Origin of the sequence: Micromonospora sp. NPDC048935, assembly GCF_043197875.1 — a bacterium.
Lineage (GTDB): Bacteria > Actinomycetota > Actinomycetes > Mycobacteriales > Micromonosporaceae > Micromonospora.
On record NZ_JBICTZ010000012.1, the window covers coordinates 1 to 114439 of the forward strand.

Here is a 114439-nt window from a genome sequence, read left to right on the forward strand (position 1 = left end):
GGGGTTGGCCCCCGGGGTTGCGGTTATTGCTCCGGGCCGGGCCCCGCGCCGCCCCCCCCCGGGCCCCCCCCCCCCGGGGGGCCCCCCCCCCCCCCCCCCGGGGGGGGGGGGCGGGGGCCCCGCCCCCCCCGACGATCAGCGGATCTCCGTGGTGTTGTCCTCCGGGCGCGGTTGGCCGCGCGGTGGGGCGGACCAGGGTGACTCGCCACCCACCCGGCGCGGCAACGGCTCGGTCGGTGTCGAGTCGGCCGGGTAACCCAGAGTGAGCGGCGCGGTGTCGCGTTCCGCGGGCGCGGGGGACGGCCAGTCGGTCAACGTGAAGTCGTCGTTGCGGGGGGTGGTCTCCGGTACCGGGGCCTGCGTCACGGCCGACTCGGTGGCCGGGCGCGGCCACTGCCGCCACCGCTGCACGCTGAAGGTCGCCATCAGCAGCAGAAGGCCGATCAGGAAGAGCGTGCCGTTCTCCACGGGCAGCCGCAACGGCAACGGATCGCCGGCCACCTTCCACCCGTGCGGGATCGCGTCCCGGACCGTGAAGGGCGCAATAAACATCCCGACGTACGGGGTGACCAGCAGCAACCCGGCCACCAGTGGACCGAGCGGCGAGAAGCGCAGCGTGCCGAGCAGGCCCAGCAGGACGCCGCCGACACCGAGGTACACGGCTGGCTCGATCAGGTTGGCGGTGTTGAACGTGCCGGTCTCCACCCAGCGGTCGACCGTCCGGCTCGACCCGTCCTGCCCCAGTGTGACGAGCACCCAGGTGATGGGCGCCACCACCAGCCCGGCGAGGAAGCTCCAGAGATGTCGCATCCGCGCACCGTACCGTTTTCGCCATGACTGAGCACCTCTCCGCCGCACCGATCGGCAAGCCGACGTCGTACTCGCGCGTCACGCTGAGCAAGATCATGACTGCCGTCGACGTGAACCTCTACGGCACCGTGCACGGCGGGGTTCTGATGAAGTTCGTCGACGACGTGGCGGGGGCCGCGGCTGCCCGGCACAGCGGCGGGACGGCCGTGACCGCGGCGATCGACGAGATCGTCTTCTCCGAGGCGGTCCGGGTCGGCGACCTTGTGCACGCGCACGCGCAGGTGAACTGGACCGGCCAGACCTCGATGGAGGTGGGCGTGCGGGTGGTCGCCGAGCGCTGGGACTCGGCCGAGGACGCGCCGGTCCGGGTGGCCACCGCGTACCTGGTCTTCGTCGGTGTGGACGTCGGCGGGGCCCCGCGGGTGGTCCGCCCGGTGCTGCCGGAGACGGCGGAGGACGAGCGCCGTTACAAGGAGGCCGAGATCCGTCGCGCGCACCGCCTCGCCCGCCGCCGCGCCATCCAGGCCCACCGCGCCGGCTGAGACGGCCACACAGGTCGGGACCGGGGCATGTGGGGCGGGCACGCATCGGTTGCCGTACCCGGTGCGCAGAATGGCGCTTCGAGGTAGGGCAAGATGGCGCCACGGCCACGCACAGTGTCGTGCCGGGCCGGGGGAGGGTGGAACAGTGGGTGACATGCTGTGGACGCCGCCGGCGGACGTACGCGAGCGGTCCCGGATCGGCGGCTACCTACGCTGGCTACGGGAGCACCGCGGGCTGGACTTCGCCGACTACGACGCGCTGTGGCACTGGTCGGTCACCGACCTGGACGGGTTCTGGCGCTCGATCTGGGACCACTTCGAGGTGATCGCGCACACCCCGCCGACCGCCACCCTCGCCGGGCGGGGCATGCCCGGGGCGCGCTGGTTCCCCGGTGCCACGCTCAACTACGCGGAGAACGTGCTGCGGATGCCGGGTCGCGCCGACGACGACCCGGTGGTGATCGCGCACGGGCAGACCCGCGCGCCGGTCACGCTGACCGCCGGGGAGTTGCGCGAGCAGGTCCGCCGGGTGTCGGCCGGGCTGCGCCGGCTCGGTGTCACCGCCGGGGACCGGGTGGCGGCGTACGCGCCGAACATCCCCGAGACGTACGTCCTCCTGCTGGCCACCGCCAGCCTGGGGGCGATCTTCTCGTCCTGCGCGCCGGAGTTCGGCACCCGCAGTGTCACCGACCGCTGGCAGCAGATCGAGCCGACAGTCCTGGTCGCCGTCGACGGCTACCGGTACGGCGACAAGGCGGTGGACCGGCGCGCCGAGGTCGCCGCGATCCGGGCCGCCCTGCCGTCGCTGCGGCACACCGTCACCATCGGCTACCTCGACCCGACGGGCGCGGCACCCGACGGTGCGCTGGGCTGGGCCGCGTTGGCCGGGCCCACCGACGAGCCGTTGACGTTCACGCCGGTGCCGTTCGACCACCCGCTGTACGTGCTCTACTCCTCGGGCACCACCGGGTTGCCCAAGCCGATCGTGCACGGCCACGGGGGCATCCTGCTGGAGCACCTGAAGATGCTCGCCCTGCACCACGACCTGGGCCCGGCCGACCGGTTCTTCTGGTTCACCACCACCGGCTGGATGATGTGGAACTTCCTGGTCTCCGGCCCGGCCGTGGGCACCACGATCGTGCTCTTCGACGGCAACCCGGGGGTCCGGGCGGAGCCCGGCCGGCCGGCTGAGCCGGACCTGGGTGGGTTGTGGCGGCTGGCGGCCGACACCGGCACCACGTACTTCGGCACCTCGGCACCGTTCCTGCTGGCCTGCCGCAAGGCCGGCCTGGTGCCCCGCGAGATCGCCGACCTGTCCGCGCTGCACGGCGTCGGTTCCACCGGCGCGCCACTGCCCGCCGAGGGCTTCCACTGGGTGTACGACACCGTCGGCGACCAGGTGCAGCTCCAGTCGCTGTCCGGCGGCACCGACGTGTGCACCGGGTTCGTCGGCGGGGTGCCACTGCTGCCGGTGTACGCCGGTGAGATCGCCTGCCGCGCGTTGGGCGCGAAGGTGGAGGCCCGCTCCGCAGACGGCACGCCGGTCACCGGTGAGCTGGGTGAGCTGGTCATCACCGAGCCGATGCCGAGCATGCCCGTGGGTTTCTGGAACGACCCGGACGGCACCCGCTACTTCGAGGCGTACTTCGACGTCTACCCGGGCGTGTGGCGGCACGGCGACTGGATCACCATCAACGAGCGGGGCGGCTGCGTCATCACCGGCCGCTCCGACGCCACCCTCAACCGCGGTGGGGTGCGGCTGGGCACCGCCGAGTTCTACTCCGTGGTCGAGGGGCTGGACGAGGTGGTCGACTCGGTCGTCGTACACCTGGAGGACGACGAGGGCGGCGCCGGCGAGCTGCTGCTCTTCGTGGTTCTGGCCGACGACCTGGAGCTGGACGACCCGATGCGCGCGAAGATCCGCCGTGAACTGCGCACCGCCCTGTCCCCCCGGCACGTGCCCGACGAGATCCACCAGGTACGCGCGGTGCCCCGCACCCTCTCGGCGAAGAAGCTGGAGGTCCCGGTCAAGAAGATCCTCACCGGCACCCCGGTCGACGAAGCGGCGGCCAGGGGTGCCCTGGCCAACCCCGAGTCCCTGACCGCCTTCGCCGCCCTGGCAAAGTCCCGCCCCCAAACCTGACCCACCCACCCCACCCCGCCGTGCCCCACCCCGCCGTGCCCCGCCGCCCATCCACGCGATCTTGCACTTTCTGCCCCGGAATAAGGGGCATTCCACGCGTTTCGGCGACAGAAAGTGCAAGATCGCCGAGCCGGGCGGGGCCGAGCCGAGCCGAGTCGAGCCGGAGTGGGTTAAGGGAGGGTTTGGGTTGTTTTTTCGGTGGCTTGGCGATTGGCTAGGCGGGTTGGGTCTGGGTTGGCGTTGAGGACCACGGTGGCGGCTCGGGTCAGGGGGGCCAGCAGCCAGTCGACCGGGTCCGGGTAGCGGGTGGCGTCGACGAGGACCCGCGCGCCGGGCTGGATGCCCAACTCGGTGGCGCGGGCCTCGGCGCGGGCCAGCAGGTGCGCGTCGGTGGGGCCCGGACCGGGCTGCGGGTTGAAGTGGTCGCCGTGCCGGCGTACCTCGACCACGTAGTCGGCGAACCCGGGCGGCACCTGCCGGAGCGGGACGGCGAGCGGGGCCAACCCGAGGGCGTAGCGTTCGTCGGCCGGCCAGGACTGGGCCTCGTCCAACCGGTCGGCGGCGGCGAAGAGAACATCCACGTCGCTCGGCGTGTCGACGACGCTCAGCTTGGCCGACCAGCAGCCCAGCAGCACCGCCGCGGTCTGCCAGTGCGGCGGCAGCAGCACACCGGCCGGCGTGCCGGGGGCGAGGCCGACCTCGTCGACGAGCAGGTTGGCGGTCTTCGCCACCCAGTTCGCCAGGGTGGCGCCGGAGAGTTCGGTGCGGTCCCCGCTGGCATCGTCGTACCAGGTGAGCAGCGGTCGGGTCGGGTCGGTCGCGATCGCGTCGGCGAACACCCGGGCAATGTTGTCGGCCATCGGCGCGAACGATACGCCAGTGCGGGCCGTACTGAATGTCGATGACAACTCGGCGTACGGTCGGGTCGCAGTCAGCGTCGGCCCCGCGCTCCGGCGTAGGCTTGACCCCCGGAGTGTTGTTCCCCACAGACCCGCCAGTGCAAGGAGTCGCCCCGTGACCGCCGGTCGCCCGCCCCGCGTGCTCATCGACGCCACGAGTGTCCCCACTGACCGTGGTGGTGTCGGTCGATATGTCGATGGTCTGCTCGGTGCCCTCGGCAAGGTGTGCGGGTCGGGGGTGGATTTGGCGGTGGTCAGTCTCCGCACCGACCTGGAGCGTTACACCCGTATGCTGCCCGGCGCGGAGATCATCCCGGCACCGGCCGCCGTGGCGCACCGCCCGGCCCGGCTCGCGTGGGAGCAGACCGGCCTGCCGCTGCTCGCCCAGCAGGTGGGCGCCGACGTGCTGCACTCGCCCTTCTACACCTGCCCGCTGCGGGCCGGGTGCCCGGTCACGGTCACGGTGCACGACGCGACGTTCTTCACCGAGCCGGAGCACTACGACAAGTCCCGCCGCACGTTCTTCCGCAGCGCCATCAAGACCTCGCTGCGCCGCGCCGACCGGGTGATCGTGCCCAGCAAGGCCACCCGGGACGAGCTGATCCGGCTGCTCGACGCCGACCCGACGCGGATCGACGTGGCCTACCACGGTGTCGACCAGGCTGCCTTCCACGCCCCCACCGAGGAGGAGAAGGCCCGGGTCCGTGCCCGACTGGGGCTGGGCAACAGCAGCTACGTCGCCTTCCTCGGCGCCAAGGAGCCGCGGAAGAACGTACCCAATCTGATCCGCGGTTGGGCGCGGGCGGTGGCCGACCGTGTCGACCCGCCGGCCCTGGTGATCGCCGGTGGCCAGGGGCACGACGACGACATCGACCGGGCGGTGGCCGAGGTCCCGTCGCACCTGCGCCTGCTGCGTCCCGGCTACCTGCGCTACGCCGACCTGCCCGGTTTCCTCGGCGGCGCGCTCGTCGCCGCCTATCCGTCCTACGGCGAGGGGTTCGGGCTGCCGATCCTGGAGGCCATGGCGTGCGCCGCCCCGGTGCTGACCACGCCCCGCCTCTCGCTGCCCGAGGTGGGCGGTGACGCGGTCGCGTACACCTCGGAGGACGCGGAGCAGATCGGCATCGACCTGGCCGCGCTGCTCGACGACGAGCAGCGGCGGTTGTCGCTGGCGAAGGCCGGTTTCGACCGGGCGAAGGAGTTCACCTGGGAGTCCAGCGCCGAGGTGCACATCACCGCCTGGAGTCGCGCCCGTTCGTGATCCCGGGCCCCTGGTGGTGACCCGTGCCACTGCCAGCAGGTGCGTCGGGCATGATGTGCGGATGCTTTATGCGGTCATTCCGGCAGGTGGCAGCGGCACGAGGTTGTGGCCGTTGTCCCGCGCCGGCCATCCCAAGTTCCTCCACCCGCTGACCGGCACCAGCTCCTCCCTGCTCCAGGCGACCGTGGAGCGGCTCGCGCCGCTGACCACACCGGATCGGACCCTTGTGGTCACCGGTGCGGCGCACGTCGCGGCGGTGGCTCGGCAGCTGACCGGCCTGCCCGAGGAGAACATCCTGGTCGAGCCGTCCCCACGGGATTCCTGCGCGGCAATCGCGCTGGCCGCCGCGGTGATCGCGGTACGCGACCCGGACGCGGTGATGGGCAGCTTCGCGGCCGATCACCTGATCGGCGACCCGGGGAGCTGGGTCCGTACCGTCCAGGAGGCGGTCCGGGGGGCCGAGCAGGGGATGCTGATGACGGTCGGGATCACCCCGACCCGCGCGGAGACCGGCTACGGCTATCTGGAGACCGGTGAGGAGACCGACGACGCCCCCTGGCGGCAGGTGACCGAGTTCAAGGAGAAGCCCGGCGCCGAGGTGGCCGAGGCGTACGTCCGATCGGGCCGGCACCTGTGGAACGCGAGCATGTTCGTGTGGCGGGTGGACGTCTTCCTCGCCGAGCTGGCCCGCCAGCAGCCGGCGTTGCACGCTGGCGTCACCGCGATCGCCGCCGCCTGGGGCACCCCGGAGCAGGACGAGGTGCTCGGCGCGATCTGGCCGACGCTGCCGAAGATCTCCGTCGACTACGCGGTGATGGAGGGCGCGGCCACCGCGGGTCGGGTCGCGACAGTGCCGGGTGACTTCGGTTGGAACGACGTCGGCGACTTCCACACCCTCGGTGAGGTGCTGCCGGCCGACGAGGCGGGCAACGTGGTGCTCGGCACCGACGCCAAGCCCGGTGTGCTCCTGCGGGACAGCGCCAACCTGGTGGTGGTGCCGCAGTCCGGTCGGCTGGTGGCCGTCCTCGGGCTGCGCGACCTGATCGTGGTGGACACCCCGGACGCGGTGCTGGTCTGCCCACGCGACCAGGCCCAGGGCGTCAAGGCCCTGGTCGACGAACTCAAGGCGCGAGGCGAAGAGGGCTACGTCTGAGGGCCGCGAGGGCCGGTGCGACAAGTTGTGCGGTCCCGCCGGCCAGCGGCTCGGGCAGTTGATCCGGTGGGAACCAGCCCAACTCCTCGGCCTCGTCGCTGACCTGCTCCACCGCACCGGGCGGCGCCACCACGGCGAACCGGACGTCGTAGTGGCGCGAGCCGCCCTGGCAGAGCACCTCGTGCACGTCGACGTCGATCGGCACCGGGTCGATGCGCAGGTCGGCGATCGCGGACTCCTCGGTGGCCTCGCGCAGCGCGGCGGCCACAAGCGTCTGGTCGACCGGCTCGCAGTGCCCGCCGAGTTGCACCCACCGACCGAACTTCACGTGAAGGCACAGCAGCACCCGCGTGCCGGTGGCGTCCAGCACCAGCGTGCTCGCGGTGATGTGCCCGGGGCGGTGCTGCCGGCTCATCGCGATCGGCCCGGCGTCGAGCAACGCGAGGGTCCGGTCCCGCGCGGTGGCCGCGGCCGGGCTGGTCGGCTGCCAGCCTTCGAGCAGCGCGACGGCGTCGGAGTGCAACGGCGCGTACGCCTGGGGGTCGGTCGGGTGGGCGGCGAGCGAGGTGTCGGGCATCCCGTCACTGTACGAGCGTGCGCTCCGTACGCTGGCGCGGTGACCCTGCGACTCGTCGAATTCGTGGTGGCCGGCAACGAGGCAAGCGATCTGCTGCCGGTGCGGTCGGCGGCGCTGCTGCGCGCGTACGGTGCGCGGCGGGGCTTCTGGACGGTGCTGGACGAGGGGCCGGTGGAGCGGTGCCTCGTGTTGCTGCTGGAACGGGACGACGGCGAGTGGACGGCCGAGCACGTGCGGGCGGACGCGGGCGTGGAGAACGGGCGGACCGAGGATGGTGAGGCGCTCGCCCACCACGACGGTTGGGTGTACGTCTTCGGCTCCCACTTCGGCTCGAAGGCCGGCCCGCTGCGCCCCCGGCGTGCCTTCGTGGCCCGCTTCCGGGAGGACGACGCGGTGGGCGGCCCGGTGCCGGTGCACGTGGTGCGCAACTCGTTCCGGCTGCACCGGGCGGTGAACGACGCTCTCGCCGGATCGCCGCTGACCCTGTTGCCACCTGGGGAACGGGTGCGGGCGCGGTTCATCGTCGAGACGGTGGCGAGGGGGACCGCCCGGGAGAAGCGCTGGGTGAGCCGGCTGGCCCCGGACGACCTGCCGGTGAACGTGGAGGCGGCCGCCTTCACTCCGGACGCGACGGTGCTGCTCGGGCTGCGGTTCCCGGTCACCGAGGCCGGTGAGCCGATCCTGGTGGAGGTGGCTGGTGTGCCGGGCATGTTCACCGCGGAGCCGGCGTGGCCGCGGGCGTTGCGCGCGTACGCGTTGACCGGGGTCACCCCGGCGGGAAAGCTGACCGGGTTCCGTGCGATCACCCCGACGTCGGACGGCGGGTACGCGGCCGTGATCGGCTCGATCGACGCGCTGGGCAAGGGGTCCGTGCTGCTCGACGACCATCCGGGCGGTGGGGACGTCACGTCTCGGCAGGTCCGCTTCCGGCTGCCGCGCGGCGGGTCGGGCGACGCGTACCGGCTGGTCGGGGAGACGGTGGCGGACCTGGCGCCGTTTCACCACGTGGAGGGGCTGGCCGAGCTGGACGGGCGACCGTTCTACGTCACGGACGAGGATCACCGGGTCGCGCTGTGGGCCGGTTGAGTCGGATGGGTGACGCTGGGACGGGATGACCGGACGGCACCTCTGCGGAGCACGGGCCGCAGACCCTCGTGGTGCCGCCCGATCACCGGGGCCTCCCCAGGCCCGGTGCCCTCGGGCCGGCACGTCGAGGACGCACCGGCACGGTGTTCGGGCACTGGAAGCATGTCGAAACCCTCCGGCGGCGTCGAGGTTTTTCAGTCCAGGCTTAAAGATGGAGATTAGTGCCGGCCGGGTAGAGTCGAACGGTCAACCGGCATCCCCCTGCCGGCGACACTGGAGCGCTCCATGCTGAAGATCCACTTTTCCGGGGAGGACATCCTCCGGACTCGGGTGGCGCCGGCGGCGGACCCGGTCTGGGAGCTGGTCCTCAGCCTGCACGCGTTACAGAGCCGCAACCGCGACCCGTTGACGGCACAATGGCGGCGCGCCGTGTCGCAGGGGCTGCGTCAGGACGTCGCCTCCGAGCAGCTCCGGTTGCTCTTCGCGTTGAGCCCGCCGCGCGGCTACTTTCCCGACTTCCTCACCCCGTACGCCAGTGTCGACGGCTTCGAGGCCGGGCTGGACGCCCTCCGCAGCACCCCCACCGGGATGCTCCGGCGAGACCTGAGCGTGCTCGCCGCCGAGAACCAGCTCCCTCCCTCGGCCGCCGCGCTGGCCCGGGGTGAGGTGGCGGTGCTCCACCACCTGGCTGACTCGATGGTGCAATACCGCTCATTGGCGATCAATCCCTACTGGAGCAGGATTCAGGCGGCAGTCGCGGCGGACCGGGCCCGCCGGGCCAGGGCGTTGCTCGACGGCGGTGTCGAGTGCCTGCTCACCAGCCTCCGACCGGCCATGCGCTGGGGCGATGGGGTGCTCGAAATCCGCAACTACCCGCACAGCCGGGAGCTGCACCTCGACGGCCGAGGGCTGCTGCTGGTGCCGTCGTTCTTCTGTGCGGACACACCTGTCGCCCTGCTCGACCCGGCCCTGCCGCCGGTGCTGGTCTACCGGGTGGACCGCCTCGGCGGGCTGCTGTCGGTCGACGACACCGGGGCGACCCGGTCGACCGCCGCCCGTGAGTCGCTCGCCGCGCTGCTCGGCCGCACCCGGGCGGCGGTGTTGGAGGCCAGCGACGAGGGCTGCACCACCGGTGAGGTCGCCCGCCAGCTCAACATCTCACCGGCGGCGGCGAGCCAACATGCCACGGTGCTGCGCAACGCCGGCCTGCTGGTCAGCCACCGGGACCGCAACAGCGTGCTGCACACGCTGACGCCGCTCGGCCGGGCCATGCTGGACGCCTGACCCGCCACCGGTCACCGGCCGAGCGCCGCGCTCGCCGGGCCCCGGCTCTCCCCGAGCGCGGCGTCCACCGGGTGCCGGGTGAGCGGCTGCCTCTCAGAGGGCGAGCGCCGCGCTCGCCGGGCTGCCGGGTGGTGGCGGCAACAGGGTCGAGCCGACGCCCTGGGCGGCCAGGGCGACGCGCAGTCGGTGCAGGTCGGCACCGAAGCGCACCAGACCGATCGGCTCGACGGGGGTCGGGGCCGAGCCGAGCAGCAGGGTGGCCCCCTCCGGCCAGCCGGGCATCTCGGCGACCAGGCCGGCGCGTACCTCGGCCTCGTCGACCAGGGTGAAGACCGTGCCGGGGGCGACCACCTCGGCGACCGCGTCGATCGCCCGGCGCACCGCGGTCAGGTCGGCCGGCGTGGGGCCGGGACCGTCGGCCAGGGTGGCGGCGTCGGCCAGCCCGGCGGCGCGGGCTTCGGCGGTGCCGAGCGCGAAGAGATCCTGTGCGGCGTCGCGGATCAGCGCACGCGCGCCGCCGGCGTCGTCCGGGGTGGGGGCGGTGAGGTAGCCGCGCACGACCGCGACGGGGACCTGATCGCACTTGCCCTTGATCAGCTCGCCGGCACCCGCCAGCTCGTCCACCACGGCCATCTGGGTCAACTGAAGCTCGTTGCCGTACGGGTCCACCTCGCCCCGGTGGTCGCGGATGGCCGGCATCCCGGCCACGCCCAGCGCCACGTCGGTGAGCCCGTTTCGCCAGGGCCGGCCCATGGTGTCGCTGACGATCACGGCCACGTCCAGGTCGTAGCGCTCCCGCAACGCGTCACGAAGCGCCCGTGCCGACGCGTCCGGGTCGACCGGCAGCAGCACCAACTGGGTCTTGTCCACGTTCGACGCGTCGATGCCCGCCGACGCCATCACGAAACCGTGGTGGGTCTGCACGATCCGCGTCGGCCCCCGACTGGCGACCACCCGGGCGGTCTCACCGGCCAGAACCTCGTCCCGCGCGGCCAGCCGCGCGGGCCCGTCCGCCGGGACGTCGACCAGCCGCCCCTCCGACTTCGAGACGATCTTGCTGGTGACCACCAGCACGTCCCCGTTGCGCAGCCACGGCGCCGCGGTCGCGATCATCGCGGCCAGGTCGTCACCCTCGGTCACGTGGCCGATGCCGAGCACCGGCAGGATCTCCAGCCTCACGTCAACTCCACCGCGGCGCGGACCATGGCCGCCGTCGCCGCCTCGTCGGTCATCCGCAGCGGCACCGCGCGGACCGTCACCCCCGGCACCACCGTGTCGGCGTCCTCCTCGGCGACCAGCCAGCCATCGAGCAGGCCGCCGTCCGACCGGCCCCCGTAGAGGCGGCCCACCCCGGCGGCGCTGCACTCGACGCCCAGCACGTCGAGACAGCGGTCAGCCATCCCCCGCACCGGAGCACCGCCGATGATCGGCGAGACACCCACCACCGGCGCCGGGCCGTCCGCCACCGCCTCCCGCAACCCTGGTACGGCGAGCACCGGCGCGACGCTCACCACCGGATTGCTGGGGGCGACCAGCACCAGATCGGCGGAGCCGATCGCGTCCAGCACACCGGGTGCCGGCTTCGCCGTCTCCGCACCGACGAAGACGAAGCGATGGGTGCGGATGTCGGCCCGGTAGCGCACCCACCACTCCTGGAAGTGGATCGCCCGCTGACCCTGCTCGTCCTCGACCACGGCGTGGGTTTCCAGGCGGTCGTCGGTGGCCGGCAGCAGGCGCACGCCCGGCTCCCAGCGGGTGGACAGCGCCTCGGTGACCGTGCTCAACGGGTAACCGCCGTTGAGCATGGTGCTTCGTACCAGATGGGTGGCGATGTCCTTGTCGCCGAGGCCGAACCAGTCCGGCTGCGCCCCGTACGCGGCCAACTCGCCCTTGACCGTCCAACTCTCGCCGACCCGGCCCCAGCCGCGCTCCGGGTCCGCGCCGCCGCCGAGCGTGTACATGACGCTGTCCAGGTCGGGGCAGATCTTCAACCCGTGCAGCCACAGGTCGTCGCCGACGTTGACCACGGCGGTCACGTCCGCGCCGATCTCGCGGGCGTACGCCCGGACGCCGAGCAGGAAGCGGGCGCCGCCGATTCCGCCGGCCAGAACCACGATGTGCATGTCGACCATCCTCGCGCACGTGACGCCATCGGTCCGCTGCTGGCCCGGGAGACTAGGCTCACGTGCGCCCTGTCCGTTCCGGCCCCGAGGGGGAGTTCGTGACCAGCCCCGCCGAGCCCGCGTCCTCCGACGCGACGCAGGCCCGTCAGCTGACCAAGCCACTACGCGAACTCGCCGCGCTCGCGTTGCTCGGCGCCAATGCCGTGTTCCTCTTCGTGGGTCTGCTCCGGCTGATCGCCCCGAACGGCTCCTTCACCGAACGTGCGGGCGGTGCCTTCGGCACGTTCGTCGGGCTGGAGGCGGTGGGCCTCCCACTGCTGGCCGTACTGCTGGCCACGCACATCTCGCCGGTGGTGCCGAAGGCCAAGCTGATCACGCAGGTGGCCCTCGGTGAGTACGCGGCCAGCGCGGTGGTCGGCACGCTGACCATGCTGATCTCGACGGTGGGCCGCCTGGCCGATGCGAGGGTGCTCGACGCGCTCCTCGGTGTGCTCGACCAGATCGCCTGGATGGTGATCTTCGCGGTCGCCGCCTGGGTGGTCTACACCATCTGGCGTGCCCGCTACCACGTGCCGCGGCCCAAGCCTCAGCCGGGCGTCTACGGTCAGCCGCAGGCAGGCTGGCCGCAGCAGCAGGGTGGGTGGCCGTCCCCGGGGCAGCCCGGTGGCCAGCCGCAGGGCGGCTGGCCCGCCCCCGGCCAGTACGCCCAGCCGTCCCCGCCGTTCCAGGCCCCGCAGTCGGCCCCGCCGCACCAGCAGTCCGCGCCGCCGTTCCCGCAGCCGGCCCCGTCCCACCCGCAGTCCGCGCCGCCGTTCCAGGCCCCGCAGTCCGCGCCGCCGTTCCCACAGTCCGCGCCGCCGTTCCCGCGGTCGCCCGCCGCGCCGCCGTTCGGGCAGCCGCCGTCGGCGGACCCGACCCAGGCGATCCCGCGGCCCTCGGCGGACCCGACCGAGGCGATTCCGCGCCCGCCGGCCGAACCGACCCAGGCGATTCCGCGTCCGTTGGGCGACCCGACCGAGGCGATTCCGCGTCCGGCCGAACCGACCCAGGCCATCCCGCGCCCCTCGGCGGACCCGACCGAGGCGATTCCGCGTCCGTCGGGCGACCCGACGCAGGCGATTTCCCGCCCCGCCAATCCGGACGACGACCGTACCCAGCACATCAAGCCCGACCAGCCCAGCTGAAACCGGCCTCCATGATCAGGTGATGAAGAGCAGGTCGACAGCGGCCCTGTCGCCTCCTCTTCGTCACCTGATCGCCGCGCTGGCGCTGCGCCCAGCGGCCGGTCAGTGAGATCGCTGGGGTCGCCCCGTCGGACCACCACACTCACGGAGAGCCGAGGTGGGCCGTTTCTCACGGTGCGGGCGCTGGTCTGTCGAGTGGGCTCGCGCTGCGCATAGGCTGAGCGGATGGTTGATCGCACCCAATCCGGCCCGAGCGACGCTAGCGTGCGGCGGGCCCTGGGCCGGGCCGCGACCGGGCGGGCGCTGGACGTCGACGAGGCTACCGCCCTGCTGTCCGCCCGTGGTGACGCCCTCGACGAGTTGCTCCGGGTGGCCGGTGGGATTCGTGACGCCGGGTTACGCGACGCCGGGCGGCCGGGCGTGGTCACGTACTCGAAGAAGGTCTTCATCCCGCTGACCCGGCTGTGCCGGGACCGCTGCCACTACTGCACGTTCGCCACGGTGCCGCACCGGCTGCCGGCGCCGTTCCTGGACCGCGACGAGGTGTTGGCCATCGCGCGGGCCGGTGCGGCCCAGGGCTGCAAGGAGGCCCTCTTCACGCTCGGCGACCGGCCGGAGGAGCGCTGGCCGGCGGCCCGGAGCTGGTTGGACGAGCGCGGCTACGACTCCACACTGGACTACCTGCGGGCCTGCGCGGTGGCCGTGCTGGAGGAGACCGGGCTGCTGCCGCACCTCAACCCCGGCGTGCTGTCCTGGTCGGAGCTGCAACGGCTCAAGCCTGTCGCGCCGAGCATGGGGATGATGCTGGAGACCACCGCGACCCGGCTCTGGTCCGAGCCGGGGGGCCCGCACTACGGCTCACCCGACAAGGAGCCGGCGGTCCGGCTGCGGGTCCTGGAGGACGCGGGCCGGGTCGGCGTGCCGTTCACCACCGGCATCCTGATCGGCATCGGCGAGACGCCGGCCGAGCGGGTGGACGCGCTCTTCGCGATCCGCCGCGCCCACCGGGAGTACGGCCACCTCCAGGAGGTGATCGTGCAGAACTTCCGCGCCAAGCCGGACACGGCGATGCGTGGCATGCCCGACGCGGAGCTGCACGACCTGGCCGCCACGGTAGCGGTGGCCCGGTTGCTGCTCGGCCCGAAGGCCCGGATCCAGGCCCCGCCGAACCTCATCGCCGGCGAGTACGACCTGCTGTTGCGGGCCGGCATCGACGACTGGGGTGGCGTCTCGCCGCTCACCCCGGACCACGTCAACCCGGAACGCCCGTGGCCGCAGATCGAGGAGTTGGCCCGGCACACCGAGCTGGCCGGGTTCACGCTGCGGGAGCGGCTGACGATCTACCCCGAGTACGTGCGCGCGGGCGACCCCTGGCTCGACCCGCGGCTGCTGCCGCACGTGACCGCGCTGGCCGACCCGGCGACCGGCATGGCTGTCGAGTCCGCGCTGCCGCAGGGGCGTCCCTGGCAGGAGCCGGAGGAGGTGTTCGGTGGGCGGGTCGACCTGCACGCCACCATCGACACCACCGGCCGCACCGACGACCGGCGCGGTGACTTCGACAGCGTCTACGGCGACTGGGCCGAGGTCGCCGGCAAGGTCACCCCCGAGGCGACGGCGCGCCGGGTGGGCGTACCCCCGGTGGCGGCCGGGAGCGGCGCGGACCGTGACCTGGCGGCGGGGCTGCGGCTGGCCGCCGACGACCCGGCGGCGCTGCTCGACCCCCGGCACACCGACGCGGCGCTGGCGCTGTTCGGCGCGGACGGGCCGGCGCTCGACGAGCTGTGCCGGCTCGCCGACGACGTGCGCCGGGACGCGGTCGGCGACGACGTGACCTACGTGGTCAACCGCAACATCAACTTCAGCAACGTCTGTTACGTGGGCTGTCGGTTCTGTGCGTTCGCGCAGCGTGAGCGGGACGCCGACGCGTACCGGCTCTCCGTCGAGCAGGTCGCCGACCGGGCCGAGCAGGCGTGGGCGGTCGGTGCCAGCGAGGTGTGCCTCCAGGGCGGCATCGACCCGAAGATGCCGGTCACCGGGTACGCCGACATCGTGCGCGCCATCAAGGCCCGGGTGCCCGAGATGCATGTGCACGCGTTCTCGCCCATGGAGATCGTCACCGCTGCCGCGAAGGCCGGGGTGCCGGTGCGTGAATGGCTGACGCAACTACGCGAGGCCGGGCTGGACACCATCCCGGGCACCGCCGCCGAGATCCTCGACGACGACGTGCGCTGGGTGCTGACCAAGGGCAAACTCCCGGCCGCCGCCTGGGTCGACGTGGTCAGCACGGCCCACGAGCTGGGCATCCGGTCCAGCTCCACGATGATGTACGGCCACGTCGACCACCCCGGGCAGTGGCTGGCGCACTTCCGGGTGCTGGCCGGTGTGCAGGACCGCACCGGCGGGTTCACCGAGTTCGTGGCGCTGCCGTTCGTGCACACCAATGCTCCGATCTATCTGGCCGGCATCGCCCGCCCCGGGCCGACGTGGCGGGAGAACCGGGTGGTGCACGCCATGTCCCGGCTGCTGCTGCACGGTCGGATCGACAACATCCAGTGCTCCTGGGTGAAGCTCGGTGACGAGGGCACGGTGGCGATGCTCCAGGGTGGGTGCAACGACCTGGGCGGCACGCTGATGGAGGAGACCATCTCCCGGATGGCCGGCTCCGACAACGGGTCCGCGCGTACCGAGGAGCAGTTGCGGGCCATCGCGAAGGCCGCCGGTCGTCCGGCGCGCAAGCGGTCGACTGCGTACGGTCACGTTCGGCCCTGACGTCGAACCTTTCCCCGCCGCCGGCCGTACCACGCGGTGCCGGCGGCGGTCGCGGCGAGGATCGCCGCCGGTGTCCCTTCCAGGGGCCCGGCGGCGTCGTTGGACGGCGTCGGACCCGTCCGTCCCCCGCGGGCGCGTGCGCGCCGCAGCCGGAAAGGTTGCCCATGACCAGTGATCAGCGGAAGCGGCAGTGGCCGCGACTGACCCGCCGGCAGACGTTGACCGCGGCGGCGAGCGCCACTCTCGGCGCCGCCGCGCTCACCGTGCCGGGCCTGTCAGCCGCGCAGAACGCTCCCGGCGCGGCCGGACGAGCCGACGAACCGATCGTCGTGCACCTGCGTGACGCCGAATCCGGAACGATGGACGTCTTCGTCGGTGAGGCGCGGATCGAGGTACGCGACCGCGGCCTGGCGGACCGGCTGCGGCGCGCCGCCCGGCGCTGACCCGACATCCCGCACTGCCATCCTGTCCCCGCCCAGTGAGGTTGGTCCGCCATGTCTTCCCATCGTGAGGCCCCGGAGATAGCCAAGGATCCGGTCGCCGACAGCTCCGACCTGTACGCGTTCGTCAGCCCCGACAAGCCCGACACGGTGACGTTGATCGCCAACTACGTGCCGTTGCAGCTGCCCTCCGGGGGGCCGAACTTCTTCGAGTTCGGTGACGACGTGCGCTACGAGATCCATATCGACAACGACGGCGACGGCCGTCCGGATGTCACCTACCGGTTCGAATTCACCACCGAGATCACCAATCCGAACAGCTTTCTCTACAACACCGGCACGATCGAGTCGCTGGACAGCAAGAACTGGAACCGGCGGCAGTTCTACAGCCTGACCCGGGTGGCCGACGGACGGGAACACCGCCTGGCGCACAAGCTGCCGTGCCCGCCGTGCAATGTCGGCCCGCTGTCCACCCCGAAGTACGCCGACCTCGTCCGGCAGGCGACCTACTCGCTCTCCACCGGCGAGAAGGTCTTCGCCGGGCAGCGCGCGGACGGCTTCTTCGTCGACCTGGGGGCGATCTTCGACCTCGGCACGTTGCGGCCGTTCCAGCAGTTGCACGTCGCCGGCAAGAAGATCTTCAAGGCCGAGGGTGAGCCGGTCAACGCCACCGACCGGATGAACGTGCACAGCATCGCCGTGCAGGTGCCACTGAAGCAGGTGCGCCGACGCGCCAGCCGGTACGGTGCCGCCGACCCGGCGTCGGTTCTCGGGGTGTGGACCTCGGCGTCGCGCCGGCAGGTGCGGGTGCTCGGCGACCGGGGCGGTGCGGACACCGCGACCGGCCCGTTCACGCAGGTCTCCCGGCTGGGCAATCCGCTGTTCAACGAGGTCATCGTGCCGATGTCCAAGAAGGACCTGTGGAACTCGCTGCCGCCGTCGGAGGACAAGCGGTTCGCGCGGTTCGTCGAGCAACCGGAGCTGGCCGCGTTGCTGCCGGCGCTCTACCCGGACGTCTTCCCCAACCTGGACAAACTCACCAAGGCCAAGAAGGCCCGCGCGGATCTGGTGGCGATCCTGCTCACCGGCATACCGGCCGGGCTGATCGACGGCTTCACCAACACCACAGGCGACGTGCAGGCCGACATGCTGCGGCTGAACACGGCGATCCCGCCGACGGCCAAGCCGGACCGGTTCGGGGTGCTCGGTGGCGACCTGGCCGGGTTCCCAAACGGGCGGCGGGTCGGCGACGACGTGGTCAGCATCGCGCTGCGGGCGATCGCCGGGGTGACCGTGCCGCTTGTGGACAAGACGTTCCGTCCGGACGCGGCGGCCGCCGCGGTCACCCCCGGCCTGAGCGCCGCCGACGTGACCGCGCCGTTCCTCGGGAACTTCCCCTACCTGGGTACGCCGTACGACGGGTTCAACAACCCGCCGGCGGCGTCCTGACCGGGCCGGGGGAAAGGAATGCACGAGCACGCGTACGGGCCGTCGGAGACGGGCAGTGTCGTCCTCGATCTGGGCGGCGACACCGGTGCCCTGATCGTCTACACGGGGCGGGATCTGCATGGCCGGGAGATCGAGATCAGCCGGGAGGATGATCGGCGGGTGCACTCCGCGGTGCGGGAGCGCCGGGTGCGGGACGGCTCGGTCCACAGCGCGGTCTACCCGGATCTGCCCGGCGGGATTTATACCGTCTGGTGGGACGCGAGCACGCCTGTCGGCAGAGTTTCTGTCCACGGTGGAGGGATAGCCGAGTTCGTGTGGCCCAGCAGCGGTTTTGGGGTCTCCGACTGACCCTTCCACATCGCTTTTCGCCTCGCGCCCCGTCCACATTGTGGACGGGGCGCACGCGCTGTGCCCAGCTCGACGGGCAGTCTGCGCCGCGCCGCGTTAACCTGTCCCCCACCAAGATCAGCTTTGGGGGCGCGGGTGTCTGGCACGGTCCGGTCGGGGGAGCGCCACGGCAGAAAAGTCGGGCAACTCGCCGGAGAGGGCGTTACTCGGCCGGGGTCTGAATCGATAGGGCAGGTTGCGAGGCTGGACGGCCCCAGTGGTCGTCCGGGGGTGTCGGGAGGGCGACTCCATTATCAAGTTTGGCTTGACGGCGCACGCATTACACGCGTGTAATTTGAATGGGGTTGTTCGCACGGAACGCAACAAAACGGGACCGGACGGACAAGCACGCCTTTCGCGTGGGGGGTTGCAGCGGCGATGACGCCGGTGCGCGACAAGGAGGCATTTGATGGACGGCCAGCTTGAGGTGGCCGACCTGCTCGGAAACGCGCCGGAGTGGCAGGAGCGGGCGTTGTGCTCGCAGACCGACCCCGAAGCGTTCTTCCCCGAGAAGGGCGGCTCAACCCGCGAGGCGAAGCGGATCTGCTCGCGGTGCGAGGTCAAGACCGAATGCCTCGAATACGCTCTCGGTCACGACGAGCGATTCGGCATCTGGGGTGGGCTCTCCGAGCGGGAGCGGCGCAAGTTGAAGCGGCGGGCCGCCTGAGCGGTGCGAGGTCGGGGCGGTGGGGGCCGCCCGACTCCGCCCGAACGGGGGCGGCGTGGGCTGTCGGGGGACTGCTCAGGCCAGCTCGTCGGGGTCGACGCCGAGCAGGTTCGCCACCTGTTCGATGATCACGTCATGCACGAGATCGGCGAGGTCCTCACGGTCCATCGCCCGGAACTCCAGAGGCCGTCGGTACAGAACGATCCGCGGCGGCACCTCCTGGCGGCCCGGACGGCCGGGCAGCAGTCGGGCCAGCGGGACCTCGCCGTCCTCCAACACATCGGAGTCGTAGACGTTCAGGTCCGGTGGCACGTCCTCGACCGCGAACTCGACCCCGGCCAACTCCTTGGCGAACCGACGCTCCAGCGTCTCCACGGTGTCCAGGACCAGGTCGTCGAAGACCTCGGCCTTGGTCCGCGCCAGCGGCACGGTGGCCGGCACCAGCCGCCCGCGCAGGCCGCGACCGTGCCGGTCACGGTGCACACGCCGGCCAGGGCCGGGGCGGCGGTGTTCCGGGCTCGTCATGAGGCAAAGGGTAGCGCCCGCGCCGGGCTGGTCAGCGGCACCGCCGCTCCCGTGGCGCGGCGCGCCCAGGACGGCGAACTGTGATCACCGCTACGGGCGTGTCGCAACGCGAAGCGATGCGCCGGACCCGGTAATGGAGATACCCTGCGCCCGTGAGGTCACCACGGCGCTGCTCCCGTAACGGCTGCCCCCGGCAAGCGGTCGCCACATTGACCTATGTCTACAACGAGTCGACAGCGGTGGTGGGGCCGCTGGCGGCGTTCGCCGAGCCACACACGTACGACCTGTGCGAGCCGCACGCCCGCAGCCTGACGGCACCGCGTGGCTGGGACGTGGTCCGGCACGAGGGCGAGTTCGAGCCGCCGCCGCCCACCACTGACGACCTGGTCGCGCTCGCCGAGGCGGTCCGCGAGGCCGCCCGGCCCGCTCCCCGCCCCCCGGACCCCGACCAGAACCACCACGACCACCCCCAGCAGACGGGCCGCCGAGGCCACCTCCGGGTGATCCCCCCCAACCACTAGCCCGGCCGGCCGCTGATCTCCTCGGGTTCCGGTAGAGGCGCGGTGTCGCAGCGCCCAGGACACCCCGACTTCCTGAAACGCGAGTGGATCACGCTGAGCGTGGCCGCGACCTGCACGAGCAGTGACCCAGCGGCCCCGATGCTCTTCTGGTGGCGCCGGTTTGTCATCGTGTCAGTCGTCCACGGCGCCGATCCTGATGAGGAAGACTGATGCGTACTCCCCTCCGGCCCCTCTCCCGGCGTGGACTGCTCACCGGCGTCCTCGGTTCGGCCGCCCTGCTCGCCGGGGGCGGCAGCCTCGCGGGCTGCGGCACCAGGGGCGCGCAGCAGACCGAGGCCGACTGCGTCAGCGAGGACCTCTCCGGCACCGAGAAGAAGCTGGCGTTCTCCAACTGGCCGCAGTATCTGGACGTGGACGACGAGGACGAGTCCAAGCGACCCAGCCTGGACGAGTTCGGGCGGAAGACCGGCATCCAGGTCACCTACACCGAGGACATCAACGACAACAACGAGTTCTTCGGCAAGGTGCAGCACCAGCTCGCCGCCTGCCAGAGCACCGACCGGGACATCATCGTGCTGAGCGACTGGATGGCGGCCCGGATGAGCCGGCTCGGCTGGATCCAGCAGCTCGACCCGACGAAGATCCCGAACGTACGCGCCAACCTGCTGCCGTCGCTGCTCAACCACTCCTTCGACACCGACAGCCGGCTCTCCGTCCCGTGGCAGGCCGGCCTCGCCGGGTTGGCGTACAACGGTGACGTCACCAGGGAACTGCGTACTGTCGACGAGCTGCTGACCCGCCCCGACCTGAAGGGCCGGGTGTCGGCGCTCAGCGAGATGCGCGACACGATGGGCCTGCTGATGCAGTCCAACGGGCACGACCCGGCCAACTTCACCACCGCCCAGTTCGACGACGCGCTCACCAAGCTCAGGAAGGCCGTCAACTCCGGGCAGATCCGCAGGTTCACCGGCAACGACTACGCACCCGACCTGGCCAAGGGCGACATCGCCGCGTGCATCGGCTGGTCCGGGGATGTCATCCAACTCTCCGGCGCGAACGAGAAGGTGCGGTTCGTCGCGCCCGACTCCGGCGTGCTGCTCTACAGCGACAACATGATGGTGCCGATCCGGGCCACCCACAAGGCGAACGCCGAGCAGCTCATCAACTACTACTACGAGCCGGCCGTCGCCGCGAGGCTCGCCGCCTATGTCAACTACATCTGCCCGGTCAAGGGCGCGCAGGCCGAAATGGAGAAGATCGACAGCGAGTTGGCCGCCAACCCGCTGATCTTCCCCGACGACGCGCTGCTGTCGAAGGCCACGACGTTCATGGTCCTGGACACCAAGCAGGAGAAGGAGTACGAGAGCAAGTTCCAGCAGGTCATCGGGGCGTGACGGGGATGGCGCGCGAGACACCCGCCGGCGACCTGCGCCTGGCCAACCTCACCAAGCGGTTCGGCAGTGTCACCGCCGTCGACGGCCTCAGCCTGACCGTCCGGCAGGGCTCGTTCTTCGCGCTGCTCGGCCCGTCCGGCTGCGGCAAGACCACCGCGCTGCGGATGATCGCCGGCCTGGAGGAGCCGACAGGTGGCCAGGTGCTGCTCGGTGACCGGGACGTCACCCGACTGCGGCCGTACCGACGACCGGTCAACACCGTCTTCCAGAGCTACGCGCTCTTCCCGCACCTCACCGTCTTCGAGAACGTGGCCTTCGGGCTGCGTCGACGCGGCCTCCGCTCGGTCGACGGGGAGGTGCACCGGATGCTGTCGCTGGTGCAGCTCGACGGCTACGGCAAACGCCGACCGGCCCAGCTCTCCGGCGGCCAGCAGCAGCGGGTCGCGCTGGCCCGCGCCCTGGTCAACCGGCCCCAGGTGCTGCTGCTCGACGAGCCGCTCGGCGCTCTCGACCTGAAGCTGCGCCGGCAGATGCAGATCGAGCTGAAGCGCATCCAGACCGAGGTCGGCATCACCTTCGTGCACGTCACCCACGACCAGGAGGAGGCCCTGACCATGGCCGACACCGTCGCGGTGCTAAACGCGGGTCGGATCGAGCAGCAGGGCACGCCTGCCGACCTCTACGAGTTCCCCGCCACCGCGTTCGTGGCGAGCTTCCTCGGCCAGTCCAACCTGCTCGCCGGCGAGGCCACCGGCGCCAGCGGCGGCGACGTCGCGGTGACGGCGCACGGCACGCGCTTCTCGGTGCCCGCCGGCCGGGCACGGTCCGACCGCGGTCCGGTCCACCTGGGGGTACGCCCCGAGAAGCTGACTCTGGTCGGCTCCGCCGACCAGGTGCCCGTGGGGCACCAACACGTCAGCGGGGTGGTCAGCGACGCCTCCTACGTGGGAGTCAGCACGCAGTATCTGCTGCGTACCGACTGGGGCGGCGAGCTGACGGTGTTCGTCGCGAACAGCGCAACGTCGACGCGGTTCGCGGTCGGCGGTGCGGCATTCGCGTACTGGGATCCGCGGCACGCGTTCCTGCTGCCCCGGGGCGCCGCGAGTGTGGACCGGACGTCGCCGGTGCTCGACGAGCCGGTGAGCGCGCCGTCGTGACCCTGCCGGCTCCCAGCGGCTCGGGGCAGACTGCGGCACCGGCAGCCCGTTTCGGGAGGCGCCGGCTTCTGCCGTACCTCCTGGTGTTGCCCGGTGTGGCCTGGCTGTTCGTCTTCTTCGGAGTGCCGCTGGCGCAGCTCGCGGCGGCCAGCCTGTACGACCCCGACGGCTCGCTGTCCACCGGTTACGCGATGAGCTGGGCGTTCGGCAACTACCCGGACGTGCTGCGGGCGTACTGGCCGCAGTTTCTGCGCTCGTTCGGCTACGCCGGGCTGGCCCTGGTGCTGGCGCTGCTGCTGGGCTACCCGCTTGCCTACACGATTGCGCGGAAGGCCGGGCGGTGGAAGAACCTGCTGCTGGTCTGTGTGGTCGCGCCGATGTTCACCAGTTTCCTGGTCCGCACGTTGGCGTGGAAGACCATCCTGTCGGACAACGGCGCGCTGGTCGGCCTGCTGCGCGACGTGCACCTGCTCGCACCGGACGGCCGGCTGCTGGCCACGCCGTTCGCGGTGGTGCTCGGCCTGACGTACAACTTCCTGCCGTTTCTGGTGCTGCCGCTGTACGCGAGCCTGGAGCGGCTCGACCACCGGTTGCTGGAGGCGGCCGGCGACCTGTACGCGAGCGGGGCGCAGACGTTCCGCCGGGTGACCCTGCCGTTGTCCAGGCCCGGCCTGGTCGCCGGCATGCTGCTGTTTTTCATCCCGGCCAGCGGCGACTACCTCAACGCCGAACTGCTCGGCACCCCCACCGAGTACATGATCGGCAACGTGATCGACTCGGCGTTCCTGGTCCGGCTGGACTACCCGCAGGGCGCCGCGCTGTCGTTCCTGTTGCTGGCGGCGATCCTCGCGGTGATCTTCGGTCACCTGCGCAGGGTCGGCGCGGGGGAGGTGCCGTGAGGATCTCCCGTTGGTTGGCCGACCGCTGGGTGCTGATCGTGGCGCTGCTGGTGCTCGGCTATCTGGCGCTGCCGATCCTGGTGGTGGCCGGGCTGTCCCTCAACCGGCCGTCGAGTCGACTGTCGTACGACTTCAACGAGTTCACCCTGGACAACTGGCGACAGCCCTGCGCCACCTCGGACATGTGCGACGCCGTGCTGCGCAGCGTACGGATCGGTTTCCTCGCCACGGTGATCGCCACCGCGCTGGGCACCCTGCTGGCGTTCGCGCTGGTCCGGCACCGCCCGCGCGGCCGGTCCGGCATCAACATACTGATCTTCCTGTCGATGGCCACCCCGGAGCTGGTGCTTGGCACGTCGCTGCTGGCGCTCTTCGTGTCGGCCGGGGTGCCGCAGGGCTTCTGGACAGTCGTGATCGCACACGTGACGTTCTGCGTGTCGTTCGTGGTGGTCACCGTGAGGGCACGGCTGGCCGGGATGGACCGGCGGCTGGAGGAGGCCGCCATGGACCTCTACGCCAACCAGTGGCAGACCTTGCGGAGGATCACCCTGCCGCTGGTGCTGCCCGGCATCGTGGCCGCCGCGCTGCTGGCCTTCTCGCTGAGCTTCGACGACTTCATCGTCACGAACTTCAACGCCGGCACCACTGTCACGTTCCCCATGTATGTCTGGGGCGCCGCCCAGCGGGGCATCCCCCCACAGGTAAACGTCATAAGCACCGCCATGTTCGCGCTGTCCCTCCTCCTGACCGCCCTAACCACGCTCCGCTCTCGCCGCCGCTGACCCGGTGCGCTGACGGCATCTCGACACAACCTTCGGCGACCTCTGCCGGACCCTGAGCGGACCCTGCAGATGAGTCCGGTACGTGGAGATTTGCACCTCTTGATGGCAGGTGCAGCCGCACGATCGGCCCCGTCGGGCCCAACCCGAAGGTCGCCGCAGTTGTCGGTTGGTCGCCGGAGGGCCGCCCACCGATCGTCCATGGACAGCGAATGGCGCGGGTGATCGTCACGACGGCGGATATTGCAGCGAGTATTTGAGACGACACTCATCGCCGTGACGATGCAACCACCGCAGAACCCTGGGCCGCACCCGCCGCCGTTCGCCCCGGCGCCCCGACCGAACTGGTTCCGCCGGGCCAGCCCGGGTCGTCGAGTGGCCGTGATCCTCGGCTCGGTAGCCCTCTCGTTCCTGCTGCTCTGCTGCACCGGTAGTGCCATCGTCGGCGCGCTGACCGACGAGACGAAGCGCACCCGTACCGGCACCTCTGCCGAGGAGCCGCAGCAACCCATCGTGGCGGCATCCGCCGAGGCCACCGACGCGCAGGTCGCGTCGCCGATCGCGGACCCGTCTGCCACGCCTGTCCCGCCCGGTACTGCGACTCCGTCCGGTGCCGCACCTTCGTCCGGAGTGGCGCGACCGTCTGGTGCGGGGTCCTCGTCCGGTGCGGCGCCCTCGCCGGTGGTGCGGGTGCGGACTGTCACTGAGCAGAGCGTGATCAGGCACGGTGCGCAGACCGTCAAGGATTCATCGCTGGCCGAGGGCAAGCGGGTGGTCCGCACCAAGGGTGTGGACGGCGTGCGAACGCTGACCTACCAGGTGACCACTGCGGACGGGGTTCAGACGGGCCGGAAGTTGGTCAAGTCCACCGTTTCGAAGCAGTCGGTAACCGAGGTCGTCGCTGTCGGAACCAAGAAGCCACAGTCGTCGAATTGCGACCCGAACTACAGCGGCTGCGTCCCGATCGCCAGCGACGTCGACTGCGCCGGCGGCAGCGGAAACGGCCCGGCCTACGTCAGCGGGCCCATCCGGGTGGTCGGCAACGACATCTACGACCTGGACCGCGACGGCGACGGCACCGCCTGCGACTAACCCGCCCCCGGCCCCTGAGCGGCGTCGTCCGCCCCTGAGCGGCCTGAGCGGCGTCGTCCGCCCCTGAGCGGCCTGAGCGGCGTCGATCATGGAGTTGTGGTGGCCGGGAAGTACCGTTTTGAGGCTTCTGTCCGGCACCACAACTCCATGATCGACCGAGGTGGTGGACTGGTGCGCATAGCACCGTGGGAGGTACTTCGGGAGTTGTGCACAGGGCCTGTAGTTATCCACAGGTTGCTGGGTTGGGGTCGAGGGTGGGCGACCTGTTGGTGCAGATTCCTGCGGCATGGCAGAGCGTTTGTATCGATACTCGGAGTTACTTTCCGCCGGTCTCAGTCGGGAGCAAGTGCGTAGGCTGGCCGAGCAGTCCCGCCTGCACCGGATGTCGCGCAGCATCTACGCGCCGTCGGCCGATCAGGCTGGACGCCTGCCAGCGATCTTCCGACGGCTACCCGCCACTGCCGTCGTCGGCTTCCACACCGGCGCACAACTGCATGGCTTCGGCGACGCTCGCACAACCGACGTGCACGTGCTCGTGCCGGCAGGGGAGAACGTCCCGCGTATTCGGGGCGTCGTCACTCACGAGGCGGTACTGCCGGTGCGCGACCCGGTGCTGCTGGCCGGGGTGCCCTGTGCGCCCGCCTCCAGGTGCGCGGTGGACTTGGCCCGGTCCATGCACCGGATGGCAGTGATGCCGCTGCTGGACCTTTGTCTCCGCGTAGGTGCCTGCCAGCCCGAGGAGCTTCGGGCCGAGATCGATCGACACAGGCGTTTGCGTGGGGTCTGTCAGGCGCGTGATCTCGTGCCCCGCGCCGATCCCCGGGCAGAGTGCCGGCAGGAGAGCCAGCTCCGGCTGGTACTCATAGACGGCGGCCTGCCGCCGCCGGAGCCGCAGCTTTGGGTCCCAGACAGAAACGGGATACCGCTCTACCGCCTCGACCTTGGTTACCGACAACACCGCGTCGGTGTCGAGTACGACGGTTCGTCCCACTTGGACCGCGTCCGACTCCGGCACGATCGCTCTCGAATGAACTGGCTCGCCGCCAATGGCTGGCAAATGCGCCACTTCACCGACCTGGACCTCTACCGTCGCCCCGCCCACATCATCAAAACGCTGATCCCGCTCCTAGCCTCCTAGCCAAACCCAACACGAGCGACTCACGCCCCCGTCTCCTGTCGATCATGCAGTTGTGGTGCCTCTCAAAGGGTGCAATCAAGACCCAACGCCCACCACAACTGCATGATCGGGGACTGTGGAGTGCAAGATCGACGAGGCGGGCGGGTGGGGCGGGCGGGGTGAGGGATGGGGTGGGGTGGGGTGGGGTGGGGTGGGGTGGGGCTTGGGGTGACGGGGGTCACTTTTCTTGGCGGCGGCGTGGTTGTGGGGGACGGATGGTGTGGAAGGCGTGGGTGGGGACGAAACCGACAGGGTCTGGCTTGCGACGGTTTGCCCGCTGGACGTTCGCGTGGAGGATGGCTGCGACGGGTGCTTACGAAACCCTTAACCCGGGCCTGCCACGGTATGCCGGCTAGAGGGGAACTCGGGGGAGCGGACAACGTGCGGGTGCTGGTGGCGGACGACGAGCGGTTGTTGGCGGATACGGTGGCCGAAGGGCTGCGCCGTCTGTCGATGGCCGTCGACGTCTGCTACGACGGCGACGGTGCGCTGGAGCGGATCGGGGTGAACCGCTACGACGTCGCCGTGCTGGACCGGGACATGCCCGGGCACACCGGCGACGAGGTGTGCCGCAGCATTGCCGATTCGCAGGTCGGCACCCGGGTGCTGCTGCTCACCGCGGCGGCTGGTATTCGGGACCGGGTGGAGGGTCTCGGGCTCGGCGCGGACGACTACCTGACCAAGCCGTTCGCCTTCGCCGAGTTGGTGGCCCGGGTGCAGGCGCTCGGTCGACGGTCCACCCCGGCGCTGCCGCCGGTGCTCGCCCGGGACGGCCTGACGCTGGACGTGGGCCGGCACGTGGCGACCCGGGATGGCCGTGCGCTCGCCCTGAGCCCGAAGGAGTTCGCCGTGCTGCACGTGCTGCTGCGGGCCGACGGGCAGGTGGTCAGCGCGGAGGAGTTGCTGGAGCAGGCTTGGGACGAGTTCGCCGACCCGTTCACCAACGCGGTACGGGTCACCGTGATGACCCTGCGCAAGAAGCTCGGCGATCCCGCGGTCATCCACACGGTTCCGAAGGCCGGCTACCGGATCGGCGGTCCGGCGTGAGCTGGACGCCGCGACGTCGGGTGCTGCTGGTGGGCCTGCTGGCGCTGCTGGCCGGGCCGGTGCTGCCGACGATGGGCAAATGGCTGGCCGGGGTGACCTGGACCTGGGGGCAGCAGTTCTGCGACGTGCCCGTGCCAGGGCTGGGCAGCGCGTGTGCCGAGGCGCGTCCGGGAGCGTTCGTGCTGCCCCTGGTTGCCGTGCTGGTCGTGAGCGTGGCGGTCCTGGTGGCGCTCTGGTTCGGTGCGGTCTGGTGCCTGCGCCCGGTCCGTGACCTGGCCGGCCCGATTGGGCACCTCGGGCCGCAGAATCTGGGTCACCGGATCCGACCTCGCGGGCACGACGAGTTGGCCCAGTTGGCCCGGGCGATCGACGCGATGATGGAACGCGTCTCCGCCGGGTACGAGGGGCAGCGACGGTTCGCCGCGAACGCCTCGCACGAGCTGCGTACCCCGCTGGCGGTGCAGCGGACGCTCATCGAGGTCGGCATGGCTCGGGCGCTGTCCGGTGAGCAGTTGGAGCTGTTGACCGGCCAACTCCTGGAGACCAACGAGCGCAACGAGCGGCTGATCGAGGGCCTGCTCGCCCTCAGCGAGAGCGACCAGGGCCTGCGCTCGCGGATACCGCAGCGGCTCGACTCGATCGTCGAAGCGGTGCTCGCCGGGTATCAGGACCGCGCCCGGGAGGCCGAGGTCACCATCGACACCCAACTCGTACCCCGGGTCGTGGCGGGGGAGCGGGTGCTGCTGGAGCGTCTGGTCAGCAATCTGGTGGAGAACGGGATCAAGTACAACCGCCGGGGCGGCTCGCTGACCGTCGCCGTGAACAAGGAACCCGCGCTGTCCGTCGTGAACACCGGCCAGCCCGTACCGGCCGAGGCGGTGGCCGGTCTCTTCGAGCCGTTCCGTCGTCTCGCCCGGGATCGCACCTCGCACGGCGGGGGTGCGGGCCTCGGTCTGGCCATCGCCCGCTCGATCACCCAGGCGCACGACGGGATCATCGCGGCGCGGCCCGCCGAGCACGGGGGCCTACGCGTCGACGTCCAACTACCCACTGTGACCTAGCGCCGCACCGTCGTCCACCGGGTCCGCGTACCGCTGGATCCGGCCCGTGGTGTGCCCGAAAGGAGAAACCGATGTCACACACCGTTGCCCAGACCCGGGCCGAAGTGCAGGAGGCCGCCCGCTGGCTCGCCGGCCGCGTGGTCCGGACACCCGTGCTGCGGTCCCCGGTGGTCGACGAACTGGCCGGGGCGCGCGTCCTGTTCAAGGCGGAGAACCTCCAGGACGGCGGCTCGTACAAGATGCGTGGCGCGCTGCGGGCGGTTGGTCGGCTCGTCGCGGCCGGTCACACCGGTGTGATCGCGCAGAGCACCGGCAACCACGCGGTGGCGGTGGCGTTGGCGGCCCGGCGGCACGGGATCGCGGCGACGGTGGTGCTGCCGGTCGACGCGGCACCGACGAAGGTCGACCGGGCCCACGCGGCGGGGGCGCGGGTGGTGTTCGCCGGCACCGACGTGCAGGAGCGGGTGGCGGTGGCCAACGGGCTCAGCGACGAGAGCGGTCACCCGGTGGTCGACGCGTACGACCACCCGGACGTCATCGCCGGGCAGGGCACCGCCAGCCTCGAACTGATCGAGGAGGCCGAGCGCGCCGGCACACCGCTGGACGCGCTTGTCGTACCGGTGGGTGGGGGTGGCGGGGTCGCGGGCGGCTGCCTGGCCGCCGCCGGCACGACCATCGAGGTGTACGGCGTGGAACCGGTCGGTTGTGACTCGCTCGCCCGCAGCCTGGCGGCAGGTGTTCGTGTCCCGGTCGCGCCGGTGCCGACGATCGCGGACGGGCTGCGGCCGTCCTGCGTGGGTGAGCTGCCGTTCGCCATCGTGCGCGACGCGCTGCGCGGGGTAGTCCGGGTCGACGACGACGAGATCTCCGCGGCGTTCCGGCTGATCCTGACGGAGCTGAAGGTGCTCGCCGAGCCGTCCGGTGCGGCCGGCCTCGCCGGTGCGCTCCGGCTCGCCCGCGACGCTTGTCGGCAGCGGACGGTCGGGGTGGTGCTGACCGGCGGGAACGTGGAGGCGGCGCTGGTGGCCCGGCTGCTGGTCCAAGCGCCCGCTGAGGTGACAGCCGTGGATCAGGTGGCGGCGTGAGCGCGCCGACGCGGGTCGGAATCCTGTTCGGTGGACCGTCGGCGGAGCACGAGGTGTCGTGTGCGTCCGCGCTCGGGGTGGCCCGGGCGCTCGGCGGCGGCGGTTACCGCACGCTCGCCATCGGCGTCACCCGCAGCGGCGGACTGCGGCTGATGCCCGACGCGCAACTGGCCGAGCTGCGCGACCGGCCGGCCGGCGAGCGGGCCATCGACGACCGCCTGCTGGTGACCGGCCCGGCCGTCGAGCTGCGGGCCGGTCCGCGTCCCGGCGTCGTGCAGGTGTACGCGGGCAACGCCCCCGGCGCGGTGCACGCCGAGCTGGACGTGGTCTTCCCGGTGCTGCACGGCCCGTTCGGTGAGGACGGGGTGGTGCAGGGGCTGTTGGAGTCCCTGAACGTGCCGTACGTCGGGTGCGGCATCCTCGCCTCGGCGGTGGGCATGAACAAGGTGGCGATGAAGCGGGCGCTGCGCGCCGAGGGCATCCCCGTCACCCCGTACGTGGCATTCGACGCGCACACCTACCGGGCGGCCGACGACCCGGAGAAGCTGGTTCTCGGGCTGCGCCGGCCGCTCTTCGTGAAGCCGGCCAACATGGGCTCCTCGATCGGCATCTCCCGGGTCGGCGAGGGCGACGACCTGGCCGCCGCCGTGGAGGAGGCGCTTCGCCACGACCAGCTCGTCATGGTCGAACAGGGTGTCACCGGCCGCGAGCTGGAGTGTGCGGTGCTCGGTGGCTGGCGTCCGGAGGCGTCGGCGGTGGGCGAGGTGCGGGTCGCCGGCGGTTGGTTCGACTACCGGCAGAAGTACTTCGGCGACACCGATCCGATGATCGTCCCCGCCGTGTTGCCGGACGAGGTCACCGCGCGGGTTCGCGAGCTGTCGCTGCGCGCGTTCGCCGCGATCGGTGGTTGGGGTCTGGCCCGGGTCGACTTCTTCTACGACGAGACGGCCGGTGAGCTGTACGTCAACGAGCTGAACACCATGCCCGGCTTCACCGCGCACTCGATGTATCCGAAGGTGTGGGCGGCTGTCGGTGTCGGATACCGCGAGGTGGTGGATCGGCTCGTCGAGTTGGCCCGTACCCGGCATGCGGAACGGACCGCGATCACCGCGGGGGCCGTCCGATGATCCTGCTCTCCGATCCCCGGGTGGCGGCGGTGCCCAGCGCCGACGACGGCGACCCCCTGCTCGACCTGCGTGAGGTGCCGGAGCTGCGGCTCGACGGCCGTGCGGCCGACCCCGCCGGGGCGTACGCCCGGCTGCGCGCCGCGGTCGTGGACCGCCTGCTTGCCGCGCAGCGTGCCCTGCCGGCCGGGATGCGCCTGCTGGTGGTCGAGGGCTACCGGCCGTACCAGGCCCAGTTGGCCATCTTCACCGGCTATCGCGACGAGCTGCGCCGAAGGCACCCGGACTGGTCCCCGCAGCGTCTGCACCGGGAGACCACCAAGTTCGTCTCGCCGGTCGAGGTGGCCCCGCACAGCACCGGCGGGGCGGTGGACCTGACGCTGTGCACCGACGACGGTGTGGAGTTGGACCTGGGCACGGCCATCGACGCGACCCCGGAGGACAGCGCCGACGCGTGTTTCACGGACGCACCCACGATCTCCGCCACCGCTCGACGGCACCGGCAGATCATGGTGGACGCTCTCGGCGGCGCCGGGATGGTGAACTACCCGACCGAGTGGTGGCACTGGTCGTACGGCGACCGCTACTGGGCGCTGATGACCGGTGCGCCGCACACCCGGTACGGGCCGGTCGACCTGGCCGCCGCACGATCGGTGCCCGTACCGGCTGAACGGTAGACGGTTCCCGTCCGTACCAGGGGGTGAAGGACACCACCGAGGGCGGGAGTGACGGCGATGAGGGTGCAGCGCAGGCACGTGCTGGCGGCGAGCGTGGCGGTGCTCGCCGCGGCGGGTGTGGCGGTGGGGACCAACCTCGGCTTCGCCGACACCGCCCCGGCACGGTCTTCGGTCTGCTCCGGCTCGGTCACCTTCTCGGCGGAGGCTGGTGCGCCGGCGGCGACGAGCGACCGCTTCCCGGTGGGTACGCGGCTGCGGGTGACCAACCTGGACAACAACCGGGCGGCCACGGTGACGGTGACCGGCCCGTCGGGCAGTTGTGTGCTGCTCAACGCGGCCGCCATGGAGTTGGTGCGGGAGCCGGGCAAGAACGTGATCCGCCGCAACGTGGTGGAACGGCTGGACGGGGGCGCCCCGCCGGCCGGGCAGCAGACCGCCGGCACGATCCGCCCCGGCGCGGCGTCCCCCGGGGCGTCGGGCCCGGCTCCCCGGTCGGCCTGCTCCGGTGCGATCACCTTCTTCGCCGAGGGGGGCGTGCCGGCGGCGACAAGTGGCCAGTTCCCGGTGGGTACGCGGCTGCGGGTGACCAACCTGGACAACAACCGGGCGACCACGGTGACGGTGACCGGCCCGTCGGGCAGTTGCGTACTGCTCAACTCGGCAGCGATGGACCAGATCCGCGAGCCCGGCAAGAACCTGGTCCGCCGCAACACCGTCGAGGTGCTGCGCTGACGCTCCCGCCTCAGTCGGACTGCCAGGTGCCGTCGTCGCGGACCCGGGCGGGGGCGCGGCCGAGTAGCAGCGTGGTCAGCGCCGCGTCGATGGTGTCGCCGAGGAACCACTCGCCGGCCTGGTCGAGGGCGAAGACCCGGCCGCGCTCGTCCACCGCCAGGATGCTGTCCTGTTGTTCGGTGCCGAGCGGGAAGAGTCGGACGCCGAGCACCGCCCCGAAGTCCGCGAGTGTGTCGGCGGTGTGCGCGATCAGGTGCGGGCGGATGTCGAAACGGGAGATCCACACCTGCTCGCCCCGACCGCGTCGGGCACCGACCAGGCTGGGAAACGCGGTAAGCGCCTCGACGGCGGCGGGAAAGACCGCGTGCTGGTGGGTCGCCCCTCGCACCGCGGTGACGTCGCGTACGGCCGCGGCGGCCATGATCTGATCGCCGATGTGTGGTCGCCAACCGGCCGCGACAAGCGCGTTGGCGACCTCCGCCGGGAAACGACCCGGATCCGGGTCGGGCTCCGCCGGCGCACGCCACGTCTCGGTGTACGCCCGGGCGGACTCCGGTAGGACGTTGGCGCGCACCAGGAAGGTGATGCACGAATCGCAGGGCAGGTCCGTGGGGCCGCCAGCGGGATCACCCGGCTCACGGATACGGAAGATCTCGAACCGGGCGTCCTCCAGGAGTGCCGCCGCCTCCGCCCGACCCATCGGCGCGATGCCCTCGGCAGCCCGGCGGTGGTCGTACTCGTGCAGCACGTCGGAGACCACTATCAACTCGGCGTGGGCCTCGCCGCCACGGACCAGATCGCCCGGAGGCAACTCGTCAAGGTAGGTGCGGACCAGCGGGTGATGGTTCAGCGGCACATCCGCCTTCGTGCCCTGGGCCGTCCAGATCCGACCTTCCAGGGTCAGGTGCGCGGCGGTGTTAGGTGTGGCGATCCGATTGATCTCCCGGACAAGCAGACTCGACGGGTCGACAGTGCGCGGAGCGGTCGGCCCGGCCGGTCGGCTGCGTCGGTACAGGTCAGCCACCACGTCGCTCGGCACCCGTGGCCAGGTGGTGACCGTGCCGGTCTGCTTGTCGATGACTGTCGTCGGCAGGTCGCCGGGGACCGTGCGCGCCTCGGTGGGCACCACCGACGTGACGACGTAGCCCAGGTCGAACTCGTCGACCATCGCCGTGCACTCGTGGCCGAGGCGCTGCGAGTCGCGACGGGCCCAGGTGGCCGCGAGCTGCTCTGCCTGTCGTCGCTCGATCACACAACGAAACTACCGGACCACGCGGATCGATGGCGGCCGGTATGGTTTCGCTCTACCGACGGTGACGGAGGAGCAGCGGTGAGCGATCACGTGGACCGGAGCGCCAATCGCGAGCTACGGGCCCGATTCGACGACGTGTACGGGCAGTACCAGCAGCTCAGGTCCGGATTGGACAGTTTGCAGACGCGGCTCGCCGAGCTGCGGGTGACCCGACGCTCGGCCGACGGCCAGGTGACGGCCACCGTGGGCGCACAGGGCCAGCTCATCGACGTCGAGTTGACGCCGGCCGTCTACCGCGAGCGGGACGCCGGGGCACTCGGCCGGAAGATCACCGAAACGATCCGCGCCGCCGCGACCGCCGCCGCCGACGCCACCCGCGACCTCGTCGCCGAGACCATGCCGGCCGGCTCCGGGTCGGCGGACTTCCTGCGCACCGGAGACTACGCCGCGCTGCTCGGCCGGGCCGATGCCGTGTTCGGCAGGGGCGCGGGGCAGCCATGACCGACGGGCAGCTCTGGCTCGATCCGTCCCGGGCCCGCCGCGGCGGTGCCGACCTGTCACTCGCTGGTGAGGCGGTGACGGCCCGCCGAGCCACGGAAGGCGGTGCGATCGAAGCCGCCAGCGGCGCCCGGCCGTGGGGTCGCGACGACATCGGTGCCGCGTTCGAGCGCAACTACCGCGGGTTCGAGCAGACCGTGCTGCGGGCCTGGGCGGGTGTCGGGCACCGGCTCACCGAGCTGGGCAGCGACGTGGTCCACGCCGTCGACGCGAGCGTGCAGACCGACGGGGCGAGCGCGGCCCGGTTCGGTCGGGCCACCGACAAGCGCTGACGGCAGGCGACTGCGATGAGCGTGCTGCCGAGCCCGATTCCGCACCCACTGGACCACGCACCCTGGGACGTGCCGGGCTGGATCTACGACGCCCTGGACTGGGTGATCGGTGTGCAGTGGCCGGAGGGCGACGAGCGGGCCGTCTGGGACGTCGCCGACCAGTGGTACGCGGTCGCCGCCGTGCTTTCCGGCCCGTACACCGATGCCGCCGCGGCCGCCGCCGAGGTGCACAGCGGGTACGGCGGTGTCGGCGCGGTCGACGAGGCATTCGAGGCGGCCTGGCGGGGCCTCGCCGAGGGGGCCGACGCCCCGCTACCCGTGCTGCTCGCGGTCAGCGCCGACCTGGGCCGGCTGGTCGAGGAGTGCGGCTGCGACATCGAGGGCGCCAAGCTGGAAGTCTGGATCGAACTGGGCATCCTGGTCGTCGAGCTGCTGTCGGTGGCGGTGGCGGCGGTGCTCACCGCCGGTGCGGCAACCCCGGCCGCCGGTGCGGCGATCACCGCGACCCGACTGCTGGTCCAAAAGATCGTCAAGCGGCTGATGGGCCAACTGGCCAGCAAGTCCCTCAAACACGGCCTCAAGGAGGCCGGCGAGCGGGCGGCCAAGGATGTCGCGCGCGGTGGCGTGCGCGGGTTCACCAGGCGGGCCGCCCGGGAAGGGCTGGAGGAGGCCACCGAGGAGGCCGGGGTCACCCTGGCCACCCAGGCGTACCAAAACTCCACCGGGCGGGCACACGGCCTGGACCTGACCGATGTCGGCGCGTCGGCGGTCGGCGGCCTGGCCGGCGGGGCGGTAACGCCGCTGGCCGGCCTGGGCCGGCACGCGACCGGGCGGTTGGCGCGAGTCGGGGAGCACCTGGGGCGGGAGATGACCGGCGAGGTGCTCGCCGACAGCGCGGCCAGCCTGGCCACCGGCCAGGGCCTGACCTCGGTGGAGGAGGTGGCACGCGCGGCCGCGTCCGGGGCCACCGGTTCGGCGACCGGCCAGACCGACCACGCGTTGCGCGCCCGGCTCGACGCGCAGGCCAACGCCCTCGCCGGTTCTCCACCCCCTCCCTTGCCGGCCGGTCCTCTGCTCCCTCCCTTGGTGTCGGTCACCGGCGATCCGTCGGCCTCGACTTCGGCGGGCACGGCCTATTCGGCTGGGGGCGTGCCCGGAGCGGGTTCGACCGTGCCGGCCGCGAGTGCGGCGGGTTCGAGTGGCGTGGTCTCGGTTGCGGGTGTTCCGGCGCAGGCGACGCCTCCCGTCGCCGCGTCGCCGCCGGACCACGTGGCGGCGCTCGGTGCCGATCCGCCGGGCGTCTCCGCGGCGCAGGCGACGGCACTGCCGTCCGCCACCGCCTCCGACGGGCACGTGCCGTCACCACCACCGCCGATCGGCGCGGTGTCCGACGTGGACGCCGTCGAGCGTTCCACGCAACCGATGCCGTCGACGGACGGACCTCTCCTGCGGGAGGCCGGCGCCCCAACCCCGGTAGCGGCCGATCCGACGCTGCCACCAGCGGTCGCCGATCCGAGGCCGTCGCCGGTGGTCGCTCCGGGGCTCTCGCCGGTGGTCGCGCCTGGGGTCTCGTCGGCGGTCGTGCCCGGGGTCTCGCCGGTGGTCGCTCCGGGGCTCTCGTCGGCGGTGGGTTCGGGGCCGCCGCCGGTGGTCGCGCCCGGGGTCTCGTCGGCGCTCGCGCCCGGCCTCTCGTCCGTGGCCGCGCCTGCGGCCGGGACCTTCGGGCCAGCCACCGGTGTAGCGCCGGGTCACCTCGGCAACTCGCCGCACGCCGCCACCTCCGGCCCGGTCGCCTGGTCTCCGTCGACCGGCACGGCAATGCCGGCGACCAGTTCCGGCACGGCGATGCCGGCGACCAGTTCCGGCCCGGTAGCGCCGGTCGCGTTCGCCACTCCGGAGGTGGGGCGACCGCACGCCCCGACGCGGCAGGTGCGCCCACCCGAGCATCCGGCCCGGGGCAGGGCGTCGATCCCCGTCGACGTCGTGGCGTTCGACGACCCGGGCGCGCCCACGACCGACACCATCGACTGGCATGCCGCGCAGTGGGTCGCCGAGGCGGAAGCCGCCGAGCGGCGGCGTTACCAGGGGCACTACGAGTCGCAACGGGCCGGGTTCGAACGCAACCGCCGGCAGGCCGAGGCCACCCGACTGCGCGCCCGGGCCGCCGAGCACGATCGGCGGGCCATCGAGTACGCCACCTACGCCCGACAACTGCACCAGGCCGGGCGCCGGCAGTGGGCCGACGGTTGGCAGCGGGCGGCGAACGACGAGACACGGGCGTACGCCCAGTGGCGTGACCTGGCTGACGCGGTCCTGACCGGCACCACGGCCCCCGCGGTCGTGGACATCGGCGACACCACCTTCGAGTACGCCAACCGCGACGTTGGCGCACTCGCGCTCGGCGCGGTGGAGACCTCCGGTCCGTCCCGACTCACCGGCGACGACGTACCCCCACCGATCGACGACTCCCGGCCGTACGGGCGGCCGGGAGGATTGCGGCCACCGCTCGCCCTGCATCAGGTCGACGTCGAACGGCAGATGCCCCGCGAGCCGGACGGCACCGTCACCCGCACCGCCGATCCCCGCCGGGGCGGCTGGTTCCGGCTGCTCAACGACGGAGGTCCCGCAGCCGACGCCACCCGGGGCATCAACTGCCTGGACTGCACGCTGTCGATGTTCGAGACCTGGGTGCACGGGCGGCCACGGGTGTCGGCGCCGCGTACGTTCGACGGCTACCTGGACGGGGACATCCGCCGCCCGATCCGCGGCGAGGCCGGTGGTCCGGGCCGGGTGGAGGACGTGACCGGAGGGCGCTTCCAACAGCTCCTCGCACCGCCGTCCGGCCAACGCCCGTACACCGAGCAGGCCCGGCAGGCCGCCGACCGGGGCTACCGCAACCTGCACGACCAACTGCTGTTGGGCGGCCACGGCAGTTACGCGTTTCTGGTCACCGAGTGGCCACACGGTGGTTCGCACGCGTGGGTCGCGCTCAACCAGAACGGCACGGTGCTCTACGTGGACCCGCAGAACGGCGTGGTCCGAGACCGGCCGTTGTACCCCGACGTGGTCGGCATCGACGCGCTGGTCCTGAGCGGAGACGGTCGACCGATGCCGCTCGGCGGGCTGCCCCGCGGCCGGTTCAGCGAACGGCCCGACCTGCCGGACCACCCCTCGGCGGACGACGACGGCGGCTCCGGCGACCCGTACATCAACCGGATGTATCTGCTGCTGGACGGCCCGGGCTCGGCTCCCGGTGGTGATGACGGGCAGACCCGCGTCGAGGCCGTCGATGATCACTCCGACGCTACTGCGCGGCGGCTGGCAGCGCGTGACAGCCCGGCCCGGGTCGTCTCGACGGCCACCAGTCTGGACGAGATCTTCACGGCCGGAGTGAGTCCGGCCGAGTTCGCGGCGGTGATTGACCCCGCTGGCCTTCGTCGGCTGGTGCCGGAGTTGGACGACGCGTCGGCGCGGGACGTGGTGCGGCTGTTCGCCAACGGGCGGGTCCGCGACATGCTCGACAGCGCTCGGCGGGAGCCGCCCGCGAACGAGCCAGAACTGGCCGAGAGCCTGGCCCGGCAGTTGGTGCGGCACCCAGATCTGGCGCGCATGATCCTGTCCACGCCCGAACTCGCGAACTCGCTGACCGCCCGCCCGTTGACTCTCTATCACCTGGCCGGTCATCAGCAGGCCATCGACGTCCTCGCCGAGGTGCTCGACGACGTGGCCCGACAGGAGGCTGCCGACCCGGAAGCGGCCGCCCGAGATGTGCCTCGGCCGGAGCCGACCCCCCTCACCGACGAGCAGTTGAGGATCAGTGCCAGCATTCAGATGCGTCGGGGGCCGGTGGTGCAGGCAGGATTCGACGACCTCCGGCGCGGTGACGATGCCTACCGTGGGCGCTACCTCGACGATCTCTACGCGGCGGCGGCCGTGGCGCAGACCGATCTGAATCAGCTGGCGGTGTCCCTTGCTGACGTCGACGGCCGTCGGGTCGGGAAACCCGGCTGGCGTCCTCAGCCCAAGGACCGCCGCCGCGCCGAGGACAAGGTGAGCAAAAACCAGGGCGATGCGTCAAAATTGCTCGACCTCGCGGCCGCGAAGGTCGAGTTCCGCAACCTCGATGACCTCTACGCCGCACTCGGCCGGATCAGGGGTCACCGAGGCGTTGTCGTTGTGAGCTGTGAAGATCGGTTCGTGACACCAATGAGCAGTGGCTACCGGGACGTGCAAATGGTGCTGCGGATGCGGAACGGTCATTTGGCCGAATTCCGCCTGCATCTGGCCGCACTTGACGATGTCGCGGTATGGGAGCATGTGCTTTATGAGGTGCGGCGTGACGTGGAAGCCGTTGCCGAGGCGGAGGGTCGAGCTCTTACCTCTCGGGAGCGAGCAATCACAGACGGCATTCGCCTTCGTGAGCAACGGCTATTTTGGCAGGCATTGCAGTCAACTTTCGAGGAGAAGTCTGGATGACCGAGATGCCTGGCCTGGTCCTTCCCGGCTATTACCTCTACTATCAGTCGCCGGTGAAGATCGTCGAAACTCCTGATGGTGGCGCCCGGGTTTGGCGAGTTTCCATCGATACTGGTGGCTGGCACGAGAAGAATGACATCTTTGTCGAAATAACGCTGGGCGTTGGCGGCGATATCTTCCGCCGTTCCGCAGAGGATTTCGTGCAGGAGGTCGAGGCGTTCAGGGCTCATTATCTCAAGGGCGACGGACCGATCTTCGCGCTCTACGATGCCGTGCGGTCGATCGAGGATCTCGCAGACGCCGAGGCTCGTCATGAGACTCCACGTGAACAGGCCATCATTCGTGGCATTCGGCAGCGGACGTTCGTCATGTTCGAGGAGCAGCTTCGGGCGGCCGGTGATCCTGGCGCGGATCCCGAGATCGGGCGGGCGCAGTAGGCATGCGTGCTCTGCGGATCGACGGACGCGAGGCAGGTCGGTCATGATCGAAGGGTTGGACGCTCGGTGGGTGCGGGCGCAGGACGCCGGCAGCGACGCGCACGGGGTTACCCGGTGGGGCGCGGGGTCACCCGGTGGACTGGGCGGGCCGCGACGAGTTGGGCCTGCCCCGACGGTGGGTCATGGCCTGGCGTACGGCTGGGAGGTGCGGGACTTCCGCACCGGCCGGTGCCGGGTGTCGGCGTGGCGGTGGGTTGCCGTTGTGGCGCGAGGCGAGCGGCGGGGTGCGGGACTGGCCGGGCCGAATAGCATCCACGCATGGCGACTTCCGGCACGCGGAGCGGCAAGATCGGTGTCTGGGCATGGCTGGTGGGCATCCTGATCGGCCTGGCGATCGGCATCCCCTCGTTCGGGTCGACGGGCGGCGTCGCCTTCGGTGTGGCCCTCGGCCTGGTCTTCGCGATCGTCTTCGGCGCGGCCCGAGGGCGAACCGCCGGCGACCCTGCCCAGGGTGCACCGGACGGCAGTGCCAGCGGGGACGGTGCTGATGGCCCAGGCCGAGCGTGATCGACTCGGGTTTGGTGAAGTCGGGGCGTCCGACGCCACGGGATAGCGCGACTTTCATGAAATCGAGTGGATCATGGTGCGCAGCGGCCTCGGGGTCGGGCGAGGTGGCGGGGTCGGGCGAGGTGGCGGGGTCGGGCGAGGTGGCGGGGTCGGGTGGCGTGGCGAGGCCGGGCGGCGTGGCGGAGGTGGCCTCGGGGGCGGCCTCGGGGACGGCGGGCAGTGTGGCGGAGGCGGTGGCCGTACAGGAGGAGTTGCGGCCGTTGGTCGACCTGGTCGGGCCGGGGCCGAGCGCGCCGGAGACGGTGGCCGGCCTGGATGTCGCGTACTCCCTGGGTGGTGACCTTTTGGCGGCGGCCGTGACGGTGTTGGATGCCCGGACGTTGGCGGTGGTGGACTCGGCGGTCAGTGTGGGGCGGCCGGCGTTCGGCTATGTGCCGGGGTTGTTCGCCCTCCGTGAGTTGCCCGCGCTGCTGGCCGCACTGGACCGCCTGGCCACGGTCCCCGACCTGCTGGTGTGCGACGGGCACGGGCTGGCGCACCCGCGTCGGTTCGGGCTGGCCTGTCACCTCGGTGTGGTCACCGGGTTGCCCGCGATCGGAGTGGGGAAGACTGCGCTGGTCGGGACGTGGGATCCGCCGGCTGCCGAGCGGGGTGCCTGGTCGCCGCTGCGCGACGGCGGTGATGTCGTCGGCCGGGTGCTCCGGACCCGGGGCGGGGTGAAGCCGGTTTTCGTCAGCGTCGGGCATCGGATGAGTCTGGAGAACGCGACCGCGCAGGTGCTTGCGCTGACCCCGCGATTCCGACTGCCGGAGAGCACCCGCACGGCCGACCGACTCTGCCGCGATGCGCTCTCCCGCGCGGAGCGCCCGGACTGACGCCCGGACGGCCGCCCGGACTGACGCCCCGTGGATGATCGACTCGGGTTCGGTGATGTCGGGGCATCCGAGGTCATCGGATAGCCCGACTTCCGTGCAGCCGAGTGGATCATGGAGGGCGGCGCGGTGCCGGCGTCGACTTGCGGGCCGACCGAAAACCGCACCAACAGCAGGTCGGCGGGCCGGGTCGCAAACCGTAACGCGGCACACATCCGGGCCGCTCTATGACCGGCGGGGTGGGTGGGCCGGTAGTAGCCTGACCCGCGGACCCCACCCGGGGAGAACGGCGAGGTGATCATGACGGTGCGTCGACGCGCGGCACGGCTCGCGGCGGTCTGCGGTCTGGTGGGCGGCCTGGTGATGCTCGGCGCGTCTCCGGCGTTGGCCGACGAGGACTCGGTCCGGGTGGGTGCGGCCAGCAGCTTCGCCGCTGGCGGTTCCGCGCAGGCGGTGAACGTGGCGGTGCGCAAGCGCACCGACGGCTGCGTCCTGCTGCGTACCGTGCTGTTTCTCAACCTTGAGCAGCTCCAACCGCACCAGTTGAAGGTCGAGGTCAACGCGGGCGGGCGCTGGTTCCCGGTCGCCGTCACCGGCGGTGGCGGCGCCGTGGGCACCGCGCAGACGTCGCCGTCGAAGCCGACCCTGTGCAAGGGCAAGGGCATCACGGTGCGCTACCGGGTGACGTTCGGTGCCGGTGCCCCGGGCGGCCGGCTCGCCGTGACCGGCGTGGCTGTCAACGCGGCCGGTCAGGAGGTCGGCCGGGGCAGCGACGCGGCGAGGGTGACCGGCGCGCGGGTCACCCCGTCGCCGACACCCTCGAAGAAGGCGACGCCCACCCCGAGCCCGACCGACGTCGCTACGGTCGACGACGCGGCCACTCCGGTGGCGCTGGGAGACGCGTCCGTCGCGCCGGACACCTCGGCCGCCGCTGCCTCGTCCGGCACGTCCCCGGTGATGATCTTCGGCATCGTCATGGTGGCGATCGGCTTGCTGCTCATCGTGCTGCTGGTCCGTCGCTCGCGCCAGGACCGCAAACCGTCCGACGAGCCGCCTGCCACGCTGCCGGGCAACCCCGGCGGCACCACCTACCGGGCCGCCGGTGGGCCGCCGGCCGCGCCCGGTCGCCCCGGCCAGGTGTACGGCCAGCAGCCGCCGACCCCCGGTTGGGGCACCGTGCCGTCCCCGCGCCCCGCGGCGGGCGGGGTCTACGGGGCCCGGCCAGCGGGTGCCGGCGCGCCCCCGGAGGCGACGCAGCCGATGCCGGGAGCACCCGAAACACGGCAGTTGCCCGGGAATCCGCCTCCCGACGACGGCGGTCACACCGTGATCATGCCCCGGCTCCCCGGCTGAGCGGGGCGCGACCCGGACCCTCCGTTACGCTCAGGCTCGGTGTCTACCTGCGGCCAAGGAGTGGAACACGTGTCTGATCTGTCCCAGATTGTGAAGGCGTACGACGTCCGAGGGACGGTGCCGGACCAGTGGGACGAACGGGTCGCCGAGGCGCTGGGCGCCGCGTTCACCCAACTCCTCAACTCCACCGACGAGCCGGGCGACGCGGTCGTCGTCGGGTACGACATGCGAGCCACCTCGCCCGGGCTGGCCGCCGCGTTCGCCGCCGGCGTACGGGCCGAGGGCCGCTCGGTGATCGAGATCGGGCTCGCGTCCACCGACCTGCTCTACTTCGCCTCCGGCTCGCTCGACCTGCCCGGGGCGATGTTCACCGCCAGCCACAACCCCGCTCAGTACAACGGCATCAAGATGTGCCGCTCCGGTGCTCGCCCGATCGGCCAGGAGAGCGGCCTGACGGAGATCCGGGAGCGGGCCCAGGCTCTGCTGGACTCGGGCGAAGCCCGCCCGGCCGGCGCGCCGACCCGGCCGGCCGAGCGGCGCGACCTGCTTCCCGACTACGCCGGCTACCTGCGCAAGCTTGTCGACCTCTCGGGCATCCGGCCGTTGAAGGTCGTCGTCGACGCCGGCAACGGGATGGGTGGCTTCACCGTCCCCACCGTGCTGGGCGACGCCGCCCTGTCGCCGCTGCCGCTGGAGATCGTGCCGCTCTACTTCGAGTTGGACGGCAGCTTCCCCAACCACGAGGCCAACCCACTGGACCCGGCGAACCTGGTCGACCTCCAGCGTGCGGTGGTGGAGCACGGGGCCGACATCGGGTTGGCCTTCGACGGTGATGCCGACCGGTGCTTCGTGGTGGACGAGCGCGGCGAGCCGGTCTCGCCGTCGGCGATCACCGCCCTCGTCGCCGCACGGGAGTTGGCCAAGCACCCCGGCTCCACCGTGATCCACGGCGTGATCACCTCCAGCGCGGTCGCGGAGATCATCCGTGAGCACGGTGGGAAGCCGGTCGTCGCCCGGGTCGGGCACTCCTTCATCAAGGCGGAGATGGCCCGGACCAACGCCGTCTTCGGTGGCGAGCACTCCGCGCACTACTACTTCCGGGACTTCTGGTTTGCCGACACCGGCATGCTCGCGGCGATGCACACCCTGGCCGCGCTGGGCGAGCAGTCGCTGGCGCTGTCCGTGCTGGCCGGCGAGTACGAGCGCTACACCGCCTCCGGCGAGATCAACTCGACGGTGGCCGACCAGGCGGCGGCGGTGGCCGAGGTGCGGGCCGCGTACCCCGACGCGGTGGCCGACGAGATGGACGGGCTCACCCTGCGATTCCCCGACGGCGCCTGGTTCAACCTGCGCGCCTCCAACACGGAGCCGCTGCTGCGGCTCAACGTCGAGGCGCCCACCCAGGATCGGATGGTCTCGCTCCGGGACGACGTGCTCGACCGCGTTCGCCGATAAGATCGCCTGCGCCGGTCGGCACCGCCGCCGGTCAAGCCGCACACCCGGTTGGCACCGCCACCGGTCAAGCCGCACACGTGGAAGGAGCCGTGCCATGGCCCTGGATCCGCAGTTGCTCGAGATTCTCGCCTGTCCGGACACGCACCACGCCCCGCTCACCTACGATGCCGAGGCGCAGACGCTGACCTGCACGGAGTGCGGCCGGATCTTCGAGGTCCGTGACGACGTGCCGGTGCTGCTTCTCGACGAGGCACGCGGCGGCCCGGGGCAGTCCTCATGATCGACGGTACGGCCGGAGTCAGTGGTCGTCGCGACGCCGACGAGGCCCTGCTCGACAACCCGGAGGCGCTGGCCGAGCACGACCCGGGCGGCATGCTCCGGCACACGGCGTCGGCCGGTGCGCAGGTTCGCGAGAGCGCCGCGCTGGCCGCTGAGGCGAACCTGGCGGTGCTCGCCGACGACGGGCGTCCCCGAGCCGTCGTGATCGCCGGCATCGGCACGGCGGGGCGTACCGGAGACGTGCTGGCCACGGTCGCCGGGCCGCGCTGCCCGGTCCCGATCATCGGGCACCGCAGCGCCGGGGTGCCCGGTTGGGTGGGCGCGGCGGACGTGGTGATCGCGGTGAGCGCGTCCGGTCGTAGCCCGGAGGCGCTCGGTGCCGCCGAGGCGGCGCACCGGCGCGGTGCCCGGCTGGTCGCCGTGGGTGCCCCCGACTCGCAGTTGCAGTCGATCGCCGAGCAGGCCCGGGCGCCGTTCATCCCGGTGCCCCGCCGTGCCCCGGCCCGCGCCAGCCTCTGGGCACTCACCGTGCCGGTCCTGCTCGCGGCCCGTTCCCTCGGGCTCGTCAAGGTCAACGAGGCGGACCTGGCGGAGACCGCGGCCCGGCTCGACGCGGACGCGGACCGCTGCCGTTCCGCCGCGGAGTCGTTCGTCAATCCGGCGAAGTCACTGGCCCTGGGCCTGGCCGGCTCGATCCCGATCGTCTGGGGCTCGTCCCCGCTGGCCACCGTGGCCGCCCGCCGCTTCGGTGACACCCTGTCGGCCAACGCCCGCTACCCGGTGGTCACCGGGGCGCTCGGTGAGGCCGGTCGGGGCCGGGTCGGGCTGCTCGACGGCGTCTTCGGCGGCCTGGCCGAGGGTGAGCGGGACATCTTCGCCGATCCGGCGGAGGACGACGGCGAGGGCACTCGGCTGCGGCTGGTGCTGCTGCGCGACGGCGGGCTCAACGCCGAGGACGACACCGACGAGCCGCTCGCCGTCGAGGAGCGCCGCGCGGACGCGGTGCAGACCCTCGCCGAGCGCCGTGGAGTGCGGTGCGACGTGGTGACCGCCGAGGGTGGCTCCGCGTTGGAGCGGTTGGCCTCGCTGATCGCGGTCCCGGATTTCGCCTCGATCTACCTTGCCCTGGCCCATGGGTTGGACCCGATGGCCGTTCCGGCCATCACCGAGATGAAGGAGCTGTCGAACCAGTGAACGACCGTAGGGGGCGGCGCGGCATGCGCGGACCGGTCAGCTTCGTGCGACGAAGCGGAGCGGCGGCGTGAGCGAGCGCAGCGAGCGAACCAGGTGGCTCAGCAGCGCCGCGTCTCAGGTCACCGCTACGCGAATCGGAGCGGTGGCATGAGCGCGAACGGCGGGACGAAGGCGATCATCGCCGCCCTGCTGGCCAACGTTGGCATCGCCGTCACCAAGTTCATCGCGTTCCTGCTCTCCGGGTCGTCGTCGATGCTGGCCGAGGCGGTCCACTCGGTCGCCGACTCCGGCAACCAGGGCCTGCTGCTGCTCGGCGGCAAGCGGGCGAAGCGGGCGGCCACCCCGGAACACCCGTTCGGGTACGGCCGGGAGCGCTACATCTACGCGTTCATCGTGTCGATCGTGCTGTTCAGCATCGGTGGCCTGTTCGCCCTGTACGAGGCGTACCACAAGTGGGGGCACGAGGGCGGGATCGAGTCCTGGCACTGGCTGCCGGTGGTCGTGCTGGTGGCGGCGATCATCATGGAGTCGTTCTCCTTCCGGACCGCCATCAAGGAGTCCAACCACATCCGCGGCAACCAGTCCTGGGTGCGCTTCATCCGCCGCGCCAAGGCGCCGGAGTTGCCGGTGGTGCTGCTTGAAGACTTCGGCGCCCTGGTCGGTCTGGTCTTCGCGCTCTTCGGTGTCGGCATGACGCTGATCACGGGCAATGGCCGGTGGGACGCCGCCGGTACGGCGATGATCGGTGTGCTGCTGGTGGTCATCGCCGTGGTGCTGGCCTTCGAGACGAAGAGCCTGTTGCTCGGTGAGGGTGCCGAGGCGTCCGAGCTGGCCGCCATCGAGCGAGCCGTCACCGCCGGCCCCGAGGTGGAGCGGATCATCCACATGAAGACGCTCTACCTGGGGCCGGAGGAGCTGATGGTGGCCGCGAAGATCGCCGTCCCGGAGTGCGAGAGCGCGCACGACCTGGCCCGTGGCATCAACGCCGTGGAGGCGCGGATCCGCGCCGCGGTGCCGATCGCCCGGGTGATCTACCTGGAGCCGGACGTCTACAGCGCCGCCGCGGCCGAGGCCGGCACGGGTGCGGCCGCCGACACCGCCGTGCCGCAGGACGCGTCGGGCGAGGCGGCCGGGCGGCCCGGGGGCTGACCTGTGGAGCCACTGTACGGACCGATCCGCGACTACGCCTGGGGTTCCCGCTCGGCCATCGCCCTCCTCCAGGGGAGGGTGGTGCCCAGCGCGGGCCCGGAGGCCGAGCTGTGGTTGGGCGCCCACCCGGGTGCCCCGGCCAGGGTGGACCGCGCCGGCCTGCGGGTGAGCCTCTGTGACCTGGTGCGGGACGAGCCGGGGCAGTGGCTCGGCCAGCGGGTGTCCGAGCGGTTCGGCAGCCGACTGCCGTTCCTGCTCAAGGTGCTCGCGGCCGACGCCCCGTTGAGCCTGCAGGCCCACCCCGACGCCGAACAGGCGCGGGCCGGCTACGCGGCGGAGGCGGGGCTTCCCGAGGGGCGGCGCAACTACTCCGACCCGTACCACAAGCCGGAGTTGCTCGTCGCGCTCACCTCGTTCGAGGCACTGTGTGGTTTCCGGGATCCGGCGGAGTCGGCCGAGGCGCTCGCCGCGTTCGGCGTACCGGAACTGGCGCCGGTGGTTGCCGCGTTGCGTGCCGGGCCGGCGGGTCTGCGGACGGCGGTGCGGACGCTGCTCGACTGGCCGGTCACCGAGCGCGACGGGTTGCTGTCCAGCGTGGTGGCCTCCCGGGTCGACAGCCCGGACGCGGAGTTGGCCCGCCGGCTGACCAAGGCGTATCCGGCGGACCCGGGCGTGCTTGTGGCGTTGTTGTTGCACCATGTGCGCCTGGTGCCGGGGGAGGCGATCTGGATGCCCGCCGGCAACCTGCACGCCTACCTGAGCGGCTGTGGTGTGGAGATCATGGCGGCCAGCGACAACGTGCTGCGGGGTGGGCTGACCCCGAAGCGGGTGGACGTCGACGAGCTGGTGCGGGTGCTGCGCTTCGAGGTGCTCCACGACCCGGTGCGGGCCGCACAGCCGGTCGGCCCGGGTGTGGACTGGTGGCCCGTGCCGGTGGACGATTTCGCGTTGCACCGGGTGCGGGTCGGCGCGGCGGTGCCCTCGGCCACGCTGCCGTTGCCCGGCCCTCGGGTGGTGCTCTGTGCCGGTGGTTCGGTCACCGTCGACGACGGTGCCGGCGCGTTGACGTTGGTGTCCGGCGAGGCGGCGATCGGCACGGCGGCCGGGGAGCCGCTGCGGATCAGCGGTGCCGGCGAGGCGTACGTGGCGACCTCCGGACTGGGGTGACTCGTCCGTTCCCGCGACGACACAAGTCCGACTTTTCCGGAATAGCTTGACGACGAGTTGCCCGAGTGTGACTCTATGAGTACGCAGCGTTATCGCGACGACGGTCCGAGAACGTGCGGGGAACCAAACCGGGGGGATGCACGGGGCGGGCGGGGCATGGGCGGGAAAGTCCGTTCAGCACCGACCGCCCCGTGCGCTGTCTGTGGACCGTCCCCCTATCCGGGTCGACGGCGCGCGTAAGGTGGAAGGTCGGCGCAGACATCGTTCGACAGGAGCTTTCATGACCAGCACCCTCCCGGCGTCCCCCAGCGGCACGCCGTCCGAGGCCCGGCCGAGCACCCTCGCCGAAGGCGACTTCAAGGTGGCGGATCTGTCACTCGCCGAGTTCGGGCGTAAGGAGATCCAGCTCGCCGAGCACGAGATGCCCGGCCTGATGGCGATTCGCCGGGAGTTCGCCGAGGCGCAGCCGCTGGCCGGCGCACGGATCACCGGCTCGCTGCACATGACCATCCAGACCGCCGTCCTGATCGAGACGCTGGTCGCCCTCGGCGCGCAGGTGCGCTGGGCGTCCTGCAACATCTTCTCCACCCAGGACCACGCCGCCGCGGCGATCGTCGTCGGCCCGGACGGCACCCCCGAGGCCCCGGCCGGCGTCCCGGTGTACGCGTGGAAGGGCGAGACCCTCCCGGAATACTGGTGGTGCACCGAGCAGGTGCTCGCCTGGCCGGACGGGCAGGGCCCCAACATGATCCTCGACGACGGCGGCGACGCCACCCTGCTCGTACACAAGGGCGCCGAGTTCGAGAAGGCCGGGGCGGTCCCGCCGGTCGAGTCCGCCGACTCCGAGGAGTACGCGGTCATCCTCGAACTGCTGCACCGCTCGCTCGGCGAGGACGGCCAGCGCTGGACCCGGATCGCCGCCGGCATCAAGGGCGTGACCGAGGAGACGACCACCGGCGTGCACCGCCTCTACGAGATGCACCGGGCGGGCACCCTGCTCTTCCCGGCCATCAACGTCAACGACTCGGTGACCAAGAGCAAGTTCGACAACAAGTACGGCTGCCGGCACTCGCTCATCGACGGCATCAACCGGGCCACCGACGTGCTGATCGGCGGCAAGATGGCCGTCGTGATGGGCTACGGCGACGTGGGCAAGGGCTGCGCCGAGTCGCTGCGCGGCCAGGGCGCCCGGGTCGTGGTGACCGAGGTGGACCCGATCTGCGCGTTGCAGGCCGCGATGGACGGCTACCAGGTCGCCACCCTGGACGACGTGGTCGAGCAGGCGGACATCTTCATCACCGCCACCGGTTGCTTCGACGTCATCACCAACGAGCACATGGCCCGGATGAAGCACCAGGCCATCGTCGGCAACATCGGCCATTTCGACAACGAGATCGACATGGCCGGTCTGGCCAAGCGTTCCGACGTCGAGCGGGTCAACATCAAGCCGCAGGTCGACCTGTGGCGCTTCGCCGACGGGCACGCCATCATCGTGCTGTCCGAGGGCCGCCTGCTCAACCTGGGCAACGCGACCGGGCACCCGAGCTTCGTGATGTCGAACTCGTTCGCCAACCAGACGATCGCCCAGATCGAGCTGTTCACCAAGACCGAGGAATACCCGATCGGCGTCTACGTGCTGCCCAAGCACCTGGACGAGAAGGTGGCCCGGCTGCACCTGGGCGCGCTCGGCGCCAAGCTGAGCACGCTGACCAAGGAGCAGGCCGCGTACCTGGGCGTCTCCACCGAGGGCCCGTTCAAGCCGGATCACTACCGCTACTGATCGACGCTCCGCACCGCACCGGGTCGGCTGTTCGCAGCCGGCCCGGTCCGTCGTATCAGCCCCCGGCCCGGTCCGTCCTCTCCGCCCCGGCTCGGCGGGCTCTGCCCCCGGCTCTCAGCCCGAGCGTGGGCCGCGGCGGGTGGGGCGCAACCACGTCCAGGCGCACCAGGCCAGCCAGCCGAGCGACACGATGGTGGCCAGCGCCCGCATCCGCAGCGCGCTGAGCAGCAGGACCACGGCCAGCACCGCCAACCACGGCAGGAATCCCCTCACGGCGGGGATCCTGCCACAGCCGAGGGGCGGCGTCCCGTCGCCGGCCGGCCGGGCCCCGGGGCGCAGAGGTCGAGTGAGCTTGTCGTGTACGACTTGACGAGGCTCCTGGCCAGGGAGCAAGGTATGCCTGCCCTAAGTTGGTTGAGGCGTACCTGATGAACTCGGAGCCCGGATGTTCGCCACCTATCTGATCGGCCTGCGGGAGGGCTTGGAAGCCACCCTGGTGGTCAGCATCCTGGTCGCCTTCCTGGTGAAGTCGCAGCGCCGGGATCGGCTGCCCCAGGTCTGGGCGGGCGTCGGCCTGGCCGTGGTGCTCTCGGTGCTCTTCGGCTGGCTGATCGAGTACACGTCGACCTCGCTGTTGTCCCGCTCCGAGGACCGGGAGCTGTTCGAGGCGATCACCTCCGTCGCCGCCGTGGTCTTCGTCACATGGATGATCTTCTGGATGCGCCGGGCGGCCCGGACCATCGCCGGTGAGCTGCGCGGCAAGCTGACCGATGCGCTGGCCGTCGGCTCGTTCGCGGTCGCCGGGATGGCCTTTCTCGCGGTGATCCGGGAGGGCCTGGAAACCGCGCTGATCTTCTACTCGGCCGCCCAGGGCGCGGCCGGCGACAGTGGTCCGCTGCTCGCGTTGGTCGGCGGCATCGTCACCGCCGTGGTGCTCGGCGTGCTGCTCTACGCCAGCGCCCTGCGGATCAACCTCGGCAAGTTCTTCACCTGGACCGGCGCGCTGCTGATCCTGGTGGCCGCCGGCATCCTCAAGTACGGCGTCCACGACTTCCAGGAGGCCGGCGTCCTGCCCGGTCTGAACGACCTGGCCTTCGACATCACCGGCGTGCTCGACCCGACCACCTGGTACGCGGCCCTGCTCGCCGGCATGTTCAACGTGACGCCGGCACCCACCGTGCTGGAGACGATCGCCTGGATCGGGTACGCCGTGCCGGTCCTCCTGCTCTTCCTGCGGCCGGCCCGGCGCAAGCCGGCACCTGCCCCGACCACCACCGTCACCGAGCGCGGGGCCGCCACCGGCACCGAGGCCGAGGCCGAGGCGGCAACCACGCCGCAGCGTGCCTGACCCCACGAGGAGAGACAGCTCAGATGCGTACCACCCGATTTTTCGCGCTGGCGGCCGTCGGTGTGCTGGCGACGGCCGGTGTGACCGCCTGCTCCGGCGGCGACAAGGACGACCCGGCCGTGGCCGGCGGCCCGATCGCCGTCAAGGCGACGGACACCGCCTGTGAGGTCGGCACCACCGACCTGGGCGCCGGCACCGCCACCTTCAAGATCACCAACTCCGGTGCGAAGGTGACCGAGTTCTACGTGTACGCCGACGGCGACCGCGTCATGGGTGAGGTGGAGAACATCGCCCCCGGTCTCAGCCGTGAGCTGCACGTGGAGTTGCCGGCCGGCACCTACCAGACGGCCTGCAAGCCGGGCATGAGCGGCAAGGGCATCCGGGGTGCGCTCAAGGTCAGCGGCTCGGCGCAGCCGCTGACCGCCGACGCGGCGTTGGCCGGTGCGGCCGAGAACTACCAGCGCTACGTCAAGAGCCAGACCGATGCGCTGCTGGACAAGACCGAGGAGTTCGTGACCGCGGTCAAGGCCGGCGACGTGGCGAAGTCCAAGACGCTCTATCCGGTCGCCCGCACCTACTGGGAGCGGATCGAGCCGGTGGCCGAGATCTTCGGCGATCTCGACCCCAAGATCGATGGCCGCGAGGAGGTCATCGAGGAGGGGATGGAGTTCACCGGTTTCCACCGGATCGAGAAGGACCTCTGGCAGTCCGGCGACATCAGCAAGGACGGCCCGATCGCCGACCGCCTGCTGGTGGACGTCAAGGAGATCGTGACCAAGGCAAACGCCGAGAAGCTCTCCCCGCTCCAACTCGCCAACGGTGCCAAGGAACTGCTCGACGAGGTGGCCAGCGGCAAGATCACCGGCGAGGAGGACCGCTACTCGCACACCGACCTGTGGGACTTCGCCGCCAACCTCGAAGGCTCCAAGGCCGCCGTGTCCGCCCTCCGCCCGGCCCTTCAGCAGCGCAACCCGGAGCTGGTCATGCAGTTGGACACCGAGTTCGCCAACGTCGAGGCGCTGCTCGGCAAGCACCGCGACGGCGACGGGTGGAAGCTGCACACCGCACTGAGCAAGGCCGAGCTGAAGGATCTCTCCGACGGGATCAACGCGCTCGCCGAGCCGATCAGCAAGGTCGCCGCGGCCGTCGCCAAGTAACCAGACAGCAGAAAGAGTTGGTGGGATGAGCGGGAGCAGGTTGACCCGGCGGCGGGCGATCACGCTCGCCGGTGCCGGCGTGGCCGGGATCGCCGGGGTGTCGGCCGGTGCGACGGCGTTGGTCAACGGCTCCCGCGGCCCGGCCGGGGCGGGTGACCACCCGGCCGGGGCCGTGCCGTTCCACGGCGAGCACCAGGCCGGCATCGTCACCCCGGCGCAGGACCGGCTGCACTTCGTCGCCTTCGACGTGATCACCAAGGACCGGGCCCGCCTGGTCGAGCTGCTCGAGGAGTGGACCGCCGCCGCCGCCCGGATGACCGCCGGGCGGGACGCCGGCGTGCTCGGCGCGGTGGGCGGCATGCCGGAGGCCCCACCGGACGACACCGGCGAGGCGCTCGGCCTGCCCCCGTCGCAGCTCACCCTGACGATCGGCTTCGGGCCGACGCTGTTCCGCGACGCCGACGGCCGGGACCGCTTCGGCATCGCCGACCGGCGGCCCGCCGCCCTGGCCGAGCTGCCGAAGTTCCCCGGCGACGCCCTCCAGCCGCAGCTGTCCGGCGGCGACCTCTGCGTGCAGGCGTGCGCCAACGATCCGCAGGTCGCGGTGCACGCGATCCGCAACCTGGCCCGGCTCGGCATGGGCGTGGTGAGCGTCCGCTGGTCGCAGCTCGGCTTCGGGCGTACCTCGTCGACCTCCCGTGACCAGGCCACCGCGCGCAACCTCTTCGGGTTCAAGGACGGCACGGCCAACCTCAAGGCCGAGGACACCGACCTGCTGCGCGACCAACTGTGGGTGCAGCCGGGCGACGGGCCGGACTGGATGACCGGCGGCTCGTACCTGGTCACCCGCAAGATCCGGATGCTGGTGGAGACCTGGGACCGGACGTCCCTGGCCGAGCAGGAGGAGATCGTCGGCCGGACCAAGGGCAGCGGTGCCCCTCTCGGGCGGACCAACGAGTTCGACGAACCGGACTTCGCCGCGAAGGGCGCGGACGGCAAGCCGGTGATCGCCGAGCACGCGCACGTGACGCTGGCCCACCCGAGCCGGAACAGTGGCGCCCAGTTGCTGCGCCGGGGCTACAACTTCGTCGACGGCTCGGACGGCCTCGGCCGGCTCGACGCGGGCCTCTTCTTCATCGCCTACCAGCGTGACCCGCGCCGCCAGTTCGTCCCGATCCAGACCCAGTTGGCGCGGCACGACGTGATGAACGAGTACCTGCGGCACGTCTCCAGCGGGGTGTTCGCCTGCCCGCCCGGGGTACGCGACGGCGGGGACCACTGGGGGCGTGCCCTCTTCGGCTGACCAAGGGTCAGGTTGGCGACAGCGCGACCGGCCCGGGGTGCGGTGGCGCCGGGCGGCGTCGGCGGGGGATCATGATGGCAGCCTGGCCCGGGGCTCATCAGGGCGTCGGGCACCGCAGCGCGTGGCGCCGCCGCGCGGGTTGCGACGAGTGCTTCTTTGGCGGCACCCTGCGTTACCGGCGGACGCCGGTCCCACCGAACCGAACGAGGATGCAATATTAATCCCATGAGAGCCCGCGTACTGGTGGTCGACGACGACCCCGCGCTCGCCGAGATGCTCGGCATCGTGTTGCGCAGCGAGGGCTTCCAGCCCTCGTTCGTGGCGGACGGCGAGCGGGCGTTGGCCGCTTTTCGTGACAGCCGTCCCGATATCGTGCTGCTCGACCTGATGCTGCCGGGTATGAGTGGTATCGACGTCGCGCGGTCGATTCGGGCGGAGTCCGGCGTCCCGATCGTCATGCTGACAGCCAAGAGCGACACCGTGGACGTCGTGCTCGGCCTGGAGTCCGGTGCCGACGACTACGTGGTCAAGCCGTTCAAACCCAAGGAACTGGTCGCCCGGATGCGGGCCCGCCTGCGCCGGGGCGAGGACGTCGCCCCCGAGATGCTGACCATCGGGCCACCGGACAACCAGATCACCATCGACGTGCCGGCGCACACCGTGAGCCGCAACGACGAGGAGGTGAAGCTGACTCCGCTGGAGTTCGACCTCCTGGTCGCGCTCGCCCGCAAGCCCCGTCAGGTCTTCACCCGTGAGGTGCTGCTGGAGCAGGTCTGGGGCTACCGGCACGCGGCCGACACCCGCCTGGTCAACGTGCACGTCCAGCGGTTGCGCGCCAAGATCGAGCCGGACCCGGAGCGACCGGAAATCATCCTCACCGTGCGGGGCGTGGGATACAAGGCGGGGACCGGATAGCCTGGTCGCACTGTGTCGACCTCGCCGCCCCCGCACCCCCAGAGCACGGCTGCCCGCCGGCCCAGCGCCGGCGGGGAGCTCTGGCGCGCGGTGAGTGGCTGGATCGCCCGGGTGGTGGCCCGGGTGCACCAGACCTGGCGCCGTTCACTACAGGTCCGGGTCGTGACCATCACGCTCGTCGCGTCCAGCCTGCTGGTCGGCGGGTTCGCGTTCCTGATCGCTGACAAGATCAGCACCATCCTGCTCGACAACGCCCGCAGCGACGTCCGGCAGCGGGTGATCAGCGGTGCGAGCTACGCGGCCAAGCAGGTCTCCCTCTACGGTCAGCCGCAGGAGGCGCAGCTCCAGCAAACCATCGACGGCACGGTCAACTACCTGGCCGGCGGTGACCCCCAGCAGACCAGCGGTGTGGTGGTGGCGATCACCGCCGACGGCTACCACAACGACATCCAGACCCGCACCGCGCCGTCGGCGAACGTCCAGCCGCTGATCAGCCCGGAGCTGCGGGCCGTGATCGCCGACGGCAAGGTGGCCAGCCAGATCCGCACCGGGCGGCTCACCGGCCAGTCCACCAAATACCTGGTGTACGGCTCACCGGTGCCGACCCGCTTCGGCCAGATCGAGCTCTACTATCTGGTGCCGTTGAGCCGTCAGGACGTCACCGCCGCCGACGCGCGGGCCACGGTCGTGGCCACCGGTGTCGCCCTGGTGATCCTGCTCGGGCTGCTCGCGGCGCTCGTCACCCGGCTGGTCGTCAACCCGGTCCGGGTCGCCGCACGGACCGCCCAGCGGCTCTCCGCCGGCCTGCTCGACCAGCGGATGGTGGTCAACGGTGAGGACGACCTCGCCCTGCTCGCCGCCTCCTTCAACCAGATGGCCACCAACCTGCAACGGCAGATCCTGCGTCTGGAGGAGATGTCCCGACTGCAACGCCGGTTCACCTCCGACGTCTCGCACGAGCTGCGTACCCCGCTGACCACCGTACGGATGGCCGCCGACCTGATCTTCGCCGAGCGCGACGAGTTCGACCCCGCGGTGGCCCGCAGCGCCGAGCTGCTGCAAGCCGAGTTGGACCGCTTCGAGGAGCTGCTCACCGACCTGTTGGAGATCAGCCGCTTCGACGCGGGCTTCGCCATGCTGGACTCCGAGCCGACCGACCTGGTGCCGGTGGTGCACCGGGTGGTCGACCGGCTGGCTGGCCTGGCCGAGCGGGTGGGCGTACCGATCGAGCTCGACCTGCCGGGCACTCCGGTGATCGCCGAGGTCGACCCGCGTCGGGTCGAGCGGGTGTTGCGCAACCTGGTCGGCAACGCCGTCGAGCACGGCGAGGCCCGTCCGGTGCTGATCACCCTCGGCGTGGACGACACCGCCGTGGCGATCACCGTCCGCGACCGTGGTGTGGGGCTCAAGGTGGGCGAGGAGAAATTGGTGTTCAACCGGTTCTGGCGGGCGGACCCGTCCCGGGCCCGGCAGACCGGGGGCACCGGGCTGGGCCTGTCGATCAGCCTGGAGGACGCCCGGCTGCACGGCGGCTGGCTGGAGGCGTGGGGTGCTCCCGGGCAGGGCGCGCAGTTCCGGCTCACGCTGCCGGCCCGTGCCGGTGACCGGCTGACCACCTCGCCGCTGCGGCTGGTGCCGGCCGATGCCGCGCTGCCGTTCGGCGGGCCGCGCGACGGTGGACCGCTGGCCATCGGGCCCGGCACCGGCGGGGCGTTGGCGATCGACCCGGCGCCGACCGGTGACGGGCAGCGAGCGGAGGTGCGCTCATGAGACGACCGGCTCTGGTCGTGGCGCTCGGCGTGGTGGTGCTGCTGGGCGCCGGCTGCGGCATTCCGGCGGCCTCCGACGTGCGGGTGGACGGCAAGGGCGGGGCCGCGACCGAGGCCGGCATGGTCAACGGTCCGGGCAACGAGCCGCCGACACGAACGGCCAGCGGCAGCGTCAACGAGGCGTTCGTCCGCAACTTCCTGTCCGCCGCCGCCGGTGAGCCGGATCGGGCGTACGAGCGGGTCAAGGCGTACATCGCCCCGGAGCACAAGTCCCGCCTCCAGGACAAGAAGGGCAGCGAGGTCGCGTTGAACGTGGTCCGGCTGCGCGAGGCGGTCTACACCCTCAACAGCGACTCGACCACCACCGTGAAGATCACCGTGCAGCAGATCGGTGTGCTGCGGGCCAACGGCACCCTCGCACCGCCGGTGGCGACCGAGACGGAGTACGAGTTCGGCATCCGCAGCGCGGCGTTCAACGGCGGCGTCAACGACGAGCGTGCCGGGTTGTACATTCTCGACCCGCCGAACGTGCTGCTGCTCAGCGACGTCGCCCTTCGTCGCTACTACCAGGACGAGTCGATCTACTTCTGGAGTTCGGACCGCACCCGCCTCGTGCCCGACCAGCGCTACCGGCCGCTCGCGGTGCCGGACGAGCGCCGGGTCAACGAGGTGGTCAAGTGGCTGGTCGGCGGCCCCTCCGAATGGCTGCGCCCGGGCGTCGTCGGGCTGCCCGACCGCACCGAGCTGATCAACAACGCCACCGGCGGCAACGGCCGGTGGGAGATCAACCTGGACATGTCCGGCGACGACCAGAACGGCATCGACCAGTTGATCACGCAGATCGCCTGGTCGTTGGGGGACCTGCCGGGTGAGCTGGAGTTGCGGATCCGCAACAACTCACTACCCGTCCAGGACCTGAGCGAGCGACGGGACTCCGTCGAGCTCTACCCGAACGCCGAGAGCCCGCAGCGGTTCGGCCTGTACGAGGGTGCCATCCATCCGCTCGACTTCGGCAGCGAACTCAGCGGCGCCGTGCCGCTGGCGCCCGAGGCCAACCGCAACATCGTCTCCGCCGACCTGGCGGTGGCCAAGGGCCAGCGGATCCTCGCCGCGATGGTGGTCAAGGGCAGCAGCGACGGCCGGCACCGCCTCGCGGTGGGCGCGAGCGCCGCGCCGATCTCCGCCCTCAACCGCAGCACGTCCGAATACTCCTCGATGAGCCGTCCGGTCTGGTTGCGTACCGTCGACGCGCGCCCCGGCCGCGGTCTGGTCGTCGCCGACGGGCAGCTCTACCGGTTCGACGAGTCGGCACGGATGTATCAGGTGCCGCTCAACCTGCCCGCCGACGTCACCGCCGTTGCCGCCGCGCTGGACGGCCAACGGGTCGCGCTGATCGCCGGTGGTCGGCTCTACGTCGCCGCCGTCAACCCGGACGGCGGGGGCGTCTCCGTCGGCCCGCCCCGACCGCTGGCCACCTCGCTGACCTCTCTCACCGCTGTCGACTGGGGCAGCGAGGACCAACTGGTGGTGGCGGGGTCCTTCGGCCAGCCGGCGATCTACGAGATCAGCGTCGACGGCGCCCTGGAGACGCCGCTACGTACCGACCTCGGTGCCAAGGTCACCCACCTGACGGCCTACCCGACCAACCGCACCATCCGGGTGCCCAGCGGCGCCTACATGTACGAGGCGAACGGGGTGGCCTACCGCAGCAGCCCCTTCGAACGGATCGAGCCGGACAGCGTGCGGGACATCGCCCCGCTCCCGACCGGCGTCCGCCCGAGCAACCCGTCGGCACCGTTCTTCCTCTACTGAAGCGATGACCGGGTACTGACGCGATGACCCGGCTCTGGGCCGACCTGGCCGACCTGGTGTTGCCCGCCACCTGCGCGGGTTGTCGGGAGCGCCGGCCCGGCCTGCGGCACGGGGTCTGCCCGGCCTGCGTCGCGGCGCTTGGCGCACTGCGCCCACTGTCGGTCCGCCCGACACCCGCCCCGCCGGGCCTGCCCGCCTGCGTCGCCCTCGGCCCGTACGCCGGTCCGCTGCGCGAGGCCCTGCTGGCGTACAAGGAACACGGCCGGCACGGCCTGGCCCGCCCGCTCGGCGCACTGCTCGCCGAGGTCGTCGCCGCCGGGGTCGGTGCGGCGCGTCCCGTGGCGCTGGTGCCGGTCCCGGACACGGCGGCGGCGGCCCGGTCCCGCTACGGGGACCACCTGGACCGCCTGGCCCGACACTGCGCGGCCCGACTCAACCGGGGCGGCTGGGTGGCGCGGGTGCACCGTCCGCTGCGCGCCCTGCCCCGACCCGACTCGGTAACCCTGGACAGCGCCGGCCGGGCGGCGGCGGCCGAGGCGGCTTTCCGGCCGCGCTCCACGGCGGGTTGGGGTCGCGCGGCCGGCACGACGCCGGTCGTGGTGCTGCTTGACGACATCGTCACCACAGGCGTGACCCTGGCCGCCGCGACGCGGGTGCTGAGTGCGACCGGATGGGTGCCGAGTGTCGCCGCGGTGCTCGCGGCGACCCAAAAGAGACGCCACTCGTAACAGACTGTGTTTCCGTTTCACCCATTGGTGTATGAGCTGCGAAAAATCCTGAGCAGTCTCGGCAACTTGGGGTGACTGCCAGGCGAACAGGCGTTAGCGTTTCGCTGTCGGGGGTAGGAGGTCGTTCCAACGCCCTCGGCGGTGAGAGGAGGCGTAGCCGTACCAACCGGTCGACGCCAGCGGGTCCCCCCACGGCGCGCGACCGGGTTACCGGATCGAAGACCGTCCGAACAAGGGAGGTCACGTGGACATCGTGGTCAAGGGCCGAAACGTCGAAGTGCCGGACCATTACCGGGTGCACGTAGCCGAGAAACTCGCAAAGATCGAACGCTACGACCACAAACTGATTCGCGTCGATGTCGAGCTGTTTCACGAGCGCAATCCGCGCCAGGCCGAGCACTGCCAGCGGGTGGAGATCACCTGCGTTTCCCGAGGCCCGGTCATGCGGGCCGAGGCATGCACGAACGACTTCTACAGCGCACTCGACGCGGCCATCGCGAAGCTCGACACCCGGCTGCGCCGCGCGGCCGACCGCCGCCGCGTACACCGGGGTCGGCACGCGCCGATCTCCGTCGCCGAGGCCACCGCGGGCCTGCCCGTCGCTGACCTGGTGGCCACCCCGCTGAGCGCGTCGCTTGACGGTGCCCGCGCCGGCACCGCCGTCGCGGAGCGGGTCGAGGAGGAGTACGACGACCAGCCCTGGCACATCGCCCGGGAGAAGGTGCACCCGGCGGAGCCGATGACGATCGACGACGCGCTGTTCGAGATGGAACTTGTCGGCCACGACTTCTACCTGTTCCAGGACAAGGAGTCCGGCCGCCCGAGCGTCGTCTACCGCCGCCACGCGTACGACTACGGAATCATCTCCCTCGCCACCGACCGGTAACCGAGGCACGTCGACCACGGAGTTGTGGCAGAGAAACGCCTGCCACAACTCCGTGGTCCCTCAGCGGGGGTCGGCCGACAGCAGCGCGAAGGTCAGGTCGTCCAGGCGGGCACCGGCCAGGCCGGGCAGCCGCCCGCGCTGCACGGCCTCGCGCCGGAACCCGACCCGCTCCAACACTCGGTGCGACGCGGTGTTGTCCGGCACCGTGCCGGCGGTCAGCCGGGCGACACCCACCGGCCCGAACGCCCAGTCCACCAGCAGCCGGAGCGCCCGGGTCGCGTACCCCCGGCCGCGCCAGACGGGCAGCAACGCGTAGCCGACCGACGCCTCGCCGGCCGCCACGTCGGTGTACGACAGCCCGCAGCTACCCACCGGCTCCCCGCTGGCCGCGTCCGTGATCAGGAGTCGGGCGATGTCCCCGGTCAGCCAAGCGCTCTCCGCGAGACGACAGCGCCGCCCGATCGCCTCCCGCGTCGGCGGCACGGGCGGCGCCTGGTTCGCCACCACCTCGGGTCGGCTGTGCAGCCGGTACATCAGGTCGGCGTCATCCGGTGCGAGCCGGCGCAGCGCCACCACCCGGTCGGTGAGCACCCCGCCGGGCAGGTCGGGCAGCAGTCGGGTGACCGGTCCGGGCGGGTCGTCGGCGAGGCGTACCCAGGCCAGCAGGTCGTGCCGACCCCCGTCCCGGCCCGTCCCGGCCGACCGGCGCGAACCCTCGTGGCGGAAGCCGGCGGCCAGCGCGACCCGCTGGCTCGCCGTGTTCTCCGGGTGGGTCAGCAACTCCAGCCGGGTTGCTCCGTTGCTGAGCACGTGGTCGCTCAGCGCGCGGGTGCCCGCGGTGGCGACCCCGCGTCCGCGTGCCGTGGGGCGTACCCAGTAGCCGATTCCGGCCTGACCTCGGGCGGGCACCGCATCGTTGAGATTCACCGAGCCCAGCAGCCGATCCGTGGCCGGGTCGGCGACCGCATACACCGCGCCGCCGCCGGTCCAGACCGCCGGCGCGCCGACGTCGATCCACCAGCGGGCGTCGACTTCGGTGTACGGATACGGCGGGCCGGTCATGAAGCGTTGGCTGACTGGATCGGCCAGACCCTCGACCACGTCGGCGGTGTCCTCGGCCCGGAAGGGACGCAGCCGCACCCCGTGCGCCTCCACGACCTGCCGGAGCGTCATGTGAGGTCCTCGGCGAGCAACGCGCCCACCCAGACGTCGACCCGCTCGCCCCGGTGCTGCACCCCGCCGCGGGCGGTCCCCTCGAACGTGAAGCCCGCCTTCTCCGCCACCCGACGGGAGGCGGTGTTGCCCACGTTCGCCCTCCACTCGATCCGGGCCAGGCCCAGCGTGGCGAAGCCCCAGGTGCTGAGCGCGACGAGCGCGGCCGGCAGGTATCCCCGGCCCCGGACCGCCGGGGCGGTCATGAAGCCGACGTCGGCCAGCAGGGCGTCGGTGGGGGAGAGCCGCAGGTCGATCGTGCCCGCGTACCTGTCGTCCGGGTCGGCGACCACGAAGCAGGCGGCCTGACCCCGAGCCCAGGCGTCCTGGCCGTAGACCTGGTAGCCCTGCGCGTCGGATCGCTCGTACGGGTCCGGCACTGTCGTCCAGCGGATGCTCTCCGGGTCGCGGCAGGTCTGCACAACGGCGTCCAGATCGCGCTCCTCCATCGGTCGCAGGCGCAGCTCACCGGCCCCGGCGGTGGCGAACAGGGTGGGCTGCGGGCGACCGAAGACCGCGGCGCGCCGGGCCGCGAGGGTGCCGCGACCAGCAGGTCCGGTCGCCCCGGGAGCGGGCACCTCGCCGGGCAGCAGCGAGCCGATCCAGCCGTCCGCGCCGGACCGCGTCGTCGGGTTGGCCAGTCGCAGCCGGCCGTCGATCCGGAAACCGGCCCGGAGGGCGACCAGCCGGGAGGCGTGGTTGCCCACCTCGGCCTGCCAGATCAGCCGGCGCAGCCCGAGGGTGTCGAAGGACCAGCGGGCCACCGCCCGGGTGGCGCGGACCATGACGCCTCGGCCGCGCGCCCAGGGAGCGGCCCAGTAGCCGACCTCGCCGGTGCCGTCCCGGTCGATGGAGATCAACCCGCACGAGCCGAGCAGTTCACCTGTCGCCGGGTCGCAGACCGCGAACGGTGCCCCGGTGCCCTGCGCCCAGGCCGTCCCGCTCATCTCGGTGACGAAGCCGAGGGCGTGTTCGGGCAGATACGGGCGCGGCACGGTGGTCCAGCGCTGAATGTCCGGGTCCTGGCACGCATTGTGTACGGCGTCGGCGTCGCTGTCCCGCCAGGGCCGCAGCAGCACGCCGTCCTCAGTGATCTCCACGGGCTCCACCCGTGCATCCTGCCGCAGCGTTCGCCGACGGCGTAACCGGATAACGTTTGGGGTGTGCGCAGGACGCGAAGTATGTCGGGTTCGGCGGAGTCGACCACCGCCACCAGTGACCATTGCGCCGATGGAGCGCCTACGATGGTTCGAGACTGTCTAGGGGAGCGTTGATCCGTGTCGATTCTGGAAAAGGTCCTTAACGCGGGCGAGGGCCGCATGGTGCGCCGGCTCAAGGCCATCGCCGCCGCCGTCACCTCGATCGAGGACGACTACGTCAACCTCACCGACGAGGAGCTGGCCGGCATGACCGAGCAGTTCCGGGAGCGGCTCGCCGACGGGGAGACCCTCGACGACCTGCTGCCGGAGGCGTTCGCGGTGGCCCGCGAGGCGGCCGCCCGGGTGCTCGGCCAGCGCCCGTACGACGTCCAGGTGATGGGCGGCGCGGCGCTGCACTTCGGCAACATCGCCGAGATGAAGACCGGTGAGGGCAAGACGCTGACCTCGGTCATGGCCGTCTACCTCAACGCGCTGTCCGGCAAGGGCGTGCACGTGATCACGGTCAACGACTACCTCGCCCAGCGGGACGCGGCGTGGATGGGTCGGGTGCACGAGTTCCTCGGGCTGACCGTCGGCGTGGTGCTGCCCAACCGGCCGGCCACCGAGCACAAGGCCGCCTACGAGTGCGACATCACCTACGGCACCAACAACGAGTTCGGCTTCGACTACCTGCGCGACAACATGGCCTGGTCGAAGGACGAGCTGGTGCAGCGCGGCCACAACTTCGCGGTGGTCGACGAGGTCGACTCGATCCTGATCGACGAGGCCCGCACCCCGCTGATCATCTCCGGCCCGGCCGAGCACTCCGCCCGCTGGTACGGCGAGTTCGCGGGCGTGGTGGCGCGCCTCCAGCCCGGCACCGACGGCGAGGGCGACTACGAGGTCGACCACTCCAAGCGCACCATCGCGGTGACCGAGCGGGGTGTCGCCAAGGTCGAGGACCGGCTCGGCATCGACAACCTGTACGAGTCGGTCAACACTCCACTCGTCGGCTACCTCAACAACGCCATCAAGGCCAAGGAGCTCTACAAGCGCGACAAGGACTACATCGTCAGCGACGGTGAGGTCCTGATCGTCGACGAGTTCACCGGTCGCATCCTGCACGGCCGTCGCTACAACGAGGGCATGCACCAGGCGATCGAGGCCAAGGAGGGGGTGGAGATCAAGCAGGAGAACCAGACTCTTGCCACCATCACCCTTCAGAACTACTTCCGCCTCTACGAGAAGCTGTCCGGGATGACCGGTACGGCGCAGACCGAGGCGAGCGAGTTCAACAAGGTCTACAAGGTTGGCGTCGTGACGATTCCGACCCACCGCCCGATGGTCCGCGAGGACCGTCCGGACGTGATCTACAAGACCGAGAAGGCCAAGTTCAACGCCGTCATCGAGGACATCGCCGAGCGGCACCAGCTGGGTCAGCCGGTGCTGGTCGGCACCGTCTCGGTGGAAAACTCCGAGATTCTCTCCCAGTTGCTGCGCCGACGAGGCATCCCGCACAACGTGCTGAACGCCAAGTTCCACGCCCGGGAGGCCGAGATCGTCGCCCAGGCCGGGCGTAAGGGCGCGGTCACCGTGGCCACCAACATGGCCGGCCGCGGCACCGACATCCTGCTCGGTGGCAACGCCGAGTTCCTCGCCGCGAACGAGCTGCGCCAGCGCGGTCTCGACCCGCTGGAAAACGAGGAGGAGTACGCCAAGGCGATGGAGGAGGTCCTGCCCACCTGGAAGCAGGCCTGCGACGCCGAGGCGGACGAGGTCGCGGCGGCCGGTGGCCTCTACGTGCTGGGCACCGAGCGGCACGAGTCCCGGCGGATCGACAACCAGCTGCGCGGTCGCGCCGGCCGACAGGGTGACCCGGGCGAGTCCCGTTTCTACCTGTCCCTACAGGACGAGCTGATGCGGCGGTTCCGCGCCGGTGCGGTCGAGGCGGTGATGGAGCGCTTCAACATCCCGGAGGACGTGCCCATCGAGTCGAAGATGGTCACCCGGCAGATCAAGAGCGCCCAGGCCCAGATCGAGGGCCAGAACGCCGAGATCCGCAAGAACGTGCTCAAGTACGACGAGGTGCTCAACAAGCAGCGCCAGGTCGTCTACGCCGAGCGGCTCCGGGTGCTCAACGGTGAGGACCTCTCCGACCAGGTCCGCAACATGATCGACGACACCGTCGAGGCGTACGTGCGGGGCGCCACCTCCGAGGGCTACGGCGAAGACTGGGATCTTGACCAGCTCTGGTCCAGCCTGAAGCAGCTCTACCCGGTCGGCGTGACGATCGAGGAGTTGGAGGAGGAGGCCGGCGGCTCACGGGCCGGCATGGACGCCGACTTCCTCGTCGCCCGCCTCAAGGACGACGCCAACGCCGCGTACGACAGGCGCGAGGAGCAGGTCGGCACCGAGGGCGTGCGTCAGCTTGAGCGGATGGTGCTGCTCCAGGTCATCGACCGCAAGTGGCGCGAACACCTCTACGAGATGGACTACCTCCAGGAGGGCATCAACCTTCGGGCGTACGCCCAGCGCGACCCGGTGGTGGAATACCAGCGCGAGGGCTTCGACATGTTCGCCACCATGATGGAGGGCATCAAGGAGGAGACCGTCGGCTTCCTCTACAACATCGACGTCCAGGTGACCGAGCCTGAGCCGGAGGCGGGCTCGGAAGAGGTCGCGCTGCTCGACAAGCCGGTGGAGATCCGGGCCAAGGGGCTCAACCAGGCACCGCGGCGGCAGGGCCTGCAATACTCCGCGCCCACCATCGACGGCGAGGCCAGCCCCGGCGCCCCCGTCATCGAGCAGGCCGAGCAGCAGGCTCCGGCGCTCGGTGTGGGCCGCCCCGCCCCGGGCGTTCCGGCGGCACCGGGCCGGACCGCCCCGTCCGCCCCGCAGCGTCCGGCCGCCGGTCTCCGCGGCCCGGCGGTGCCGTCGGTCGCCTCCCGCCGGCCGGCAGCCAACCAGGCGGAAGCGAGCAACGGCCCGTCCCGCAACGCGCCGTGCCCGTGTGGCTCGGGCCGCAAGTACAAGCGCTGCCACGGCGCGCCCAACGGCGGCAACTGACCGACCCGACAGCACCTGACCGAACGGGTCCCGGCCGACCAGGCCGGGGCCCGTTCGGCGTCTCCCCCGTCACCTCCCGCCATCCACCGCCGCCTGATGATCATCTCGACCTCAGGAAAGTCGGGGCATCGGATGGTCGTTGCTGCCCCGACTTCCCTGAGGTCGAGTCGATCGGCCAAGCCTGGGCCCGTCTGGTGGCTGCGCCAGGGTCGACGAGGCCACCTCGTCGGTCGATCGGCCCGGCCCGGGTCCGTCTGATGGCTGCGCCAGGGTCGGCGAGGCTACCTCATCGATCGATCGATCGATCGGCCAGGCCTGGGCGTGTCTGGAGGTTGCGCAGGGACCTCGTCCTCGCAAGGCGGGCGGCGGCCCTGGGCGCGTTGGATGTGGTCAGAGGACGTGCAGGGCGGTGCAGAGCCAGCGGCCCCGGCGATGCTCCAGGCGCAGTGCCATTGCCCAGCTCCGACCGCCCGCGCCGCTGAGGACGGCCGCCGCCTCCACTGCGGCCTCCCGCGGCTCGCAGACGCGCAGGCGTAGCAGCCGGACCAGCGGTCGGCCGGTACGGCGGCGGGATGTCCCGGCCCGGCCGGATGCGCGGGCGAGTTCGGTCAGTAGGTCTCCCGCTCGGGCCGGGTCGAGCAGCGCCCGCACCTGGGTCGGCGAACGGTAGCCATTGACCACCTCCAGGCAGGTGCCGACGAAGCGGTGCGCGGCTCGGGTGGTTTCCGGAGCGGTCGACGGCGGCAACGACACGACCGGGTGGGTGGTGGTGGACCTGTTCGGCACCGGGCGCAGGGCTGCTCGCCGCTCCGGCGGCCGAACCGGGCTGGGTCGGGTGGAGGCGAACAGGTCGAGCGCGAGCTGACCGTCGGTCTGCGCCGGCCAGTACGACCCGTCAGTCTCGTCAACGTACGGCGGGTCGAAGGGCGGGGCGGGGCGCAGCCGCACGGTTGGTCGGGAAGGACCGGATCGCGCTCCACTCATCATGCCCCCAGAGACTGCGTTTGCCTGCGTTTGCCTCCGACAACCTAGATTCTGAGCGACAGAACGGCTTCGGTCAATGGCTCGGTGGCAGCCTCCATCCGGCGAGGCGCATGATCCACTCGGGTTCCTTGATAACGCGGGGTCCCAGCGCCCCCGATACCCCGATTTCAAGAAAACCGAGTGGATCATGCCCCGGCAAGGGATGGACGAGCGGGCGGACCGGGTCGGGCGGGCAAGGTCGGGCGGGCAAGGTCGGGCTTTGCTACTCCGGATCGCGGTCGACAAGCGGGTTGCTCTGCACCCAGTCGGCGGTTTCACGGTATTTACGGGCTATGTACTCTTCCAGGCGCGCACGCTCGACGCGCCACTGGCCGCGTCCACCGATCTTGATCGCCGGCAGTTCGCCGCTGCGCACCATGTGGTAGACCTGCGAGTCCGACACGTTCAGCTCGGTGGCGACGTCGGAGAGCAACAGGAACCTTGGCTCCACAGAAACTCCCGGGGTTGATGTCGTTTGGCTCAGTTTGCCATCGACGGCCCAGGCCGCCCAGCACCTGGCCGCGCCGCCGGGAGGTCGATCGCACGGGACACGCCGGGCGGGAGCTTCCACCGGCCGGAGCCGGGGTGTATGACGGTCACGGCGTGCGGCATGATCTGCGCCCGTGCCGGCGGACGCCGGTGGAGGACGACGCGGGGGAGACGACCGGTGACCGAGGAGCTTGTCCGGGTGTACGTGCCGGCGACCGTACCGATGGTGGCCCGACTGCGCACGGACGGGCTGACCGCCGACCAGGCGCACGCGGTGACCCCGACGCTTCGCGAGTGGTACGCCGAGGGCGACGAGGAGGAGTTGGAGTACGTCGCGTTCACCCGGGCCGCCCAGGACTCGCTGCACCTGCTCCGGGCCGATCCGACCGCTCCCCGCCGCCGCGTCGTCGTCTCGGTCGACCTCCCGGCGAGCGCGCTCGGGCGGGGCGACGGGGAGTTGGGTTCCAGCGCCGTGACGTTGGCCGACGCCGTTCCGGTGGGTGCCGTCGCCGCCCTCCACGTGGACGGCGCGGACGCCGCCGAGGAGGTCGCCGCGGCGGTCGAGGTGGTGGCCGAGGCGGCCGCTGGCGACCCCGACGCGCAGTTCACCGTCGACGGCGCGGAGGACCACGAACTGGAGTGGTACGACGTGACGGAGCTGGACCTGCTGCTCCTCGCGGCCGGCTGAGCCGGCCGCCAGAGCGCCGGCCGCCAGAGCGCCGCCTGCCAGGACGCCGGCTGCCAGGACGCCGGCTACCAGGACGCCGGCTACCAGGACGCCGGCCGTCAGAACGCTCTCTGGCGGGAGTCAGCCCGGCGTCAGCGGGCCGGATCCGCCCTGGCCGGGTCCGTGTCGAACGTTTCGGCCGGGTCCGGCTCGTCGTCCTCCGGGTCGACCCGGTCCGGGTTGTCGGCAGGTGTGTCGTCGTCGGTGTGGGCCGGGCCGAGCGTGCGGCCGAACGCGACGAGCGCGGTCAGCGCCCCCACGAACAGCACCCAGATCCCGTTGTCCACCCGCGAGGTGCCAAGTGAGGTCTGTGCCACCGCGTCCGCATCGCTGAGCGCGCTGGCCAGGTCGAGCAGCGACCGGCCACCGATCCGGATGATCACCTCGGCGAGCAGCAGGAGCAGCCCCGGTCCGGCACCGGCGAGCAGGTACGCCGGCCAGCGCAACGCCGCAGCGGCGGGATCGCGGCGCACCGCCCGGCGTCGTGCCCAGGTCAGGTAGCCGAAGGCGAGCAGCCCGGCGAGCAGCCCCGCGACGAGCGACTCGGTGCGGGACACCCACTTGGCCGCGTCGACCACCGACTGTTGGCTGTCGCCCGCGCCGAAGAGGTCGAACAGCGGGTCCCGAGCCTGGCTGAACGCGACCACGAAGACCAGCGTGCCCAGTGCGGCGATCACCACCGCACCGACCGCCGGGGCGGTCCGCGCGGCGGCCACGGCGCCACCGATGATCGCCGCGGCCGCGGTGGTGCCGGCGATCACGTTGGTGGTCGAGGTGTCGAAGTAGGTGAGGTTGATGGCCACCGCGGCGGCCAGCCCGACCAGCATCCCGCAGCCGATCGCCCCGGCGTAGCGCAGGGTGGCCCAGTCGCCGTACCGGCGGGCCAGCAGGTTGCCGCCGGCCAGCGCGACGGCCGCACCGCAGACCAGCGCGGCCGAGATCACGCCGGGCAGGGCGAACGCGGAGAGACTGATCGCGGTCACCCCGGCCGCCGCCGAGGTGATGGCCTCCCGGGTGGACCAGAGCATGGCGGTCAGCCAGCCGAGGGCCAGCAGCGCGAGCACCGCCGCGCCGGGCGCGGGCAGCGGCCGGCTGCTGGGGCTTACCGCGTCGGCCGCCGGGTCGTGCGACTCCGCGGCCGGGACGCGGCCGGGCTGCTTGGTCATCGTCTCCCCTTCGAGGCGGCAGGTCACCGACCATTCAGGGTACGCGGGCCCGCCGGGCCCCCCGCCGCCGCAGACGACCGGGACGCCGTCGGATGGTCGGATCGACAGTGGTCGGTAAGGAGAGGAGGGGTGGGCCGGTCCTTGGTGCAAGGCGATGGCGGAGGCAGGGTGCGCTGCTCTTCGTGGGAGAATTACGGGAGGTCCCGCCGCTGCTCGGCCTCCCGTGCGGCGACCGGTGTCCGATCGCCCGGTCGGTGCCCGCGGGTCCGGTTTCGCCACTGCTGTCGAGATCGCCAGGAGCCTTGATGGATGCCGTGTTCTCCGTTCCCGAGCCGCGCAACGAGCCGGTTCGTAACTACGAGCCGGGCAGCGGAGACCGGGACCGGCTCCAGCGGCGGCTGACCGAGCTTGCCGCCGAGCGCATCGACCTGCCGATGACCATCGGTGGCGAGCAGCGGATGGCCGCCGGTGACCCGATCGACGTGGTGCAGCCGCACAGGCACGCGCACGTGCTGGGCGTGACCGCGCACGCCACCCACGATGACGCCCGCGCCGCGATCAAGGCGGCGAAGGACGCCGCTCCGATGTGGCGGGCGCTGCCGTTCGAGGAGCGCGCCGCGATCTTCCTGCGTGCCGCCGAGCTGCTCGCCGGCCCGTGGCGCGACACCCTCAACGCCGCCACCATGCTCGGCCAGTCGAAGACCGCGATCCAGGCGGAGATCGACGCCGCCTGCGAGTTCATCGACTTCCTCCGGTTCAACGTGCACTTCGCCCGGCGTCTGCTCGAGGAGCAGCCGGCGTCCTCGCCCGGTGTCTGGAACCGCTTCGACCACCGCCCGCTGGAGGGCTTCGTCTACGCGGTCACCCCGTTCAACTTCACCGCCATCGCCGGCAACCTGCCGTCGGCGCCGGCCCTGCTGGGCAACACGGTGATCTGGAAGCCGGGCCCGACGCAGCAGTTCGCCGCGCACTTCACCATGCGGCTGTTCGAGGCCGCCGGCCTCCCGCCCGGCGTGATCAACATGGTCACCGGCCGGGGCGAGGAGGTCTCCGACGTGGTGCTCGCCGACCCGGACCTGGCCGGCATCCACTTCACCGGCTCGACGAAGGTCTTCCAGCAGCTCTGGCGGACCGTCGGCGACAACATCGCCCGCTACCGGGGTTACCCGCGGCTGGTCGGCGAGACCGGCGGCAAGGACTTCGTGGTCGCGCACACCAGCGCCGACGTGGACGCCCTGCACACCGCGCTGATCCGTGGCGCGTTCGAATACCAGGGCCAGAAGTGCTCGGCGGCCTCGCGGGCGTACGTGCCGCGCTCGATCTGGGAGGGTGGGCTGCGCGACCGGCTGGCCGCCACCACCGACTCGCTGACCTACGGCGACGTGGCCGACTTCGGCAACTTCGGCGGCGCGGTGATCGACGACAAGGCGTTCGGCCGGCACACCGCCGCGCTGGAGCTGATCGGTGGTGACGACTCCTGCCGGGTGCTTGCCGGCGGCACCGCTGACGACTCGGTCGGCTACTTCGTCCGGCCGACGCTCTTCGAGTGCTCCGATGCGGCCCACGAGACCTTCACCACCGAGTACTTCGGGCCGATCCTGGGCGTGCACGTGTTCGACGACGCCCGGTTCGACGACGTGGTCGCACAGGCCGAGTCGATCGCCCCGTACGCGCTGACCGGCTCGGTGTTCGCCACCGACCGCCGGGTGGTCGACGCGGTCGCCGAGCGCATGCGGTACGCGGCGGGCAACTTCTACATCAACGACAAGCCGACCGGGGCGGTCGTCGGGCAGCAGCCGTTCGGCGGTGCCCGGGCCAGCGGCACCAACGACAAGGCGGGTTCCTGGCTCAACCTGGTCCGCTGGGTGTCCCCGCGGACGATCAAGGAGACCTTCGTGCCGCCGACCGACCACACGTACCCCCACATGGGCTGACCTGCGGCGACGACCCGCCGGCGGCGCGCGGTGCCGCCGGCGGGTCGGCCCGGGGTCGTGATCCATCGATAGTCCTCAACGGACAGTCTGCCGCCGACAGTGCACTTAGGAAGTCCTGTTGGGTGGCAAACCGGCAAATCCTGGACGCCGGGTGCGCAAAGTGGCAGCGTAGGGGCCATGGCGGATTCCGGAGTCAACCCTACGGCGGCGGCCCTGCTCGGCCTCCTCCACGAGGGCCCGATGACAGGTGGTCAGTTGATGGCCGCTGCTGAGCGCCGTCTGGCGCCGTACTGGTCGATGACGCGCAGTCAGGTCTACCGCGAGTTGCCGGTGCTGGCCGAGCGGGGTTTCGTGCGGCTCGGGAAGCCGGGGCCGCGGATGAGCCAGCCGTATGCGCTGACTGCCAGCGGAAAACGGACATTTTCCCGCTGGTTGGCGGAGAACCCGGGGCGGGACACCATCCGCAACCCGATCGCGTTGCGGATGGCCTTCGGCAACCTGCACTCCGCCAGCCAGCTCAAGGGCCTGTACGCCTCGGCCAACGAATACCACACCGAGGCCCTCGCCCAGGTCCGGGAGCAGGTGAAGAACGCCAAGCGGGATGGGGAGACGTACGACGCCAGCGCGCTGGAGTTCGCCGTCGCCTACCACCGGGCGGCCCTCTCCTGGTTGAAGTCCGCTCCGGTCGGGTGACCTCCCGCGGGTTCGCCCAGCGGGAACGAGCTGTTCAGCCGGCGGCGTCGGGGTGTGGCTTTTGCGCGGGACCGCGGGGCTCGCAAGCTCAATGCTCGTCCGCGCAGTACGCTTACCTGTCGTGACCGCTGCCGATTACGCCGAACAGCTCAAGGAACTCGACGCGACCCTGCGAAACATCGAGGCCGTCCTCAACCTCGACCGCCTCCACGAGGACAAGGCCCGCCTTGAGCAGGAGGCGTCCGCCCCCGACCTGTGGGACGACCAGGCCAAGGCTCAGCAGGTGACCTCGCAGCTGTCGTACGTCAACGGCGAGATCAGCAAGCTGGGCAGCCTGCGCTCCGGCCTCGACGACGCCCAGGTGCTCCTGGAGTTGGCCGAGGCCGAGGCCGACCCGGGCGTGTTGACCGAGGTCGAGTCGGAGATCACCGGGTTGACCAAGGCCATCCAGGAGATGGAGGTCCGCACCCTGCTCTCCGGCGAGTACGACTCCCGGGAGGCGCTTGTCGCCATCCGCGCGGGCGCCGGTGGCGTGGACGCCGCCGACTTCGCCGAGATGCTGCTGCGGATGTACCTGCGCTGGGCGGAGCGGCACGGCTATCCGACCGAGGTCTACGAGACCTCCTACGCCGAGGAGGCGGGCCTGAAGTCGGCCACCTTCGCGGTCAAGGTGCCCTACGCGTACGGCACGCTCAGCGTCGAGTCGGGCACCCACCGGTTGGTCCGGATCAGCCCGTTCGACAACCAGGGTCGCCGGCAGACCAGCTTCGCGGGCGTCGAGGTCCTGCCGGTCACCGAGCAGACCGACCACATCGACATCCCGGAGAACGAGGTACGCGTCGACGTCTACCGTTCCTCCGGCCCCGGTGGGCAGAGCGTCAACACCACCGACTCGGCGGTCCGGTTGACCCACATCCCGACCGGCATCGTGGTCACCTGTCAGAACGAGAAGTCCCAGTTGCAGAACAAGGCCTCCGCGCTGCGGGTGCTCCAGGCCCGACTGCTGGAGCGCAAGCGCCAGGAGGAGCAGGCCAAGCTGGAGGGGCTCAAGGAGAACGCAGCCGGTTCGTGGGGCGATCAGATGCGCTCCTACGTCCTGCACCCGTATCAGATGGTGAAGGATCTCCGAACCGAGCAGGAGACCGGCAATCCGAGCGCGGTGTTCGACGGCGACCTGGACGGTTTCATCGAGGCGGGGATCCGTTGGCGCAAGCAGCGGCAACTCGCCGGCGACGGAGCGTGACGACACGCGGGCGGAACGCTTCGTCGATCTCCAGGTAGAGGCCTGATTCGACGACTCGTGCCGGAACGGCGGGGCGTGGGGCTTGGCTCAGTTGTTACACCGCGTAGACTCACCACCCGTGATTCAGCTTGAGCAAGTGACGAAGACGTACCCGAAGGCGTCCCGGCCTTCGCTCGACAACGTGTCCGTCTCGATCGAGAAGGGCGAGTTCGTCTTCTTCATCGGTCCATCCGGCTCCGGCAAGTCCACAATCATCAAGATGCTGCTGCACGAGGTCGCCCCCAACAAGGGTCGCGTCGTCGTCAACGGCAAGGACGTCACGTCGATGCGCTCCTGGAAGCGACCCCACTTCCGGCGCTCGATCGGCTGTGTCTTCCAGGACTTCCGGCTGCTGCCGAACCGCACCGCGTACGAGAACGTGGCGTTCGCCCTTGAGGTGATCGGCAAGACCAAGGCGGTTGCCCGCCGGGTCGTGCCGGAGGTGCTGGAGCTGGTCGGGCTCGGTGGCAAGGAGCACCGCTACCCGCACGAGCTCTCCGGTGGTGAGCAGCAGCGGGTCGCCGTCGCCCGGGCGTTCGTGAACCGTCCGCTGATCCTGCTGGCGGACGAGCCCACCGGAAACCTGGACCCGGACACCTCGATCGAGATCATGCGCCTGCTGGACCGGATCAACCGCACCGGCACGACCGTCGTGATGGTCACCCACGACTCCAACATCGTCAACCAGATGCGCCGCCGCGTCGTCGAGATCGAGAGCGGTCGTATCGTGCGTGACCAGGCCCGCGGCGTCTACGGGTGAGCCGGCTCTCCACCCCTGCGCAGCCTGACGACGAACACTTCATGCCGGAGACCCGGAGGAAATCCCGATGCGCGTGAAATACGTCCTGTCCGAGGTACTGGTCGGACTGTGGCGCAACGTGACCATGTCCATCGCGATGATCATCACGATGGCGGTCTCGCTGACCATGCTCGGCGCCAGCGGTCTCATGTACCGCCAGGTCGACGACATGAAGGTCACCTACTACAAGAACATCGAAGTCTCGATCTTCTTGAAGCCGGAGGTGAGCGAGCAGGAGCGCACCGACCTCAACACCAAGCTCGACGCTGACCCCCTGGTCAAGGACGTCATCTACGTCAACAAGGACGAGGCGTACAAGAAGTTCAAGGTCATGTACCAGGACGCGCCCGACCTGGTGAACGTGGTCAAGCCGGACCAGTTGCCCGAGTCGTTCCGGCTCAAGCTGAACAACCCGGAGCAGTACAAGGACATCTACGAGCAGTACAAGAACACGGCGGGTGTCGATGAGATCATCGACCAGAGTCGACTGCTCGACAAGATCTTCAACATCCTCACCTCGATCCAGAACATCGCCCTGGCCGCCGCCATCGTGATGGCGATCGCCGCCCTGCTGCTCGTCGCGAACACCATCCAGGTCGCCGCGTACAGCAAGCGGCGTGAGGTGGCGGTCATGAAGCTGGTCGGCGCCTCCAACTGGTTCATCCAGGCACCGTTCGTGCTGGAGGCCGTGGTGGCCGGCCTGATCGGCTCGCTGCTCGGTCTGGTGGCCTTGGTCGCGGCCAAGTATCTGCTCTTCGACCGCTCGTTGAGCGCGTTGCAGGGCCTGCTCTCGCCGATCTCCTGGGGTGACATCCTTGTCGTCTTCCCGCTGATGGCCGGCGTCGGCGGCCTGATCAGCGCGGGCACCGCCTGGATCACCCTGCGCTTCTACCTGCGGGTCTAGGCGCCGTACGGGTCGTCCCGTCGTCTCCCGGGGACCCTCCCGCAGCCGGAAATAAACGGCGCGGGAGGGTCCTTGTGATTCGGGTAGCATGATCGGTTGTCCGGCCGGGGTGAGCCCGGCCGCGGACGCCAGGAGAGGGGGTGGCACCGATGCCACGGGAAAAGGGGCGCAAGGTGGTCGCCTCCAACAAGAAGGCGCGCCACGACTACGCCATTCTCGACACGTACGAGGCAGGCATGGCGCTGACCGGCACCGAGGTCAAGTCGCTGCGGGCCGGGCGGGCGTCGCTTGTCGACGCGTTCGCCCAGGAACGTGACGGCGAGCTGTTCCTGCACGCCCTGCACATTCCGGAATACACGCAGGGCACCTGGACCAACCACGAGCCCCGGCGCACCCGCAAGTTGCTGCTCAACCGGGTCGAGATCGACAAGCTCGTCGGCAAGACCCGCGAGGGCGGTTTCACCATCGTTCCCTTGCAGGTCTACTTCTCCGACGGCTGGGCCAAGGTCGAGATCGCCCTGGCCAAGGGCAAGAAGTCGTACGACAAGCGTCAGGACCTCGCCAAGCGGGACGCGGACCGGGAGATCGCCCGGGTCTCCGGCCGGCGCGGCAAGGGCATGGACGACTAGTTCATCCGGTTTGTCCGGGTCGGCGCGCCGGCCCGGGGCTCGGGATGAAAGCTGTTGCGGCAGGCGTTAGTCTTGTCAGTGCCGCCACATCGGCGGCCTGTCGAGGGGGTGACTGGTTTCGACTTCGTACGCAGCGACAGGGGAAGCGAGCCGAGGAAGCCGACGTCGTCTCGAGAATCGGTCGTCGGAAACTTATAAGCGCCAAGCAAAATCGCGCTGACTTCGCTCTCGCCGCCTGAGGCGAGTAGCTAAGTCTGTCGGCCTGGGAACGCCTTCGTCCCAGTAGCCGGCATCAGCTAGGAGGCTGGCCAATCGGACCCGGTCGCGGGGTCCGTGCGGCGAGATTAATCAGCGACTGGGCCCGTCACACCAACTTGCTCGCGTGAGCGGTGGGGCCGAGTAGAGGCACAGCGAGCTGCGCTCGGAGAAGCCCTGACAAACCGGCGAAGGACCCGGGTTCGATTCCCGGCACCTCCACCACCTCGAGCGAAGCGCCCCGGCCCATCGGCCGGGGCGCTTCGTCGTGTACGCGGCTCGCCTACGCTGCCCCCTGTGACGAACCAGGAGCTGCGCCTGTCGGTCGGCGCCTCACCCGCGCAGCGCACGTGGGCGGTGGTGGTCGGCGTCTTCGTCGCCGCCGTCGCCGCGGCATTCGTGGCGCTGCCACTGGTCGCCGGCGGGTTGCTGGGTCGGCTGTCCGGCCCGGGTGACCCGTTCTCCTCCTACGAGGAGGCTCGCGACGTACCGCCGGGGATGCTGCCGCCCGCGCTGCGGGACTCCGCCGGTGGCGCGGAACAGGCCGGGCCGAGCCCCTTCGTCGGGCTCTGCGGCCTGCCGTTCGTCCTGCTCGGCATCTACCTCGTGCTGCGGGTGCTCCGCACGGCCGCCTGGCTGGAGGGCAGCCACGTCCGGGTTCGGGGCGCGTTCCGTACGCGCGGCGTCGACCTCGCCACGGCCCGGATCGACGTCGCGGCGCTGTCGCACGACGAGCCGGGGGACGACCTTCCGGCGGCTCGTCGTCGGACACCCGCCCTCATCGCTACCGACCCCGTGGATGGGCGGCGAGTCACAGTCGCGTTGCGGGGCCTGCCCCCGTCGGAGCTGAGCGCGCTCGCCGACGCGATCACGTCCGCCCGGCCGGTCGACGGCCGGGACGGCGACACGCACGCCGTCGCCCGCCAGGTGCGCCGCCTGGCGGAGCGCCCCCGGCTCGGCTGAGCGGCGGTCGTCCGTTTCCTCTGGGACCTGCGGGACTCCTGCGACGAATGGTGCAGATGAGCATTCTCCGGGACCTTTACAGACCGGGGCGGGCAGGCCCACCATCGCGGTATGGGGTAGCCGCACAGCGCGGGAGGTGCCATGGTCACCGGTCCGGTCCAGCAGTCTTCACTCGCCGCCCGGCCGTCCGCCGCACCGCACCATCCGATCGGCCTGCCCGGCGAGCCACGCCCGGCCGGTCTGGCCGGAGACGTCCACGCGTTCGGCCGGGCCGTCACCGTGCCCCCCACCGAGCCGCGCTGGCGGGAAGAGGTCCTGCTCCGGCTGCGTCCGGTGGGGCACGGGTTCGCCGAGCACGTTCGGGTCACCGAGGGCCCCACGGGCCTGTACCGGGAGTTGCTCACCCAGTCGCCCCGGCTGGTCCACGGGGTGCGGTTGCTGACCCGGGAGCACGCGGGGATCATCGCCGCGATCCTCGCGGTGCAACGGGTCGCCGAACGTCCCGAGGTGCACCCCGACGAACTGCGGCACCGGGCCGGGCACCTGCTGCGCCGGTTGGCCCGGCATCGGCGGCGCGGTGCCGACCTGCTCTGGGAGGCGTACCAGACGGATCTGGGCGGCGAGACCTGAGCAGTCGGCCGGGAACCGGCGGATCGGCGGTGGCGTCGAACCGTACATGCGTCGACCGGCCCTGCTTCTCGTCCTCCCGTTGCTGCTCACGGCGGGCTGCGCCACGCCGGTGGCAGACCCGCCCGTCGGGCCTCGCCACCCGTCGGCCCGCGGCGAGGCGTTCGACAACCGGGCCGCTGAGGTGGCCGAGGCGTGGCGACCGGGCCCCGACTGGAGTACGGGGTACGTCCCGCTGGAGGGGCCCACGGTGCTCACCGGTGACCCGCGTTTCACCCCGGACACCGAGGCCGCCTACCGGGCCGGGTGGTACCGGGCGCAGGTCGCGATACCGCCCACCCGGGTCGGCGGCGAGATCCGGTTCCCGGACGGTCGGCTGACGCTGCCGTTGGTCAGCGCCGCCGAGGCGTACCGTCAGCTGGACCAGGGTGATCCGCTGCCCTGCCCGGGGCGACCGAAGCGGCCCGGCCTGCCGAGCCCGGGCGGCCCCAGCGTCGAACCAGGGCCGGACGGATGGGCCACCAGCACGACGCGGACGGCCTGTCTCGCGCTCACCGTCACCGGGGTCACGTTCGGTGCCGTGCCGGTCCGCACGAGCCGGGGCACGGCGCAGGTCCCGGCCTGGCTGTTCACCGTCAGGGAGCTGGCCAGCCCGGTGGCCCGGCTCGCCGTCGCGCCGACCGCGGTCACGCCCGTCCCCCCACCCTCCGCGCCGGCCCGCCCGCTTCCCGACGGTCTGGTGGGCGCCCAGAACCTTGTGGCGGTCGACGATGTCCGGATGACCGTGGGGCTCGGCGTCGGCGCCTGCGACACCGGCATCACGCCGCTGGTGTGGGAGCGGCCGGACGTCGTGGTGGTCGGCGGCCGCGTCACCCGGGCCACCGGAGAATGCATCGCCGTGCTCAAGCTGGCACCGGTCGCCGTCACCCTGGGGGCGCCACTGGGCGCCCGGCCGGTCGTGGACGTCGCCACCGGCGCCCCCCTGTCGATCGCCCCACGCTGACCGACCGGCGCCGACGGGCCGCCTCAGAGGAGGCTGGGCACGTCGGTGCTGATCGGCACCGGTAGCACGGTCGGCCGGTCGGCACGCAGCCCGGTGGCGAGCGCCGCGCCGAGCTGGTCGGGGGTCTCGACCACCTCGGTGGCGCAGCCGTAGCCGGCCGCGATGGCGACGATGTCCAACCCCGGCAGGTCCAGGCCGGGCACACCGGGAGTGTGCTTCAGCTCGGCGAACGCCTTGAGGATCGCGTACTGCTGATTGACCGGAACGACGACCACCACCGGCAGTGCGAGACGCGCGGCGGTCCACAACGCCTGCACCGAGTAGTGGAACGAGCCGTCACCGACGACCGCCACCACCGGACGCCCGCGCCCGCTGTCCCGCTCGGCGAGCGCCACCCCGATCGCGGCCGGCAGGCCGTAGCCGAGGCCGCCGCTGGCCATCGTGAAGTACGACGCCGGGCGGGTGATCCGCAACTGCCGGCGCAGTGCGGACAGATTGGACGGTGACTCCTGCACCAGCACGCCGTCCGCCGGCCAGTGTGCGGCCAGCCCGGCGAACAGCGCGTCGGCGCTCAGCGGGGCGGTGACCTCCGGCGGGGTCGGTGCCTCGCGGGGTGCGGGGGGTGGCCGGTCGGCCGGCGGCACCCGGTCCACAAGCGCGGCCAGGGTCAGCCCCGGGTCGCCGAGCAGGCTGTCCCCGACGGGTGCGCGTGCGGCCTCGTCCGGGTCGTCCGTGACGTGCAGCAGCCGGGCGCCCTCCGGCAGGTGCCCGCCCGGCACGTAGGGGTAGTAACGGAACACCGGTGCGCCGACGACGAGCACCGTGTCGTGCCCGCGCAGCGCCTCGGCGAGAGGGCCGATCGCGTACGGGAGCACCCCCCGGAAGTGCGGGTGATCCTCGGGGAAGACGGCGCGCTCGGGTGCCGGGGCCGACCAGACCGGTGCGGCCAACCGCTCGGCGAGCGCGACAGCGGTCGGCCAGCTCCCGGAGCGGTCCACCCCCGGTCCGTACACCAGCACCGGGTTGTCGCTGCCGGCCAGGATCCGGGCGAACTCGTCAAGCCGTCGCGGGTCCGGGGCGAACCGGGTGGCCACCGTTCGCGGTGCGGGCAGCGGGTCGGCCGGCTGGGCCCAGTCGTCCATCGGCAGGGAGAGGAAGACCGGCCCGGCCGGTGGCTGCACCGCCGTCGCGTACGCCCGCAGCACCGCCGCGGGGATGTCCTGCGCGCGGGCCGGCTCGTAGGCCCACTTGACGTACGGCTGGGGAAGCTCGGTGGGCCGGCGGCTGGCCAGCCGAGGTTCGAGCAGCAGCATCTCCCGGGTCTGCTGGCCGGCCGTGACGATCAGCGGCGTCTTGTTGTGCCAGGCGGTGACCAGGTTGCCCATGCCGTTGCCGGTGCCCGGGGCGGTGTGCAGGTTGACGTGGGCGGGTGCGCCGCTGGCCTGCGCGTAGCCGTCGGCCATCGCGACCGCCGTCGCCTCCTGGAGCGCGTGGACGTAGTGGAAGTCGGCGGGGAAGTTCTCCAGGAACGGCTCCTCCGTCGAGCCGGGGTTACCGAAGACGGTGGTCACGCCGAGGGTGCGGAGCACGTCGTACGTCGCGTCCCGGACCGTTGCCATCGCCACCCGCCTCCGTGTCGCGGGAGGGACGACAGCAGTCGTCCCTCCCGATCAGCCGAATCTATCGGGATGTGACGGACCTTTCGGGTGTTTCCGGCGGGCCCATCCGGCGGACCGGGCCCGTGCCTGGTCAGGGCGTCGGAACGCACGAACTACTGCCTTAACTGTCTGATCACCTGCCGGTCAGCCCTTAGCCAGCACCCGGGACGCAGGCTATGGTGCCAGGCATGGCGTTGACAGCGCGGCTGATCCCGATGCACCGAGCGGATCCGGTAGATGACCGGCCCCCGGCGCGGGCTCACGGTTGACGGGTGTGTGGGATGCAGGGAGAGGGTCAGGCGATCGGCGGACGAGCGATGGAGTCGATGACCGGGCGGCTGCTGGTCGCCACTCCGACGCTCAAGGACCCGAACTTCGACCGTACGGTGGTGCTGCTGGTCGCCCACGAGCCCGGCGGCGCGCTCGGCGTGGTGCTCAACCGGGCAACCGAGGTGCCGGTGTCCGAGGTGCTCGGCGACTGGAGCGATCTGGCCCGCCACCCGGCGGTGCTCTTCGAGGGCGGCCCGGTGCAGCCCGACTCGGCCATCTGCCTGGCCCGCATGCGGCACCCGATGCGCCGGCTCAAGGGCTTCCACCAGGTCTCCGGAGCGGTCGGCACGATCGACCTCTCGGTCGACCCGGAGCGGCTGCGGGAGAGCATCGGTGGCATCCGGGTCTTCGCCGGCTACTCCGGCTGGGGCAGCGGCCAGTTGGAGCAGGAGATCGCCGACGGCTCCTGGTTCGTGCTGGACGGGCTGCCGGGTGACGCCTTCGTCGACCGGCCCGACGATCTGTGGCCGATGGTGCTGCGCCGCCAGGGCGGGATGATGGCCGCGGTCGCCCACTTCCCGCCGGACGTCGCGCTCAACTGACCCGGCGCGGGCGGGGGACCCCGCGAGATGACCATGCGAGCCCGTCTGTGTATAGTTTCCCAGTGCCCGGGCGACCGGGACGACAGCAAGGGGCCGTGGCGCAGCTGGTAGCGCACCACACTGGCAGTGTGGGGGTCAGGGGTTCGAGTCCCCTCGGCTCCACCTTGTTGTAGCAGATCAAGGGCTTGCTCGCCGATCATGGCGAGCGAGCCCTTGATTGTTTGATCCCCGTTCGACCCCGGGACGGGGCCGGCTGTGCACCTAGCGGACGATGGGTGACCACTCCCGCTGGCTGACGATCGTCACCCCGGGGGTGCGGTAGTAGGGGTCCTCGGTGACGATCGCGGCGAACGCCTCGGCGTCCGGGACGTCGAAGATCAGGAGTGCGCCGGAGTCGTCGGCGAACGGCCCGGCCATGGCCAGCCGGCCCTCCTGACGCAGTGCCTGGAGGCGTTCCCGGTGCGCGGGTCGAGCGGCAAGCCGGTCGGGTTCGTCGCCGAAGGACAGCTCCAAGACAAACACGTGTTCCTCCTCGTAGGGGCGGACTTCCGGAGCACCCTAGTCGATGCGTTGTGCCGGCGCGGGGGCATCGAGGGCATGCGATCTGGCGACCCGGACGGTGCGCGGGCGCCAGCCCGTCGGCGGAGTCAGCCCGCGGCGGCCCGTGGCGGAATCGTCGGTAGCCGGACGGTGAAGGTCGCCCCCGCGCCGGGCCGGCTGTCGGTGGAGATCGTCCCGCCGTGGCTGGTCACCACCTCGCGCAGGAGAGCCAGGCCCAGACCGAAGCGCCGGTCCTTGGCCCCGGCGCCGCGGTGGAAACGGTCGAAGAGGTGTTCGGCGTCGGCGGGGTCGAAGCCGGCTCCGTTGTCCGTGACCACCAGGTCGGCGCCGCGCCGGGAGGTGCGCAGGGCGACGTCGATGCGGCCGCCGGTCGGGGTGTGGGTGAGGGCGTTGGCGAGTAGTTCGCCGACCATGCGGCGCAGGGCCGAGGCGATGCCGGGAACGAGGACCGGAGTGTCCGGGACCGACAGGTGCAGGTGGACGCCCTGCTCGGCGGCGCGGTCGGCCTCGCAGTCGACGGCCTGGGCGGCGAGCAGGGCCAGGTTGACGGGCTCGGAGGGGTGCCGGTCGGCCGGGGTGGCGGCGAGGCGGGCGGAGAGCAGGAGCTCGTCGACGATCTCGCCGAGGTGGCGGGTGGTCTCGATCAGGCGGTCGTAGTCGGCGCGGTCGGCACCGGCGCGCCGGGCCAGGATCTGGGCCCGGGTGTGGACCTGGGCGATCGGGGTGCGCAGCTCGTGGCTGGCGTCGGCGACGAAGCGGCGCTGCCGGCCCAGCGCCTCGGCGAGTGGCGCGACGGCCCGGCGGCCCACGACGATGCCGGTGAACACCGCCGCGGCGAGGCCAACCACCGCGGCGAGGAGGAACGCGGCGAGCAGGTGACGCCGGTCGGAGAGCTGGAAGCGTGCGTCGAAGACCGCTTGCACGACTTCCGAGCCGCGGGGCTGGGTGCGGACGTAGTAGGTGGTGCCGTTGCGCTCGACCTTGTCGCTGCGGACCTGACGGTCGAGGGCCACCGCGTCGATGGCGGATCGTAGTGGGAAGCCCGGCGGGGGTGGGTTCCGGCCCGAGTCGATTCGGCCGCCGTCGTACAGGATGATCCAGCTGCAGCCCGGCGGCCCGGCGATGGTGCCGTGGACCGCGCCGTAGTCGAGCTCCCGTTCGATCTGTTCGTGCTGGTTGCGCAGCAGCGCGGCGTAGGAGATGGCGGCGCCCAGGGCGAGCAGCGCCGTCATGGTGAGTCCGATGAGCAGGCTGACCCGCGCCCTGGCCCGGCGCAGCATGGTGTCCTCGAAGCTCACAGGGTCCCCAGCCGGTAGCCGAGGCCGTGCACGGTCCGGATCACCGAGCGCCCGAGCTTGCGGCGCAGGTAGTAGACGTACGTGTCGACAAGGGACGCCGCGCCCGCCTCGTCGAAGACCCGGCTGCGCAGCTCGGAGCGGGAGTGGACGGTGTACGGCCGGGCCGCGAGGACCCGGAGCAGCTCGAACTCGCGTGCGGACAGGGCGATCCGGGTGCCGTCGGGTAGGACGGCGTCGCGCACGGAGAGGTCGAGCTGGCCCGACCCGAGCCGCAGCACCTCGGTGGCGTCATGTGTCCGGCGGCAGAGGGCCCGGATGCGGGCGCTCAACTCGTCCAGGTCGAAGGGCTTGGTCAGGTAGTCGTCGGCACCCGCGTCGAGGCCGGCGACCCGGTCCTCGACGGTGCCGAGCGCGGTCAGCAGCAGCGCCCGGGCGACCACCGCGCGGGCGCGCAGCCGGACGACCAGGTCCAGCCCGTCGAGGGCGGGGAGCCGCCTGTCGATCACCATCACGTCGTACGGCCGTGTGAGCCCCAGGTGCAGGCCACGCTGGCCGTCGGGGGCCTGGTCGACGACGTATCCCTCGCCGGTCAGCGTCTCGGCCACCATGCCGCGCAGTTCCGAGTCGTCCTCGACGAGCAGGAGTCGAGTCATACCGCGATGGTGGCATAGATGCCCATCGTTGTCTGTAGAATTTGTCTCCTCAAACAAACATTCTATGGGGTTCCGGCGGGCACGAGCGACGGTGTAGCAGCGGGCGCCCGTGCCTCGCGTCGCTCGATCCAGCTCAGCAGGGGTGTCGTCATGATTGTGGTGACGAGCGCTACCAGCACCAGCACGGTGAAGAGTGACGAATTCACCACGCCCGCCTCCAGCCCCACGTTCAGGGCGATCAGCTGCATCAGGCCCCGGGCGTTCATCAGGGCGCCGACGCGCAGCGCCACCGGGTTCGGCTCGCCCATCAGCCGGGCCGTACCCCAGCAGGCGCCGAACTTGCCGACGATCGCCACGGCCACGCACGCGACGGCGAAACCGAGCACCGCCGGGTTGCTCAGCAACGCGAACTCGGTGCGCAGCCCGGAGAAGGTGAAGAACAGCGGCAGGAACACCGTCGCCGCCACCGGCGTCAGCGTGTCGACCACCCTGTCGGTCTGCGCGGAGTGCGGCATCACCACGCCGACCGCGAAAGCGCCGAAGACCGCGTAGAGCCCGATCTCGTCGGTGTACCAGGCCACCAGGAAGAGCAGCGCCACCGTGCCCAGCAGGCGTGCGCGGTCATCCGAGAGCCTCATCACGTAGCCGGTCACCCGCCGCCCACCCAACCACAGCGCCAGCCCGAACAGCACCGCGCCACCCGCGCAGACAAGCGCCGGGCCGACGGAGCCCGAGGCGAACGCCAACACCACGGCCAGCATGATCCACGCGACCGCGTCGTCGATCGCGCCGCTGGCCAGGGAGAGCAACCCGAAGCGGGTGCCGGCGAGGCCGCGCTCGGTGATGATCCGGGCAAGCATCGGAAAGGCCGTGATCGCCAGCGCCACACCGACGAACGACGCGGACACACCGAGCGACACACCCTCCGCGCGGATCGGGACGAAGCCCGCCATGCCCAGGACCAGCAGGAACCCCAACACCAGCGGAACCGTGACACCCGCGAGCGACACCGCTCCCGCCGTGCCGGCGAGCCCGGTCACCCGGTGCGAGGTGAAGGCGTACCCGGCCTGGAACATGAACAACACCAGGCCGACCTGGCCGACCACGTACAGGATCGGCAGCAGCGGGGCGGGGAAGAGCGCGGCCTGCGCACCCGGCCAGAACAGGCCGAGCAGCGACGGGCCGAGCAGCACCCCGGCGAGCATCTCGCTCACGACGGGGGGCTGGCCCACCTTGCCCAGGAGCCAGGAGACCAGCCTGCAGAAGAGCAGAATGACCGCGACCGCGATGAAGAACCGCGGGGCGAGTTCGGTGGGGGTCACGCGTCTGCCTCCTCGAAGAATCGGGTGCACAACTTCTGGCGTCGGGCGTCGACGACCATCCAGGTACCGCAGACCAACTGCTTGACCGAGCGCCCCACGTCGAAGACCCGGTCGCGCTGCCGCATGAGGGTGAGCCGGTGGCGGTCCGGACCGGGGAGACCCCGGGGCGTCAGGTACGCGGGGCCGCGGCTCGGCAGCGAACGGGTGTGCGTCGCCGACGAGCTGATCGAGAAGCGCCGCAGCACCTCCCGGGTCGCCGCGCGTAGCTGGACGGGGGCCGAGCCGCGCGCCGGACAGGCCCGGTTGGCGGTCACGCCGTACGGAATGAAATGGGCGTCCTGCCGGCGCAACGACAGCCAGCGGTCCGGGTCGAACTCGTCGTCCGCGGCGGGACCGGTGCGCTGGTAGGCCGGATAGTTGAAGAGGAGCACGGACCCGGTGGGGAGCACGTGGTCGCCCACGGTGATGGGTCCGGAGGTGATCCGGTGCGCGATGCCGAAGAGCGGGTAGACCCGGAGCGTCTCGTCGATGATCCGGTCGAGCGATTCGTCCGAGGTGTCCGTGACGGACCCGGCGCACAGCAGGATGTGCGCCATGGCCTCCGACATCTGCACCACTGCCGTGTTGAAGAACGCGCCCTGCAGATACCAGGCGGTCTCCAGGGCGGTGAAGGGCGGCGGCAGCGTGACCGGGCAGGTTCCCGCGTCGATCCGCGCCAGGAGGTAACGGGTCAGCCGAACCCGCCGGGACATGTGCCGCAGACCCATCCCCTTCAGGGCGGTCACCACGTCGTCCGCGTTCGCCACGATGAGATCGCGGACGTCGCGCGGGCAGGATGCGCCGAACACCAGCTCGTAGGAGACCTCGGCCCAGACCGGCATCATCAGGTCCCGGAGCCGCACGTGGCTGATCCGGTCGGCCGGGAGCGCGTCGAGGATCCGCCGGGTCGCGGCCGTCGTCAGCTCGTCGGAGCGCGCGTGCGGGATGGCCAGCACCCGTCGGGTCGTCCGGGCGACCGTCCGATACCGCTCGCCGGGCTCAAGGTGCTCCTGGTGCATCTGCGGACCGGGCGCGAGCCAGTACCAGAAGAGGTCCGACAGGCCGGCCCCGCGGCTGCGCCCGTCGGCGGCCGGGTCGCCGTACACCCGCTCGAAGTCCTCCGGCCCCACCAGCGGCCCGGGGACGGGAACGCCCTCGGTCCCGTTGACCCGTTCGAAGATCCACTCCCGGAGGTCGACCACCGCCTTCATCGGATCGCCACCTGGTCGGGTGTCAGATCGGCCGGCCGCCGCGCCCCGGCCAGGGCGAGGGCCTGGTCCAGCTCGGTGGTGAGTCGTTCGAGAGCTTCGCGTACGCCCACCGCCCCGCCCGCCGCGAGCCCCCGCACCACCGGACGCCCCACCAACACCGCCCCGGCCCCGAGCGCCAGCGCGATCACCGCGTCGGTGCCGCGGCGCACACCCCCGTCGAGCAGCACCGGGATCTGCCCACCCACGGCTGCCACGACCGCGGGCAGCGCGTCGAGCGTGGGAATCGCCCCGTCGAGCTGTCGTCCACCGTGGTTGGACACGATCACACCGGCGGCGCCGTGCTCGACCGCGAGGCGGGCATCGGCGGGATGCAGGATGCCCTTGAGCAGGATCGGTAGTCCCGTGACGCCACGCAGCCACGCGATCCGGTCCCAGCCCGCCGTCGCGTCCATCACGATCGGGCGCACCCGCCCGGTCGCGTCGCGCATGTTCTCGCAGGCGTAACCGGAAGGAAGGTCCGTGAAGCCGTTGCGCCTGTCACGCTCGCGGCTTCCGAACACCGGGGAGTCCACGGTCACCACGAGCGCCCGGCAGTCGGCCGACTCGGCGCGTTTGACCACGTACTCGGTGAAGTCGAGGTCGGGTTGCGGGTAGAGCTGGAACCACAGCGTTCCGCCCGCCGCCGCGATCTCCTCGACCGGCTGGGTGGCGGCCATGCTGACCACCATCGTCGTGCCGGCCGCCGCGGCCCCCCGCGCGGTAGCCGCCTCGCCGTCCGGGTGCGCGAGCCGATGAAAGGCCGTCGGAGCGACCAGGACCGGTGCGGCCAGCGACGTGCCGGCCACGGTGACCCGCAGGTCCCGCTCGCCGGTCGCCCGCAGCACCCGTGGCACGATCCACCGTCGCTCGAAGGCGCGCTCGTTGGCGGCCAGGGTGCGCTCCCGCCCGGCCCCGCCCTCGAAGAAGTCCTGGTGAACCGGGTCCATGTCAGCCCTCGGCGCCGGCGAGGCAGCGACTCATGAACTCCCGCAGTGGCCGCACGTGGACGTCGGGCCGGTCCCACTGGTTCTCCAGGTTCTCGGCGAGGTGGTGCGTGCTGACCAACTGGCCCTCGCGGTGGTAACGGACGACCGGGTGCAGGTACGCGGCGTCGTGCGCCTGCCCCACGACGTCCTGGGCCACCCGGGTCACCGTGATGTCGAACGGGTCGACCTGGTCGTGGTCGGGGCCGTACTCAAGCGTGATCACGAACGCCTGGTCGTGGTCGTGCTCGGCGGTGCGCAGGCCGGTCGACCGGAAGTAGTCCACCGGCACCTCCTCGTGGTAGCGGGCCTCGGGTCCGGCGACGGTGAGCACGTCGGCGAGGAACCCGAACTGCTGCCACAGGGCGGAGGTGCGGTTGACCCGCTCGATGACGGCCGCGGTCATGGCCGCCGGCTCGGCGGCGAGCCTCTCCGACGGCCAGGCCGTGGCGTCGTACCGGCGGGAGAGGATCCGGTGCAACGCGCGTACGGCGTAGCGGAAGCCATGGACGAAACCGCTCGTGGACTTCTTGAAGTCGCGGGCCTGGGAGATCGTCCCGGCGAAGAACAGCCCCGGCACGTTCACCGACTCCCATGCCTCGGTCTGTGCCGGGAAGCGGTCGGAGATCGTGAGCCGCGGTCGGGCCGAGGAGTCGAAGATCGAGTCGTCGAACCGGAATCCGGTACACGCCAACACCCGGTCGTAATGCAGTTCCTTCACGACCTCGTTCGCCCGCGAGAAGCTGAACCGTACCTTGTAGCCCGTGCCGTCGCGCTCGATGCTCTGGACCGTGCCGTCGAGAATCGCGTTCGCCGACTTGAGCTGATAGGTGTCCAGGAAGTTGTTGTTCACCGCGCGCAGGTGCCCGACGTAGTGGGTGCGCCACGCCATCCGGACCGAGCTGGGCCCCGCGAGGTGGATCAGCGTCGTGGTCTCCATGAGGCTGTCGGCGGTCTCGAAGGCGGAGTTGCCCTTGCCGATGATCAGCACCCTCTGGTCGAGGTAGTCACGTGGCTCGACGCTCATCACGTCGTACCCCTCGGCCAGTTCGAATCCTGGGATGTCCGGCTGATAGGTCTTCGACACGCCGGTGGCGACGACCACCGCGCGGGCCTCCCAGCGCCGGTCACCTGCCTCGACCGTGAACACGTCGTCGTGCTTGGACACCCGGGTCACGCGGGTGCCATACCTGACCTTGACGCCGGTCTTCGCCGCGAAGTCCGCGAGGTATCGCACCATCACGTCGGCGTCGGGGAAGTACCGCTCGGTGTACTGCGTGAACAGCAGCGCCGGGTCGTCGGTGAGCAGGGAGTTCCAGTCGAGCCGCAGATTCAGCTCGGGATCGTCCGTGCCCGTGTGCGGTTTGTTGATCGAGATGAGTTGGCGGTGCCGGGGATAGGTGGCGAAGAACGCCCCCGGTCCGTCGGCGCCCTCCACCACCAGATAGTCACGCTTGCCCTCGGCCTCGAGCAGGGCGGCGAGTTGAAGGCCGGCCGGACCGGCCCCGATGATCAGGTAATCAAGCGTCACGGCGATCACCGTACGAGTGGGAAATCAGAGAGATTTCAAGCTCTTCGAGAATGTCTGCCGTTCTTCGCACGTCGGCGTCGAGCGGCCGGTCCGGGTCGATCGGTGCGATCTCCTCCAGGGCCCGCAGGGTGCGGTCACAGCCCACCGCCGTGGGTCGGCGCGCGCCGACGTGCACCGCCTGGCGCAGTCCGAGCCCGAGCGAACCGGTGATCAGGCGCAGCAGCTCCGCCTGGTCCAGGGCGCGGAGTGCGGCCTGCGTGCCGAGCGGGATCACGTCCTGGTTGTGCAGGTTGGTGGGCAGGCTCTGCAGGCTTGCCGGCACCGAGTCGCGCCTGATCTCGGCGATGAGCGCGGTCGACGCGAGTTGGACACCCTGCAACCCGTGCTGCTGGCCGGGGCCGGCCGCGAGCATCGGCGGCAGGCCGCCGTTGCGCACGGGATCCACGAGCAGGTCGAGTTGGCGCTCGGCGAGGTTGCCGACCTGGGCGATCACCATGGTCAGGACGTCGGCGGCGAACGCGGCGGGTTGGCCGAAGAAGTTGCCGCCGTGCACGACCTTGTCGTCGGCCGGGAAGAACAGCGGGTTGTCGCTCACCCCGCCGAGGTCCGCCGCCACGACGCCGTCGACATAGCGCAGGGCATCCTCTGCCGCTCCGAGCAACTGCGGCGCGCAGCGGATGCTGTAGGGCTCCTGCAACGGTCTCGTGCCGGACTCGCGCAGGCCGGCGGCGGTCGCCCGCATCGCGGCGCCGACCTCGACGGCGCCCGGGTGACCGTAGGCGGTGAGGAGGGCCGGATCGAGGAACTGCGGATCGCAGCCGAGCAGGTCGGCGAGCAGGCAGGTGAGCGTCCGCACCACGCGGTGCGAGGTGCGGACCCGGTCCAGGGCGAGGGCCAGCGCCGCCGTGGTGAGCGACGTGCCGTTGACGAGCGCGAGTGCGTCCCGGCCGTCGAGCGGCAGCGGCTCCAGGCCGGCCTTCGTCAGGGCATCCGCGGCGGGCATCCGCACGCCGTCCACGTAGGCGTGCCCGCGACCGCGCAGCGCCTGGGCGGCGGCACCGAGCGGGATCAGGTCACCGCTGGCTCCCACCGAGCCGAATCGGGGCATCGCCGGCGTGAACGTCGTGCCGAGCATGGCCGCGAGCGCGTCGATCACGTGCGGGGAGACCCCCGACGCCCCCCGGGCCAGGGACCAGGCGCGCACCAGCAGCGTCGCGCGCACGACGTCCGGGGCGAGGTCCGGGCCCTGGCCCGCCCCGAGGTGGGCGAGGGTGTTGTCGGCCTGGTCGCGCTGGTCGGCTCGGCCCGCGTAGCCGACCAGCGCCCCGAAGCCGGTGGTGGCGCCGTAGATCGCCCGGTCGTCGCCGAGTGCCTTGCCGAGGAACGTGCGGCCGGTCGTCACCCGGGCCCGCACCTCTTCGCCGAGCACGACAGTGACCGGGCCTGCCGCGACGCGCAGGTCGGCGAGGCGCAGCGGCGCCGCCAGATCCACCTTAATCGTCATGGGAGCGGATGCTAGAGGCAATTTCTCAGAGCGCTCTGAAATTGCCTCAGTAAATTGCGGCGCATGACGCACGATTGCCTGATCATCGGAGCCGGGCCGGCAGGCCTGCAGCTCGCGACCCTGCTCGATCGCGACGGTCACGACTACGTGGTGCTGGAGGGCGGCCCACGGGCGGGCACATTCTTCGAGACCTATCCCCGGCATCGCCAGCTGATCTCGATCAACAAGGTGTGGACCGGGTCGACCGATCCGGAGTTCAATCTACGGTCGGACTGGAACTCGTTGCTGACCGACGATCCGGGGATGCTCTTCAAGTACTACAGCACGCGCTACTTCCCCGCCGCGGAGGATCTCGTGCGTTATCTCGCCGACTTCGCGCGGGGTCTGAACGTCGTGTACGACACGCGGGTGACCTCGGTGTCGAAGACCGACGGCGTGTTCACCGTGCGGGCCGGCGACCACACCTGGACGGCACGGAGAGTCGTTGTCGCCACCGGCGTCTCCCAGCTCTACCAACCGCCGATCGAGGGCGCCGACCTGGCCGAGCGCTACGACACCGTCAGCGTCGACCCCACCGATTTCGTCAACCAGCGCGTGTTGATCATCGGTAAGGGCAACTCGGCCTTCGAGACCGCGGACGCGCTCGTCGAGACCGCCGCCACCATTCACGTCGCCGGGCCGCACTCCATCAGGCTGGCCTGGCAGACCCATTATGTCGGGCACCTGCGCGCGGTGAACAACAACTTCCTGGACACCTATCAGCTGAAGTCACAGAACGCCGTTCTGGACGGCACGGTGGAGCAGATCAGCAAGCGGGAGGGCGGCGGATTCCGGGTGCTTTTCCGGTACGCCCGGACGGTCGAGAATCTGCGCGAGCTGGAGTACGACCGGGTCATCCTCTGCACCGGATTCCGCTTCGACGCGTCCATCTTCGCCGAGTCCGCCCGGCCGGAGCTGGTCATCAAGGATCGGTTCCCGGCGCAGACACCTGCCTTCGAGTCGGTGAACGTCCCCGGTCTCTACTTCGCCGGCACCCTCAGCCAGCAGCGTGATTTCAAGAAGTCCACGAACGGCTTCATCCACGGCTTCCGCTACGCCACCCGCGCCCTGCACCACATCCTCCGCGAGCGGCACCACGGGCAGCCGTGGCCGTCCCGGCAGATCGCCCCGACGCCCGAGGCGATCGCCGATTCGATAATCGCCCGGATCAACGTGAGTTCCGCGCTGTGGCAGCAGTTCTCGGTGCTCGGTGATGTCGTCACCGTCGAGGGCGACGCCGCCCGCTACCGCGAGGAGGTGCCGGTAGCCTATCTCCGGGACGCGGAGCCGGACGTGTTCGCGTTCCTGGTCACCCTGGAGTACGGCCCCGACCACGACCAGGTCGACCCGTTCGACATCACCGTGCCCCGCCCGGCCGAGAACGACGCGACCGCCGCGCACGACGCCAGCTATCTCCACCCCGTCGTCCGGGTGCTGCGCGACGGGCAGGTCATCGCCGAGCACCACCTGGCGGAGAACCTGGAAAACCAGTGGGACCTGCCGACCGTGCACCGGCAGCCGCTCGAGGTCTTCGTCAAGGGCGTCCTCGCCGATGCCCGCTGACGTCTGGCCACAGCCCGTCCTCGACCTCCTGGCGGCCGGCGGGGACCGGCCGGTCTTCGAGGACGGGCCGACCGTCACGACCGCTTCGGGAATGACGGGTCTGATCCGGCGCGTCGCGGCCGGGCTGCGCTCGTGCGGCGCGGGGCCCGGAGTGGGTGTCACGCTCGATCTGCCGGTCACCGCCCCCGCCTTCGCCGCCACGATGGCCGCCTTCGCCGTCGGGGCCCGGGTGTCCGGGTGGCGTGCCGACCTGAGCCCGGCACAGCTGTCCGGTTCCCTCGTGGTCGACTCGGCTCGACTGGCCGCGCTCACCGAACATCCCGACGACGGGCTGCCCCTCGTCGCAGCGGGACGGGCCGAGGATCCCGCGCGGATCATCTGGACCAGTGGCAGCACGGGTACACCGAAGGGCGTGGTGCAGACCTACGCGGCGATGTCGGCGGCCTGGGTTCCGTACCCGGACCGATGGCCGCCGGCCATCGCCGAGCTGGCCACCCGCATGCGGCGCTACCTGGTCTTCGGCTCGCTGGCCAGCCAGGTGATGCTGGAGTACGGCATCCTCGCCCTCGCGGCGGGCGGCACCCTCGTCGTGGCGCCCCGGCCGGTCTTCCCGGATGCCCTCGTCGAACACCGGGCCACGGCGAGCGTGATCACCGTCGGAAAGCTGCACCAGCTGATCCGGGACCAGCGCGCCAACCCGGTGGACCTGCGGCACCTGCGGGCGCTGATGGTCTCCGGGTCGCCACTCGCGCCGGGCCGGCTGGCGGAGGCGCTCGACGTCCTGGGCCCGGTGCTCTTCCACGGCTACGGGCAGACCGAAACGTCGATGATCTCCATGGTGACCCCCGCCGAGATGCTGACCGACGCGGCCACGCTCGGCACGGTCGGTCGTCCGGCCGTGGACGTCTCCGTTCGCGACGGAGAGATCTATGTCCGCACACCCGCCCAGGCGTCCGCGTACTGGCAGGACCCGGACGAGTCGGCCGAGGTGTTCGTGGACGGCTGGGTGCGCACCCGTGACCTGGGGGAGTTGGGCGCCGACGGATACCTGCGGCTGCTCGGGCGGGCGCGGGACGTGATCATCGTCAACGCGCAGATCGTCCACGCCGGGCCGGTGGAGCAGGCACTCGCCGCCGACGCCGCGGTCGCCGAGGCGTACGTCGTCGGGGGGCCGGACGAGATGACCGGCGAGGCCGTGCACGCCTACGTGGTGCCGGTGGTCGGGAGAACGCCCGATCCGGACGTGTTGCGCAAGCTGGTGGCCGGACGGGTGAACGACCTCGCGATGCCGCGCACCGTCACGGTCATCGAGCGCGTGCCGCTCGCGCCCAGCGGCAAACCGGACAAGAGCCAACTTTCCCGCACATACGAACCGCCCTGACCGGGGAGACCCGGTCAGGGCGGTTGTCGACGAGATGTCCGGTAGGGGCGGGGGTCAGCCCTGGCGGCTCTTCCACTGCGGGTTGGCGCGGTTGACCACGACCACCCGGCCACGACGGCGGACCACCACCGAACCCGGCTTCTGCTTCAGTGCACGCAACGAGGTACGTACCTTCATGTCTGCCTCCTCGGTCTCAGCGGTTCCGAGTATCGAAACGCCGTGCCCACCGCGGGGATTCCCGCGACCTACGATGATCGTCTGCGCTGCGTGGGGGTCACAAGCGGCCGTCGTCGAACCTTTGCCCTCCGGCGGCCGTACCAGTGGGCGGGAGGTCAACCTCATGACCGTACGCCGGCTCCTCGTCACCGTGCTCGTCGCTGCCGCGACGGTGCCGCTGGCCGCCACACCCGCCGCCGCGCACGGCGCTCCCACCGACCCGATCAGCCGGGCGGCGGCCTGCGGACCCGAGGGCCGGCACGCGGCCACCGCCGCCTGCCGGGCCGCTGTCGAAGCGGGCGCCGCCGTCCGGGAATGGGACAACGTACGGGTCGCCGCGATCAACGGGCGTGACCGGGAACGGATCCCGGACGGCGAACTGTGCAGCGGCGGGTTGTCCGCGTACCGGGGGTTGGACCTGCCCCGCACCGACTGGCCGTCCACCGAGCTGAGCGCGGGCGCGAAGTTCACCTTCCGGTATCGGACCACCATCGCGCACCGGGGCACCTTCCGGCTCTACGTCACCACGGCCGGGTACGACCCCACCGCGCCACTGACCTGGGCGGACCTCGAAACACGCCCGTTTCTGACGCTCACCGACCCGCCGGTGCGGGCCGGGGCGTACCAGTTGGCGGGCCGGCTGCCGGCGAAGCGCGAAGGTCGACACCTGATCTACACGATCTGGCAGAACTCGAACACCCCGGACACCTACTACTCCTGCTCCGACGTGGTGTTCCGCCCGGCGAAGAGCGGTGCGGCGAAGAGCGCGGCGGCTGCCCCGCGTACTCCCGCGAGTGGGCCGGCCGCCACCGACCCGGCGGAGGTGGCGGCGGCGGCCGACCCGGGCGTGCCGGTGGCCTCGGTGACCGACCTCGGCGCTCGCTGGCCGGTGCTCGCCGGTGCCGCCACCGTGCTGGTCCTGGCGCTGCTGATCGCCGCCGGCCGGCGACGCCGCGGCACCGCGCCCCCGGGCCGGCAGTGCGAGGTGCGCAACCACCGCGTCGGGCGGCGCCGGATCTGGTGACCCGGGCCGCCCGCGCGGGTCAGCCCAGCAGACCGTCGATCTCGGTCAGCTCCTCGGCGGTGAAGTCGAGGTTGTCCAGCGCCGCGATGTTCGTCTCCAACTGCGCGACGCTGCTCGCCCCGATGATCAGGCTGGTCATCCGCGGGTCGCGCAGCGCCCAGGCCAGCGCGAGCTGAGCGAGGGACTGGCCGCGCCGCTCGGCGACCGCGCCGAGCCCCCGGATGGTGGCCATCTTCTCCTCGCTGAGGTCGCTCTCGTTGAGGAAGACACTGGTGCGCACCCGCGAGTCGGCCGGGATGCCACCCAGGTAGCGGTCGGTCAGCAGGCCCTGGGCCAACGGGCTGTACGCGATGCAACCCGCACCGACCTGCTCCAGCGTGTCGAGCAGGCCGTCGGACTCGGTCCAGCGGTTGAGCATCGAGTACGACGGCTGGTTGATCAGCAACGGGGTGCCCAGGTCGCGCAGGATCGCGGCGGCCCGAGCGGTCTGCTCCGAGTTGTAGTTCGAGATGCCCACGTAGAGCGCCTTGCCGGAGCGGACGATCGCGTCCAGCGCGCCCATCGTCTCCTCCAGCGGGGTCTCCGGGTCGAACCGGTGCGAGTAGAAGACGTCGACGTAGTCGAGGCCCATCCGGCCCAGCGACTGGTCCAGCGACGAGATCAGGTTCTTGCGCGAGCCCCACTCACCGTACGGGCCGGGCCACATCAGGTAGCCGGCCTTGCTGGAGATGACCAACTCGTCCCGGTACGCCCTCAGGTCGGTGGCGAGCAGCCGGCCGAAGTTCTCCTCCGCCGCACCGGGTGGCGGCCCGTAGTTGTTGGCCAGGTCGAAGTGGGTGACCCCCAGGTCGAAGGCACGCCGGACGATGTCGCGCTGCCTGTCGAACGGGCGGTCCGGGCCGAAGTTGTGCCACAGTCCGAGGGAGACGGCGGGCAGTCGCAGGCCACTGCGTCCGCTGCGCCGATAGGTCATGGTGTCGTAGCGGTCATCCGCGGCGAGGTAGGTCACGATCATGAGCCTAGCTTCGGTCCGGGGTGCCCGGGATCAGGCGTGCGAACCAGGACATCGGGGTAGTTTCGACGCCATGCGGTTCGCGCCGCTCCGCCGGCCCGACGGGAAAGTGAGCACAGTGGACGACATCACCGCACTGATCTTGGACGACCACGCCGCCTTCCGGCGCGGCTTCGCCCGCCTCGACGACGCCCGCGACGAGCAGGAGCTGCTCGCCATCTGGGACGCGCTCGCCCTGCACCTGGACATCCACGCCGAGGCGGAGGAGGCGATCCTCTACCCGCACCTGGTCAAGCACGGCGACGACGGCGAGGACGAGACCGCCGACGCGATCGGCGACCACAACAAGATCCGGGACGCCATCGCCGAGGCGAAGCTGCACCCGGTCGGCTCGGATCAGTGGTGGGCGGCGGTCGGCACCGCCCGCCGGGAGAACAGCGAACACCTGGCCGAGGAGGAGGACGAGGCGCTGCCCGACTTCCGCCGGCACGCCAGCACCGACCTCCGCGCCGAGCTGGGCCAACGCTGGCTGACGTTCTACGGCGAACACAAGAACGGCCGCAACCTTCCGTTCCGCGACAAGGACCCACAGCAGTACGTGGCCGACCACCGCTGAGATCTCCCCGGCGCGGGGGAGTCGCCGCAGCCGGCCCCGACCGCAGAATGACGGGGTGACCCTCCGCGCGGCGCTGGCCCCACTGGTCGCCGGCACCACCTGGCGACGCGGTGTGTTCCTGCTGCTCGGAGGGGTGCTGGCGCTGCCGTACGGGGTCCTCGCGGTGACCTTCGCCCAGATGCTCACCGCCTCGGAGGTCCCCCGCTCACTCGTGTACGCGCTGCTGGTGGTCGCGGCGCTGATCGCCGTGGTGCCGCTGCTGCTGGACGGCAGCCGGGCCCTGGAGATCGCCGCCGTACGGGCGTTGCTCGGCGTCGACCTGCCCGAGCCGGCACTGGGGCACCGCGGCGACCGGGAGACCCGACTGCGCAGCGCGCTCTGGATCGCCACCCACCTCATCGTCGGCGCGCTGGTGATGCTCGCGCTGTTCAGTGCCCTGCCGATGGCGCTGGCCTTCATCGCCCAACAGTTCGGCATCGGCACCGAGCTGACCAGCCGGGAACGGTTCGGTCCGCTGGACGGGCGGGACAGCGGCTGGCTGACCCTGACCGGGGTGGCCCTGCTCGTCGGTCTCGGCTACGCCGTCGCGGGGCTCGGCGCGCTCGCCGGGTCGATGGCGCCGGTGCTGCTCGGCCCCGCGCAGGCGGAACGGATCGCCGCCCTGGAGGCGCGGGCCACCCGGCTCGCCGAACGCAACCGGCTGGCCCGGGAGCTGCACGACTCGGTCGGTCACGCGCTGACCGTCGCCACCCTCCAGGCCGGCGCCGCACGCCAGGTCCTCGACACCGACCCGGAGTTCGTCCGGCGGGCGCTCACCGCCATCGAAGACGTCGGGCGGACCGCCATGGACGAGCTGGACCACGTGCTCGGGCTGCTCCGGGACGCCGGCGGCGGGACCCGGGCGGTGACGCCGCAGCGTACCCTCGCCGACCTGGACCGGCTGGTCACCGACACCCGCGCCGCCGGGCTGTCGGTGCACGCGCATCGCGTCGGCGACCCGACGCGGCTGCCCCCGGCGGTCTCCCGGGAGGGCTACCGGATCGTCCAGGAAGGACTGACGAACGCCGCCCGGTACGGCCACGGGCCGGTGACGCTGCGGCTGGACCTGCACCCGGGGGCGCTGGAGTTGGAGCTGGTCAACGCCGTGCGTCAGCCCGGCCGGGCCGAGCCGGGTCGGCCCGGCCGAGGTCTGGACGGGATGCGGGAACGGGTGCTGCTGCTCGGCGGTCGGATCACCGTGGGACCGGACGGCGACCGCTGGCTGATCCGGGCCCGCCTGCCGTACGAGGAGACGACATGACGACCGGGGTGCTGATCGTCGACGACGACGAGTTGATCCGGGTCGGGCTGCGAGCCATCATCGACGCCCAACCCGACCTGCGGGTGCTCGCCGAGGCCGCCGACGGCGCCGAGGTGCCACCGCTTGTCGCCCGGCACCGGCCGGACGTGGTGCTGATGGACGTGCGGATGCCCGGCATCGACGGCATCCAGGCCACCCGGCATCTGCTGGCCACCTCCGCCAACCCGCCCCGGGTGCTGGTGGTCACGACGTTCGCCAACGACGAGTACGTCTACGAGGCGCTTCGCGCCGGAGCCTCCGGGTTCCTGCTCAAACGGGCGAGGCCCGCCGAGGTGGTGGAGGCGGTGCGGGTGGTCGCGGCGGGGGAGTCGCTGCTCTTCCCGGCGGCGATCCGGCAGCTCGTCGGGGCGTACGGGCCGACCGGTGGTGACCGGCTGCGCGCCGCCCGACTCACCGAGCGGGAGGCCGAGGTGCTGCGGTTGATGACCACCGGCCGGTCCAACCCGGAGATCGCCACGCACCTGGTGGTCGGGGTGGAGACCGTCAAGACGCACGTCGGCAACGTGCTGGCCAAGCTGGGCGCCCGCGACCGCACCCAGGCGGTCATCGCCGCCTACGAGTCCGGCTTCGTCACCCCGTCCGGCTGATCGGTCCCTCACCTGATGCCCGAGGCAGCCGCGCGATTGTGAGCTAGCGTGGGTCGGGTGACTGCGCCTAACCCGGTAATCCCGGTCCCACCGGCCGACCTGCCCGGCACGCTCGGCGCGCTGCGGGCAGCCGGTCACCAGTACCGCACCGTCAAGCAGGAACTCCGCGACAACCTCCTCGCCCGGATGGGCTCCGGCGAGGCCCGCTTCCCCGGCATCGTCGGCTACGACGACACCGTGCTGCCCGAGGTCGAGCGGGCCCTGCTCGCCGGGCACGACATGGTGTTGCTCGGCGAACGCGGCCAGGGCAAGACCCGACTGATCCGCGCCCTCGGCGCGCTGCTCGACGAGTGGACCCCGGTCATCCCCGGCTCGGTGCTCAACGAGCACCCCCTGCACCCGCTCACCCCCGCGTCCCGCGCCCAGGCCGCCGAGGCCGGCGACGACCTCCCGATCGGCTGGCTGCACCGCTCGATGCGCTACGGCGAGAAGCTCGCCACCCCGGACACCAGCGTCGGTGACCTGATCGGTGACGTCGACCCGATCCGGATCGCCCAGGGCCGCACCCTCGGCGACCCGGAGACCATCCACTTCGGGCTGGTGCCGCGCACCAACCGGGGCATCTTCGCCGTCAACGAGCTGCCCGACCTGGCCGAGCGCATCCAGGTTGCCCTGCTCAACGTCCTGGAGGAACGGGACATCCAGGTCCGCGGCTACCAGCTACGGCTTCCACTGGACCTGCTCCTGGTGGCCAGCGCCAACCCGGACGACTACACCAACCGGGGCCGGATCATCACCCCGCTCAAGGACCGGTTCGGCGCGGAGATCCGTACCCACTACCCGGTCGACCTGGAGTTGGAGCTGGCGTTGATCCGGCAGGAGGCCGACCTGGTCGCCACCGTGCCGGAGCACGTGCTGGAGGTGCTGGCCCGCTTCGCCCGCGCGGTGCGCGAGTCACCCTCGGTGGACCCGCGCTCCGGTGTCTCCGCCCGGTTCGCCATCGCCGCCGCCGAGACGGTCGCCGGTGCCGCGCTGCGCCGCGCTGGCCTGCTCGCCGGTGCCGGCACCCCGGAGGACCGCCCCGAGGCCCCGGTGGCCCGGGTCGGCGACGCGGTGTCGGTGACCAGCACCCTGCGCGGCAAGGTGGAGTTCGAGAGCGGCGAGGAGGGGCGGGAGATCGAGATCCTCGCCCACCTGCTGCGCACCGCGACCGCCGAGACGTTCCGCGCCCACCTGGCCGGGCTGGACCTGTCCGGCTTCACCGCGCTCGTCGAGGACGGCGCGGTGATCGAGACCGGTGAGCTGGTCAGCGCCTCCGAGCTGCTGCGGCAGGTCGGCACCGTCCCCGGCCTGGCGAAGGTCCTCGACCGGCTGGGCCTGGGCGACGCCCCCACCCCGGAGGAGGCGGCCGCCGCCGTCGAGTTCGTGCTGGAGGGGCTGCACCTGACCCGGCGGCTCGGCAAGGACGTCACCGACTCGGGACGCACCGTCTACGGCGGCCGGGGCTGATCATGGCCGGCAACCGGTTCCGGTACGGGCAGTGGAACGACGGGCCCGACCCGCTCGCACCCCCGTACGACGTGCGTGCGGCGGTGGACGCGGTCGGCGCCGAGGTGCTGGCCGGCGGCAGCCTGCGGGATGCGCTGCGCGACCTGCTGCGCCGTGGCCCACAGGGGCGGGGCGGGCTGGACGACCTGGCCGCCCGTGCTCGGCGGCTGCGCCGGGAGGCACTGCGGCGCGGCGACCTGGACGGCGCGGTGACCAGGGCTCAGGCGCTGCTCGACCAGGCCCTCGCCGCCGAGCGCGACGAGCTGCGGGGTCGCGACGACGACGCCGCCCGGTTCGCCGAGTCGGTGCTGGACAATCTGCCCCGCTCGACCGCGCGGGCGGTGGAGGAGCTGTCCGGCTACCAGTGGGCCAGCGAGGACGCCCGCCGCTCGTACCAGCAGATCCTCGACCAGCTCCGCGACGACGTACTCGGTCAGCGGTTCGCCGGGCTGCGCGACGCGGTGCGCGCGTCGGCCGATCCGGCGGCGCAGCAGCGGCTCGCCGAGATGATGCGGGACCTGAACGACCTGCTGGCCCGGCACGGCCGCGCGGAGGACACCACCGACGCGTTCGCCGAGTTCATGCGCCGGCACGGTGACTTCTTCCCGGAGCAGCCGGAGACCGTCGACGAGCTGATCGACGTGCTGGCCCGCCGCTCGGCGGCCGGTGAGCGGTTGATGAACTCGCTCTCCGAGCGGCAGCGCGCCGAGCTGGCCGGTCTGATGCAGCAGTCGCTCGGCGACCGCCTCGCGGGTGAGTTGTCCGCGCTCGACGCGAACCTGCGGGCGTTGCGACCGGATCTGCGCTGGGGGCGTGGCGAGCGGGTCCGGGGCGAGCAACCGCTGGGCTACGCCGACGCGGCCGGCGCGCTCGGCGAGATCGGCGAGCTGGACGACCTGCTGGACCAGCTCGACCAGGGCCACCCGGGGGCGACCCTGGACGACGTCGACGTCGACGCGGTGGCCCGCACGCTGGGGCGGGACGCCGCCGACGACGTCCGCCGACTACGCGATCTGGAACGGGAGCTGCGCCGGCAGGGCTGGGTGAGCCGGGACGCAGAAGGGCTCACGCTGAGCCCGAAGGCGCTGCGCCGGCTCGGCGGGACCGCCCTGCGACGGGTCTTCTCCGATCTGACCGCCGGGCCGCGCGGCCAGCACGACCTGCGCTCGGCGGGGGCCGCCGGCGAGGTCAGCGGTGCGTCCAGGCCGTGGGAGTACGGCGACGAGCAGCCCCTGGACGTGGTCCGGACGCTTACCCGAGCGGTCAGCCGGGCCGGGCCGACGGTTCCGGTGCAGCTCGCGGTGGACGACTTCGAGGTGGTGGAGACCGAGAAGCGGGCCTCCGCCGCGGTGGTGCTCTGCGTCGACCTGTCGTACTCGATGATCTCCCAGGGTCGGTGGGGGCCGATGAAGCAGACCGCCCTGGCGCTGGCGCACCTGATGGAGACGCGCTTCCCGCAGGACGCCCTACAGATCGTCGGCTTCGGCCGGGAGGCGATGACGCTCACCCAGCAGGAGTTGGCGGCCGTCGAGCCGGACGGGGAACAGGGCACCAACCTCCAGCACGCGTTGCGGCTGGCGGGGCGGCACCTGCGCCGGCACCCGGACGCCGAACCGGTGGTGTTGGTGGTCACCGACGGGGAGCCCACTGCCCACCTGGACCCGGACGACGGGGAGGCGCTGTTCCACTGGCCACCGCTGCCGGAGACGATCGAGGTGACGGTCCGCGAGGTGGACCGGCTGAGTCGCTACGGCGCCACGCTCAACCTGTTCATGCTCGGCGACGACCCGGGCCTGCGACGCTTCGTCGACGCGGTGGCCCGCCGCAGCCGTGGCCGCATGTTCACCCCGGAGACCGGCGACCTCGGCGAGTACGTGGTCAGTGACTATCTCCGCTCCCGCCAATCCCGCCGCTAACTCCCGGGGGGGCGGGTTGACTGGGGGGATGGAGAGCGGGGGATTGCGGCGGGCTTACGGTGCCCTGTTCGCGGAGGTCGACGCAGGCGGGTTCGGTCCTCCTCCGGAGGGGCAGCTCAGCGCCGAGCAGATCGTCGCGCACCTGGTCGCCAACGACGAGCTGATGATCCAGGCCACCGAGGCGCTGCTGGCCGGCTCACCGTTCGCCTACTACGAGTTGGAGGAGGACATGCACCGCCCGCAGCTCGACGCGCTCGTCGCCGAGCAGGGTGGTCTGCGGGGCCTGACCGCTCTGCTGCACGGCACCAGCGACCGCCTGTGCGGGCTGGTCGACAGTCTCGGTCTGGCGGCGGAGACCCCGGTCGAGACTCACCTGCGCGAGGGCTTCGACCTCGTCGTGGACGAGCCGCTGCCCTGGTCCCGCACCCTGGACCTGCACACAAGGGTCCACCTCCCCAAACACCAGTCCCAACTACACCTCCTCCGCCCCTGACCCACCCCACCTCTCCGCCGATCTTGCACTTTCTGCCCCGACAAAAATTCACATAAAGGGGCAATTCAGCGACAGAAAGTGCAAGATCGCGGGCGTTAGGGGGTTAGGGCTGGGCGGGGGTGGAAGGTGCGGCGGTAGGTGGACGGGGCTACGCCGATGCGTTGGTGGAGTTGCTGGCGCAGGGCTGCGGTGGTGCCGAAACCCGTACGGTGGGCGATCTGGTCGACGGTGAGGTCGGTCGTCTCCAGCAGCAGCCGCGCGTGGTCGGTGCGCTGTTGCAGCAGCCACTGCGCCGGGCTCAGGCCGGTCTCGGACCGGAAGCGCCGGGTGAAGGTCCGCACGCTCATCCGCGCCTGCTCGGCCAGGTCACGCAGGGCGATCGGCTCGTGCAGCCGCTGCCGTGCCCACTCCCGGGCGCCCGCGGTGCTGGTGTCGGTGGCCTTCGGCACCGGTCGCTCGATGTACTGCGCCTGGCCACCGTCCCGCCACGGCGGCATCACGCAGCGGCGGGCCGCCCGGTTGGCCACCTCGCTGCCGTGGTCGAGGCGGATGACGTGCAGGCAGAGGTCGATTCCGGCGGCGACTCCGGCCGAGGTGAACACCCGGTCGTCGACGATGAAGAGCACGCCCGGATCGAGGTCGACCTGGGCGTACAGGCGACGGAACCGCTCCGTGAACGCCCAGTGGGTGGTGGCCCGACGCCCGTCGAGCAGACCGGCCGCGGCCAACACGAACGCCCCGGTGCAGATCGACATGATCCGGGCACCCCGCTCGTACGCCGCCCGTAACGCCCCGGCCGCCTCCGGCTCGACGGTGCCCGAGGTCAACGCACTGCCGGTGTGGATGCCGGGGACGATCACCGTGTCGGCGGTGTCGAGCAACTCCAGACCATGGTCGGGCAGCACCTGGAACCCGGCGGTGCTGCGGACCGGCCGCCCGCCCGGTGTGCACACCCGGACGTCGTAGAAGTGCGTGTCGTCGGCGGCCCGGGCGGTGCTGAAGACCTGGGACGGGGTGCCGAGATCCAGGCCGACCACCTGGTCCAGGGCGAGTACGGCGATCCGGTGCGGGCGAGGCGTCATGGCCCGATTATTGCGCATGATGGCTTTCCGGCCACTCGTTGCGGTGCGCGGTCCTGCCCAGACTGGTCGGGTGACCAAGAACCGCCTTCTGCATCCCGCCTGGCTGGTCGCCGCCGTCGCCTTCGTGGCGCTGGTCGGCGCGGCCGGTTTCCGTGCCACCCCGTCGGTGCTGCTGCACCCCCTGCACGAGGAGTTCGGCTGGCCGCTGGCCACCATCTCCGCCGCCGTGTCGGTCAACCTGCTGCTCTACGGGCTCACCGCGCCGTTCGCCGCCGCCCTGATGGACCGGTTCGGCATCCGCCGGGTGGTCACGGTGGCGCTGCTACTCGTCGCCGCCGGCAGCGGGCTGACCGTCTTCATGAACGCGAGCTGGCAGTTGCTGCTCTGCTGGGGTGTGCTGGTCGGGCTGGGCACCGGCTCGATGGCGCTGGCGTTCGTGGCCACCATCACCGGGCGGTGGTTCGTGCGCCGGAGGGGCCTCGTCACCGGAGTGCTGACCGCCGGAGGGGCGGCCGGCCAGCTGGTGTTCCTGCCCCTCGTCGCCATCCTGGCCCGTGACCACGGCTGGCGTACCGCCGCGCTCGTCGTGGCCGGAGCCGCGCTGGCGGTCGTACCCCTGGTGGTGTGGTTGCTGCGCGAGCACCCGGCGGATCTCGGGCTGCCCGCCTACGGGGCGACCGAGGTCGTCGCGGCGCCGCCGGCTACCGGCGGCGCGGCGGCCCGGGCGCTGGGCGCGCTGACGACCGCGGCCCGGACCCGGCCGTTCTGGCTGCTGGCCGGCGGGTTCGCGATCTGCGGGGCGACCACCAACGGCCTGGTCGGTACGCACTTCGTGCCGGCCGCGCACGACCACGGCATGCCCGAGACCACGGCGGCCGGGCTGCTCGCCCTGGTGGGGCTCTTCGACATCGTCGGGACGATCGCCTCCGGCTGGCTCACCGACCGGGTGGACAGTCGGTTGCTGCTCGGCATGTACTACGCGCTGCGGGGGGCGTCGCTGCTGATCCTGCCGAGCCTGTTCACCGGCACCGCCGAGCCGAGCATGCTGGTGTTCATCGTCTTCTACGGCCTGGACTGGGTGGCCACCGTGCCGCCGACGGTGGCGCTGTGCCGGGAGTACTTCGGTGGCGCCGGGGCTGTGGTGTTCGGCTGGGTGTTCGCCGCCCACCAGTTCGGCGCGGCGGTCGCCGCGACAGGTGCCGGGCTGGTCCGGGACCGTCTCGGCGACTACGCGGTGGCCTGGTACGTGGCCGGAGCGCTGTCGATCGGCGCGGCCGGGCTGTCGTTGCTGCTGCGTCGGAGGCCGGGCCGAGCAGTCCCGGAGGCCGTGCTGGCCGCCGCGACCGCACCGAAGGCGTGGAGGTTCCAGGGCTGAGACGGCATGGGTCGGAGGGTCAGCCCAGGGTCCACTGCTGGGCTGGCCCGTCGTCGCAGGGCCGCTGCCGGATGTCATCGCCGGCCGCGATGCCCTCGTCGTCGGCCTGGGCGCACTTGCCGCTGTGCACCGCGACCATCAGCAGCGGGCCGCCGCCGGTGGGAGTCAGTCGCCACTGCTGGTTGGCCCCACCGTGGCAGGGAAACTGCATCAGCGGCGTGCCGTCGTCCTGGCTGCCGCCCTCGACGTCGAGACACTGACCGGAGGCGGCGTTGGCCACCGTCGACGTCTCCGGGCCGACCGGGGTGATCACCCACTCCTGCTCCGGGCCGCCGGTGCAGACCGCCAGGTGGGTCTTCGCCTGCTTGCCCTCGCCGTAGAGCCCCAGGCACAGGCCCGAGTCGGCCTTGAACACCCGGGACCCGGTCAGCGCCTCGGCGGGTGCGCTCGGGCTCGGCTCGGCCGCCGCGCCGGTGGGCGCCGCGGCGGTCGACGAGGCCCCGACCGTCGCCGGCACCTTCGGCTCGTCGTCACCGTCGAAGAGGCCGGTGGCGAAGAGCACCCCGAGGAGTACGCCGACCAGCCCGACCGCCAGCGCCACCCGCAGCAGCGGATCGGCCAGTGGACCGGATCGTGCCGCCCGTCGGCCGCCGCCGTAGACGGTGCCGGTGGGGTCGGGGCGGCGTTCCTCGGGCGCGGACATAGGCGCCATCCTCACCCACGGCCGGCGCGGACGGCCAATCGGTGGGTCGGTCGACGACCCGACCGGCGCAGACAGCGGTCAGCGGGTGGGTTGGGGGTCGGTGACGTCGGCCACTGTGGCGTCGAGGGCGGCGATGGCGGCGTCGGCGTCGACCGCGATGGCGAGCCCACGTTCCCCGGCGCCCAACGTGATCTCCCGGCCGCGTAGTCGTTCGTCGGCGATCACCGGCCAGGCCGTGCTCGCGCCGAACGGGGTGATGGTGCCGCGCTCGTAGCCGGTCGCGGCCAGGGCGCCGGCGGCGTCCGGCATGGAGAGTCGGTGTACCCCGAGCAGGGCGCGCAGCTTGGGCCAGGAGACGACCCGGTCGCCAGGGGTGAGCACGAACAGGTGATCATCCGCACTACGGCGGACGACTATCGTCTTCACCACATCGGGGATCGCCACTCCCCGAGCCGCGGCGGCCTCCGCGAGACTGCCGGCCGCACCATGGCTGACCAGCCGATATGGCAATCCGGCGGCGTTCAGGGCGGTGATCGCGGGCGATGGCATGCCCGCCACGGTAACCGTCGGGCCCGGGCCCGGGCGGGAAACTGCCCCGGCTGACATCCCACGGTTTCCCGGGTACGCGCGTAAGGTGATCACATGCGCGCTGAGCGTGTGGATCACCCCATTGACCATGATCAAGCGGTGGACACGCTGCGGCGGTCGTACGCCGCGGTGCCCACGGGCGAGCCTGTCCGGCTGGCCAAACGCACCTCCAACCTGTTCCGCCCCCGGTCCGCTCCCCGGGCTCCGGGGCTCGACGTAAGTGGCCTGAACGGCGTGCTGTCGGTCGATCCGACCGGGCGTACCGCCGACGTGCAGGGCATGTGCACCTACGAGGACCTGGTCGACGCGACGCTGCCGCACGGGCTGATGCCGCTGGTGGTGCCGCAGTTGCGCACCATCACGCTGGGCGGGGCGGTGACCGGCCTCGGGATCGAGTCCACCTCGTTCCGCAACGGGCTGCCACACGAGTCGGTCCAGGAGTTGGACATTCTCACCGGCTCCGGCGAGATCGTCACCGCCCGACCCGACGGCGAGCACGCCGACCTGTTCCGCGCGTTCCCCAACTCGCTGGGCAGCCTCGGTTACGCGACCCGGCTGCGCATCGAGCTGCAACCGGTCGGCCGGTACGTGGCGTTGCGCAACGTCCGGTTCACCGACCTGGCGGCGCTCACCGACGCGATCGCGGAGGTGACGGCGACCAGGTCGTGGGCCGGGCAGCCGGTCGACGCGATGGACGGGGTGATGTTCAGCCCCGGCGAGGCGTACCTGGTGTTCGCCACGTTCACCGACGCCGCCGACCCGCCCAGCGACTACACCGGTCAGGCGATCTACTACCGGTCGCTGCGCCGGCGCACCCGGGACGTGCTCACCGCGTACGACTATCTCTGGCGCTGGGACACCGACTGGTTCTGGTGCTCGGCGGCGTTCGGCGCGCAGCACCCGGTCGTGCGGCGGCTCTGGCCGGCGCGCTACCGGCGCAGCGACTTCTACCACCGGCTGGTTCGCCTTGAGCACCAACACCAGGTGGCGGCCCGGCTCGACAGGCTGCGCGGGCAGCCGGCCCGGGAACGGGTCGTGCAGGACGTGGAGATCCCACTGGAGCAGACCGCCGACTTCCTGCGCTGGTTCGCCGGCGCGGTGGGGATGACCCCGGTGTGGCTGTGCCCGTTGCGGCTGCGCGAGCCGGCGGGTGCCGGTTCGGCGCGGTCGTGGCCGCTGTATCCCCTCCGGCCAGGGCAGGACTACGTCAACATTGGGTTCTGGGGGAGCGTGCCGATCGCGCCGGGCGCCGCCGACGGCGACGTCAACCGCACGATCGAACGCAGGGTGTCGGAGTTGGGCGGTCACAAGTCGCTCTACTCCGACGCGTACTACGACCGGGACGCCTTCGATCGCCTGTACGGCGGCGACACGTGGCGGGCGGTGAAAGACCGCTACGACCCGGACCACCGGCTGACGGGATTGTACGAAAAGGCGGTAGCACGAGCATGAGCCTGACCGACAGAGACCAGGGGGCGGCAAGCGTCCCCGCCACCCCGCCAGCGGGGGGCCGGCAGACGGGTCCGACCGTGGCGGATGTCGTCCGCGCGGTCACCGCCGGGCCGTTGCCGGTGCGGATCACCGGGTACGACGGCAGCTCCGTCGGCCCGTCCGACGCCGGCATCACCCTGGCGATCCGTTCCGAGCGGGGTTTGTCCTACCTGCTCACCGCTCCCGGCGACCTGGGCATGGCCCGGGCCTACGTCAGTGGTGACCTGGCGTTGCAGGGGGTGCACCCGGGTGACCCGTACGAGGCGTTGCGGGTGCTCAAGGACGAGTTGCGCCTGCGCCCACCGTCGCTTGCCGACGGGTTGGCGTTGGTCCGTGGGCTGGGCTGGGAGCGGCTGATGCCACCGCCGGCTCCGCCGCAGGAGGCGCAGCCGCGGTGGAAGCGGGTGATGAACGGGCTGCGGCACTCGCGGGTGCGCGACAGCACGGCGATCTCGCACCACTACGACGTCTCCAACGCCTTCTACGAGAAGGTGCTCGGCCCTTCGATGACGTACACCTGCGCGGTTTTCCGGTCTCCGGGCGACACGCTGGAGCAGGCCCAGGCGGCGAAGTACGACCTGGTCGCCGGCAAGCTGGCGCTCAAGAAGGGGATGCGGCTGCTGGATGTGGGTTGCGGTTGGGGCGGCATGGTCCGGCACGCCGCCCGCGAGTACGGCGTGAAGGCGCTCGGGGTGACCCTGTCGAAGGCGCAGGCGCAGTGGGCGCAGGCGGCGATCGAGCGGGAGGGGCTGACCGGGCTGGCCGAGGTGCGGCATCTGGACTACCGGGACGCGCCGGCCGAGCAGTTCGACGCCATCTCCTCGATCGGGCTGACCGAGCACATCGGGGTGCGCAACTACCCGACCTACTTCGGGGCGCTGCGCTCCCGGCTGAAGGCGGGGGGTCGGCTGCTCAACCACACCATCACGCGGGCGGACAATCGGGCGCCGCACCGCTCCGGCGCGTTCATCGACAGGTACGTCTTCCCGGACGGCGAGTTGGCCGGTCCGGGTCGGCTGATCAGCGAGGTGCACGACGCCGGGCTGGAGGTGCACCACGAGGAGAATCTGCGCCAGCACTACGCGCTGACGTTGGCCGCCTGGTGCCGCAACCTGGTGGAGCACTGGGACTTCTGCGTCTCCGAGGTGGGTGCGGGCACCGCCCGGGTGTGGGGTCTCTACATGGCCGGGTCGCGGATGGCGTTCGAACGCAACGGCATCCAGTTGCACCAGGTGTTGGCCACGCACAACGGCCCGGACGGTGTGAACGGCTACCCGCTGCGGCCCGACTGGTTGCCCTGACCACCTGCTGAGCGTTGCCTGAAGCCGCGCCGAAGAAAGTCGGCGCGGCTTCTCGCGAACCGATTGACAAACAAATTTTGTACGTACAAACTGGTTTTGCCATGAGAGATGTCCTGTACCTGGAACAGATCGAGCAGGCCGAAGTCCTGCTCAAGCCGCAGCGCGTCGAGGTGCTGCGGCAACTCGCCGAACCGCGCACCTGCACCGAGGTCGCGGCTCGACTCGACCAGACGCCACAACGCGTCTACTACCACGTCAAGCAGCTCGTCGCGGCTGGCCTCGTCGAGCTGGTCAACGAACGCAAGGTCCGCGGCATCACCGAGGGCATCTACCAGGCGGCCGCCCGGTCGTACTGGCTGTCCCCCCGGCTCGTCGGTCGGATCGGGTTGCGCCGGGCCGGCGACGAGCTGAGCCTCGGCTACCTGCTCGACCTGATGGAGGAGGTCCAGGCCGACATCGCCGCCCTGGACCGGGCGGCGCCCGAGCTGCCCTCGATCGGGGTCTCCGGCGCGATCCGGGTGCCCGCGGAGCAGCGCCAGCAGTTCCTGCACGACCTGCAAACCGCACTTCAGGACCTGTTCACCCGCTACGGCGGCAGCGAAGGAGATGCCTTCAAGCTCGCCGTGGCCTGCTATCCGAAAGGCAACGACAATGACTGAACCACTGAAGGTGCAGGCCCGCCTCTCCGCACCCGTCGGGCGCGTCCGCCAGGCCCTGACCGACCCGGCCGAGCTGCGTCTCTGGCTGGCCGAGCACGCCGAGGTCGAGCTGCCCCAGCGGTACGAGTTCTGGGGCCGCTACACGCCCGAGGGTGACGCCCCGCACCAGCGGCTGTTGCACGCCGACGACGACACGCTGCGCTTCGGCTGGCTGCTCGACGGGGTGGAGACCACAAGCGAGTTCCAGCTCACCGCCGAGGGCCCGGACAGCACCGTGCTGACGCTGACCCAGAGCCACTTCGACTTCGCCGAGGCGATGAGCGGGTCCAGCATCCGGGGCGTGCTCCAGACGTTCTGGGCGCTGACCATCGCCAACCTGGCCGCCCACCTGGAGGGCCGGCCGCTGCTGCCACGCACCGACTTCACCTCCGCCGACCTGCGCGGCGAGCTGGTCATCGCCGCCCCGGCCGACAAGGTGTGGGAGTCGCTCACCGACTCCGAGCAGTCCAGTGCCTGGTTCGGCTACCCGATCGGCATCGAGCCGTGGGTCGGCGGCCGGTATGCCATGGGTGGCTTCGAGAGCGGCTACGCGGCCAAGGTGGTCGACCTGGAGCCGGGCCGGAAGATGTCCGTCGACTGGGGACCGGTCGGTGTCACGAGCTGGGAGCTCGCCGAGTCCGACGGTCGCACCACGCTGACCTTCGTGCAGAGCGGCTTCGACGAGTCCAACCCGCCGTACGCGGCCTGGAGCGGGTCGGTTGCCGGCCTGGCCGAGCTGCGCCGCTACCACGAAGTGCCGGACTGGCAGCCGATCTGGCTCGCCGAGGAGGTCCCCGGCCTGGAGCCCCAGCCCGCCAACTGAGTCACCGACACCCCGCCGCGAGTGCCGATCCAGCAGAGATCGGCGCTCGCGGCGCGTTCGTCGGCGCTGCGGGGTGACTTTTCGCGGTTGGGTGGGTACTGGCGGGCGATGTTCTTCATCTTTGGTCTGCGTACCAAGGTCGACCGATCCGGTGTCGTGCAGCAGGTCTGCCGCCACTGCGGCAACCACGCCGCGCAGGTGATCACCCGCCGGTCGACGAAATTCACACTCTTCTTCATCCCCCTCATCCCGATCCGCACCCGGTACGCGCAGCAGTGCACCTTCTGCGCGGCGCAGTACGAGATCTCGAAGTCCGACGCCGAACGCCTCCCGGTCGGCTGACCCGGGATGGATCGCCTCCTGTTCTGGCTGATCGGCCGACCGATGCCCCCGGCCGACGTGGCGGTACACACCGTCGCCCGTCCGCCCTGCACCCCCGGGCGACGCAGACGCCGACGCGCTCGCCGCCCGCTGGCCGGCACCGCACTGCCCCGCTCACCCTGGAACCGCTCCGGCGGTCGCTGTTGATCCGGGTCGAGGTGGCCGCCGCCGGGGTGCTGCCACCGCTCTCGGTCCCTGTAGAGCTGCCCCGGGTGTGGGGCACTGGTCTGGTGCTGCGTGGAGGGTCGGCTGGGAAGCAGCCCGGCACAGGCCCGCGTGCCGCTCTGCCCCACCCGCGGGGCAGCTCTACAGGGGGGCGTACAGGGGAGGCCCCGGCCCCGCTCTGGGCGCAGCGCCGGGGATGGCTCGACCAGCGCGGGCGTTCGGCTCTGGCGGCGTACCTGGGTGCTGGCTAGGCTTTCGGGGTTTGCCGTGGACCGGTCCTTCCGAGGGTGCACGCACGACGAAGCCGGAGCACCCGTGTCCCGACAGGACGTGAAGCAGGCTGTGGGGAGGCTCAACCCCGCCGGTGCGATCATGGCGGCCGCGGTCATCCTCGTGGAGGCGTGCTGGCTGTTCGCCGCGTTGCCCGGTGCCGCCCTGGTCAGTGATGTCGGCGGGATGCTGGTGGCCGGCTGGGCCACGATCGCGTGCGTCGGGGTGGCGCGTCGGCACCCGGCGCCGTTGCGCCGGTTCTGGACGCTGCTCGCCGTCACCATGGCGCTCGCGGCGCTGGGGCGGGCCATCTGGACGGTGCAGCGTCTCGTCGGCGGTGATCTGCCGCACACGCCAGTGGTCGGGGTGGTCTTCACCGCCGGCATCCTCACCGGCACGGCCGCGTTGCTCAGTTCGCCGTCCGCGCCGCGGAGCGCGGTGGGGCGGGCGCGCACGTTGCTGGACGGCGTGATCGTGGCCCTGGCCCTGGTGCCGATCAGCTGGGTGCTGGTCTTCCGTGGGGTGGCCGCCGCCGAGTTGGCCGACCCGGCGCGCACGCTGGGGCTGCTCTACCCGATGTTCGACCTGATGCAGCTCACGATCCTGGTCGCGGTGTCCGGGCCGGGCCGGCCGATGTGGCGGCCGATGAGCATGCTCGCGGCGAGCCTCACCCTGCGGGTCGTCGCCGACGTCGTCTACGTCTCGTTGGTCGCGCGCGCCGACTACAGCGCCGGTCACCCGATCGACCTGTGCTGGCCGGTGAGCTACCTGCTGATCGGCCTGGCCACTCGGCAGCCGCCACCGCCGGATTGCGACGGCACCGACGAGGCCGCCGAGTCGCCGTTGCCGCCGTGGTGGCGGGTGGCGTTGCCGTACCTGCCGGTGGGTGGGGCGATCGTCGCGGTGGTGCTGGCCCGCCGACCCAGCGGGCAGACCCCGCAACTGGTCTTCGTGACCATGATGGGGTTGCTCGCGGCTCTCGCCGTGCGGCAGGGGTTGGCCGCCAACGAGAACCTGCGGCTCGTGGTCCGGCTGCGCCGTCTCGCGTACGGGGATCAGCTCACCGGGCTGCCCAACCGGCTGCTGTTCAACAGGCGGCTGCGCCTGGCCCTGCGGGAGGGGCGGCCGGTGGCCGTACTGCTGCTCGATCTGGACGGGTTCAAGCAGGTCAACGACCGTTTCGGGCACGCCACCGGCGACACCCTGCTGACCGGGCTGGCGGCTCGGATGCGGGCCGTCGTGGACGGCGACGGCATCATCGCCCGGCTCGGCGGGGACGAGTTCGCGGTGCTTGTCGACGGTGACCGACCGGTCTCACCCGAGCGGCTCGCCGAGCGGTTGCTGGACGCGCTGCGGCCCTCCGACGGTGAGGACGACGTCGGGGTGCATCCCTCGGCGAGCATCGGCATCGCCGAGTTCGGCCCGCAGCACGCCTCGCACACCGACCTGCTGCGCGACGCCGACATCGCCATGTACGCGGCCAAGGCCGCCGGGAAGTCCGCGTACCGGACGTGCACCTCGGCGCTGCGCGAGTCGGCCGTGTCGCGTGCCGAGCTGATCGCCGACCTGCGTCGCGCGGTCGACGAGGACCAACTGTGTCTCGAGTTCCAACCCATCGTGGACCTGGCCACCGGCGCGGTACGCAGCGCCGAGGCGCTGGTCCGGTGGCGGCACCCCCGGCTGGGGATGCTGCCGCCGTCGAAGTTCCTGCCGTTGGCCGAGGAGACCGGGTTGATCCTGCCGATCGACCGGTGGGTGATCCACGAGGCGTGCCGGGCCGCGGCGACCTGGCGGGGCCGCGCGCCGGACGCGACGGTGGCGGTGAACATCGCGGCGGCGCACCTGCGCCGTCCGGATCTGATCGCCACGGTCACCGCTGCCACAAGCGCCGCCGGGCTGGCGCCGCGGGCGTTGACCCTGGAGCTGACCGAGTCGGCGCTGATCGAGGGCACCGAGGCGGTGCTGGAACGACTGCACCAGCTCCGGGAACTGGGCATCAGGATCGCCATCGACGACTTCGGTACGGGCTACTCGTCACTGAGCTACCTGCACCGCATCCCGGCGACCGAGCTGAAGATCGACAGGTCGTTCGTGACCCGGCTGGGGTCGGACGACCGCGCGTACGCCACCGTGGAGATGGTCACCCGGTTGGCCGGTGCGTTCGACCTGACTGTCGTCGCCGAGGGGGTGGAGACCGAGCGTCAGCACGACGCGGTCGCCGCGATCGGGTGCCCACGCGGTCAGGGCTATCTGTACGGGCGGCCGGACGCCCCCGCCATGGTGGGCCAGAATCGGACTTGACCCTGACGTAACGGCAGGCGGGAGCCTGGTTTCCGGAAGGGAGGGGAACCATGGCGTACACGGTGGGTCAGGTGGCGAAGATCGCCGGTGTGACGGTACGGACGCTGCACCACTACGACGAGATCGGTCTGCTCTCGCCGAGCGGGCGGACCTCGGCCGGTTACCGCCGCTACGACGACGCGGACCTGCAACGGTTGCAGCTCGTCCTGTACTACCGGGAGCTGGGTTTCCCGCTTGAGGAGATCACCGCGATCATCGACGACCCGGCGGCCGATCCGGCCGCCCACCTGCGTCGTCAGCACGAGTTGCTGACGGAACGGATGAAGCGGTTGCAGGAGATGGTCACGGCGATCGAGTTCGCGATGGAGGCGAGCAAGTTGAACATCCAACTCACCCCGGAAGAGCGGTTCGAGGTCTTCGGTGACTTCAAGCCGGAGCAGTACGAGGCCGAGGCGGAGCAGCGTTGGGGAGGCACCGACGCGTACCGGGAGTCGAACCGCCGGGCCTCGCGCTACACCAAGGAGGACTGGCTGCGGATCAAGGCGGAGAACGAGGACTGGGGTCGACGGATCGTCGCGCTGATGGCCTCGGGCGCGCCGGCCGACGGCCCGGAGGCGATGGACCTGGCCGAGGAGCACCGGCAGATCATCAGTCGCTGGTTCTACGAGTGCTCGTACGAGGTGCAGACCGGGTTGGCCGACATGTACATGGCCGACGAGCGGTTCACCGCGTACTACGAGAAGATCGCCCCGGGGTTGGCCGCTTACCTGAACGAGGCCATCCACGCCAACGCGATCAGCCGCGCCTGATCGGCCCGGGACAGCGGCGCGTGCGGTCCGGCTACTCTGGCCGGACCGCGCCGCCCCCGGGGAGATGACCGTGCAGAGACCGAAGCTGATCGCCGCTGGTGCCGTCCTGGCCGTGGTGGTCGCCGCCGGGGTGTGGGCACTGCTGGTGGCCACCGGCGACGACCCCGACGCGGGTCGCGCCGGGGCGTCGCCCGCCCCGACCGACCCGGCCGGCGTCCTGACGGCGGCAGCCGCGAAGGTCGACAGGCAGACCTACAAGCTGACGTTGGACACCGGCGGGACCGCGGGCGGGGACGGCACGGTGGTGCTCTGGGACCCGTTGACGAAGCGCGGTCTGGAGACCACCTCGCTCAAGGTGCCCGCCGGTGCGGTGAAGATCGAACGGCTCACCACCGGGCCGGACGTCTACGTGCGGATCAGCGCCCCGGACCGCCGCGTCCCGGTCTGGGACGGCAAGACCTGGTGGCACGTCGGCGCTCCCGGTTCGCCGCCTGCCCAACAGGGCCTGGACAACACCAAGCTCGCCGGCACGCTCACCGCGGCGAAGACCGTGCGGCAGACCGGTGTGCGGGAGTACGCCGGCACGCTGGACCTGCGCGAGAGCGGCGCGGTGCTGGGCAACGGGGTCGGTAACGTGCTCGGTGCCCGGGCCGGTGCGGTGCCGTTCACCGCGGCCGTCGACGAGCAGGGTCGACTGGTCCGCTACCGCATCGAGTTGGCCAGCGAGCAGTCGCAGACGGCCCAGCTCGACCTGACGTACTCGGATTTCGGGCTGTCGGTGTCGGCCGACCCGCCGGCGGCCGACCTGGTCGGCGAGGACCCACCGGCGAACATTCCCGGCGCCTGACCCCGGCTCACTCCTCGACCCCTCCGGTGGTGGGGGTGACCAGGAAGTCGTAGACGGTCCGGGCCATTCGGCGGACCGTCTCGTCACCGGTGGCCATCGGCCCGGCGGTGAGGAACGCGACGGCGGTCTCGGTGCCGGGGATCAGGTAGTAGCCGACGTCGTGGGAGGCGTCCGGCAGGTCACCGGTCTTGTGGGCCACCGACACCCCGGGTGGCAGCGCCGCCGGGATCTTGGTGTTGAGGGTCTGTTCCCGCATGAACCCGATCATCAGGTCGCGGGAGGCCGGGGTGAGGATCTCGCCGTCCCAGACCGCGCCGAGCAGGGACACCACGTCGTCCGGGCTCGTGTAGTTCTCCTCGCCGCGCTGCGCCGCCGCGCTGTCCAGCATCCGGCGGGCCAGGATGGTGGAGCGCTGGTTCATCGAGTCGATGAGCGCGTTGACCGGGGCGAACCCACCCAGGTAGGTGATCAGCACGTTCGCGGCCACGTTGTCGCTGAACTTGATCAGGTATTGGGCGAGCCGACGCAGGGTGACCACCTGCGGGAACGTCTCGAACTGGAGCTGGCCGGTGCCGCCGACCACGTCCTGCGGGGTGACCAGCACGCCGTCGTCGAGCGAGACCTGTCCACAGTCGACCCGGCGGAGCAGCTCGACGAGGATCCACAGTTTGATCACGCTGGCGGCCTTGGGGCGCAGCGCGCCGTTGACGGCGATCTGCTGGTCGCCGTACCGGCCGGACAGGTCGCGAACGGTGACCCCGGCCGGGTTGAGACTCGCGTCGGCGACCACCCGGGCGAGCTGCCCGCTGAGGGGGAACAGCCGGGCTCCCGCGACCGGGTCGGTGGGCGGCTGCGGGCTGGTGACCACCACTCCGGTCAGCTCGACCGGCGGGCGGTGCCGTTGGATCACCTCCAGGGTGCCCTCGCCGCGGCCGGTCAACGGCACCCGGTAACGGTAGGCCGTGCCCCCCACGACGACCGCACCGCTGGCCACCCCGGCGGCGACGAGCATGCCCGGGTCGGCGACCCGGCCGGTGTCACCGTCGCAGGCCCGGTAGCGCACGGTGTGCCCGAGCGAGTCCACCGCGAACACCCCACCGGGAAACGACAACCAGGACACCTCGCTGGTCGGCGCCCGCTCCGGCGTCGGCTCGACACCGGGCTCGTGGCCCTGCCCGCCGCCCGACTCGACCTGCTGCCCCGGCTCGGCCTGCCGCGCCGGATCCGCGCCGGGCCCGGGGCCGTCCGCGGTGGCCGGCCCCGTCGTGGCCAGCACGGCGAGCGCGACCGCCGCCGCCAGCCCTTTCCGAGGTACGCGGACAGCGGCTCCCCGCAGGGAAGATGAACGCCTCTTGTCGCTTTTTCTCACGTTTGTACGATATGAAGCGCCGGGGGTGGGTGGGGTCGACGGGACCGGCGTCACCCGTCCGGGCGGCGATGTCGCGGCGAGCGTGATGACACGCAGGTATAGAAATGACTGAGCGGCATCGCACAC

103 protein-coding genes, 1 tRNA gene, 1 other RNA gene and 1 pseudogene are annotated in these 114439 nt (G+C 71.4%); 78 read left to right on the forward strand and 28 right to left on the reverse strand.

The features are described from left to right. Nucleotides 1-135 precede the first annotated feature (135 nt). Nucleotides 136-810, reverse strand: coding sequence for a hypothetical protein (locus tag ACGFIW_RS27610; RefSeq protein ID WP_393321567.1), 675 nt, complete (start codon nucleotides 808-810; stop codon nucleotides 136-138). A gap of 23 nt (nucleotides 811-833) precedes the next feature. On the opposite strand from ACGFIW_RS27610, the gene ACGFIW_RS27615 reads away from it, so the two are divergent. Then, on the forward strand, nucleotides 834-1352 hold the full coding sequence (locus ACGFIW_RS27615) for an acyl-CoA thioesterase (RefSeq protein WP_204943434.1): 519 nt from the start codon (nucleotides 834-836) through the stop codon (nucleotides 1350-1352). A 145-nt stretch (nucleotides 1353-1497) separates the two neighbouring features. Beyond that, on the forward strand, nucleotides 1498-3495 hold the full coding sequence (locus tag ACGFIW_RS27620) for an acetoacetate--CoA ligase (protein ID WP_393321570.1): 1998 nt from the start codon (nucleotides 1498-1500) through the stop codon (nucleotides 3493-3495). A 170-nt stretch (nucleotides 3496-3665) separates the two neighbouring features. On the opposite strand, the gene ACGFIW_RS27625 is transcribed toward ACGFIW_RS27620, so the two are convergent. Then, nucleotides 3666-4355, reverse strand: a complete 690-nt coding sequence (locus tag ACGFIW_RS27625) for a TIGR03089 family protein (RefSeq protein WP_393321573.1) — start codon at nucleotides 4353-4355, stop codon at nucleotides 3666-3668. 154 nt (nucleotides 4356-4509) lie between these two features. On the opposite strand from ACGFIW_RS27625, the gene ACGFIW_RS27630 reads away from it, so the two are divergent. After that, nucleotides 4510-5655, forward strand: a complete 1146-nt coding sequence (locus tag ACGFIW_RS27630) for a glycosyltransferase family 1 protein (RefSeq protein ID WP_357558614.1) — start codon at nucleotides 4510-4512, stop codon at nucleotides 5653-5655. 61 nt (nucleotides 5656-5716) lie between these two features. Beyond that, a complete protein-coding gene (locus ACGFIW_RS27635; RefSeq protein WP_393321577.1) occupies nucleotides 5717-6808 on the forward strand; it encodes a mannose-1-phosphate guanylyltransferase in 1092 nt (363 codons plus the stop codon). On the opposite strand, the gene ACGFIW_RS27640 is transcribed toward ACGFIW_RS27635, so the two are convergent. Beyond that, nucleotides 6777-7385, reverse strand: a complete 609-nt coding sequence (locus ACGFIW_RS27640; protein ID WP_393321580.1) for an NUDIX hydrolase — start codon at nucleotides 7383-7385, stop codon at nucleotides 6777-6779. The two genes, ACGFIW_RS27635 and ACGFIW_RS27640, sit on opposite strands and share 32 nt — an antisense overlap. A gap of 39 nt (nucleotides 7386-7424) precedes the next feature. On the opposite strand from ACGFIW_RS27640, the gene ACGFIW_RS27645 reads away from it, so the two are divergent. Next, the gene (locus ACGFIW_RS27645; protein ID WP_393321582.1) at nucleotides 7425-8471 is read left to right on the forward strand and encodes a hypothetical protein; all 1047 of its coding nucleotides are present in this window, start codon (nucleotides 7425-7427) and stop codon (nucleotides 8469-8471) included. 285 nt (nucleotides 8472-8756) lie between these two features. Further along, on the forward strand, nucleotides 8757-9755 hold the full coding sequence (locus ACGFIW_RS27650) for an ArsR/SmtB family transcription factor (RefSeq protein WP_393321584.1): 999 nt from the start codon (nucleotides 8757-8759) through the stop codon (nucleotides 9753-9755). A 93-nt stretch (nucleotides 9756-9848) separates the two neighbouring features. Here ACGFIW_RS27650 and ACGFIW_RS27655 read toward each other — a convergent pair whose 3' ends face one another. Together ACGFIW_RS27655 and cofD are read right to left on the reverse strand one after the other, a co-directional pair. Continuing rightward, entirely contained in the window at nucleotides 9849-10934 is a 1086-nt protein-coding gene (locus tag ACGFIW_RS27655) for a coenzyme F420-0:L-glutamate ligase (protein ID WP_393321586.1), read from the reverse strand. Beyond that, nucleotides 10931-11878 (reverse strand): 2-phospho-L-lactate transferase, encoded by a 948-nt coding sequence (cofD, locus tag ACGFIW_RS27660; RefSeq protein ID WP_393321588.1) that lies wholly within the window; start codon nucleotides 11876-11878, stop codon nucleotides 10931-10933. The genes ACGFIW_RS27655 and cofD overlap by 4 nt, the downstream gene beginning before the upstream one ends. Before the next feature lie 98 nt (nucleotides 11879-11976). Between cofD and ACGFIW_RS27665 the strand changes: the two are divergent. From ACGFIW_RS27665 to ACGFIW_RS27690, 6 genes and pseudogenes are all read left to right on the forward strand, one after another. Beyond that, nucleotides 11977-12825: pseudogene (locus ACGFIW_RS27665) on the forward strand (hypothetical protein); the annotation flags it as partial. Between the two features lie 462 nt (nucleotides 12826-13287). Beyond that, entirely contained in the window at nucleotides 13288-15831 is a 2544-nt protein-coding gene (locus ACGFIW_RS27670; protein WP_393321591.1) for a bifunctional FO biosynthesis protein CofGH, read from the forward strand. A gap of 164 nt (nucleotides 15832-15995) precedes the next feature. Continuing rightward, nucleotides 15996-16274, forward strand: coding sequence for a hypothetical protein (locus ACGFIW_RS27675; protein ID WP_357071649.1), 279 nt, complete (start codon nucleotides 15996-15998; stop codon nucleotides 16272-16274). A 51-nt stretch (nucleotides 16275-16325) separates the two neighbouring features. After that, nucleotides 16326-17720 carry a DUF4331 domain-containing protein gene (locus ACGFIW_RS27680; protein WP_393321593.1) on the forward strand — a complete coding sequence of 465 codons (1395 nt, stop codon included), beginning with the start codon at nucleotides 16326-16328 and terminating at the stop codon, nucleotides 17718-17720. 18 nt (nucleotides 17721-17738) lie between these two features. Continuing rightward, nucleotides 17739-18068, forward strand: coding sequence for a phospholipase (locus ACGFIW_RS27685; protein ID WP_393321596.1), 330 nt, complete (start codon nucleotides 17739-17741; stop codon nucleotides 18066-18068). Between the two features lie 448 nt (nucleotides 18069-18516). Beyond that, nucleotides 18517-18774 carry a WhiB family transcriptional regulator gene (locus tag ACGFIW_RS27690; RefSeq protein WP_007455784.1) on the forward strand — a complete coding sequence of 86 codons (258 nt, stop codon included), beginning with the start codon at nucleotides 18517-18519 and terminating at the stop codon, nucleotides 18772-18774. 75 nt (nucleotides 18775-18849) lie between these two features. Here the strand turns inward: ACGFIW_RS27690 and ACGFIW_RS27695 are convergent, their stop codons facing one another. Further along, nucleotides 18850-19299 carry a metallopeptidase family protein gene (locus tag ACGFIW_RS27695; RefSeq protein ID WP_110562108.1) on the reverse strand — a complete coding sequence of 150 codons (450 nt, stop codon included), beginning with the start codon at nucleotides 19297-19299 and terminating at the stop codon, nucleotides 18850-18852. A 152-nt stretch (nucleotides 19300-19451) separates the two neighbouring features. On the opposite strand from ACGFIW_RS27695, the gene ACGFIW_RS27700 reads away from it, so the two are divergent. From ACGFIW_RS27700 to ACGFIW_RS27760, 13 genes are all read left to right on the forward strand, one after another. Continuing rightward, entirely contained in the window at nucleotides 19452-19820 is a 369-nt protein-coding gene (locus ACGFIW_RS27700) for a DUF3499 domain-containing protein (RefSeq protein WP_393321599.1), read from the forward strand. Between the two features lie 209 nt (nucleotides 19821-20029). Next, entirely contained in the window at nucleotides 20030-21214 is a 1185-nt protein-coding gene (locus ACGFIW_RS27705) for an extracellular solute-binding protein (protein WP_393321602.1), read from the forward strand. A gap of 5 nt (nucleotides 21215-21219) precedes the next feature. Then, nucleotides 21220-22371 carry an ABC transporter ATP-binding protein gene (locus ACGFIW_RS27710; protein WP_393321605.1) on the forward strand — a complete coding sequence of 384 codons (1152 nt, stop codon included), beginning with the start codon at nucleotides 21220-21222 and terminating at the stop codon, nucleotides 22369-22371. Next, the gene (locus ACGFIW_RS27715; protein ID WP_393321607.1) at nucleotides 22368-23270 is read left to right on the forward strand and encodes an ABC transporter permease; all 903 of its coding nucleotides are present in this window, start codon (nucleotides 22368-22370) and stop codon (nucleotides 23268-23270) included. Before ACGFIW_RS27710 ends, ACGFIW_RS27715 begins: the two co-directional genes overlap by 4 nt. Beyond that, the gene (locus ACGFIW_RS27720) at nucleotides 23267-24052 is read left to right on the forward strand and encodes an ABC transporter permease (RefSeq protein WP_393321610.1); all 786 of its coding nucleotides are present in this window, start codon (nucleotides 23267-23269) and stop codon (nucleotides 24050-24052) included. Before ACGFIW_RS27715 ends, ACGFIW_RS27720 begins: the two co-directional genes overlap by 4 nt. Nucleotides 24053-24331: 279 nt before the next feature. Beyond that, complete coding sequence (locus tag ACGFIW_RS27725; RefSeq protein ID WP_393322085.1) at nucleotides 24332-25141, forward strand: G5 domain-containing protein; 810 nt, start codon at nucleotides 24332-24334, stop codon at nucleotides 25139-25141. Between the two features lie 382 nt (nucleotides 25142-25523). Continuing rightward, complete coding sequence (locus tag ACGFIW_RS27730; RefSeq protein WP_393321613.1) at nucleotides 25524-26279, forward strand: endonuclease domain-containing protein; 756 nt, start codon at nucleotides 25524-25526, stop codon at nucleotides 26277-26279. A gap of 420 nt (nucleotides 26280-26699) precedes the next feature. Further along, on the forward strand, nucleotides 26700-27365 hold the full coding sequence (locus ACGFIW_RS27735; protein WP_393321616.1) for a response regulator transcription factor: 666 nt from the start codon (nucleotides 26700-26702) through the stop codon (nucleotides 27363-27365). Next, nucleotides 27362-28426 (forward strand): sensor histidine kinase, encoded by a 1065-nt coding sequence (locus tag ACGFIW_RS27740; RefSeq protein WP_393321619.1) that lies wholly within the window; start codon nucleotides 27362-27364, stop codon nucleotides 28424-28426. Before ACGFIW_RS27735 ends, ACGFIW_RS27740 begins: the two co-directional genes overlap by 4 nt. Nucleotides 28427-28497: 71 nt before the next feature. Beyond that, nucleotides 28498-29511: a threonine/serine dehydratase gene (locus ACGFIW_RS27745; protein WP_393321622.1), complete on the forward strand. Its 1014-nt coding sequence runs from the start codon at nucleotides 28498-28500 to the stop codon at nucleotides 29509-29511. Continuing rightward, nucleotides 29508-30638, forward strand: a complete 1131-nt coding sequence (locus ACGFIW_RS27750; RefSeq protein WP_393321625.1) for a D-alanine--D-alanine ligase family protein — start codon at nucleotides 29508-29510, stop codon at nucleotides 30636-30638. The genes ACGFIW_RS27745 and ACGFIW_RS27750 overlap by 4 nt, the downstream gene beginning before the upstream one ends. Further along, the gene (locus ACGFIW_RS27755; RefSeq protein ID WP_393321628.1) at nucleotides 30635-31312 is read left to right on the forward strand and encodes a M15 family metallopeptidase; all 678 of its coding nucleotides are present in this window, start codon (nucleotides 30635-30637) and stop codon (nucleotides 31310-31312) included. The genes ACGFIW_RS27750 and ACGFIW_RS27755 overlap by 4 nt, the downstream gene beginning before the upstream one ends. A 57-nt stretch (nucleotides 31313-31369) precedes the next feature. Then, entirely contained in the window at nucleotides 31370-32044 is a 675-nt protein-coding gene (locus tag ACGFIW_RS27760; protein ID WP_393321630.1) for a hypothetical protein, read from the forward strand. 10 nt (nucleotides 32045-32054) lie between these two features. Here ACGFIW_RS27760 and ACGFIW_RS27765 read toward each other — a convergent pair whose 3' ends face one another. After that, nucleotides 32055-33296, reverse strand: a complete 1242-nt coding sequence (locus ACGFIW_RS27765) for an SUKH-3 domain-containing protein (protein WP_393321633.1) — start codon at nucleotides 33294-33296, stop codon at nucleotides 32055-32057. Between the two features lie 78 nt (nucleotides 33297-33374). Between ACGFIW_RS27765 and ACGFIW_RS27770 the strand changes: the two genes are divergently transcribed. The 13 genes from ACGFIW_RS27770 to ahcY all read left to right on the forward strand — a co-directional run bounded on the left by ACGFIW_RS27770 (nucleotide 33375) and on the right by ahcY (nucleotide 48855). Beyond that, nucleotides 33375-33797 (forward strand): YbaB/EbfC family nucleoid-associated protein, encoded by a 423-nt coding sequence (locus tag ACGFIW_RS27770; protein ID WP_393321636.1) that lies wholly within the window; start codon nucleotides 33375-33377, stop codon nucleotides 33795-33797. Beyond that, entirely contained in the window at nucleotides 33794-34126 is a 333-nt protein-coding gene (locus tag ACGFIW_RS27775; protein WP_393321639.1) for a hypothetical protein, read from the forward strand. The genes ACGFIW_RS27770 and ACGFIW_RS27775 overlap by 4 nt, the downstream gene beginning before the upstream one ends. A gap of 15 nt (nucleotides 34127-34141) precedes the next feature. Next, nucleotides 34142-38602 (forward strand): toxin glutamine deamidase domain-containing protein, encoded by a 4461-nt coding sequence (locus tag ACGFIW_RS27780; RefSeq protein WP_393321642.1) that lies wholly within the window; start codon nucleotides 34142-34144, stop codon nucleotides 38600-38602. Beyond that, nucleotides 38599-39039, forward strand: coding sequence for a hypothetical protein (locus ACGFIW_RS27785; protein WP_393321645.1), 441 nt, complete (start codon nucleotides 38599-38601; stop codon nucleotides 39037-39039). Before ACGFIW_RS27780 ends, ACGFIW_RS27785 begins: the two co-directional genes overlap by 4 nt. Before the next feature lie 318 nt (nucleotides 39040-39357). Continuing rightward, nucleotides 39358-39606, forward strand: a complete 249-nt coding sequence (locus ACGFIW_RS27790; protein ID WP_393321647.1) for a hypothetical protein — start codon at nucleotides 39358-39360, stop codon at nucleotides 39604-39606. A 185-nt stretch (nucleotides 39607-39791) separates the two neighbouring features. Further along, nucleotides 39792-40481 carry an endonuclease V gene (locus ACGFIW_RS27795; protein ID WP_393322088.1) on the forward strand — a complete coding sequence of 230 codons (690 nt, stop codon included), beginning with the start codon at nucleotides 39792-39794 and terminating at the stop codon, nucleotides 40479-40481. 297 nt (nucleotides 40482-40778) lie between these two features. Further along, complete coding sequence (locus ACGFIW_RS27800; RefSeq protein WP_393321650.1) at nucleotides 40779-41831, forward strand: hypothetical protein; 1053 nt, start codon at nucleotides 40779-40781, stop codon at nucleotides 41829-41831. A gap of 69 nt (nucleotides 41832-41900) precedes the next feature. Beyond that, a complete protein-coding gene (locus tag ACGFIW_RS27805; protein WP_393321653.1) occupies nucleotides 41901-43286 on the forward strand; it encodes a phosphomannomutase/phosphoglucomutase in 1386 nt (461 codons plus the stop codon). A 94-nt stretch (nucleotides 43287-43380) separates the two neighbouring features. Continuing rightward, nucleotides 43381-43566, forward strand: a complete 186-nt coding sequence (locus ACGFIW_RS27810; protein ID WP_091394023.1) for a Trm112 family protein — start codon at nucleotides 43381-43383, stop codon at nucleotides 43564-43566. Further along, nucleotides 43563-44759: an SIS domain-containing protein gene (locus ACGFIW_RS27815; RefSeq protein WP_357802437.1), complete on the forward strand. Its 1197-nt coding sequence runs from the start codon at nucleotides 43563-43565 to the stop codon at nucleotides 44757-44759. Before ACGFIW_RS27810 ends, ACGFIW_RS27815 begins: the two co-directional genes overlap by 4 nt. A gap of 147 nt (nucleotides 44760-44906) precedes the next feature. Beyond that, nucleotides 44907-45908 carry a cation diffusion facilitator family transporter gene (locus tag ACGFIW_RS27820; protein ID WP_393321657.1) on the forward strand — a complete coding sequence of 334 codons (1002 nt, stop codon included), beginning with the start codon at nucleotides 44907-44909 and terminating at the stop codon, nucleotides 45906-45908. A 3-nt stretch (nucleotides 45909-45911) separates the two neighbouring features. Further along, nucleotides 45912-47075 (forward strand): mannose-6-phosphate isomerase, class I, encoded by a 1164-nt coding sequence (manA, locus tag ACGFIW_RS27825; protein WP_393321660.1) that lies wholly within the window; start codon nucleotides 45912-45914, stop codon nucleotides 47073-47075. Between the two features lie 280 nt (nucleotides 47076-47355). Then, nucleotides 47356-48855 carry an adenosylhomocysteinase gene (gene ahcY / locus ACGFIW_RS27830; protein ID WP_393321663.1) on the forward strand — a complete coding sequence of 500 codons (1500 nt, stop codon included), beginning with the start codon at nucleotides 47356-47358 and terminating at the stop codon, nucleotides 48853-48855. Nucleotides 48856-48969: 114 nt separating this feature from the next. Here the strand turns inward: ahcY and ACGFIW_RS27835 are convergent, their stop codons facing one another. Beyond that, on the reverse strand, nucleotides 48970-49128 hold the full coding sequence (locus tag ACGFIW_RS27835) for a hypothetical protein (RefSeq protein ID WP_393321665.1): 159 nt from the start codon (nucleotides 49126-49128) through the stop codon (nucleotides 48970-48972). 172 nt (nucleotides 49129-49300) lie between these two features. Between ACGFIW_RS27835 and efeU the strand changes: the two genes are divergently transcribed. From efeU to hpf, 8 genes are all read left to right on the forward strand, one after another. Further along, nucleotides 49301-50203: an iron uptake transporter permease EfeU gene (gene efeU, locus ACGFIW_RS27840; protein WP_393321667.1), complete on the forward strand. Its 903-nt coding sequence runs from the start codon at nucleotides 49301-49303 to the stop codon at nucleotides 50201-50203. Nucleotides 50204-50226: 23 nt separating this feature from the next. Then, on the forward strand, nucleotides 50227-51360 hold the full coding sequence (gene efeO / locus ACGFIW_RS27845) for an iron uptake system protein EfeO (protein WP_393321670.1): 1134 nt from the start codon (nucleotides 50227-50229) through the stop codon (nucleotides 51358-51360). Between the two features lie 25 nt (nucleotides 51361-51385). Continuing rightward, complete coding sequence (gene efeB / locus ACGFIW_RS27850; RefSeq protein WP_393321673.1) at nucleotides 51386-52663, forward strand: iron uptake transporter deferrochelatase/peroxidase subunit; 1278 nt, start codon at nucleotides 51386-51388, stop codon at nucleotides 52661-52663. 225 nt (nucleotides 52664-52888) lie between these two features. Then, nucleotides 52889-53578: an MtrAB system response regulator MtrA gene (mtrA, locus tag ACGFIW_RS27855; RefSeq protein WP_110564421.1), complete on the forward strand. Its 690-nt coding sequence runs from the start codon at nucleotides 52889-52891 to the stop codon at nucleotides 53576-53578. A gap of 12 nt (nucleotides 53579-53590) precedes the next feature. Continuing rightward, on the forward strand, nucleotides 53591-55348 hold the full coding sequence (gene mtrB / locus ACGFIW_RS27860) for an MtrAB system histidine kinase MtrB (protein WP_393321676.1): 1758 nt from the start codon (nucleotides 53591-53593) through the stop codon (nucleotides 55346-55348). Further along, nucleotides 55345-57159: an LpqB family beta-propeller domain-containing protein gene (locus tag ACGFIW_RS27865; protein ID WP_393321678.1), complete on the forward strand. Its 1815-nt coding sequence runs from the start codon at nucleotides 55345-55347 to the stop codon at nucleotides 57157-57159. The genes mtrB and ACGFIW_RS27865 overlap by 4 nt, the downstream gene beginning before the upstream one ends. 23 nt (nucleotides 57160-57182) lie before the next feature. Beyond that, the gene (locus ACGFIW_RS27870) at nucleotides 57183-57887 is read left to right on the forward strand and encodes a ComF family protein (protein ID WP_393321681.1); all 705 of its coding nucleotides are present in this window, start codon (nucleotides 57183-57185) and stop codon (nucleotides 57885-57887) included. Between the two features lie 244 nt (nucleotides 57888-58131). Then, nucleotides 58132-58773, forward strand: a complete 642-nt coding sequence (gene hpf, locus ACGFIW_RS27875) for a ribosome hibernation-promoting factor, HPF/YfiA family (RefSeq protein WP_393321684.1) — start codon at nucleotides 58132-58134, stop codon at nucleotides 58771-58773. A 60-nt stretch (nucleotides 58774-58833) separates the two neighbouring features. On the opposite strand, the gene ACGFIW_RS27880 is transcribed toward hpf, so the two are convergent. Then, a complete protein-coding gene (locus ACGFIW_RS27880; protein ID WP_393321687.1) occupies nucleotides 58834-59946 on the reverse strand; it encodes a GNAT family N-acetyltransferase in 1113 nt (370 codons plus the stop codon). Then, nucleotides 59943-61085, reverse strand: a complete 1143-nt coding sequence (locus tag ACGFIW_RS27885) for a GNAT family N-acetyltransferase (RefSeq protein WP_393321690.1) — start codon at nucleotides 61083-61085, stop codon at nucleotides 59943-59945. The genes ACGFIW_RS27880 and ACGFIW_RS27885 overlap by 4 nt, the downstream gene beginning before the upstream one ends. A gap of 177 nt (nucleotides 61086-61262) precedes the next feature. Here ACGFIW_RS27885 and secA point away from each other — a divergent pair, with 177 nt between their 5' ends. Beyond that, complete coding sequence (gene secA, locus ACGFIW_RS27890; RefSeq protein WP_393321693.1) at nucleotides 61263-64190, forward strand: preprotein translocase subunit SecA; 2928 nt, start codon at nucleotides 61263-61265, stop codon at nucleotides 64188-64190. 390 nt (nucleotides 64191-64580) lie between these two features. Here secA and ACGFIW_RS27895 read toward each other — a convergent pair whose 3' ends face one another. Both ACGFIW_RS27895 and ACGFIW_RS27900 read right to left on the reverse strand, forming a co-directional pair. Then, nucleotides 64581-65177, reverse strand: a complete 597-nt coding sequence (locus ACGFIW_RS27895) for an Rv3235 family protein (RefSeq protein ID WP_393321696.1) — start codon at nucleotides 65175-65177, stop codon at nucleotides 64581-64583. Between the two features lie 259 nt (nucleotides 65178-65436). Further along, on the reverse strand, nucleotides 65437-65664 hold the full coding sequence (locus tag ACGFIW_RS27900; protein WP_393321698.1) for a helix-turn-helix domain-containing protein: 228 nt from the start codon (nucleotides 65662-65664) through the stop codon (nucleotides 65437-65439). A 216-nt stretch (nucleotides 65665-65880) separates the two neighbouring features. On the opposite strand from ACGFIW_RS27900, the gene ACGFIW_RS27905 reads away from it, so the two are divergent. Next, nucleotides 65881-66390, forward strand: coding sequence for a DUF6912 family protein (locus ACGFIW_RS27905; protein ID WP_393321701.1), 510 nt, complete (start codon nucleotides 65881-65883; stop codon nucleotides 66388-66390). A 131-nt stretch (nucleotides 66391-66521) separates the two neighbouring features. Here the strand turns inward: ACGFIW_RS27905 and ACGFIW_RS27910 are convergent, their stop codons facing one another. Continuing rightward, on the reverse strand, nucleotides 66522-67595 hold the full coding sequence (locus tag ACGFIW_RS27910; RefSeq protein WP_393321704.1) for a hypothetical protein: 1074 nt from the start codon (nucleotides 67593-67595) through the stop codon (nucleotides 66522-66524). Between the two features lie 305 nt (nucleotides 67596-67900). Between ACGFIW_RS27910 and pruA the strand changes: the two genes are divergently transcribed. The 10 genes from pruA (at nucleotide 67901) to ACGFIW_RS27960 (ending at nucleotide 76684) form a co-directional block, all read left to right on the forward strand. After that, nucleotides 67901-69529: an L-glutamate gamma-semialdehyde dehydrogenase gene (gene pruA / locus ACGFIW_RS27915; RefSeq protein ID WP_393321707.1), complete on the forward strand. Its 1629-nt coding sequence runs from the start codon at nucleotides 67901-67903 to the stop codon at nucleotides 69527-69529. Between the two features lie 177 nt (nucleotides 69530-69706). Continuing rightward, complete coding sequence (locus ACGFIW_RS27920; RefSeq protein WP_091393967.1) at nucleotides 69707-70222, forward strand: PadR family transcriptional regulator; 516 nt, start codon at nucleotides 69707-69709, stop codon at nucleotides 70220-70222. 121 nt (nucleotides 70223-70343) lie between these two features. Next, nucleotides 70344-71465, forward strand: a complete 1122-nt coding sequence (gene prfB / locus ACGFIW_RS27925; RefSeq protein ID WP_357071789.1) for a peptide chain release factor 2 — start codon at nucleotides 70344-70346, stop codon at nucleotides 71463-71465. Between the two features lie 118 nt (nucleotides 71466-71583). After that, a complete protein-coding gene (gene ftsE / locus ACGFIW_RS27930) occupies nucleotides 71584-72264 on the forward strand; it encodes a cell division ATP-binding protein FtsE (RefSeq protein ID WP_030331491.1) in 681 nt (226 codons plus the stop codon). A 67-nt stretch (nucleotides 72265-72331) separates the two neighbouring features. Continuing rightward, nucleotides 72332-73207, forward strand: a complete 876-nt coding sequence (ftsX, locus tag ACGFIW_RS27935; protein ID WP_393321710.1) for a permease-like cell division protein FtsX — start codon at nucleotides 72332-72334, stop codon at nucleotides 73205-73207. 149 nt (nucleotides 73208-73356) lie between these two features. Continuing rightward, on the forward strand, nucleotides 73357-73836 hold the full coding sequence (gene smpB / locus ACGFIW_RS27940; RefSeq protein ID WP_357071795.1) for an SsrA-binding protein SmpB: 480 nt from the start codon (nucleotides 73357-73359) through the stop codon (nucleotides 73834-73836). Between the two features lie 104 nt (nucleotides 73837-73940). Then, nucleotides 73941-74316: a transfer-messenger RNA gene (ssrA, locus tag ACGFIW_RS27945) on the forward strand. A gap of 72 nt (nucleotides 74317-74388) precedes the next feature. Continuing rightward, nucleotides 74389-75054 (forward strand): hypothetical protein, encoded by a 666-nt coding sequence (locus ACGFIW_RS27950; protein WP_393321713.1) that lies wholly within the window; start codon nucleotides 74389-74391, stop codon nucleotides 75052-75054. A gap of 141 nt (nucleotides 75055-75195) precedes the next feature. Beyond that, nucleotides 75196-75684 (forward strand): hypothetical protein, encoded by a 489-nt coding sequence (locus tag ACGFIW_RS27955; protein ID WP_393321716.1) that lies wholly within the window; start codon nucleotides 75196-75198, stop codon nucleotides 75682-75684. A gap of 46 nt (nucleotides 75685-75730) precedes the next feature. Further along, entirely contained in the window at nucleotides 75731-76684 is a 954-nt protein-coding gene (locus ACGFIW_RS27960) for a hypothetical protein (protein ID WP_393321718.1), read from the forward strand. Between the two features lie 23 nt (nucleotides 76685-76707). Here ACGFIW_RS27960 and mdlC read toward each other — a convergent pair whose 3' ends face one another. Then, on the reverse strand, nucleotides 76708-78303 hold the full coding sequence (gene mdlC, locus ACGFIW_RS27965) for a benzoylformate decarboxylase (RefSeq protein ID WP_393321721.1): 1596 nt from the start codon (nucleotides 78301-78303) through the stop codon (nucleotides 76708-76710). A 320-nt stretch (nucleotides 78304-78623) separates the two neighbouring features. Between mdlC and ACGFIW_RS27970 the strand changes: the two genes are divergently transcribed. Together ACGFIW_RS27970 and ACGFIW_RS27975 are read left to right on the forward strand one after the other, a co-directional pair. Then, nucleotides 78624-79214, forward strand: coding sequence for a YqgE/AlgH family protein (locus ACGFIW_RS27970; protein ID WP_393321724.1), 591 nt, complete (start codon nucleotides 78624-78626; stop codon nucleotides 79212-79214). An 89-nt stretch (nucleotides 79215-79303) separates the two neighbouring features. Then, nucleotides 79304-79376 (forward strand) — tRNA-Ala (locus ACGFIW_RS27975). Nucleotides 79377-79475: 99 nt separating this feature from the next. Here ACGFIW_RS27975 and ACGFIW_RS27980 read toward each other — a convergent pair. The 8 genes from ACGFIW_RS27980 to ACGFIW_RS28015 form a co-directional block, all read right to left on the reverse strand. Next, nucleotides 79476-79736 (reverse strand): YciI family protein, encoded by a 261-nt coding sequence (locus tag ACGFIW_RS27980; protein WP_393321727.1) that lies wholly within the window; start codon nucleotides 79734-79736, stop codon nucleotides 79476-79478. A gap of 125 nt (nucleotides 79737-79861) precedes the next feature. Next, nucleotides 79862-81073, reverse strand: a complete 1212-nt coding sequence (locus ACGFIW_RS27985; RefSeq protein ID WP_393321730.1) for a sensor histidine kinase — start codon at nucleotides 81071-81073, stop codon at nucleotides 79862-79864. Continuing rightward, nucleotides 81070-81726, reverse strand: coding sequence for a response regulator transcription factor (locus tag ACGFIW_RS27990; RefSeq protein ID WP_393321733.1), 657 nt, complete (start codon nucleotides 81724-81726; stop codon nucleotides 81070-81072). The genes ACGFIW_RS27985 and ACGFIW_RS27990 overlap by 4 nt, the downstream gene beginning before the upstream one ends. A gap of 62 nt (nucleotides 81727-81788) precedes the next feature. After that, the gene (locus ACGFIW_RS27995; protein WP_393321736.1) at nucleotides 81789-83048 is read right to left on the reverse strand and encodes a cation:proton antiporter; all 1260 of its coding nucleotides are present in this window, start codon (nucleotides 83046-83048) and stop codon (nucleotides 81789-81791) included. After that, nucleotides 83045-84298, reverse strand: a complete 1254-nt coding sequence (locus ACGFIW_RS28000; protein WP_393321739.1) for a cytochrome P450 — start codon at nucleotides 84296-84298, stop codon at nucleotides 83045-83047. Before ACGFIW_RS28000 ends, ACGFIW_RS27995 begins: the two co-directional genes overlap by 4 nt. Beyond that, entirely contained in the window at nucleotides 84295-85284 is a 990-nt protein-coding gene (locus ACGFIW_RS28005; RefSeq protein ID WP_393321742.1) for an alpha-hydroxy acid oxidase, read from the reverse strand. Before ACGFIW_RS28005 ends, ACGFIW_RS28000 begins: the two co-directional genes overlap by 4 nt. A gap of 1 nt (nucleotide 85285) precedes the next feature. After that, nucleotides 85286-86851 (reverse strand): FAD-dependent oxidoreductase, encoded by a 1566-nt coding sequence (locus ACGFIW_RS28010; protein WP_393321745.1) that lies wholly within the window; start codon nucleotides 86849-86851, stop codon nucleotides 85286-85288. Next, nucleotides 86841-88355, reverse strand: coding sequence for an aromatic amino acid ammonia-lyase (locus ACGFIW_RS28015; protein ID WP_393321748.1), 1515 nt, complete (start codon nucleotides 88353-88355; stop codon nucleotides 86841-86843). The genes ACGFIW_RS28010 and ACGFIW_RS28015 overlap by 11 nt, the downstream gene beginning before the upstream one ends. 63 nt (nucleotides 88356-88418) lie before the next feature. Here ACGFIW_RS28015 and ACGFIW_RS28020 point away from each other — a divergent pair, with 63 nt between their 5' ends. Further along, the gene (locus ACGFIW_RS28020) at nucleotides 88419-89957 is read left to right on the forward strand and encodes an NAD(P)-binding domain-containing protein (RefSeq protein WP_393321751.1); all 1539 of its coding nucleotides are present in this window, start codon (nucleotides 88419-88421) and stop codon (nucleotides 89955-89957) included. Further along, nucleotides 89947-91338: a class I adenylate-forming enzyme family protein gene (locus tag ACGFIW_RS28025; protein ID WP_393321754.1), complete on the forward strand. Its 1392-nt coding sequence runs from the start codon at nucleotides 89947-89949 to the stop codon at nucleotides 91336-91338. Before ACGFIW_RS28020 ends, ACGFIW_RS28025 begins: the two co-directional genes overlap by 11 nt. 54 nt (nucleotides 91339-91392) lie before the next feature. Here the strand turns inward: ACGFIW_RS28025 and ACGFIW_RS28030 are convergent, their stop codons facing one another. Then, nucleotides 91393-91515, reverse strand: coding sequence for a 50S ribosomal protein L36 (locus tag ACGFIW_RS28030; RefSeq protein WP_357071839.1), 123 nt, complete (start codon nucleotides 91513-91515; stop codon nucleotides 91393-91395). 163 nt (nucleotides 91516-91678) lie between these two features. On the opposite strand from ACGFIW_RS28030, the gene ACGFIW_RS28035 reads away from it, so the two are divergent. Continuing rightward, nucleotides 91679-92578 carry a lytic polysaccharide monooxygenase gene (locus tag ACGFIW_RS28035; protein ID WP_393321756.1) on the forward strand — a complete coding sequence of 300 codons (900 nt, stop codon included), beginning with the start codon at nucleotides 91679-91681 and terminating at the stop codon, nucleotides 92576-92578. 19 nt (nucleotides 92579-92597) lie between these two features. On the opposite strand, the gene mgrA is transcribed toward ACGFIW_RS28035, so the two are convergent. Then, the gene (gene mgrA, locus ACGFIW_RS28040) at nucleotides 92598-93593 is read right to left on the reverse strand and encodes an L-glyceraldehyde 3-phosphate reductase (protein ID WP_393321759.1); all 996 of its coding nucleotides are present in this window, start codon (nucleotides 93591-93593) and stop codon (nucleotides 92598-92600) included. Between the two features lie 115 nt (nucleotides 93594-93708). On the opposite strand from mgrA, the gene ACGFIW_RS28045 reads away from it, so the two are divergent. From ACGFIW_RS28045 to ACGFIW_RS28070, 6 genes are read left to right on the forward strand one after another with little or no spacing between them, the layout of a single operon-like run. After that, on the forward strand, nucleotides 93709-94206 hold the full coding sequence (locus ACGFIW_RS28045) for a hemerythrin domain-containing protein (protein ID WP_357071845.1): 498 nt from the start codon (nucleotides 93709-93711) through the stop codon (nucleotides 94204-94206). Between the two features lie 55 nt (nucleotides 94207-94261). Further along, nucleotides 94262-95506 carry a sensor histidine kinase gene (locus ACGFIW_RS28050; RefSeq protein WP_393321762.1) on the forward strand — a complete coding sequence of 415 codons (1245 nt, stop codon included), beginning with the start codon at nucleotides 94262-94264 and terminating at the stop codon, nucleotides 95504-95506. Next, a complete protein-coding gene (locus ACGFIW_RS28055) occupies nucleotides 95503-96153 on the forward strand; it encodes a response regulator transcription factor (RefSeq protein ID WP_393321764.1) in 651 nt (216 codons plus the stop codon). The genes ACGFIW_RS28050 and ACGFIW_RS28055 overlap by 4 nt, the downstream gene beginning before the upstream one ends. A gap of 48 nt (nucleotides 96154-96201) precedes the next feature. Then, nucleotides 96202-97662, forward strand: a complete 1461-nt coding sequence (locus tag ACGFIW_RS28060; protein ID WP_393321767.1) for a sigma 54-interacting transcriptional regulator — start codon at nucleotides 96202-96204, stop codon at nucleotides 97660-97662. Nucleotides 97663-97664: 2 nt separating this feature from the next. Continuing rightward, nucleotides 97665-99617 carry a VWA domain-containing protein gene (locus tag ACGFIW_RS28065; protein ID WP_393321770.1) on the forward strand — a complete coding sequence of 651 codons (1953 nt, stop codon included), beginning with the start codon at nucleotides 97665-97667 and terminating at the stop codon, nucleotides 99615-99617. A 28-nt stretch (nucleotides 99618-99645) separates the two neighbouring features. Then, complete coding sequence (locus ACGFIW_RS28070; RefSeq protein ID WP_393321773.1) at nucleotides 99646-100110, forward strand: hypothetical protein; 465 nt, start codon at nucleotides 99646-99648, stop codon at nucleotides 100108-100110. Between the two features lie 95 nt (nucleotides 100111-100205). Here ACGFIW_RS28070 and ACGFIW_RS28075 read toward each other — a convergent pair whose 3' ends face one another. Further along, on the reverse strand, nucleotides 100206-101210 hold the full coding sequence (locus ACGFIW_RS28075) for a GlxA family transcriptional regulator (protein ID WP_393321776.1): 1005 nt from the start codon (nucleotides 101208-101210) through the stop codon (nucleotides 100206-100208). 52 nt (nucleotides 101211-101262) lie between these two features. Between ACGFIW_RS28075 and ACGFIW_RS28080 the strand changes: the two genes are divergently transcribed. After that, nucleotides 101263-102567 carry an MFS transporter gene (locus ACGFIW_RS28080; RefSeq protein WP_393321779.1) on the forward strand — a complete coding sequence of 435 codons (1305 nt, stop codon included), beginning with the start codon at nucleotides 101263-101265 and terminating at the stop codon, nucleotides 102565-102567. 19 nt (nucleotides 102568-102586) lie between these two features. On the opposite strand, the gene ACGFIW_RS28085 is transcribed toward ACGFIW_RS28080, so the two are convergent. Then, nucleotides 102587-103270: an RICIN domain-containing protein gene (locus ACGFIW_RS28085; RefSeq protein ID WP_393321782.1), complete on the reverse strand. Its 684-nt coding sequence runs from the start codon at nucleotides 103268-103270 to the stop codon at nucleotides 102587-102589. Between the two features lie 78 nt (nucleotides 103271-103348). Further along, the gene (locus tag ACGFIW_RS28090) at nucleotides 103349-103819 is read right to left on the reverse strand and encodes an aminoacyl-tRNA deacylase (protein WP_393321784.1); all 471 of its coding nucleotides are present in this window, start codon (nucleotides 103817-103819) and stop codon (nucleotides 103349-103351) included. Between the two features lie 93 nt (nucleotides 103820-103912). Here ACGFIW_RS28090 and ACGFIW_RS28095 point away from each other — a divergent pair, with 93 nt between their 5' ends. From ACGFIW_RS28095 to ACGFIW_RS28130, 8 genes are all read left to right on the forward strand, one after another. Further along, nucleotides 103913-105310, forward strand: a complete 1398-nt coding sequence (locus ACGFIW_RS28095) for an FAD-binding oxidoreductase (RefSeq protein WP_393321786.1) — start codon at nucleotides 103913-103915, stop codon at nucleotides 105308-105310. Further along, nucleotides 105307-106650, forward strand: a complete 1344-nt coding sequence (locus tag ACGFIW_RS28100) for a class I SAM-dependent methyltransferase (RefSeq protein WP_393321789.1) — start codon at nucleotides 105307-105309, stop codon at nucleotides 106648-106650. The genes ACGFIW_RS28095 and ACGFIW_RS28100 overlap by 4 nt, the downstream gene beginning before the upstream one ends. A 101-nt stretch (nucleotides 106651-106751) precedes the next feature. Next, nucleotides 106752-107309 carry a helix-turn-helix domain-containing protein gene (locus ACGFIW_RS28105; protein ID WP_357557742.1) on the forward strand — a complete coding sequence of 186 codons (558 nt, stop codon included), beginning with the start codon at nucleotides 106752-106754 and terminating at the stop codon, nucleotides 107307-107309. Next, a complete protein-coding gene (locus ACGFIW_RS28110) occupies nucleotides 107302-108171 on the forward strand; it encodes an SRPBCC family protein (protein WP_393321792.1) in 870 nt (289 codons plus the stop codon). The genes ACGFIW_RS28105 and ACGFIW_RS28110 overlap by 8 nt, the downstream gene beginning before the upstream one ends. 21 nt (nucleotides 108172-108192) lie before the next feature. Continuing rightward, nucleotides 108193-108513, forward strand: coding sequence for a zinc-ribbon domain-containing protein (locus tag ACGFIW_RS28115; protein ID WP_393321795.1), 321 nt, complete (start codon nucleotides 108193-108195; stop codon nucleotides 108511-108513). A 519-nt stretch (nucleotides 108514-109032) separates the two neighbouring features. Next, complete coding sequence (locus tag ACGFIW_RS28120; protein WP_393321798.1) at nucleotides 109033-111288, forward strand: putative bifunctional diguanylate cyclase/phosphodiesterase; 2256 nt, start codon at nucleotides 109033-109035, stop codon at nucleotides 111286-111288. A 50-nt stretch (nucleotides 111289-111338) separates the two neighbouring features. Continuing rightward, entirely contained in the window at nucleotides 111339-112097 is a 759-nt protein-coding gene (locus tag ACGFIW_RS28125; RefSeq protein WP_393321801.1) for a MerR family transcriptional regulator, read from the forward strand. Between the two features lie 70 nt (nucleotides 112098-112167). After that, nucleotides 112168-112944 carry a hypothetical protein gene (locus ACGFIW_RS28130; RefSeq protein ID WP_393321804.1) on the forward strand — a complete coding sequence of 259 codons (777 nt, stop codon included), beginning with the start codon at nucleotides 112168-112170 and terminating at the stop codon, nucleotides 112942-112944. A 7-nt stretch (nucleotides 112945-112951) separates the two neighbouring features. On the opposite strand, the gene ACGFIW_RS28135 is transcribed toward ACGFIW_RS28130, so the two are convergent. Further along, on the reverse strand, nucleotides 112952-114313 hold the full coding sequence (locus ACGFIW_RS28135; protein ID WP_393321807.1) for a serine hydrolase: 1362 nt from the start codon (nucleotides 114311-114313) through the stop codon (nucleotides 112952-112954). Nucleotides 114314-114439 lie beyond the last annotated feature (126 nt).

Excerpts from the sequence above, each read along its gene's own strand:
- ACGFIW_RS27610 (WP_393321567.1), bottom strand. The coding sequence starts at position 810 with ATGCGACATCTCTGGAGCTTCCTCGCCGGGCTGGTGGTGGCGCCCATC.
- ACGFIW_RS27615 (WP_204943434.1), top strand. The coding sequence starts at position 834 with ATGACTGAGCACCTCTCCGCCGCACCGATCGGCAAGCCGACGTCGTAC.
- ACGFIW_RS27625 (WP_393321573.1), bottom strand. The coding sequence starts at position 4,355 with ATGGCCGACAACATTGCCCGGGTGTTCGCCGACGCGATCGCGACCGAC.
- ACGFIW_RS27635 (WP_393321577.1), top strand. The coding sequence starts at position 5,717 with ATGCTTTATGCGGTCATTCCGGCAGGTGGCAGCGGCACGAGGTTGTGG.
- ACGFIW_RS27640 (WP_393321580.1), bottom strand. The coding sequence starts at position 7,385 with ATGCCCGACACCTCGCTCGCCGCCCACCCGACCGACCCCCAGGCGTAC.
- ACGFIW_RS27650 (WP_393321584.1), top strand. The coding sequence starts at position 8,757 with ATGCTGAAGATCCACTTTTCCGGGGAGGACATCCTCCGGACTCGGGTG.
- cofD (WP_393321588.1), bottom strand. The coding sequence starts at position 11,878 with ATGCACATCGTGGTTCTGGCCGGCGGAATCGGCGGCGCCCGCTTCCTG.
- ACGFIW_RS27670 (WP_393321591.1), top strand. The coding sequence starts at position 13,288 with ATGGTTGATCGCACCCAATCCGGCCCGAGCGACGCTAGCGTGCGGCGG.
- ACGFIW_RS27675 (WP_357071649.1), top strand. The coding sequence starts at position 15,996 with ATGACCAGTGATCAGCGGAAGCGGCAGTGGCCGCGACTGACCCGCCGG.
- ACGFIW_RS27680 (WP_393321593.1), top strand. The coding sequence starts at position 16,326 with ATGTCTTCCCATCGTGAGGCCCCGGAGATAGCCAAGGATCCGGTCGCC.
- ACGFIW_RS27685 (WP_393321596.1), top strand. The coding sequence starts at position 17,739 with ATGCACGAGCACGCGTACGGGCCGTCGGAGACGGGCAGTGTCGTCCTC.
- ACGFIW_RS27690 (WP_007455784.1), top strand. The coding sequence starts at position 18,517 with ATGGACGGCCAGCTTGAGGTGGCCGACCTGCTCGGAAACGCGCCGGAG.
- ACGFIW_RS27695 (WP_110562108.1), bottom strand. The coding sequence starts at position 19,299 with ATGACGAGCCCGGAACACCGCCGCCCCGGCCCTGGCCGGCGTGTGCAC.
- ACGFIW_RS27705 (WP_393321602.1), top strand. The coding sequence starts at position 20,030 with ATGCGTACTCCCCTCCGGCCCCTCTCCCGGCGTGGACTGCTCACCGGC.
- ACGFIW_RS27710 (WP_393321605.1), top strand. The coding sequence starts at position 21,220 with ATGGCGCGCGAGACACCCGCCGGCGACCTGCGCCTGGCCAACCTCACC.
- ACGFIW_RS27725 (WP_393322085.1), top strand. The coding sequence starts at position 24,332 with ATGCAACCACCGCAGAACCCTGGGCCGCACCCGCCGCCGTTCGCCCCG.
- ACGFIW_RS27730 (WP_393321613.1), top strand. The coding sequence starts at position 25,524 with ATGTCGCGCAGCATCTACGCGCCGTCGGCCGATCAGGCTGGACGCCTG.
- ACGFIW_RS27745 (WP_393321622.1), top strand. The coding sequence starts at position 28,498 with ATGTCACACACCGTTGCCCAGACCCGGGCCGAAGTGCAGGAGGCCGCC.
- ACGFIW_RS27755 (WP_393321628.1), top strand. The coding sequence starts at position 30,635 with ATGATCCTGCTCTCCGATCCCCGGGTGGCGGCGGTGCCCAGCGCCGAC.
- ACGFIW_RS27760 (WP_393321630.1), top strand. The coding sequence starts at position 31,370 with ATGAGGGTGCAGCGCAGGCACGTGCTGGCGGCGAGCGTGGCGGTGCTC.
- ACGFIW_RS27775 (WP_393321639.1), top strand. The coding sequence starts at position 33,794 with ATGACCGACGGGCAGCTCTGGCTCGATCCGTCCCGGGCCCGCCGCGGC.
- ACGFIW_RS27780 (WP_393321642.1), top strand. The coding sequence starts at position 34,142 with ATGAGCGTGCTGCCGAGCCCGATTCCGCACCCACTGGACCACGCACCC.
- ACGFIW_RS27785 (WP_393321645.1), top strand. The coding sequence starts at position 38,599 with ATGACCGAGATGCCTGGCCTGGTCCTTCCCGGCTATTACCTCTACTAT.
- ACGFIW_RS27790 (WP_393321647.1), top strand. The coding sequence starts at position 39,358 with ATGGCGACTTCCGGCACGCGGAGCGGCAAGATCGGTGTCTGGGCATGG.
- ACGFIW_RS27800 (WP_393321650.1), top strand. The coding sequence starts at position 40,779 with ATGACGGTGCGTCGACGCGCGGCACGGCTCGCGGCGGTCTGCGGTCTG.
- ACGFIW_RS27810 (WP_091394023.1), top strand. The coding sequence starts at position 43,381 with ATGGCCCTGGATCCGCAGTTGCTCGAGATTCTCGCCTGTCCGGACACG.
- ACGFIW_RS27815 (WP_357802437.1), top strand. The coding sequence starts at position 43,563 with ATGATCGACGGTACGGCCGGAGTCAGTGGTCGTCGCGACGCCGACGAG.
- ACGFIW_RS27820 (WP_393321657.1), top strand. The coding sequence starts at position 44,907 with ATGAGCGCGAACGGCGGGACGAAGGCGATCATCGCCGCCCTGCTGGCC.
- ahcY (WP_393321663.1), top strand. The coding sequence starts at position 47,356 with ATGACCAGCACCCTCCCGGCGTCCCCCAGCGGCACGCCGTCCGAGGCC.
- efeU (WP_393321667.1), top strand. The coding sequence starts at position 49,301 with ATGTTCGCCACCTATCTGATCGGCCTGCGGGAGGGCTTGGAAGCCACC.
- efeO (WP_393321670.1), top strand. The coding sequence starts at position 50,227 with ATGCGTACCACCCGATTTTTCGCGCTGGCGGCCGTCGGTGTGCTGGCG.
- efeB (WP_393321673.1), top strand. The coding sequence starts at position 51,386 with ATGAGCGGGAGCAGGTTGACCCGGCGGCGGGCGATCACGCTCGCCGGT.
- mtrA (WP_110564421.1), top strand. The coding sequence starts at position 52,889 with ATGAGAGCCCGCGTACTGGTGGTCGACGACGACCCCGCGCTCGCCGAG.
- ACGFIW_RS27865 (WP_393321678.1), top strand. The coding sequence starts at position 55,345 with ATGAGACGACCGGCTCTGGTCGTGGCGCTCGGCGTGGTGGTGCTGCTG.
- ACGFIW_RS27870 (WP_393321681.1), top strand. The coding sequence starts at position 57,183 with ATGACCCGGCTCTGGGCCGACCTGGCCGACCTGGTGTTGCCCGCCACC.
- ACGFIW_RS27880 (WP_393321687.1), bottom strand. The coding sequence starts at position 59,946 with ATGACGCTCCGGCAGGTCGTGGAGGCGCACGGGGTGCGGCTGCGTCCC.
- ACGFIW_RS27895 (WP_393321696.1), bottom strand. The coding sequence starts at position 65,177 with ATGATGAGTGGAGCGCGATCCGGTCCTTCCCGACCAACCGTGCGGCTG.
- ACGFIW_RS27910 (WP_393321704.1), bottom strand. The coding sequence starts at position 67,595 with ATGACCAAGCAGCCCGGCCGCGTCCCGGCCGCGGAGTCGCACGACCCG.
- pruA (WP_393321707.1), top strand. The coding sequence starts at position 67,901 with ATGGATGCCGTGTTCTCCGTTCCCGAGCCGCGCAACGAGCCGGTTCGT.
- ACGFIW_RS27920 (WP_091393967.1), top strand. The coding sequence starts at position 69,707 with ATGGCGGATTCCGGAGTCAACCCTACGGCGGCGGCCCTGCTCGGCCTC.
- ftsX (WP_393321710.1), top strand. The coding sequence starts at position 72,332 with ATGCGCGTGAAATACGTCCTGTCCGAGGTACTGGTCGGACTGTGGCGC.
- smpB (WP_357071795.1), top strand. The coding sequence starts at position 73,357 with ATGCCACGGGAAAAGGGGCGCAAGGTGGTCGCCTCCAACAAGAAGGCG.
- ACGFIW_RS27955 (WP_393321716.1), top strand. The coding sequence starts at position 75,196 with ATGGTCACCGGTCCGGTCCAGCAGTCTTCACTCGCCGCCCGGCCGTCC.
- ACGFIW_RS27960 (WP_393321718.1), top strand. The coding sequence starts at position 75,731 with ATGCGTCGACCGGCCCTGCTTCTCGTCCTCCCGTTGCTGCTCACGGCG.
- mdlC (WP_393321721.1), bottom strand. The coding sequence starts at position 78,303 with ATGGCAACGGTCCGGGACGCGACGTACGACGTGCTCCGCACCCTCGGC.
- ACGFIW_RS27970 (WP_393321724.1), top strand. The coding sequence starts at position 78,624 with ATGCAGGGAGAGGGTCAGGCGATCGGCGGACGAGCGATGGAGTCGATG.
- ACGFIW_RS27990 (WP_393321733.1), bottom strand. The coding sequence starts at position 81,726 with ATGACTCGACTCCTGCTCGTCGAGGACGACTCGGAACTGCGCGGCATG.
- ACGFIW_RS28000 (WP_393321739.1), bottom strand. The coding sequence starts at position 84,298 with ATGAAGGCGGTGGTCGACCTCCGGGAGTGGATCTTCGAACGGGTCAAC.
- ACGFIW_RS28005 (WP_393321742.1), bottom strand. The coding sequence starts at position 85,284 with ATGGACCCGGTTCACCAGGACTTCTTCGAGGGCGGGGCCGGGCGGGAG.
- ACGFIW_RS28015 (WP_393321748.1), bottom strand. The coding sequence starts at position 88,355 with ATGACGATTAAGGTGGATCTGGCGGCGCCGCTGCGCCTCGCCGACCTG.
- ACGFIW_RS28020 (WP_393321751.1), top strand. The coding sequence starts at position 88,419 with ATGACGCACGATTGCCTGATCATCGGAGCCGGGCCGGCAGGCCTGCAG.
- ACGFIW_RS28025 (WP_393321754.1), top strand. The coding sequence starts at position 89,947 with ATGCCCGCTGACGTCTGGCCACAGCCCGTCCTCGACCTCCTGGCGGCC.
- ACGFIW_RS28030 (WP_357071839.1), bottom strand. The coding sequence starts at position 91,515 with ATGAAGGTACGTACCTCGTTGCGTGCACTGAAGCAGAAGCCGGGTTCG.
- ACGFIW_RS28035 (WP_393321756.1), top strand. The coding sequence starts at position 91,679 with ATGACCGTACGCCGGCTCCTCGTCACCGTGCTCGTCGCTGCCGCGACG.
- mgrA (WP_393321759.1), bottom strand. The coding sequence starts at position 93,593 with ATGATCGTGACCTACCTCGCCGCGGATGACCGCTACGACACCATGACC.
- ACGFIW_RS28055 (WP_393321764.1), top strand. The coding sequence starts at position 95,503 with ATGACGACCGGGGTGCTGATCGTCGACGACGACGAGTTGATCCGGGTC.
- ACGFIW_RS28065 (WP_393321770.1), top strand. The coding sequence starts at position 97,665 with ATGGCCGGCAACCGGTTCCGGTACGGGCAGTGGAACGACGGGCCCGAC.
- ACGFIW_RS28070 (WP_393321773.1), top strand. The coding sequence starts at position 99,646 with ATGGAGAGCGGGGGATTGCGGCGGGCTTACGGTGCCCTGTTCGCGGAG.
- ACGFIW_RS28075 (WP_393321776.1), bottom strand. The coding sequence starts at position 101,210 with ATGCGCAATAATCGGGCCATGACGCCTCGCCCGCACCGGATCGCCGTA.
- ACGFIW_RS28085 (WP_393321782.1), bottom strand. The coding sequence starts at position 103,270 with ATGTCCGCGCCCGAGGAACGCCGCCCCGACCCCACCGGCACCGTCTAC.
- ACGFIW_RS28090 (WP_393321784.1), bottom strand. The coding sequence starts at position 103,819 with ATGCCATCGCCCGCGATCACCGCCCTGAACGCCGCCGGATTGCCATAT.
- ACGFIW_RS28095 (WP_393321786.1), top strand. The coding sequence starts at position 103,913 with ATGCGCGCTGAGCGTGTGGATCACCCCATTGACCATGATCAAGCGGTG.
- ACGFIW_RS28100 (WP_393321789.1), top strand. The coding sequence starts at position 105,307 with ATGAGCCTGACCGACAGAGACCAGGGGGCGGCAAGCGTCCCCGCCACC.
- ACGFIW_RS28105 (WP_357557742.1), top strand. The coding sequence starts at position 106,752 with ATGAGAGATGTCCTGTACCTGGAACAGATCGAGCAGGCCGAAGTCCTG.
- ACGFIW_RS28110 (WP_393321792.1), top strand. The coding sequence starts at position 107,302 with ATGACTGAACCACTGAAGGTGCAGGCCCGCCTCTCCGCACCCGTCGGG.
- ACGFIW_RS28125 (WP_393321801.1), top strand. The coding sequence starts at position 111,339 with ATGGCGTACACGGTGGGTCAGGTGGCGAAGATCGCCGGTGTGACGGTA.